This window comes from Coxiella endosymbiont of Amblyomma americanum (assembly GCF_000815025.1).
Taxonomy (GTDB): domain Bacteria; phylum Pseudomonadota; class Gammaproteobacteria; order Coxiellales; family Coxiellaceae; genus Coxiella.
This window is the reverse complement of the sequence record NZ_CP007541.1, coordinates 57,672-173,014: the sequence shown is the minus strand read 5'-3', so window position 1 is coordinate 173,014 and position 115,343 is coordinate 57,672. Positions and strand designations below refer to the sequence as shown.

Sequence of the window (115,343 nt, the reverse complement as noted above, 5' to 3'; positions counted from 1 at the left end):
AGCTACGATAAACAGAAGCAAATCGCACGTAAGCAACTTCATCTAACATCCGTAGCTCTTCCATTACTAATTCGCCTATCCATTGAGAACTTACTTCACATTCTCCGCTTGCTCTTAATTTATGAATTATACGCTGTACAGAAGATTCAATCTGCTCTGTACTAATAGGCCGTTTTTCTAACGCTTTTAATATCCCTATACGCAATTTTTCTTCATTAAACGCGTTTCTTCGACCATCTTGTTTAATAATCCATGGTAAATTTAATTCAGCTACTTCAAAAGTTGTAAAACGTTCTTGACATTTAAAGCACTCTCGCCGTCGACGCACTTGAGAGCCTTCTTTCACCAGTCTAGAATCTATTACCTTAGTATCTTCAGCGTTGCAAAAAGGACAATACATTTCAATTTAGTACCGTCTCTGACGATAGACAGGAAATTGCTGAGTTAATTCAGCTACTTTCTTTTTGATATTTAAAATCATATTTTTATTGTTTGGTTCGTCTAGAATATCGCAAATCCAGTGAGCAAGACACAAAACTTCTTTTTCTTTAAAACCTCGTGTAGTGACAGCTGCTGTTCCAATACGAAGACCACTTGTTATAAACGGTGAGCGCATTTCTCCGGGCACTGTATTTTTATTGACAATAATATTAGCCCGACTTAACACCAACTCAGCATCTCTACCTGACATACTTCTGTGTAGTAAATTTACCAGAAACATGTGATTCTGTGTTCCACCAGAGACTATAGTATAACCGCGTTCTTTCATAGTATTGGCCATTACTTGAGCATTTTTTAAAATTTGCTGTGCGTACGTTTTAAATTCTGGTTGCATAGCTTCCTTAAACGCTACAGCTTTTGCGGCAATTACGTGCATTAATGGACCTCCTTGAACACCAGGGAAAACTGATAAATTTAAAAATTTTTCCAATTTAAGATTTCTTTTAGCTAAAATTAATCCAGAACGTGGTCCTCGCAGTGTTTTATGAGTAGTTGTAGTTGTTACGTCCGCAATGTTAACAGGAGATGGATAAACTCCAGCTGCTACTAAACCTGCTACATGAGCAATATCCGCCATAAAATATGCATTAACATCATTAGCAATTTCACGAAAGCGTTGCCAGTCTATTATTCCAGAGAAAGCTGAAAATCCAGCTAAAATTACTTTCGGTTTATGTATCTTAGCTAATTTTGTTACCTGATCGTAATCAATATTACCCTCTGCGTTTAGTCCATAATGAATAGCTTTATAATATTTTCCTGAAAAGCTTACTGATGTCCCGTGAGTCAAATGCCCACCATGAAATAAATCCATAGCTAACAAAGTATCCCCTGTATTCATTAATGCCATGTATGCCTCTGCATTAGCTTGAGAACCAGAATGTGGTTGAACATTAGCATAATCAGCTTCGAACAAGATTTTTGCTCGATCAATAGCTAATTTTTCAATAGTATCAACAAACTCACAACCACCATAATAACGTCTACCAGGATATCCTTCTGCATACTTATTTGTTAGTACAGATCCTTGTAGCTCTAATACTTTAGGACTCACGTAATTTTCCGAAGCAATTAATTCAATATGTCTTTCTTGTCTTTCTTCTTCTGCTCGAATTGCCTTAAAGAGCTTAGGATCAAAAGATTCTAGTACGAGACGAGGGTCGTACATTTCATATTTCTCCTTAGTAATTACTATGGTTATTATAACTGGAGCTTTAAAGGTAACAATAGGAAAACCAAATAATTATTTCCATACTTTGTCTCTACAGCGCAATTATTTTAGTTTTACCTATTTCCTCCTCTCAAGAAGAATGTGCATAAAATTACAAACTACTTATTTTTTGAAACAAATTTTAGAAAGCAACATGATCACAATAGTGATTGAATCTAAAACGAGCTTTAAAAGGATACTCGCCTTCTACGCTTCTAGTCTACAAAAAGAAAGATTGCAAATAATAAATCTTCTCTATACTCTAGATAATGCGTGAAATAAAACAGACATACAAGGTCGACAGCGTTTCTTTTAGTGTCCATATCAGACGATTAAAGCAATAACACCAACATATCTTTGTTGGTGTTAGAAAAGCCCATCAGTATACAAAACACAGCATTTCGCATTGCGCGAATCTTTTAATCTCACAATCCCTCGTCTATCGTCCGACGCGATGTAGATAACCCATTTAATAAACAAAGAATCTGATTTCCCCTTTCAATGGACGTATCATAGCAAAACAACAAAAAAGGGACATATCTTAACATGATAACCTTAGCTAATAAACAGCGCAGGTAATTTGTAGCTTTATTGAGCGTCTTCTGAATCTCTAGAAGATTCCGATCTTCTAGAAACGTATAAAAAACTCTGGCCCTCTTTAAATCAGAAGAAACAGTAACAGCTGTCAAGACAACTGCAAACAATCTAGGATCATGCACTTCCTTTTTAAAAAATCCAGCTAGTTTCTTGTGAATAAGGTCAGCAACTTTCCGTTGACGTTGATTTAATAATATTGTATTAGGTAATCTTTTTATCAACCTGGATTTTCTCGAAAACTTCAATCCGATCTCCTGTTTTTACATCATTATGATGTTTTATTCCGATGCCGCATTCTACACCTTGACGGACTTCTGTTATATCTTCCTTATAACGACGCAAAGACTCCAATTTTCCTTCATAAATAACTATTTTATCACGTAATATTCGAAAAGGGAAATGACGTCGGACTACTCCTGTCGTCACCATACACCCTGCGACAGTACCTATTTTAGAAGAGAAAAAAACTTCACGCACTGTGGCAAGACCTATGATCTTTTCTTCAAATTCTGGAGCTAAAAATTCACTTAACATTTTTTTTACTGAATCAATGAGGTCGTAAATTACACTATAATAACATAATTTAATACCCTCATTTTCTGCTAGAGTTTTAGTCGCAGGAACATCAACCAGAACATTAAAACCAATAATAACTGCATCTGATGCAATAGCTAATCGCACGTCCGACTCAGTAATTCTACCTACTCCACCAGCAACGATATTTACCAAAATCTCACCAGTTGATAGTTTACAAAGTGCTTCAATTAAGGCTTCAAGTGAGCCTTGAACATCCGCTTTTAATACGATGTTCAAAATATTATTCTTTTCAGCTATACAACTAAAGGTATGCTTTTTTACAAGAGTTGTTTGTTTTTTTGCTAAGCGCATCTCACGATACTTTTCTTGACGAAAACGCGCAATAGCACGCGCTTTGCGTTCATCCTGTACCACCACTGCCTTTTCACCAGCCATTGGTATATTTGATAGTCCTAATACTTCAACAGGTATTGATGGCTTTGCTTGCAAACAAGGCAAACCATTGCCATCAAGCATAGCACGAATGCGACCATATTCTTGTCCGACCAATAATATATCTCCAGGATGCAGTTCCCCGCTCATTACTAGTATAGTAGCTACAGGACCTCTCTTCTTATCTAAACGAGACTCGATTACTATACCACGTGCAAGTCCACTGCCTAAAGCTTTCAATTCTAATACTTCAGCCTGAAGTAAAATACACTCTAATAAAGCATCAATACCCTCTCCAGTTTTCGCTGAAACCAACTGAAATAAAGTTTCTCCACCCCATTCTTCTGGAATAATATTTTGTCTAGATAGCTCAGTTTTAATTCGATCAGGATCTGCTTCCAGTTTATCTATTTTATTAATTGCAACAACTAAAGGCACTTTAGCTGCGCGCGCATGTTGTATCGCCTCAATTGTTTGAGGCATTACTCCATCGTCAGCTGCTACTACTAACACTATTATATCAGTGCATTTAGCTCCACGAGCTCGCATAGCTGTAAATGCTTCATGCCCCGGTGTATCCAAAAAAGTAATCATTCCTAGCGCGGTTTCTACACAACAAGCACCAATATGTTGGGTTATTCCACCAGCTTCAGTACTGATTATTTTAGTCCGACGAATATAATCTAAAAGAGAAGTCTTACCATGGTCCACATGTCCCATGATTGTTACAATGGGAGGGCGCAACTTCAATTCTCCAATCTCTTTTTTTACTAAGGAAGCTTCTAAATCTTTTTCAACAGTATCACCATTAATAAGTTTAGCTGTATGGCCCATTTCTCCTACAATAATTTCTGCTGTTTCTTGATCAATTCGTTGATTAACAGTAAGAACTACTCCTATTTTCATCATAGCTTTAATAACCACTGACGCTTTTACGGACATTCTTTGAGCAAGATCAAATACAGTAATGAATTCTGGAATAGTTACCTCATGAACGATAGGAACTGTTGGTTTAGCAAAACTGTGTTCAAGTTTCGATGTAACAACTTTATTTGTTGCCTCAGAAATCAATTTACGCCGACGACGTTCCTCGGTAAGTTTTGACATATGAAGTTCTTCACGTTCCCACGCTTTGCATTCTTCATTTTCACGCCAACTACGCGATGTTTTACGAACAATTTTTTTAGGAATCCCTTTATTAATTTCATCTAATTGCTTCTTTTTTTTAATATTTGGTTTGATGATTTGTGTAGATTTAGGAATATTTGGCAATTCATGAGTAGCTGATTTCACTGTCTTCTCTTCTATTTTCATTTCAGATGTCACTGATTTTGGGACAGACGCTTTTAAAGGTTCTTCTGCGGATATTATAATTGGTTTTTCATAAGTATATCTAGAGCGTATTTCTACACTAATACGTTTCTTTCCTAATCTCATAACACTGAGTTTTTTACGCTTTAAAATAATTCTTGAATATTCTCTATCCAAAGGATCGCTAACTGTTTTTAAGTGTAGAAGTAATTTTCGTTTCTGATCATTAGTAATAGTTTGGTTAATATTGGTAATAGCAACTCCAGCGTCTTTTAGTCGAGCTAAAAGGTATTCCGGAGTTATTCGTATTAAACCGGCTAATTGCTTTACACTTATTATGTTAGTCATACTAAATTAACTTTTTTTTTCTGAAAACCAATGAGATCTTGCTGCCATGATTAATCTGGCAGCAAGATCATCATCGATGTTAATAATCTCTTTTAAATCGTCCACTGATTTTTCAGCAAAATCCTCTCGAGTTAATATCTTATGAGTTAAAAGCTGATGTGCCAAATCTTTCGTCATACCTTCAATTTTTAATAAGTCCTCTAAAGAATTCTGATTGCCTAATCCTTCTTGATCTGAAATTACCTGTGTAAGTAGAACATCACTTGCACGATGTTGAAGTTCACTAGCAATTTCGTCATCAAATCCTTCTACGCTCTGTAACTCCTCTTTTGGCACATAGGCTACTTCTTCTAAACTAGTAAATCCTGTTTGTACTAGTGCTTCTGCAACTTCTTCATCAACATCTAACTTTTCCATGAAAACAGATCGGATATTACCTGCTTCTTTTTCATGTTTTTGTGCCATCTCCGCTTCACTCATAACATTAAGAACCCAACCTGTCAACTCGCTAGCTAAACGAACATTTTGTCCATTACGTCCAATTGCTTGTGATAGTTGTTCTTCTGGTACTGCAAGATCCATCGTGTGAGAATCTTCATCTACCACAATAGACGTAACTTCTGCCGGGGCCATAGCATTAATTACCAGTTGTGCTGGATTATCATCCCACAAAATAACATCAATACGTTCACCTCCCAGTTTATTGGAGACTGCTTGAACGCGTGATCCTCTCATGCCTACACAAGCTCCAATAGGATCAATTCGACCATCATTTGTTTTAACGGCAATTTTTGCTCGGGAGCCAGGGTCTCTTGAAACGCCTTTAATCTCAATAATCTCTTCACCAATCTCCGGTACTTCAATTTTGAATAATTCAATTAAAAATTCTAATCTCGTACGACTTACTAATAACTGAGGTCCTCGTTTATCTTCTCGAACAGATAATAAGTAAACACGCACACGATCATTAATCCGAAAAGCCTCCCTAGGAATCATTTCCTCTTTTAATAATAACGCTTCTGCATTTTCACCCATGTCTAAAATAATACTATCACGATTTACGCGCTTAACCACTCCAGTAATCAGTTCTCCTATTCGTTTTTCATATTGTTGAATAACTTTTTCTCGTTCAGCTTCACGAACTTTATGAATAATTACTTGTTTAGCTTGTTGAGCTGCGATACGACCAAATTTTACTGATTGAACAGACTCTTCAACAATATCACCTGTCTTCAAACCGGAATCAATTTCATGTGCTCGACTCAAAGTAATTTGCTGACCTGGTAATTCCAGGCATTCCATATTTTCTACTACTGTCCAACAACGGAAAGTAAAATAATCTCCGGTTTTCCGATCAATAGATACACGAATTTTAACATCGTCTTCGTCATAACGTTTTGCAGTCACGGTAGCTACAGCTGATTCTATTGCTTCAAAGATAACTTCTTTCGATACCCCACGCTCATTAGATATTGCATCTACTACTAATAAAATATCTTTTTTCACTTCTTGATCCTCGCAGTCTACTATCAAGACTGCACAACGTAAACAATTGTTCAACTTATGTAATTTAAAATATTTTATACTACCCATAAACAAAAAGGGGCAACAGCCCCCCAAATTACCCCTAAACGGGGCTTCATCAACTACACCCAATTCGACCTGTTACACAGCACAGATTTAGAAAGCGGGGATAGGATTTGAACCTATGACCTTCGGGTTATGAGCCCGACGAGCTACCAAACTGCTCCACCCCGCACTAACACAACTATCATATAGATAATCTATCTAGATGGCAAGACTCATCGATTTTCAATGTTCAAAATTTTTCAAAAAGTTAAATGAACCAATGTATATAACCACTCAGGAAACATACCTGTGAAAAAAATAGTTAAACCACTGACAGAAATCATAACGTTCATTTTTAACGAATATTGTACAGGCTGAACAGAAATAGAGGAACTGTCAAAATACATAACCTTGATTAATCGGATATAATAATATGCACCAATAACAGTAAAAAAAACAGAAAGAGCTGCAAGCCATATCAAATGAGCCCTAATTAAGGCATCGAGAATACCAACTTTGGCGATAAATCCAACCAAAGGCGGCACACCTGCTAAAGAGGACAAAATTAACAGCATTACAAAAGCTAACCATGGATTTCGCTTATTTAACCCAGAAAAATCCTTAATATTCTCCGCTTCTAGGTGTCCTACGCTCATTAAAATAATCATACTGAAACTACCTAAGGTAGTAAAACTATAGGTAATAACATAAAACATAGCCGCTGCATAGCCTTCTTTTGTTCCACATAAAACTCCAAGCAGCATATAACCCATATGAGCAATTGATGAATAAGCTAACATCTTTTTGACATTAGATTGCAAAATGGCAGTAAAATTCCCGATACCCATAGATAAAATTGAAATCACTATAAGCATTTTATGCCATTGCCATTGTAGAGGTGTTAATGTATCTACTAGCAAACGTATAATCATGGAGAAAATCGCTATTTTTGGTGCAGTGGAGATAAATAAAGCTGTCGAGCTTGGTGCGCCCTCATAAACATCAGGAATCCACATGTGGAAAGGAGCTGCTCCTAGTTTAAAGGCAATACCAGTTACTATAAATACTAAACTAAAAACTAAAATTGCATTTTTATGCACAGAAGTTTGATCTACAATTGTGCAAATCGTAGTAAAATCTAAACTACGAGTAACACCAAAAATTATAGACATTCCATAAGCCAGTATCCCAGAAGCAGCAATACCAGTGACGAAATATTTTATCCCAGCCTCAACACATCGAGAGTTTTGATATCGCATAGCGATCATGGTGCAAGTGGGAAGGAATAACAATTCTATTCCTAAAAAAGTTATTAATAGATTATGCGAAGAAACTAAAACCATCATTCCTAATAAGGATAAAAGACCAGATACGTAAAATTCCGTATCTGGAACTTTACGTATCTGATTATATTCACGCACACAAAGAAAAACGTAGAAAACTGATAAATATATGAAAAGTTTAAGATAAAACGATAAACTATCTAAAATAAACATGCGATGCAATATAAGACTCACTGAAGAAGCGCTTTCAGAAAAAGCATAATATGTTAACCAAAAAACCGTTACTAAAGTAATTAGAGCAAAATAATAGGGAATTTTAGAATACCTTACAAAAAAGCTATCCACTATTAAAATTATCAACACCATTAACAGCACAAATATTTCTGGAAAAATAGGAGTGAGATTTAGTAATGTTGACATCGGTATACCATCTCGTTCACTAATTTATAACTTTGAGTCCATGGCTTCCTGCAATAAATAGTTAGAAGTTGTATGCAAGACATTTAATAATATATTCGGATAAAGACCGATCCATATAATTGCCATTGTTGTTAACGTAAAAATAATCTTTTCAGTTAATCTCACATCCACTAATTGTACAACTGAGACGTTGAGCGGTCCATAAAATACTCGTTTGTACATTCGTAATGTATATACTGCTCCAATAATTAATGTAGCAGCTGCCAAAAAAGTTATCCAAAAGCCAGTCTTAAATGTACTAAGTAAAATCATAAATTCACCTACAAAACCAGCAGTTCCTGGAAAACTTATATTTGATAATGAGGAAATCATGAAAAATGTTGCGAAATAAGGCATAATTTTGGCAACACCACCAAAATTACACATATGTTGAGAACCCAGTTGTTCATACAGTATTCCAAATGATAAAAACATCGCACTAGAACTAAAGGAATGAGTAATCATTTGTATTATCGCCCCTTCAAAACCTAGATAAGCACTTTGATAATTTCCAGTACGTATTGTAATCAACGACATAAAAGCACCAAAAGTAACAAATCCCATGTGAGCGATAGAGGCATAGGCAATTAATTTCTTCATATCTGTCTGTGCAATAGTAATAATACCGATATACACAATGGTTATTAAGGAAAGACCAATCATTAACCAATCTAAATAACGACTTGCGTCTGGCACGATAGGCAAACTTAGCCGAAAAAACCCATACCCTCCTATTTTTAGCATTAATATCATTAACGCCACAGATCCGCCTATCGGACCTTCAGTATGTACATCAAGCAACCAGGTATGAAAAGGCCATATTGGAACTTTAATAGCAAAAGCAATCAAAAAACTTAAAAAAATTAAAATCTGAACAGACATGCTCATATGCAATTTATAATAATCAAGAAAATAAAAGCTTTCTGAACGCACATGTAAATACATTAGAGCTATCAATAGTAAAGCAGATCCTATAAAAGCATATAGAAAAAATTTAATAGCTGCATAAGAACGTTTCTTCATACCCCAAATACCTATACTAAGGTACATGGGAATTAACATAGACTCCCAAAAGAAATAAAATAGTATAGCGTCTAAAGCAGAAAAAACTCCTATTGTAGTTCCTTGTATTACTAAGAACGCAGATAAATATTGGCCTATATTTTTTCCAACCATAGTCCAAGACGCCAGTACGACTAGCAAAGTTGTAAAACAGGATAATATTATTAGTGGCATTGAGATTCCATCAATACCCAAATCATAATTTATTCCAAAAGTCGGGATCCAAATAAAATGCTCCATAAATTGCATTTCTGCAATAGAAGTATTAAAACCAAAACAAAGTGGAATACACATAATCAAAGAAAACAAAGCGATCATTAAAGCTAATAAACGCGCTTGATTCTCTCGATCAACATTATTTAACATTGCAACAGGAATAGCACCTAATATAGGCAACCAGATCAGTATACTCAGTAAAGGTATATGCATTTAAATATCATTATCTATTTATAAAAAGTTTAACCAAATTAAAAAGATTAATAAACCTAAAATCATTACAAAAACATAGTGATATAGGTAACCAGATTGCAATCGACGAACTAATTTCGCCATTCGAACCGAATTTCTCCACACACTACCCACAACGAAATAATCTAGTATTTTTAAGTCGCCTACTTGAAAGAAAAAATTAGCTAACCCTTGTCCACCTCGAATAAAAATAAACCGATTCAACATATCGAATCCATATTTGACTGTTAATATTTGATATAACCAAGACAAGCGTTGCACTAATAATCTTGGAATACACGGTTGCACTATCGTTGTCATCCAAGCAGAAAAAATTCCTAAGATAGAACTCCAAAACGGAAATGTAACAACATAATGATAGGTCATATAATAAATATTATGAAATTCGAATCGTACTGCTTGCAAGACATCGTGTTGAGGCAAAATTCTAATACTGGAATCTAATAACACATTAGACTTATAGAGTATCCAATGAACAAGAGCCGCGCCTAATAATCCCGACACAATACTTAAAATCCATTGAACACTATACATACTTGGTGAAACTTCTTTAATGGGTTTGAATTCTGGCGCTATGCGTTCTGAAGTATGAAAGATTAGAAAAAAAGTACGAAAGATATAGTAACTCGTGGCAAAAGTGCCTAAAAGTAAACAAAGATAAGCATATCCGGCTCCTGGAACAGCAGAATGGGACACTGCTTCTATAATAATGTCCTTAGAATAAAACCCAGAAAACGGAGGAATAGCTGATAAAGATAAAATCCCAATTAGAAATGTTATATAAGTTATAGGCAAATGTTTTCGCAGATTTCCCATTTTACGCATATCCCGCTCGTGATGTAAAGCAAAAATGACCGATCCCGCAGATAAAAACAATAAAGCCTTAAAAACAGCATGTGTCAATAAATGGAAAATTCCTGCTGAATAGGCAGACACCCCATCGGCTACCATCATATAACCCAGCTGAGACATCGTAGAGAAGGCAATGACACGTTTGACGTCGAACTCAATAAAAGCTAATAAACCTGTAAAAAGCGCTGTCGTAGCTCCAATAATTAAAACTATGCTTAAAGCTATTTGTGATAACTCAAAAAGGGGAGCAGTACGAACAACTAAAAAAACACCAGCCGTTACCATTGTTGCCGCATGAATTAAAGCTGAAATAGGAGTAGGCCCTTCCATCGATTCCGGTAGCCACACATGTAAAGGCATTTGAGCGGATTTTCCAACAGCGCCAAAAAAAAGAAAAATACAAATCATTGTAAGGATAGAACAATGTACACCTGGAAAAATACTTATTGTCTCTTGTGAAATTTCATGAGCTTTTAAAAATACGACATGATAATCAAGACTTCCACAATAATCAAAAATAGCAGCAACACCAAGGATAAATCCAAAGTCTCCTAATCGGTTAATTAAAAAAGCCTTTAAACCACCAGATGCTGCTTCTTCTTTTTCAAACCAAAAACCAATTAATAAATAAGAAACTAATCCTACTCCTTCCCAACTAAAAAATAATTGAAAGAAATTGTTGGCTGTCACCAACATCAACATAAAAAATGTAAACATTGACATATAAGAAAAAAAGCGTTGGTAACCAGAATCATTGACCATATAGCCAGTGCTGTATACGTACACTACCAAAGAAATAAAAGTAGTAATTAACATCATAATAGCAGCTAATGGATCCACCATAAATCCGATATTAAAGTGAACTTTACCGCTGATACCCCAAGTATAAAGCGTGCCATAGTAGTGGATTCCAATGACAAATGCTAATACAAATATCCAGATAGCGCTTAGAAAAGATACAGTTACTAAACCAATGGTGACCCAATGTACTCCTCTTCGACCAATGTACTTACCACCTAATCCAGAAATTAAACATCCAAGTAAAGGCGCCAACACGGTAAGTAAAGTTAGAGTTTTGATCATCATCACTACAAGCTCCTTCTCTTTATTAACCTTTTAAACTCTTCACGACATCAATGCTAATGCTACCACGAAGTCGATATAATAAAACTAAAATGGCTAAACCAATAGCGGATTCAGCTGCTGATACAGTTAAAATAAAAAGGGCAAACAATTCTCCAGACATTTCTCCTAAATATTGAGCAAAAGCAATAAAATTGGTATCTACTGCTAATAGAATCATTTCGGTACACATCAACAATACAATTAAATTTTTACGATTAATAATAATTCCCGCAAAACCTAGACTAAATAAAATAGCACTCACTGTTAAAATATAGCTTAAAGGAATCATCTATCTATCTTTTTCTGCTTCCATTTTTATTATTCGTAAGCGATTCAGTTTTGTAACTTGAAGTTGTTCAGAAACTCTCTGTACCTTAGTATTGCATTTTTCTCGATCATGCAACGCTAACGCAACTGCCGAGATAGTAGCAACAAGTAGTATAATAGCAGCGATTTCAAACGGATAAAGATAATTAGTGTACAAAAGAGTACCTATAATTTTAACATTACTAAAATTGCTGGGAACACGAGAAAATGGAACAATGGAATAAGTTCCAGAATATCGAGAGTTGATTATTGTAATCATTGTGACGACTAATAATAAAATTGTCATCAAAGCAAAAGGGAAAAATCTTACAAATTTTTCTTGTTTTTTAGAAAAAGTAACGTTTAGCATCATTACAATAAATAAAAATAAAGTCGTGACTGCACCAACATAAATAAAAATTAACACCAGAGCTAAAAATTCAGCTTGCATCATTATCCATAGAACAGCACTAGAAAAAAACAGGAGTACAAGAAAAAGCGCAGCATACACCGAATTTCGTAACGTAATTACCATAACTGCAGCAGTAATTAATATAATTGAAAAAACGAAAAATACGACTTCATACATTGCGAAAATACTTACTTTTAATCAAAACACCTAATCAACACTAAATGTTCTTATATTCATTTAACATTAAAAAATTTTCTTTTTATATTACGAGGCACAATCACAGATCGTATATTAAGCATTGTTATTTGTATTTTCTATCTTTCTTAAGACGCTCTGAAATTTTTTTCTCGTACATATTTCCAATCATTAATAATTTCTCTTTTGTCAAAATGTTTTCACCACGATTTTTAATGCTATAATGCATTTCTTTTGTCAATACAATAGCATCAACAGGACACGCCTCCTCACAAAATCCACAATAAATGCATTTGAATGCATCAATATTATAAATTGTCGTCCTTCGAGAACCGTCTCTTGCACGAGGAGATGCTTCAATTGTAATGGCCAAAGCCGGACAAACAGCTTCGCATAATTTGCAAGCAATGCAACGCTCTTCTCCATTTGAATAACGTCGTAACGCAAGCATACCCCGAAAACGGAATGATCTAGGAACTTCTTCTTCCGGATAATGAATAGTGACTTTCTTGCTATAAAAATAACGCAAGGTTATAAAAAGACTTTTAAAAAGTTCTAAAAGAGTAAAGCGTTTAATAACTTTCTTAAAACGCATTAACAGAGATTGCAGCATTAACATTTTACCAAAAATCCCAATACGATTATCCATGCTAATGTTATAGGTATTAACATTTTCCAGCATAAATGCATAATTTGATCATAACGATATCGAGGAAATGTTGCTCTCATCCAAAAATAAATAAAAATAAAAACAGACAATTTAAGTGAAAACCATATCACACCCGGCACCCGGGCAAAAAAGGCATCTAAAATTGGTATGCCTTGAAAAGGGGACAGCCAACCACCTAAAAAAATAATAGTCGCAGTCCCTCCTGCTAGCATCATATTGACATATTCTGTCAAGAAGAAGAGGGCAAAAAAAATTCCGGAATATTCTACATGAAAACCTGCAACAATTTCAGATTCTCCTTCTGATACATCAAAAGGAATGCGATTTGTTTCTGCTACTGCCGTTATCCAATATACTATAAATAATGGAAGCAACGGTAACCAAAACCAATGCCATATCCCTCCTGATTGCTGCAAAATAATGTCTTTCAAATTCATGGTTCCTGCTATAATAAGGACACCGACGAGAGTAAAACCCATTGGAATTTCATAAGAAATCATTTGAGCTGCTGAACGTAGTGCTCCAAAAAAAGCATATTTAGAATTTGACGCCCAACCAGCAATTATAATTCCGTACACTCCTAAAGAAGTCGTAGAGAATAAAAATAATAACCCTGCATTTATATTAGCCAATACCCACTCCTTAGAGATTGGAATAACTGCCCAAGAAATCAGAGCAGGTATTAGTGATAATATCGGCGCGATAATATAAAGGTATTTATTCGAAGAAGAAGGAATAATTATTTCTTTTAAAAACAGTTTAAGAGAATCTGCAATAGGTTGTGCAAATCCCAAAAATCCTGTACGATTTGGCCCTATTCGGGACTGCATATAACCAATAACTTTTCGTTCGGCAAATGTCAAAAAAGCGGCTGAACACATTAATGCAACTAAGATAATAAAGATTTTAATAATTATTGAAACTAATGTCATTAATACACCGTGATTTGCTTACCTAATTCTTTTTAAATTTTTTCTAATATAATTTCCGTTTCTGCTTGACCAAAGCCAGCTGTTTGATCTAAACCTGACGCTAAAAATACTGTGTTGTTCGCTAAACGATGCTCTATCACCAAAGGTAAAATAATACGACTATCATTTTGAATAACTGCAATCCTATCTTCTTCTTTAAATCCTAATTTAGAAGCTGTTTCACTATTAAGTCCTACAGCAAGAGGCACTTGGTTTTTCAAAATTTCTTGCAATGGTTTTGAGCGACGAACTAAGTTATCTATTCGAACCATTGGCCATGGCGCCAAACGCGTTAATTTAAAATTTTCCTTCTGAAACCTAAAAGTATATTCAGTATCCAGTGTAAAATATGAATGTTGCATTTCGATTTTCTTCTCTATATTCCATACAAGTTCTGGAACAACTAAAGAGATTTCGTGACGTATATCCTGAATTGTTCTATAATCAAAACCTGATAATTCAAAATAATTACCAAGTACTCTTAATATCTTCCATCCAACCTGTGAACTTCTTTCAGGTATACTTGCTGCTGAAAAAGATTGCAGGCGACCCTCAACATTCACAAAAGTTCCTTCTGTCTCAGAAAAAGGCGCCACAGGTAGTATAATATCCGAATAATTTTCCATTGCTGGATTAGTAAATGTTACCAAAGAAACAACAAATTCAGCATTTCTTAACGCTTTCATAGCTGCCGCAGGGTAAGCAGCATCCAAATCAAGCTCTAAATTTAATATAAAATAGGCTTTTAAATGTCGTTCCATAAGCATTGCTTTTGCATCAAGTCCCATCTTAATTAATTGTTTACCTGCGGGCCCTCGATGGGGTATTGCGCCTACTAACCAAGCTCCAGCACTATTTGCTCCTTCGGTAAGAAATCCAACACTCGCTCCACTCTTTTGTCCAATAAATTGAGCAAGCGCTCTAATAATAGAAGCATTCTCATGATGTAACGCATGTTCTCCTAACAAAATAGCAACTTTTTCAGACTTCTTTAAAATGTCCGCAATTGTTTTCGCTTTCGATTCCTCTTCTGAAAAAAAATTCCCTATAATTTTAGGAGTTATGAAATTAGCTCCTAACACTTTAGCAACTTGAGCTAAAGCATTTGGTAGTTCTTTAGGCGAAACAATGATTTTTTCCTCCACAGAAAAAATGAAAGGAAAGTCCATAGGATTAATAGCTAATACCTTAATTCTTTTATGGCAAGCCTTATTAATTCTGTGACTAATTAATGGTTGCTCAAAACGAATGTTAGATCCGATTAATAAAACAGCATCTAATTTTTCAATTTCAGCAATAGAAATTCCTAAGCTAGGAAAAGTCGAAAATTTATCTTGATCACGAAAATCCTGCCAACGTACTCTGTGATCAATATTAAAACTTCCTAATCCTCTCAACCATTTTTGAAACAAGTAAAGTTCTTCAATCGAAGCGCTGGATGATAAAAGTCCTCCTAACTGATCCACTCCATTTTTCTTAATGATAACTTGCGTGCGATCCTTAATAATTTGAAAAGCTTCTTCCCATGAAACTGTTATCCATCTCTGCTCCTTTTTTATTTTAGGTTGATAAATACGTGATGAGTGATAGAGCCCACAATGGCTAAAGCGATCGCGATCGCTTATCCAAACTTCATTTACTTCTTCGTTTTCACGAGGAACAGAACGCATAATGTCACATTGAGAAGCAGTATCTTTGTGCCGACTGTGTAAAAAAATATTACTACCTACACAATCATGAGGCGCTATAGTAGGAATTTCATGTAATTCCCACCCTCGCCCCCGATATCGAGCTGGTTTATCTGTCAATGCGCCCACAGGGCAAATGTCGATAATATTTCCAGACAATTCGGATATCAAGAAATTTTTAATATAAGTTGATATTGAAACCTTCTCGCCACGATTGATTACGCCAAGCTCAGGAAGTCCAGCAATTTCTTCTCCAAATCGCACACAACGAGTACACTGGATGCAACGAGTAATATCAGTCTCAATTAAAGGACTAATATTTTCGCTAAATACAACTCGCTTCACTTCTTCTTCATAACTGGAGTGTGATCCACCAAAACCCATTGCTAAGTCTTGTAATTCACACTCACCCCCTTGATCACAGATAGGACAATCCAACGGGTGATTAATCAAGAAGAGTTCCATTATAAAACGTTGAGACTCTATAGTTTTTTCAGTCCTAGTAAACACCTTCATACCAGTGATAACTGGAACTGCACATGCAGGAAGCAATTTTTGGGATCCTTCCACTTCAACCAAACACATTCTACAGTTAGCTGCAATAGATAATTTTTTATGATAACAAAAACGTGGTATATAAATTCCCATCTTTTCTGCGGCTTCTATAAGAGAAATTCCTGTTTCTACTATCGTCTTTTTATTGTCTATTTCAAGTTCAACCATACATCTATCTATTGCGTCTTAGTAAATCCTTATATTTCACACCATACATTTTCCATGTTGTATATGATATAAAAACTCATCATAAAAATGCCTAAGCATTCCACTAACAGGCCATGAAGCTGCTTCTCCAAAAGCACAAATAGTGCGACCTGCAATACCTTTCGCCACTCGGCCAAGTTGCATTAAATCCCTCTTTGTTCCTTCCCCTCTTTCAATTTGATAAACCAAGCGATAGATCCATCCTGTGCCTTCTCGACAAGGTGTGCATTGCCCGCAAGACTCACGCATATAAAATTTAGAAATACGTTCCAATATCTGCACCATACAAGTAGATTGATTCATGATAATCACTCCACCTGAACCTAGCATAGATCCTGCTTCTATGATTCCATCAAAACTCATAACGACCTTCATCATAATATGTGCTGGTAATACAGGCATTGAACTACCTCCAGGAATTACTGCCTTTAATTCACTACCACCTAACATACCTCCAGCTAACTCTAATAGATCAGCAAACGGAGTACCCAAAGGTACTTCGTAATTTCCTGGTTTTATCACATGTCCACTTACGGAAAAAATTTTGGTTCCACCATTTTGTAATACTCCCAAATCAGCAAACCATTTCCCCCCTTTTTCTAAAATCACTGGTATAGAAGCAAAGGTCTCCGTATTATTGATAATGCTTGGACATCCATACAAACCAGAATTAGCTGGAAAAGGAGGTTTAAACCTAGGCCATCCTCGTTTCCCTTCTAAAGAATTTATGAGTGCCGTTTCTTCACCACAAACATATGCACCAGCACTACGGTGATTATAGATCTCAATATCAATTCCTGAATTCAAAACATTCTTTCCAATTAGCCCAGCATTTCTCGCTTCTAATAACGCTTGTTCGCACCGATTAAAAGGCTCCCAAAATTCACCACGTAAAAAATTATAACCAATCTTTACCCCAAGTGTATAACAAGAAATTGCTATCCCTTCTAATACTTGATGAGGATTAAATCGTAAAATATCGCGATCCTTAAACGTTCCAGGTTCGCTTTCGTCAGAATTACAAATAACGTATTTTTCTTTTTGATTATTACGTGGAAAAAACTCCCATTTTAGTCCTGTCAAAAATCCAGCACCCCCTCTACCACGTAGGCAAGATATTTTAATTTCATTAATAATCTTTTCAGACGGTGTTTTTTCTTTAAGTAGTCTTTGTAGCACTTTATAACCCCCAATCTTTCTATACGATTCCAACGTCCAAGGCTCAGGTAAATGCAAAGTGCGATAACAAACCATATTACGCAGTATTGATTTTTGATTCATTTTTCAATGTTTCAATTATAAGTAATATCTTTTCTGGTGTTAGATTTTCATGATATTCACGATCATTGACTTGACATACAGGAGCTCCTCCACAGGCGGCTAAACACTCTACACTTTTCAAAGTAAATAAACCGTCTGGAGTAGTCTCGTCAAAATCGATTGACAAACGTTTTTTAATGCATGAGGCAATTATATCACTTCCACGTAAAAAACAGGATAGATTCTGACAAATTCCAATTTTATGTTTACCAATCGGTTTTAAGTTAAACATATCATAAAAAGTAACCACTTCATAAATCCATATTTTCGGTAATTGTAAATAATCTGACGCAGCATTCATCAACACTTCACTCAACCATCCACCATTCTGTTTTTGTAAAAATAATAACACCGGTACAATAGCTGAGCGTTTTTGATCGCTTGGATATTTTGCTATCCAGCAATCAATTTCGTTGTTTATTACTTCACCAACAATAGAAAGAATCGGATTATTTTCTTTTTTCATCAACGATCTATCTCGCCGAAAACGATATCAATACTCGAAATAATGGCAACCAAGTCAGAAATCATATGTCCTTGACACATTTCGTTTATTGCAGCTAAATGAGGAAAACTTGCTGCTCGTACCTTAATGCGATACGGCTTATTAGCCCCATCAGAGATGAGATACACTCCAAATTCGCCTTTTGGTTGCTCTACGGCCGCATAAGCCTCCCCTTTGGGAACAACATAACCTTCAGTAAATAATTTAAAATGATGAATTAATGCTTCCATATCGCGTTTCATAACCTCACGTTTCGGTGAAACAATTTTTTGGTCGTCTATCATTACAGGGCCGTAATTTTTACGCAGCCAATTTACACATTGACGAATAATGCGGTTTGATTGACGCATTTCTTCAACACGTACCAAATAACGGTCATAACAATCACCTTTACTCCCAATAGGGATATCAAAATCCATTTGATCATAAGCTGCATAGGGTTGTTTTTTTCTAAGATCCCATGCGATTCCAGATGCACGTAGCATCGGTCCAGTAAAACCCAATTGCAAAGCCCGTTCCGGGGAAACAACTCCAATATCTACGGTACGCTGTTTCCAAATGCGATTATCTGTTAACAATGTCTCATATTCATCCACTAATTTAGGAAATTTCTCAGTAAAACTCCAAATAAAATCTAACAAAGAGCCTTCTCGAGCCTCATTTAATTTTTTGACTTCTTTTTTGTTATGCCAATACGAGGGCTTATATTTTGGCATACTATCTGGTAAATCACGATAAACACCACCTGGACGGTAATAAGTAGCATGCATTCTCGCACCAGACACAGCTTCATAACAATCCATTAGATCTTCTCGTTCACGAAAACAATAAAGAAAAACAGTCATTGCCCCCATATCTAATGCATGAGCACCTAACCATAACAAGTGATTTAATATACGAGTGATTTCATCGAATAGCGTTCGAATATATTTCGCACGAATGGGTGGTTCGATTTTCAGTAATTTTTCAATTGCCAACACATACCCATGTTCATTAGACATAGCCGACACGTAGTCCAAACGGTCCATATATCCAATTATTTGATTATAAGGTTTGCTTTCTGCTAACTTTTCTGTAGCACGATGCAGTAAGCCAATATGAGGATCCACACGTTGAATCACTTCACCATCTACTTCGATAATAAGCCTCAATACACCATGAGCTGCAGGGTGTTGTGGTCCAAAATTAAAAGTAAAATTACGAATCTGCGGCATACCTCATCAACTCTTTTTTTCCTTATAATATCGATTATCAGAGCGAATGACTTTTGGTACTAATACTCTCGGTTGAATACTTACAGATTCATAAACACAGCGCTGTTGCGCTGCATCGTAGCGCAGCTCAACTTCTCCAATCAGTGGGAAATCCTTACGAAATGGATGACCTATAAAACCATAATCGGTCAACAATCGTCTTAAATCAGGATGACCATCAAACACGATCCCAAATAAATCAAAAGCTTCTCTCTCATACCAATTCGCTGCGTCCCATACCTTAACTATAGAAGGCACTCTTGGAGGATCACTATTAATATAAACTCTTAATCTTAATCGATAATTATGACGTAACGATAATAAATGGTAGACGACAGCAAAGCGCGATTTCCAGCAACTTACTCTCTTGTTCATATTCTTTTGAACACCACGAGAAAATCCTGTATTCGCTGTTTTTTCAGTACGCCATTCACTGATACCATATTGTAAATAGTCTACACCACACACATCTGATAATATCTCGAAATGAAAGTTCAATTCCTTTCGCAAAGCCGTACACACTTCAAGAAGAGAAGCGGGAAGTAATTCTATTGTAGGGATATCAGATTCATTGTCTACATTCTTTATAAGAACTGAGAAGCGATTTTTAAGGGTTTCAATTAAAATTTTTCTATTAGACATTTTCCCTTCTTATTCTTAAAATCTTTTCTTTTGAATACACTTTGATGTCGAACTTTGTTTTTCAACTGTATAATACCGTAAAGTAAAGCTTCCGCTGTAGGAGGACAGCCTGGTACATACACATCAACCGGTACAATACGATCACAACCACGTACTACTGAGTAGGAATAGTGATAATATCCTCCTCCATTTGCACAAGAACCCATGGAAATTACCCATCGGGGCTCAGCCATCTGATCATAGACTTTACGCAATGCAGGAGCCATCTTGTTGCACAACGTGCCCGCTACTATCATCACATCAGATTGACGAGGACTTGGACGAAACAAACCCGCTCCAAATCGATCTAAATCGTAGCGAGAAGAAGCACATTGCATCATTTCAATCGCGCAGCATGCAAGTCCAAACGTCATAGGCCATAAAGAACTACTACGAGCCCACTGAACTAAATCGTCTATCGATGTAAGAAAAAACCCTTTCTGTTTAATCATTTCTTCATTATTTATTTCCATTCTAAAGCTCCGCGCTTCCATTCATAAATAAACCCAACTGTTAAAATAATCAAAAAAACTATCATCGCTAAAAATCCCAGATGACTAATATGTCTCAAAACAACAGCCCATGAAAGTAAAAAAGCAGTTTCTGAATCAAAAATAATAAAAAGAATAGCCACTAAATAGAAACGAACGTCGAAAGGTAAGCGAGCGTCTTGAAAAATTTCAAAACCACACTCATAAGGGGATAATTTATCTCTATACGGTCGTCGAGGTCCTAAAATCCAACCTATAATTAAAGCTAGCGCCCCAACAAAAGCGCTCATTCCAATAAATACTAGAATTGAAAAATAATTCATCAACATTCGACTATTAATTCACTCTGCTTTATACAATTTTAAAAAATTACTCTAATCCCTATAAGTGCTGAATGTACACTAAATAATTATAATAATAAACCCACAGTGCCGAAGGTCGGACTCGAACCGACATGGGTATTCTCTCCCACTGCCCCCTCAAGACAGCGTGTCTACCAATTCCACCACTTCGGCCGCTCGTTTATATAATGTACCACCTTTTTCTATAAAGCAAAGATACTCTCTATTTACCCTATATTCAGAATTTTTAGAGAATCAAAAGCATCACAAATTTCCTGTCTTATTATTACCAGGTAGCAAGATAACAGAAGAACGTTTATTTCCTGTACTTACATGGCGTGATGCCATATAACTCAACCCAATACTTGTACAAAAAAAAGCAGCTGCTAATATAACAGTCACTTTTACAAGAAAGGACGACATTCCCGTACTTCCAAACATAGTGTTAGAAGAAATACCTGCACCAAAAGCAGAACTAGTAGTATCTGTTCCCCCGCCATGTTGCAGTAATACTAACCCAACTAAACAGACCGCAAAAAACACGTGCATGATTAATATAATTAATTGCATTGTTCCCCTATTCTCAAAAATTGTTCTGCCAGTAAAGAAGCACTTCCCACTAAAGCACCGTCAACATTTGATACTTTAAATAAATCTTTTGCATTCTCTGGTTTTACACTACCACCATACAAAATTCGAGTACTTCTGGCTAACATAATATCATATTGCATTAATTGTTTCCGAATAGCAGCATGGATCTTCTCCACTTGAATAGGAGGAAGAATTTTACCAGTTCCAATAGCCCACACTGGTTCATAAGCAATGACAATACCGTTTAATGAGATCTGATTATTATGCATGCGCAACACAACTGCAAGTTGTTTATGAATGGCTTCTGTAGTATTTTTCTTTTTATACTGTTCCTCAGTTTCCCCAACACAAAGTATTGGGGAAATTCCACTTTCTAAAGATTTCCTTACTTTTTTAGCTACAGTTTCGTTTTTCTCATTGCACAGCTTACGCCTTTCAGAATGACCAACAATAACATAACGACAAAAAAAATCTCGCAACATTTTTCCCGACACTTCACCTGTATACGCTCCATCTTCATATTGGGAAATATCTTGAGCTCCCCAAGATATTTGGGTTTTCATCAGTACATTCTTACATTGTGGAATAAAAACATAAGGAGGAAAAACAGCTAACTCTGCCGTTGTTATGCGATTACATCCACGCCTCAGCCCTTCCAATAACTCAGAAACAGTTTTGGAAGTTCCATACATTTTCCAATTTCCAGCTATCAATGGACGTCGTCGAGCCAACAACTTTTCCTTTTCTACCAAAAACCAGTAATTGCAGTACAACGGAGTGGACGGGACTCGAACCCGCGACCCCCGACGTGACAGGCCGGTATTCTAACCAACTGAACTACCACTCCTTACAAAACAAAGAAGAAGCAGATGGTAAAACAACAACGCAGATCTCTCTAACTACTTTGCTTACATAATTTGCATTTAGTTTTCTAAAGACGATGGGTGCTGGGGGACTCGAACCCGCGACATCCGCCTTGTAAGGGCGACGCTCTACCAAACTGAGCTAAGCACCCACAAATAAAACAAACTACTTTTCTACACCAACACACCCTCTTATTTTCTAAAATAAACGAGTAGCACGGAAGATAACGGATATATCAGGATTAATCAAGTAATTGTTCTTCTTTCTTTCAACGCATCTTTAAGCTTTTTTCCTGCCGAAAATCTTACCACTGTCCTGGCCGGAATCCGTATAGGTTCACCCGTTTGCGGGTTTCGTCCCATTCTAGCTGAACGCTGACCAACTTTAAAACTTCCAAAATTAACTAGAATCACATCCTTGCGTTTTTGTAAGGATTTCGTTACAGATTCGATAAAGGCATCGAGAGCTTGCGTCGCTGCATTTTTTGAAATATCAGCCGATTTTGCCATAACTTCGATAAGATCATTTTTATTCATAAATTTCCTCAATTTTTACCGATTAATAGTTGGGCATTACCCTTCTTTCTCAGTACCTCAGGTTATCAACAGCTTTCACCTACTGTCAAGAAAGTAAAGTTTATTTTTAAGAATTGTAAAAATAAAAGTAACACCTGCTCTTTAGAGAATTTCCAAAAAAAATATCCTTATAAAATTAAATTGCTATGAAAAATTTGAAGCGAAACTATATAGAAAATTAACTTAAATTAATTATCCTCTACTGTTACACAGCGTCCATATTTAATAATAGATTACCAAAATCACAACTAGCACCAATTGCACTTGCCACATATACCTATTCCTGAATCAGGCGGTGTATTATTTTACCCACCTAATACATCAATCCACCAATGAGAGTAGCATTTTTTATTGGATTTACAATGCTTCCTCATTTTATTAAATACACTTCACTAGTAGAAAAAAGAATTTTCCAGCAGTAAAATATCAACTTAATTACCAGAAAAATCTACGACGTATAGCCAATTTTTAATGAAGCAATGGTATCTTTTAAATTACTATTACCAGGCAACAGGTATTATTTGTCATACGAGGAAAAGTTAAATGTACATGAAATTCACGTTAACCATTACTCGTCAACTCTATATTTTCATCACGGACACGCATTATTAAAGATTTTGCGTATAATTTTAAAATTCCATTATCAATTAAAACAGGTTTTTGCGTTATAATTCCTTCGTTATCCACGTTTAAAAAACCTATTCTATCTAGAGTTGTTCCATCATCTATTATTGTGTATAGAAAAGAACAATTTTTGCCGATTCATTTTCCTACTAAAACAAAAATTCAGAATCATCTTCTACGCTTTTGATTAAAATTATTCTAATTTCACTTTAATTTATAAAACTGAACGAAGACGTATCTAGATTAATATCAATATAAAGATTAATTAGTAAATCAAACATTAGATTTAATACGTATATTAATAAAAGTAAATTTTTGAATAATATAGCTAAATGCCTTTCTAAAGAGATACGTAAAATAATTTCATGTTGCCAAAACAGGGATCTTTTATTTTTTGCAATTATATTTTCGATGAGTAATAGTGATTTTTATATTATTTTGGAAATATCTATTATTTCGCTTATAGTCCAAGACTTTGTTCTAAAATAACGCAATAAAACCCAGTCACTAAATAAATATTTTTAAGATTTATTCTATTTTTCTGGATCAAACGCCTGTGAATAAAACTAAAAATAACAATTCATATAGTAAACGGTAAATCAAATTTAACATATATTGTGTTCTATATCGATGTTTACTATAAAAATCATACAGCATTGTTGCTTTCTTAAGAATTAATCTATCGTATGTAATTTCAATATAGCAACATTCCACCTCGTGGAATACCAATACCACCTAGTCATCAAATCTAATTGTTTTAATGCGAATGAATCTTCAAAAAATGCTTTTGAAGCTTTATCTATTCTAACATTGGATTTCAATTGTAACGTTCCTCTTAAAGGAGTTATCTCTACCGAACCAGATAATTGTGATCCTGCTAGCAAACTATCCCAAGGTCGAAAATTCAAATCGGTAAAAGTTACTCTTAAACAATAATAAGGCTTTTCTTTTCTTGTAAGGTACAATACACTAAATTGATGTAACTTTCCAAATAGCTGTGTTTTTCGATATAATCTCTTAAATTTTCTTGGGTGATATCCCAGTTTCTCAAAAAGTAAGCAGATATCTTTACTAAAAAGAGACCTGATTTTTTTTAGAATCGTATGCATTGTATTTTTAAAAATAACACGAATTTTTGGATTATATTTTAGCCATTGACCTTTTTCTACAGTCTGGAAGAAAATGTGATTACCTAGTAATCTCCAACCATTTACATACGCTTTCCAAAGTAAATTAGCTGATATGCAATCAAAAGATAACAGACACTTTTCTTTAAGAGTTAATCGAACGTGATTACCTACTATCAAGCTTTTTAAAGATTTAAGAATACCGTTATGAAATTTCACCCATAACTGTATTTTTCCTTTTCCAGATGATATTGAAAAATTTTTGAAATATTTTCGTAAAAACAAACTATCTACTAATTGTTTAAAAACTATATTCTTAATTTTAATATAAAGGTTGATATTGTTGGGAACAACGGTGATAAAAAACCAAAATCGTGTTGGAATTTTTTGTGACAAATCCCCCACTCCAATTATCCGATGATATAAAGTCCCACCGCTTACTGTGACATATAAATTTTTAATTGACACTACACTTCCTCGAAACGTACAATAATTAACATTAGTTGCTTTTGCTATAACGTTAGATTGCTTTGATACCCATAGCAAAATATTCTCTACACTTTCTAGATTCGATGACATGCGTCCATTGCAATCGGTAATTTTTTTCCCAGCAAGCAATTTTTTGATGTCTATTTCAGAAACATTAAATTGAGCCCCAGACAGTACTAAATACCTAGGCGATAATTTCCAATGAAATAAGCTGTATAATAAATCAATATTAATATCAAGTTGCTCGATCTGAAAAAGCGATTTTTGACATGTTGTAGGATTAACAATAAAAACATTTTGAAAGCCAATAATAAAATTAAAGCCGCACCAACTAATTTGAACACCACTTATACGTACAGATTGATGTAAAATACCACTTATCCATCGTATAAAAAAATCACGTTTATAATTAAGGATTGAGATTGTTAAACAAACGATGTTAATTAATAAAGAAAAGAAGACTACAACACTTACTATCATCGTTAATAACCATTTTCTACACCATCGTATTAAAGTTTCAAAATTCATCATGATATAAAGCAAATTTACGTTGATAGTTATGTAAAAAAGATCGACAACACAGCCATAAAAAAGTTGTGCTTACAAGAGATATCCAGTGCTTGCCAATTGGCAAAGTAGAATTTGTTATTTTCATTATCCAGTATTGTAATGTAAGGTTTATCGCCGTAGCTATTAAAATTAGTATTGTTTGTTGCCACGTAGCAAGATTATTAATAAAGATTCGAAAACGACCAAAGAAATAAGAAAAACAAACAAAGCTTAATGCGTGTTGTCCCAACACGGTCCCTGTCAGTAAATCAAGTAAAAGACCCACTACAAAAGCTATACCGATACTTACTCGATGAGGAACGGTAATAATCCAAAAAAGAAGAATTATAAAAATCCAAGAAGGCTGATACCACACAGTCCATATAGGAAGAGGTAGAATAGTTACAATCATTCCTACTAAAAAAGTGAATCCTATTAAAATGCTTAGTTTAAAATGATGATTTTTCATGTTTTATTTATTAAAAATAAAGATATTAATTTGTTTTTGTATTATGCATTTTTTACAAATATTATTTTATATATCGGAAGGCCAGATCATTAGTACTTGTTGTAATTGATCTAAACGTGCTGATGGCCGTAGAATAATTTTAGTAAATCGCTTGGAAGAATTATACGTCATTACATCGGTTACTGTCCCAACTGGATATCCCACTGGATAGCGTGACCCTAACCCAGAAGAGATAAAAAGATCACCTTTTTTTATATCGTTGGTATAAGGAAAAATATTAATCACCATTAATTTACTAGAACTTCCCATACCAATTGCAACAGCACGAATACCGTTTCGGTTGTTTTGTACAGGAATGGCACTTTTTGGATCTGAAATCAACATAATTTCACTAGTTAATAGATTTGCATCGACTACTTGCCCAACAATTCCATTGACATCTAAAACAGGCTGTCCTATATAAATATGCGATCGCAATCCTTTATCAATTACAACTTTCTGAAGATTGGGATCTAAATTTATAGATAGCAACTGTGCAACAAGAACTCGAGAAGTATTGTGCATTTGAGAAGTAAACTTCAATAACTTTCGTAATTGAACGTTTTCTCTTTGAATAAATAAAAATTTTTGTAATTTTAATTCTAATAATTGCGCATGAGCACGCAGATACATGTTTTCTGTTATCAATTGTCGTTGAGTGGCAGTATTTGTAGAAATCCAATTAATTATCTTAATTGGTGTATCTACTACATATTGAATGGGTAGTATAATTAATGACAAATCATTTCTAATTTTATGAAAAAATTCAGTTTTGTAATCAAAAACAATTAATATAACCGACAGTCCTACGTAAGAAATAGCTCGCAATGCAGACACTGAAGAACGTTTAAAAATTGATTTAATAATAATATCCTCTTCTTATTTTGTCCTACACTTCTGTTTCAAGATACTAATCTCGTGAAAGAAATTCTCTATCCATCGATCGCATTAATTCTAAAGCTCGTCCACCTCCGCGAACTACACAAGTAAGCGGATCTTCTGAAATTACGACTGGTAAACCAGTTTCTTCCATTAAAAGCCGATCAATATCTTTTAATAAAGATCCGCCGCCTGTAAGTACCATTCCTCGTTCTGCAATATCAGCTGATAATTCTGGAGGCGCTTGCTCTAGAGCCCCACGAACTGCACCAACTATACCTGACAACGCCTCTTGAAAAGCCTCAAGAATCTCATTACTATTTAAACTGAAACTACGAGGCACACCTTCTGCTAAATTTCGACCACGTACTTCAATTTCCTTAACTGCGTTATTGGGAAATGCCGTACCAATTGCGTGCTTAATACGTTCTGCTGTAGTTTCACCAATTAATGCTCCATAGTTTCGACGAACATAACTAATAATAGCTTCATCAAAACGATCTCCACCAATACGTACAGATTCTGCATACACAATCCCACTTAGAGAGATAATTGCTACTTCGGTGGTTCCACCACCAATATCCACCACCATAGAACCACTAGCCTCTTCAACTGGCAATCCAGCACCCATCGCTGCTGCCATTGGCTCTTCAATTAAATAAACCTCACGAGCTCCAGCTCCTAAAGCGGATTCTTTAATCGCACGACGTTCCACTTGAGTAGAACCACAGGGAACACAAATTAAAACCCGAGGGCTTGGTCGTAAAAAACGAGTTTTATGAACTTTATGAATAAAATACTGCAACATTTTTTCAGTGACATGAAAATCGGCAATTACACCATCTTTTAAAGGGCGAATTGCAAGAATATTACCAGGAGTACGACCCAACATGCGCTTGGCCTCTACCCCAACAGCTGTAACAGTTTCATGACCACCACGTATATCTTTTCGAATGGCAACTACCGATGGTTCGTTCAAAACAATACCGCCTTGTTCAACTACATAAATTAAAGTATTGGCTGTTCCTAAATCAATAGAAATATCACTCGAAAAAAGGCCGCGCAATTTGTTTAACATGAAGGTTTTCCTGCAATTTAGACTAAATAACTTTATAAAACGAATCCACTTTAACTGAAAATTATATTGGAAGAAAGATTTAGAAAATACTTAATCTATCTTTCAATCTACTTTAGCTGCTGAAAATTGTCTTCTATTGCTAATCTCCTGTATAATCCTATCTCTCCAAATATTCATTAGTAGAGATGTAGATAAAATGTCTAATGTAGAAAAAATTGATATTAAAAAGACTGCAAATCTGGCAAAACTTATCGTTTCTAAAAAAGAACATCAGTCAATTAAAAGGACTGTAAATGAGATTCTACAGCTTATAAAAAAAATAGATCAAATCGATACTACATATATTCAACCCCTTACACATTTCTTTGATAAAACACAATCGTTAAGAAAAGATATTATCACTGAAACAAATCAACGTGAGTTATTCCAAAAAAATGCTCCTGAAATAGCAAATGGACTTTACATAGTTCCTAGGACCATCGACAGAGAAAAATAAAAATTTTGGATAAAATATGCATTCAAAAACCATAATTACATTAAGCCAAGATTTACATAAGAGAAAAGTATCGAGTATGGAACTCACAGAACATTTCCTTAACAGAATTAAAAACCTTGATCCAATACTAAATTGTTTTATTACTGTTAATGAAGAGCAAGCTGTAAAACAAGCAAAAATAGCCGATAAAATATTGGCTAAAAACAAAGCAACATCCCTTACTGGTATTCCAATTGCTCACAAAGATATTTTTTGTACTGAAGGCATAAAAACTAGTTGCGCATCTAAAATGCTCGATAATTTCATTGCCCCCTATGATGCTACTGTTGTAGAGCGTTTAAAAGCATCTGGAACAGTGTTAATTGGAAAGACCAATATGGATGAATTTGCGATGGGTTCTTCCAATGAAAATAGTTATTACGGACCTACTAAAAATCCGTGGAATATTAATCATACTCCTGGAGGATCTTCAGGAGGATCTGCGGCTGCTGTGGCAGCTCGGATAATTCCAGTAGCAACAGGAAGCGATACTGGAGGGTCTATTCGTCAACCAGCTGCTTTCTGTGGAGTTACTGGTCTGAAACCTACTTATGGACGCGTTTCTCGTTATGGTATGATCGCTTTCGCTTCAAGCTTAGACCAAGGTGGATTGTTAACTCAAACGGCTGAAGATGCTGCATTACTTCTTAATGTTATAGCATCTTATGACAATAAAGACTCCACCAGTATAAAAAGGGAGACTCCTAATTATTTATCTACCTTAAGACAACCTTTAAAAGATTTGAAAATCGGACTACCAAGAGAATATTTCAGTGGCGATTTAGAGATGGATATCATGCAATCTATTGAGGCCGTGAAAGAAGAATTTGAAAAAATGGGTGCTATTTTACTCGATATCAATTTACCACACACAAATTACGCTATACCGGTTTATCACATACTTGCTTCTGCCGAATGCTCTTCTAATTTATCACGTTACGATGGTATTCGCTATGGATATCGTTGTGCTAATCCTATCGATTTAGAAGATCTTTACAAACGTTCACGTACTGAAGGTCTTGGTTCTGAAGTCAAATGTAGAATTATAATAGGTACTTATGTACTTTCAGAAAGGCATTACAGTGCCTATTATCTAAAAGCACAAAAAGTGCGTCGTTTAATTAAAAACGATTTTATAAAGGCTTTTAAAAAAGTACATGCTATTTTGACTCCTGCAACACCTACTACAGCTTTTAAATTAGGTGAAAAAACAAAAGAGCCCATCGCGATGTATTTATCAGATATTTACACTATCGCTGTTAATCTCGCAGGATTGCCCGCCGTTGTATTTCCATCAGGATTTACTAATCAACTACCTATCGGTGTTCAATTGATTGGCAACTATTTTGAGGAATCACTTCTATTAAGGATGGTATACCAGTACCAACAAAGGACTGATTGGCATAAAAAATTACCAAACGAGTTTATATGAAGAATAATATAGAATGGCAACCTGTTATTGGTTTGGAAGTACACGTACAATTGTGCACACAGTCAAAAATTTTTTCTAGTGCTTCCGCAAGTTACGGTGCTACACCTAATACTCAAGCTTGCTTAGTAGATCTTGGATTTCCTGGAATTTTACCTGTTTTAAATAAAGAGGTAGTAAAATTAGCAATTCGTTTTGGATTATCTATCCAAGGCAAAATTATGAGACATGCTATTTTTTCCAGGAAAAATTATTTTTATCCCGACTTACCAAAAGGATACCAAATAAGTCAATACGATTTACCTATTGTCAAGTCTGGGTATTTAGATATTGAAATCGAAAAAGGTATTTTTAAACGCGTTAGAATTACTCGTGCACATTTAGAAGAAGATTCAGGCAAATCTATTCATGACGGAATACAACATGGTTATTCCGGCATTGATTTTAATCGTTCGGGAATCCCTCTATTGGAAATCGTTTCAGAACCAGATATTCACTCTGCTAAAGAAGCATTAATCTATTTAAAAACTTTACACACATTAATCCGTTATATCAAAATCAGTGACGCCAACATGCAAGAGGGAGCCTTTCGTTGTGACGTTAATATTTCCTTAAGCCCTTCTTTAAAAGGAAGAAAAACATTTAGAGCACGAACAGAAATTAAAAATATGAACTCATTTAGATTTATTAAGCGTGCAATTCTTTTTGAAATTTCTCGTCAAAAAAAACTTATACAATCTGGTAAAAAAATCACACAAGAAACTAGATTTTACGATGAAGTGCTTAACGAAACACGACCTATGCGAACTAAAGAGGAAGCACATGACTATCGATACTTTCCAGATCCGGATTTACTACCTCTGAATATCACATCAGAATTTATCGAGTCAATTAGAAATGCACTTCCCGAATTACCTGAAAAAAAACGTTGTCGGTTTCAAGAAAACTACAAATTAGATAACGATAGCGTTAAATTGCTTACCAAAAATATAGATATTGCTAATTACTTTGAGGATATATTAAAAATAGACAATACAATTTCTCCAAAATTAATCGCTAATTGGATTACCGGTAATCTCACAGCCGCTCTAAAAAAAAATAATCTTAACTTTTATGAGAGTCCAATTAACGCTAAACGATTATTAGGACTCTTACGAAGAATCTCCGATAACACATTATCCACTAGTATGGCGAGACAAATTTTCAATATCATGTGGAACACGACAGATGATGTTGACGCTATTATAAAACATCAGAATCTAAAAAAAGTAACAGATATTAAAAATTTGGAAAAAATTGTCAACGAAGTTATAGTAAAAAACCCTCAACAAGTAGCAGAATATCGCTCTGGCAAAATTACATTATTTACTTTTTTCGTTGGACAAATCATGAAAATAACGATGGGAAAAGTCAATCCTCAGCAAGTAAGAGAGCTGCTAAAAGAAAAATTATAACTTGTCCAGTTGCTTATTAAAAATTAGTTACATTTGCTCAAGAAGTTTGTACTAGAAATCACAAAAATTACAACCGATACAAGATTTATTTTCATTTTATTTATTATAGTATCTTTTCCACGAAGTGCTGCCCCCCGGTAAATCCTTAATCGAAACACCAAGAGCGGTTAATTGATCTCTTATCTTATCAGCAGACTTCCAATCCTTTTTATCTCGTACTTTATTACGGATGGTAATAAGGGCATTAATCTTTGCGATATCCGCTGACGCGATTTTATCGGTACCATGCAAAAACTGTTTAGCAGGGTGATTTAGCAAACCAAAAACATTACTCAAACGTTTTAATTCGAGCATTACTTTTACTGCTTTTTTTATTTGATTGGAAGTGCGTAACCGATTTATTGTGCGCACCATATCAAATAAAACTGAGAAAGCTATAGGAGTATTAAAATCATTATCCATAGCTTGATAAAACTGATTTGTATATCGTGAAATATCTTTTTCAGATTCTTCTACTGTAATGGGTAAATCGTGCATTGCTGAGTAAAATCGTTCTAAAGCTACACGACTGTTGCTCAGATTTTCCTCGGAATAATTTACAGGACTTCGATAATGACTTGATAATAAAAAGTACCGCAAAGTTTCAATATGGTTCTTTTTTAAAGCATTTCGAATCGAAATAGTATTCCCTGTGGATTTTGACATCTTTGCTTTATTAATTTTCAAGAGTCCTGAATGCATCCACAGATTTGCTAACTTCTTTTCTTCTATTACTTCTGATTGTGCAATTTCATTTTCATGATGAGGAAATTTAAGATCTATTCCTCCTCCATGAATATCAAAGGGTTGTCCTAAAAGATTGCTTGACATTACAGAACATTCGATATGCCAACCTGGACGTCCCTCACCCCATGGTGATTTCCATCGCGGTTCTCCTGGCTTAGCTTTTTTCCATAAAACAAAATCTAATGCATTATTTTTATTCTCATTAATTGCTAATCGAGTTTTAAAGTAAAACTCGTCAAAATTGCGATGCGATAATTTACCATATCTATCAAAGCTACGAACGTTAAAGTAAACATCTCTATTCTCTCCAATATAAGCATATTGGCTCTTAAGCAGCTTTTCTATAAAAATAATTATTTCCGAAATATATTCTGTTACTCGCGGCTCAACATCCGGTGGTAAAATTTTCAACACTTTTTGATCTTCATGTAAAATTTGAATAAACCGATTTGCTAAATCTACTGGATTTTCTTTATTCTCTTGAGCGCTTTTGATTATTTTATCATCAATATCTGTAATGTTGCGAACGAAAGTAACTTCATAACCACGCATACGTAAATAGCGCACAACCATATCAAAAATAATTAACGAACGAGCATGGCCAATATGGCTGTAATCGTAAACCGTAACTCCACACACATAAAGTTTAACTTTTCCCGCTTCAATAGGTTTAAACACTTCTTTTTTTTGTGTAAGACTATTAAAAATTTTCATCGACAAGCTTCTTGTAATCGTTTCCATATAATTCGATCGTCCATCAATGCAATTAGTTTAGACAATTCGGGACCATGTGCTACTCCTGTTAAAGCTAAACGCAAAGGACTGCAAATTCCTCCCTTTTCATCTAAAGACAGATGGTTTTTTATGTAGTCAATAATGGATTCTAAATCTCTATTAAATTTCCTAAACCCTTTTAAAGCTGTTTTGAAATAATTTTTCCTTGTTTCTTCTTGTAAGGCTCTCAGAGCAGATATTAGAGATAGGCTGTCATTAAAACAAACATCTATCCAATAACTAACATCTCGAGGAAATATTATATTAGGTTTTACTGTTTCCAAAAATATATTGAGCTTATCACTTGGAATTTTTGACTTTAATGCTACATCCTCTTTTACCCATTTCCAAAAATGGTCTTGTGGCAACTGGGCTACAGCTTTTTTTTGCCAATAATTCAATTGCTGTATATTGAATTTAGATGGTGATTTACTAAGAAACGCAATATTAAATTCTTTAGCTAATTCAATTAATGACAAAAGTTTATTACTTTCATAATAATGTCCTAAACGGGCTAAACAATTCACTATTGCTTCAGGTAAATAACCTATTCTTCGTAGTTCTTTAATACTACGACTTCCGTAACGTTTAGAAAGAGGATTACCATCAGATTCTATAATTAGAGAAGTATGTCCATAAAATGGAACTGGTAATTTCAATGCTCGCAAAATTAAAAGTTGTTTCGGAGTATTTGTTAAATGATCTTCACCACGCAACACATGAGTAACTTTCATTAAAGCATCGTCAATCGCATTACAAAAAATAAAAGATGCAACACTACTAGCCCTACGAATAACAAAATCTCCAATATCGTTAGTTTTATATTTCTGTTCACCTCTTACGAAATCTGTAAAAACGATCATTTCATTATCAGGTACACGAAATCGTATAGCAGGGCGTAGTTTTGCAGATAATTTTTTTTCTATTTCTTTTTCAGATAAAGTACGACAAGTTCCAATGTAACGTTGTGGTTTTCCGGACGATTTTTGCTTTTTTCGAGAGAGTGTTAATTGCTCTTCACTGCAAAAACAAGGGTATACAAATCCCGTCTCTTTTAGACGTTGACAATAGTCATTGTAAATACCTTGTCGCTCAGATTGATAGTATGGACTGCTGCCACCATCTTTATTAGGGCCTTCTTTCCACTCTAATCCCATCCACAACAGATCATCTTGAAGATTTCGTTCAAATATTTTCTTTGAACGCGTCATATCACTGTCTTCAATTCTAAGCAAGAATATCCCCTTTTTATTTTTTGCAAGCAAAAAGTTAAAAAGGGCTGTTCTGGCGCTCCCAAAATGTATAAGCCCAGTGGGACTAGGACAAAAACGACTTTTAACCATCAGATTTCTATTTCCTTTTCCTTAAAATGCACTATTATAATTTTAATCAATTTGCTAATTACATAAAAATTAGCAACTAAAAAATTCACTATCTATTTTTTCATAGTATTCTTACCGTAAAATAGTTTTTATTACAACGAGTAAAACATTATTATTAATGGAGATAAACAGTTCTGTGAAGCCACATACTTTATTCATTTCCGATTTGCATTTAGAAGAAAGTGCCTATAATACTACAACGCTCTTTCTTCAATTTATAAAAGAAAGAGCGTTAAAAGCTGATGCGCTTTACATTCTCGGTGATCTTTTTGAATCTTGGATAGGCGATGATAATCATACCGATTTTAATCAACGAATTATTTTGACACTACGTTTCCTCATTAGCAATGGAACTCCTATTTATTTCATGCCAGGAAATCGCGATTTTTTAATAGGAAAACAATTTGCAAGAAACACAGGAGTAATTTTAATAGAAGATCCCACAATCATCTCTTTATACAATAAATCCATTTTATTAGTGCATGGTGATAGCTTTTGCACATTAGATCATAAACATCAATCCTATCGACGAAAAATTACCAAACGATGGATAAAAGCGCTAATACTATCACTTCCCTTAATTCTACGTCGCAAGTTAGCAAAAAAATTACGTCAAAAAAGTCAGAACCGCAATCGCTATTTATCTAATGAAATTACCGATGTCAATCCAGAGGAAGTCTTATATATCATGCGTAAAACGGAAGTAGAATTATTAATTCATGGCCACACTCACCGACCAGCTATTCATAACTTCTTAATAAAGAACAAGCCTGTCAAACGTGTAGCCTTAGGAGCATGGCACAACAACAAGGAAAGTGTCCTCTTCTACTTTAACAATGGAGAATTTGAGCTCTCCTTTTAAATCTCTTTAGAAATTAAGCTAATGTACTGGTCTCTAGTAAATACCAAATTATCGTTATTAGTAGAAAACCAAAACCAACAATTTGTTATCTTGCCTTAAGAATCAACATTTTAATTTCCTTAACAGCCAAACTTAAACCAACAAAAATAGCACGAGAAATAATACTATGACCAATATTCAATTCATTAATTATTGGAATAGCTGCAATGGGCTGGATATTATGAATTGTTAATCCATGGCCAGCATTCACCGAAAGGCCTAAATTATAAGCATAATTTGCCATAAAAGTAATTCGTTTTAATTCTTTTTTTCGAGTATAGTCGTTTTTTGCGTCAGCATAATGGCCTGTATGAATTTCGATGGTAGTTACTCCACAATCTTTTGCAGCATCGATTTGTTCTACAACTGCATCGATAAACAAAGACATTGTAATTCCTATATCTGCAAAATGAGAACAAATTGCTTTAATGCGCTTTTTTTGGCTAACGACATCTAATCCTCCTTCCGTAGTCAACTCCTCTCGTTGTTCAGGAACGAGACAACAGTATCGCGGTTTTATTTTTTTAGCAAATTGAACAATAGATTGATTCACTGCCATCTCTAAATTTAGAGGTATCATCATTGCATCCAATTTCTGTTTTAAATTACACACATCATTATCTTGAATATGACGTCTATCTTCGCGCAAATGCAAGGTAATGGTATCAGCACCAGATTTCACTGCAACCAAAGCCGCTTCCGCTGGATCGGGATAATTAGTTTTACGTGCCTGGCGTAACGTAGCCACATGATCAATATTTACCCCTAAACGAACCATAAAAACCCTTTCATATTCAAAATACTAATAACTCTACACATCCTATCGTAATAATTCCTGAGTTTTAAGTGGATTACTACCAAGCAAATTCCTTAATACTAGTCGCATGAGATGTTTCATTTCTTTAATCAAATGTGCATTTGAAAACACTTCTTCTCGTAAAGCAAGTAAACTTTTTCCTGAAAATGTATTTACTTTCCCATTTTCTTTATTACAAGAAGCAAATCCTTGTTCAGGGATATATTGATAAAACTTGTCTTTTTTTAACGAAGTTCTTTTAATGTCATATTCTAAGGGCAAACCATACCCAAGCCGTTCTAATAGTCGTTTTTCAAAACTTCGTAAAGAAATTTCTATGTGACCTTTAGATAAGGTTTCTAATGAATTTTTATAATAATAGAATAAACAGCTGTCTGGATCATTAGGAGGTAATAAACGTAATACTAATTCATTTAAATAAAAACCACATAACAAAGCCTTTCCTTCTAAAGAAACAGGCATCTCATTCAGTTCTACTTTCCCTAAAGATTTCAAACTTGCTCGACCTGACCAAGAAATAAGAAAAGGGGAAAATAATTCTAATTTACCTTTATAACGCGATTTTAATCCTCTGGCGCTTCGTGCAAAAATCGAAACTCGTCCATAATTTAATGTTAAACATTCAAGAATTAAACTCGTATTGCCATACGGTCGTCGATGCAAAATGAAAGCAGATTCTAAAACAACACGATGATATGCTATCATGTTTCTATATAATACTTTTAAAAAACATTGTTATTTGATAACTATCCCCTCTTAAACTTAACCCATATGTGCAAAAATATTTTCTGTCCAAATAATTTCTCCATATCAATGCGTGCAGATATACCAATTTTTTTTATCCACTTACCATATTTTCCTATCACAATACCCTTTTGCCCCCTTCGTGTAACCCAAATTATAGCTGAAATATAAAGAACATTTTCTTTTCGTTGAAACATTATAACCGTTACTGTTAATAAATAAGGAATTTCTTGATTTAGTAATCGCATAAGTTTTTCACGAATTATTTCAGCCGCTATAAATTGATCATTACGATCTGTAATCTGTTCTGGAGGAAAAGAAAAGCAGGATTCTGGCATTTGCTCATTGATTTTCCGTTCTAAAACTTTAATTTGATCACCAGTTTTTACAGAAATAGGGATAATTTCACTAAATGCATGCAAAAAAGAAATCCTTTTAATAAATGGTAATAGTTCCACAAGATTTCTAACCTGATCAGTTTTATTAATGATTAAAAAAATAGGAACTTTAATACCTTGCAAATATTTTAACACTAAAGCATCTTGCTCATTCCAATAAGGTTCAATAACAAAAAGAACAAGATTGATATTTTCTTGTAACGCTCCACAAGCAATTCGATTCGCATAACAACCAGTCATCTTGGATAATTGCAAAAGAAAACCTGGGGTATCAATATAAATTACCTGAGTATTGTCAAAAGTTTTAATCCCTAAAATTCGATGACGAGTAGTTTGAGGTTTTTGTGACGTAATGCTTATCTTGCAACCTACAATTTGATTAAATAACGAAGATTTACCTACATTAGGTCGACCAATAATAACAGTACGCCCACAATGAGTAATTTCCTTATTCATTCTTCTCTACTAGTTCTAAAAAACGCATAGCGGCAGTCTGTTCTGCTTGTCGACGTGTAGTGCCAATACCTTCCGTTCTATGAAACAATCCTTTAATGCAACAAGTAGCTGTAAAAATTTTGGCGTGCGCTTCTCCACTCGTCAATATCTCATAAATAGGAAGTGACAGCTTGCGTGCTTGCGACCATTCTTGTAAACGTGATTTTGCATCTTTTTTCGGAATTAATGTAGATAAATCATCTATCCGCTCACTGTACCAACTTAACAAACAGCAACGACATTTCTCTAGTCCAGCATCAAGATAAATAGCACCAACTACAGCTTCCAAGGCGTCCGATAAAATCGATAACTGCGCTCTTCTTTTATGTTCACTCGCTCCCACAAGTAAATTGGCATCGATTCCCAAATTAACTGATAATTGTGCTAACACATTACCATTAACGACAGAAGCGCGCATTTGGCTTAATTCTCCCTCTTGAGCCTTAGGGTATCTTTTGTACAATTCGAGTGTAATAACAAATCCTAAAATAGAATCCCCTAAAAATTCCAATCGTTCATTATTGTTTACTCCAACGCTTCGGTGACTTAATGCCATTTGGAGCAAACCAACATCATTAAATTGATGTTTTAAATTCTGCATTAATTCATCAAACTTATTCATAATCTTTCATGGAGATAAAATAAAAGCTTTTATAATACGCTACCGAAACGGCGCCATCGAATATGTTTATTTAAAGAATCCCAGCTAAAGCAAATCCTAAAAAAAGCTTTTCCAATTAAATTTTGTTCTGGAACAAACCCCCACTGACGACTGTCATCGCTGTTGTCTCGATTATCTCCCATTACAAAATAATGTTTAGAAGGAACTACCAAATCACAATTTTCAATTTCTCCTCCAACAGAATGTATATAGATTCTATGTTTTATGCTGTACAGATCTTCTTCTTTCACATATATAGTCCATGGATACCCCTTTAACGAATCAATACTATTATTCATCTTATAAAGAAGTTTTTGCTTTTGTTGTCGACCATTAATATATAGTTGCTTGTGTTTATACACAATGTGATCACCTGGCAATCCAATAACGCGTTTAACAAAAATAATTTTTAGATTTTTAGGCCACCGAAACACAACAATCTGACCGCGTTTTGGTTCATTGACAGAGAAAATTTTTTTATTAATTACAGGAAAACGGAGTCCGTAAGCAAATTGTTCTACCATAATAAAATCACCCGGCATGACAGAAGGTTCTAATGAACCTGTCAATACGTGATAAGGTTGAATAATAAAAGATCGTACTACCCAAACAATTAATAATGGAGGAAAAAAAGTTTTACTACAATCAAAGACAGTTTTAAATTTTAAAGATATACTTTCCAAAGAGTTATGCTTCTTCACGAAAAATAAACTAGTAAAAAAAACTATTCCAGTTAACAATACTATAACTGTTAAATAAAAGGAAAAATCAAATATCATACTCTGTACCTAATATAGCTAAAAATACCTCTTGGGATACAGTAACATTACCTATTTGTTTCATACGTTTCTTTCCAATTTTTTGTTTCTCTAGCAATTTTTTTTTTCTAGTTACATCCCCTCCATAGCATTTAGCTACTACGTTTTTACGTAACGCTTTCACTACAGTACGTGCAATAATCTTAGTACCGATCGCGGCTTGAATAACTACTTCAAACATTTGCCTCTGGATCAAATTTTTTAACCGATCTGCTAATACGCGTCCTCGCAAATAGGCTTGATCTTTAGGCACAATAGTTGACAAAACATCTACAACTTTCCCAGAAATTAAAATATCCAATTTTACTAGATCTGCTTTTCTAAAGTGACTAATATTGTAATCTAAAGAAGCATATCCATGACTTATAGATTTTAAACAATGAAAAAAATCCACTACTACTTCACTCAGTGGAATTTCATATTTTATTGATACTTGATTTCTTACATACAATAATTCTTTTTGCACACCTCGTTTTTTTATGCACAAACCGATTACCGCGCCTAAAAATTCTGAAGGCACCAATATATTTACCATCGCGATAGGCTCTCGAATTTCAGAAATTTTTGTAATTATAGGCAAACAATTTGGATTATCAATGTATAACAACTCATTTTTTCTCGTTAAGATCTGATAATTTACTGTAGGTGATGTGACAATTAATTCAAGATTGTATTCACGTTTCAAACGTTCTTGAATAATTTCCATATGAAGTATACCAAGAAAACCACAACGAAACCCAAAACCAATAATTCTTGAAAATTCTGGCTCATAAAATAAGGCTGAATCATTCAGACGAAGTTTAGCAAGTGCTTCGCGAAATGCTTGATATCGATCAGAATACATAGGAAATAAACTGGCAAACACTCGAGGTTTAACTTTCTGAAAACCAGATAAAGGTATTTTGACAGGATCTGTAGCGCGTGTTAATGTATCTCCTACAGGAGCACCAAGAATATCTTTAATTCCAGCAATCACAAACCCTATCATACCAATCTCTAACTTTTCTAAAAATCGACGTTTCGGTGTAAAACAACCTATTTGATCAACGTGATAGTCTCTATTTGTAGATAGAATTTTAATCTTATCTCCTTTATATAAAGTGCCGACTTTTACTCTCACCAAGGACACTACTCCCAAATAACTATCAAACCAAGAATCGATAATTAAAGCTTTTAATGGTGCTTTAGGATCACCTGCCGGTGGAGGAAAAGTGACAATAAGTTTTTCTATTAGTTCTTGAATCCCATGACCCAATTTAGCGCTTATCTGCATGATATCGTGCGTTTTAATACCAAGAATCTCTTTAATTTCCTGCATAGCACGATCAGAGCTTGCTTGCGGTAAATCAATCTTATTCAGAACCGGTAATATTGTAATGCCTTGTTTCATAGCCGAACAACAGGTTGTTATTGTCTGTGCCTCTACACCTTGAGAAGCGTCTATTACTAATAAAGCACCTTCGCAAGCTGCTAAGGATCGAGATACTTCATACGAGAAATCCACATGCCCAGGAGTATCGATAACATTTAATTGATAGATAACTCCTGCATGGGATCGATAGATTAAAGAAACGCTCTGCGCTTTAACAGTAATTCCACGTTCTCGCTCAATATCCATTGAATCAAGTACTTGATTTCTCATCTCACGATCGGTTAGTCCACCACATAGATGAATCAACCGATCCGCTAATGTAGACTTACCATGATCAATATGTGCGATAATCGAAAAATTACGAACAAATCTTTGAGAAACCGTTTCCATCGAATCAACCATATATGTCTAAGCGATAAAAGTTGCCCATACAAAACGGATACATTGCTATCTTATAAAAGTCTAAATTTAAAAATTTTATTTCAATTAAGGATAAAACCTCGTAGTATACAAATAAAAAATATAAAGAAATCGCTTCGTTTCTCTTATGGAAAAATTGATTGCGCGCTTTTTTTAATAATGAAGTTAAAAGAAAAATATTGCTACCTGTTTTCTTTTCCATACGTCTCTAGTTTAATCACCCAACCCCATTCTAAATCTTTTACTGTAAATTCTTCGCAAATACAATAACCTACGACAGATACTAATTGTTCGTTATAATAAATTAACGGAATAGAGCTACGTTGCCATACCGGAATTTTCCATCCTTGCATTAATTTTTTTAATGTGTGATGTTCTTTTTTTCCTATAGGACGACATCGTTCGCCTCCTTTCCGAAAACACACCATTACCTGATGAGTAAAAAATACATCTTTAATTTTAATTCCTTTACCTTTTCGTTTAACAGCTTTTAAAACTCCTAACCTGTTAGGAAGAATTAAAACACTTTGCATGTCCCATGAAATAGATAAATTAGTACTGTGTAAATTAGTGTCGTGATTTTTTGAAAAATAAGACAAATATAGCATATCTCTGTATCGACGAATTTTCACATTATCGTAAATAAAAACAGGATTTGCGTCTCTCGACGCTTTTAATACATCTTTTCGTATCTGTTCTAATTGTTTAGTCTGAGGTACAGAAAATCCTTCACGAGAAATCCATCGTCGTAAAACATTTCTCTGACGCGGAGGTGTTAACCGTAATATTAGCTTAACTGCCAATTGCATACCAATTTGTATAGTTAATAAATCTTTATCTGCTAATTGATTCAGTAAAAAATTCGCCTCAGCGCAGTGATTTGCTGATCGAGAAATTACAGAAAAAACTGCAGGCCATCGTTCTTGTAAAGAAGGCAATGTTTTATGACGTAAATAATTACGATTAAATCGCAATTCCGAATTCATACCGTCCTCAACCCAACGTAAACAGTTTCTTACGGCATAATTTTTCAATGCACTGCGATGAAAATTTAGTAGTAAACGTAATAAATAGCCAGCACCCAACCGTTTCTTTATTGGCATAGCGCTTAATCCTGTGACGCCAGCACCACGCATCAATTGAAGTAGAAAAGTTTCTGCTTGATCATTTTGAGTATGAGCTGTTAATATGTTTTCATCCTTTTGAACAACACGGCAAAATACTTCATAACGAGCTTCTCGTGCAATTTTTTCAATACTATCACCTGGGAAAATAGCCAATTTTAACCTTTCTACTTGAAAAGGTATTTTTAATGACTTACAGACACACTGACAATGCTGTTCCCAAAGATCAGATTCTGGACTAAGTTTATGATTAATATGTAAAGCTTGAATATTCCAACATGGGTTTTTTTTAACGCATTCACTCATTACATGTAAAAGAACATGAGAATCTAAACCTCCACTATAAGCGATATAGAAATTAAAATTATTAGTAAGCGTAGTTAGTATCGCAAAAAGTTTATCAGAAGTAAGCGTATTATCAGTTTTTTCCATAACTGAGCCATCGCTTATAACGTTCTTCTAAAATAGAATCAATGGATTTATCTTGTAAAGCGGACAAGTGTAAACATAAACGTTCTTTGATTTTTTCTGCCATTGTATTAACATCACGATGAGCTCCACCAAGTGGTTCTTGTATTATTTCATCAATTAGATCTAATTTATAAAGTCGTTCCGAAGTTAATTCAAGTGCTTCAGCGGCTTCTCCAGATTTTTTGGTATTTTTCCATAAAATAGAAGCACAACCTTCTGGAGAGATCACAGAATAATAAGCGTACTGCAACATTAAAGTACGATCTCCTACCCCAATAGCTAATGCACCACCAGAACAACCTTCTCCAATTACAGTACATATAATTGGAGTTTTTAATTGTGACATCTCATAAATATTCCTAGCGATAGCTTCGCTTTGATTACGTTCTTCGGCACCTATACCAGGATAAGCGCCCGGTGTATCAATAAACGTGACAACCGGAATTGTAAACTTCTCAGCAAGCTTCATCAATCGCAATGCTTTTCGAAATCCTTCAGGTTTTGTCATTCCAAAATTTCGGGAAATTTTTTCTTTGGTATCTCGACCTTTTTCCTGACCAATGATCATAACGGGTTCACTGTCTAAACGACCTAATCCTCCAATTATTCCAGTATCATCTCCATAATGGCGGTCACCATGCAGTTCATCAAAATCTAAAAAAATCCTCTGAAGATAATCAACAGTATGTGGACGTAGAGGATGTCGAGCTAATTGCACAATTTGATATGCTTTTAAATTAGAGAAAATTTCTTGTGTTAACTGAAAATTTTTTTCTTCTAGATTAGCAATTGCGTCAACAAAATTAATTTCCTTACTAGTATTCACACGATGCAACTCGTTAATCTTTTCCTGAAGTTCCGCGATCGGTTGTTCAAAATCTAAATAATCTAGATTCATAATTAACCCCGTTAATAAGCATGGTAAAGTAAATATAACAGTTTTACTTTATTCCTACTAAAGAAACAATATGCCATTCTTCACTTTAGTGAAGTGAAGCAATTGTTTTATTAGTATTATCACTACCTAAATTCGGATTTATATCTTTACATTGCATTCGTCAATGTCGCTATTTTCTATTAATAAGTGATACTTTTGCTGATAGAATCTTTTTTGGAATGGCAGTCTTGCATTTACCTCCTGATGCTATTAGGAAGTTATTAAATAAAATAATAATTACATAAGCACATCACAACCATGTAAGTTAATAAGTTGTTTTACATTCACAATATTTTTCTTAAGGGCTTGTAACCAATCTAGTTTCATACATTAAATGAAGTAATTTGTAATTTTACTTGCATTATCGTAAATTGTTAGAATCATGGGAAGGTAACCTGATTGCCTTTAATGCACCCTTACGACCAAGATTGATGAAAAAGTTCCTGAATAGCTTTTCTAGGATCTAAGTCTTCGTGAAAAATACGATAACTTTGCTGAATGACAGGCATATCAATTTTATGTCTTTTTGCAAGCATCCACACTTGACTGACATTATGAAGACCTTCAATCGCTTGACCAATAGATTGTTCAGCAACTTGTCTATTTACACCTTTTCCTAAAGCCATACCAAATCGTCGATTACGCGATTGATTATCTGTACAGGTGAGCACTAAGTCTCCTAATCCAGCTAATCCAGTCAAAGTTTTCTCCTCTCCTCCCAATACCTTAACTAAACGACTCATTTCTATAAGACCTCGAGTAATTAAAGCAGCTCGAGCGTTTGCTCCTAGAACTAACCCATCACTAATCCCAATCACAATAGCTAATATACTTTTTACACTTCCACAAATTTCTACACCTATCAAATCATTACTCTGATGCGCTTGAAAGTAAGGACTATTTAGTCTTTTAATTAAATCATAAGCAAATTTTGTGTCGTTACTTGCTACCGTTATTGCGGTTGGCAATCCAGCAGCTACTTCAGTAGCAAGACTGGGACCTGATAATGCTGCAACGGGCATTTGTCCTAATTCTGTCTCAATAACTTCGTGTAATAAATGACCACCGAGAGCAATACCTTTAGTTCCCCAGGCAATCCGTCTTGGAAAATTAATGTATGGCTTTATCTCTTTTAATACTCTTTGAAATGCAAAACTAGGTACGACAATTAATATATCATGCACTCCTTCTAGACTCGCTTTTAAATCATGATAAACGCACAATGACTTCGGAAATGGGTAGTCTGGTAAATATCGACGATTAGTACCCTCTGATCGCATTTCTTTTACATGTTCCTTTTTACGAGACCATAGTCGAATGTCTTGCTGTCTACGGGACAGTAAAAGAGCAAGAGCCGTTCCCCAAGAACCAGCACCAAGTATAGCCAGGAGATCATGATTTTTTTTTATCATTTTTAATGCATACGACCCCTATCATTACACCCTTTAATTCGACTACGTTTTTCTAAAAGAGAGTCAAAATTTATTGGTGCTAAATAAAGATGAGGAAACCCTCCACGAACCACCATATCGGTGATTGCTTCTCTTGCATATGGATAAAGAATGTTGGGACACAAGCTTTCTAGAACAGGTCGAATCTGGTCTTCGGGAAAATTTTTCACAACAAAAATTCCAGCTTGAAAAATCTCTGCTATAAAGATAGTTCTTGCTTCCATTTTAACCGTAGCTTTCACAACTAAAACCACCTCATGATTGTTATTCCCTAAGTCATTTGCCTTAGTAGTCAAATCTAAATTTAATTCTGGTCTCCATACTTCAAAAAATACTTGAGGGCTATGCGGAGATTCAAATGACGAATCTTTTACGTACAATCGTTGTATAGTGAATTCTGGGTTATGTTTTGACTGATTAACATTTTGCTTTTCTGCCATTCTGTTTTCTCAATTTTTGACAATTGGTATAATGACTAACTTCCCTATTTGACTCTAACCTTTTTATTGTCAAATCATTATTTTCTGAATACTCAAATAAAGTATTTATAGAACACCTTTTCATTTAAACAATCTACGCGATGCTAATATAATAATGAAAAACTGTTCTGCTTAGCTACGTAATTTTACCACTGGCATATTAGAACTTTTCCAAGCACCCATACCACCAGACAGTATATAAATTTTTTGAAAATCGTGTTTCCGTAATTTATTCATAAAGCGTAAGGATTTATTACCAAACGAACAAACAATAATTAATGGTTTTTGTTTATATTGATTAATCGCATTTAACTGCTCATTTAATGCAACAATAGGAATATTAATTGCGTGCGTAATATGTCCTTTCTCAAATATTTTAGAATCACGAATATCAATAACTATGGCTTTTTCATTATTGATCAACCACACCACTTGAGAAGGTGTTAAATGAGTATTTCTTCCAATACCTTGCTTCCAACGTACGTCTAAAAATAGTAAAAATAATGTGACAATAAATCCTGTAACCAAAATCCAATGATTAGGAACAAACTGAACAAATTTCTCCATAAAAACATACATTTAGTTATAGAACCTCGCTGAGTATACCTCATTCGAATTTAAAAAGATGTAAAAATCTCTTTGTAATACCAATTAACTGATTGAAGTTATTCAGATTTCATCTCAGAATAAACATTTGAAAAAATTCTTCTTTTTTGTTATCCGGTAAACATGTAAGTGATAAAGTTAACAAACCTAACATTTTATATAGTTCTACTAAATTAGTTTTTGATAATACCTGCAAGTGATTTTTAACTATGCCTAGGTCACCACGGCTAATAGGTCCTGTTAAAGCTTTTTTAGTTGACTGAGTAGACTCAAGATTATTTAAAGTATTTTTCATTAGGTTGATAATTATCTTAAACCCATCACTTGCTGTAATCCCAGAATTTTTTAAACAAGATAAAGCACTATCACATAATGTAACTAAATAGTTAGAGGCAAAAACATTTGCGATATGACAAATACTTTTTCTTCTTTTATCTATAGGATAGACTAAGTAATTTATCCTTTTAAATAAAGCGGATAACAAACTCAATGTTTCATAATCATCACCTTCAATGGTGCAATAATACACGCAGTCACTATTTCTATTTATATCAGAAGCAATCACAAAACTCCGTATAGGATACATACTAGCGATATGACAATCTCTTTTTTTCACAGAAACTAATACATCTGATAAGAGAAAACCACTACAATGCAGCACAATGCTTCCTTTTTTAAGGTTTTTGCTTTTAGCCAAATTTTGGCAACAATTTATTATTTCATCATCGTGAGTAGTGATAAAAGTGATATCAGCTGGTGGTAATTCTTGAATGCTTCTAAAAGCCATTCCTTGTCCAATATAAGTTATTGCTTTTTCAGTACTTTCTAATGAAAAATTACACACTCCTTGAATAAGGGCAATTTTATTGTCTACGATTTGTTTAGCAATGATTTTCCCAACACGCCCAGCACCGATAAAATTTATTTTCATAGACATGAATTTCTCCTCAATTTAATAAAATAACTTACTCACGGTATTTTATAATCCATATCATCTATTGTATTATAAGGTATGTCCTCTATCAAAAAATTCTAACCAATGCAGTGTTGATTTATTCAACTATTATCAATTATCAAAAGACAAACATCGTGTTTATTTTAATAATGAATTTTCTTCCTGTGCTGAATTAATTTGATCGATATTACATCGCAAAAAGAAACAATCTTACCTTATTATTACTAGTGAAAAAATACTTTGCATGTTCTCTTTAGCAATTTATAACTGAAAGATTTCTTTTTCAGATTTGACAACAACTAATCTCCTCGAAATAATGTTCTGACATTTAAGAAAAAATTTCCTTTTTCAGAACTTATAAACTTAAAGGTGTTTTATAATGCAATGTAATAATAAATCGAAGACGAAGCGTATAAAACCTATAGTTCTTATTATCCTTGACGGATTTGGTTTTAGTAAAAGTAAAGATACAACTCATAATGCAATTAGACTTGCTAAGACTCCAACTTTGGATACATTATGGACGCACTACCCACACACACTATTAAAAGCTTCAGGAAGTGCAGTAGGATTGCCTAAAAGACAAGTAGGAAATTCAGAAGCAGGACATCTCCATATTGGTTCTGGTCGGAAAGTACTTCAAGATGTAACTCGAATTGATAAGTCCGTATCAACTGGTACTTTTTTTGAGAATACTGTTCTTGTTAATGCTATTAATCAAGCTAATCAAAACAACAAAGCTATACACATCATCGGATTATTATCTCATGGAGGAGTACACAGTCGAGACACACAGATTGTAGCGATGATCGAATTAGCGTACCTTAAAAAAGCAAAAAAAATCTATTTACACGCCATTCTAGACGGACGAGATACTCCTCCAAAATCAGCCATACTTTCTATTAAAAAGATAAATACGAAACTTCGCAATTATGCCCAGTGTCCTTGTACACAATCTGTTCAATCTATACAGTACAAAATTGTGTCTCTTATTGGGCGCTACTACGCTATGGATAGGGATAAACGATGGGATCGTACTCAAAAGGCATATGATCTATTAACTCAAGGAATTGCTGCTCGTCGAGCTAAAACTGCTGAAGAAGCAATAACTCTTGCTTATAAAAGAAACGAAACTGATGAATTTATAAGACCAACTAGTATTTGTTACGACAGGGAAAATCCTGTAACCATCCAAGATGGGGATACCATTATTTTCATGAATTTTCGCGCTGATCGTGCTAAACAACTTACAAACGCATTCACTGACGGACATTTTACAGGGTTTAAAAGAAGAGTAACTCCTAAACTTACAAACTTCGTAACCCTAACGTCTTATATAAGCAATCCTAGTATTTCTGTCGCTTTTCCATCTTGCCAATTAAATAAAACGCTTGGTGAATGCTTATCCATATTAGGCCTACGTCAACTTCGACTGGCAGAAACGGAAAAATACGCGCATGTTACTTATTTTTTGAATGGAAGAAAAAGAATAGCCTTTCCAGGAGAAGATCGGAAATTAATTCCTTCACCAAAAGTAGCAACTTATGATCTTCAGCCTGAAATGAGTGCTACTGCGATAACTAATGAACTTGTAAAAACCATTAAAAATGGTAGATACGATTTTATCGTTTGTAATTTCGCTAATCCTGATATGGTAGGCCATACTGGAAACGAGATTGCTACCAAACAGGCTATTCACACAATCGATAATTGTTTGCAACGCGTTCTTGAAACCCTAAAATTTTCTGGCGGTGAAATGCTAATTACAGCCGATCATGGGAATGCAGAAAAGATGTTTGATGAAAAAACCAAGCAACCCCACACAGCTCATACCAGTAATTTGACACCTTTAATTTATGTGGGGAGAAAAGCTAAATTCAAAGAAAAGGTTGGTGCTTTATACGACATAGCACCAACTATACTCTTCCTTATGGGAATTAATAAACCATCTGAAATGACAGGACGCAATTTAATTATCCTGTTGAATAACAAGCAATAATATGCGTTTTAAGCTTAGAAAAGTTAAAATTCTATTTTCAATATTAAATAGCTATTTGAGCGTGAATGGATGGATGAGGATTATAATTAAGAATGGCAAAATCGGAAAAATGGTAATCAAACAATGAAACGGCTTTTTTTTTAATGACTAATTGCGGTAAATCGCACGGCAAGCGCGATAATTGCTCACGAATTTGACAATAATGATTATTATAAATGTGACAGTCTCCTCCAGACCAAATAAATTCCCCTACTCTCAGATTACACTGATCGGCAATCATATGTGTCAATAAAGCATAAGAAGCAATATTAAATGGAACTCCTAAAAAGGCATCCGCTGATCTTTGAATTAATTTACAAGAAATAACCTCATTAATCACGTAAAATTGAAAAAGAAGATGACACGGTTGTAAAGCCATTTGATTTAATTCAGCCACATTCCAAGCGCTCACAATTAATCTCCGTGAGTTGGGATTAGTTTTTATATCTTTAAGAAGCTGTGTCATCTGGTCAATGACTTTACCATCAGCGCATTGCCAGCAACGCCATTGCTTTCCATAAATAGGTCCCAATTCACCATTTTCATCCGCCCATGCATCCCATATAGTAACACCATTGTTGTTTAGATAGCGAATATTAGTATCTCCCCTTAAAAACCACAGCAATTCATAAATAACACTTTTTAAATGAATTTTCTTTGTTGTAACTAGAGGAAACCCTTTTTGCATATTAAATCGCATTTCATAACCAAAGATACTTCGTGTCCCAACACCAGTTCTGTCTTTTTTGTTAGTTCCATGCTCTAAAATATATCTTAAAAATCTAAGATACTGCTTCATCACTCTTTTATCAGATAGTTATAATCACCAAAAAAATACCACAATCGACTACTTGTTTAATGACACAATCTGTTATAACAAGTAAAACGAAAAAGTATTGATTTTTAGTCTCTTCTCCATATCACTTGTGTTTTTCATACGCCCACAGTAAACTTAGTCCACCGCCAATAATCATTGGTAGGGATAATAATTGTCCCATAGTCAACCAACCGAAAGCAATATATCCTAATTGTAGATCTGGTTGTCTGAAAAATTCGACTATAAAACGAAATAATCCATAAAATAATAAGAATAATGACGTTACTGAAAAACACGGTCTTGGCCTATTGGAAAAAAACCATACTATAACAAATAGCAATATTCCTTCTAAAAAAAATTCATAAAGTTGTGAAGGATGACGTGGAAGAGATCCAGCACCCGGAAATACCATGCCACACCAAACCGTTGTAACTCGCCCCCACAATTCGTTATTAATGAAATTCCCAATTCTTCCCGCTCCTAAACCTAAAGGTACTAAAGGTGCAACAAAATCTGTGACATTTGTCCACTGTCTCTCAGTATAACGACTGAAAATCCACATAGCTATCGCCTCTCCAATAAGTCCTCCATGAAAAGACATACCCCCATTCCATACTTTGTAAATGATTAAAGGATGGGCAATAAAATTAAAAAAATCATAAAAAATTATGTACCCTAATCGACCACCAATGATTATTCCAAGTGCACTATAAAAAATTAGATCACTTATTTGTACAACATTCCATTTTTTCCGTGACCGACAAGCGCGATATAAAGCTAAATACCAAGCAAATACTAACCCCACTACGTACATAAAACCGTACCAGTGCATTTTAAATGGACCTATTTGATAGGCGATCGGATTAATTTTTGGATAATATAACAACTTTACTCCTTTTTATCCTTCTTTTTATAACACCTCTTTTCTCTTTCTTATGGAAGAGAGATTATGTTTATCTTCCTGCACGGATTAAACTACCTAATCCTGCTTTTTCTAAAGCATTTTCCATATGAAGACGAATATCTTTAGGATCATCCATTTTTAATACTTCTTCCAATAATTCTCTAGCTGTTTTTAAAGAGAAACTACGCACAATCCATTTAATATGTGGTAATATTCTGGCACTCATACTTAACATATCAAATCCCATCGCTAGCAATAAAACTACAGATACAGGATCCCCTGCCATTTCTCCACAAATACTAACCGATTTTCCTGCCTTATGTCCCGCTGTTACTACAACTTTTAGTGCTTGTAACACTGCGGGATGTAAACAATCATAAAGATTTGCTACTCGCGGATTATTCCGATCAACGGCTAATAAATACTGAATTAAATCGTTGCTTCCAACGGAGAGAAAATCTACTCGTTTTGCTAAATTGTAAGCTTGATAAACTGTTGCTGGAACCTCTATCATTAACCCAATTTCAGGAAATTGAACTTTTACATCTTCTTCCACCAATTCTTCATACGCTTGATTAATCATGCAAATAGCTGTCTCCACTTCATGCACTGAAGTAATCATTGGCAATAATACGGACAAATTATTTAATCCTTCACTGGCATGTAACATAGCTCGTATTTGTTGCAAAAAAATCTCTGGGTGGTCTAAAGTAAACCGAATGCCTCTCCATCCTAAGAAAGGATTATCTTCTTCTACGGAAAAGTAAGACAAAGTTTTATCACCTCCAATATCTAACATTCTCATAATAACTGGACGAGGGGCAAATGTGTTTAGTAATTGCCGATACGTAATTCGTTGTTCTTCTTCGCTAGGAAAACGATCGTGGATCATAAAGGGCATTTCGGTACGATATAATCCTACACCCTCAGAACCAACATTTAATGAAAAACCTCCATCAATAGCCAAACCTGTGTTGACGTAAAGCGCCAATGCATGCCCATCAGTCGTTTTAGCTGGCAAATCTCGTAATGATTTTAATTCTTCATCAAGTTGTTGTTCCTCATGCACTAATGTTTTAAATTCTTTTTTAATTACAGATGAAGGCGATAAATAAATTTGACCGTTATAGCCATCTACAATAAGTTCTTGTAAAGATAATTTAAACAACGGTCCATGTACTCCCATCACCGCTGGAAGTCCAAGAGCACGTGCTAAAATAGCCACATGAGAATTACTCGAACCAGTTCCTGATATTACGCCTTTTAGATGATCACAAGGGATTTCCATCAGAGAAGTAGGTGTTACTTCGTCACTTACTAAAATAGTGTTTTTTGGATATTCCAGTGCTTCTTTTTTTTTAAATTGTAAATGACTTAGTACTCTGCGCCCCAAATCTCGAAAATCTGTGGCGCGCTCTCGCAGATACGGATCTTCTAAAGATTCAAAATGAAGAACATACCTTTTAATAACTCGTTTCAGTGATCCTTGTGCCCATTGCCCTTCTTTAATATGAGCAATAACTTCATTCATAAAAGTACGACTATCCAATAATCGAAGATAAGCATCAAATAGTATATGCTCACCTACACTAAGAGAGCTTTTGGCTCGTATTTGTAGTCGATAAATTTCATCACGAGCTGAAGAAAGAGCGGTTTTAAAATCAGAAATTTCTGTTTTTATATCTTCAATTTCTTGATCAGGTACTGCATCTAAATCTGCTTGTGGATAAATAATTATGGCAGTTCCAATAGCCACTCCTGAAGAGCTAGGTATACCAAATAAAACTGCTTCTGTTGTTTTTTTTCGACGTTTCTTTTGCTGAGCTTCTAGTTTTTCTAACTCTCCCTTAGCTCTAGCATGAGCCATTTCGGAAGCTAAATGAATAGCAATAGTAACACACAATGCTTCTTCTTCTTCAGCAAAAGGATAACTCTCCCATTTCTGGACTATCAGTACACCCAGTAGTTCCCCTTGTTCAATAATAGGAATTCCTAAAAATCCATGATATCTTTCTTCATGCAATTCTGGATGACGTTTAAAATCTGGATGAAGAGATGCATCTGCCAAATTAATAGGTTCTTCTCGCTCACCAATCAATCCAGTTAATCCTTCTCCAAATTTGAGACGAACCTTGCCTACTTGTCTGATATTCAAACCTTGAGTAGCTATTAAAACGTATTCTCCGTATGTATCATCACAAATAAAAATACTGCAAGCATCAGCTGGTAAAACTTCACACAATCTTTTAACCACAAGCGTTAACGCCTCTTCTAAATTTGGGGCGGCATTTACTTCTTGAGTAATATGACGAAGAATTTTCAACATCATGATCGCAACAAATTCAAAAAATTGCTAAATTGCATTAAAAATTTAAGTTGTTAAAGTAATAACACATATAAAAGATCGTTCAAACGATAAGTAACTAATCAATGATCGTCCAAGTTATAGAGATCACTTCATGAAACTACGAACACGATTCACAACATTACTCTTTAATACCAGAAACAACCTCCTCGTATGAAACATCTTATGTAGAGAAAATTTAGGAAATTATTAAAATTTCTGTTTTACTGTTATCTTACTATTTTATATCCACACAATGTTTCTCTCTTCTTTCATATATATCATTAATTTTCAATCTAAACTACGATTCTACAGGTTTTATCCTACTAATATTCGTCTATAAATCCGCGAGAGAACTGTTATTGATAATACAAACACACTGAATGTGTCTCCACTTGAAATTCATATTAAAACACACTATCTTGTGTGTAATTGGAGAAAAAAATCTATATATTGTAGGCTTGAGAAAGTACTAATTTTGTTGAAATTATCCAAGATAAAGTGATGCTACATAATAATTTTTACGTACCTAGGAGATCTCAATGGAGATAAACATAAAACAAAATAACCAATTATCTATTGGCCCTCTGTCTACTATTTCATCAAGTAAAATTCTTAATCCATTGTACGTGATTAAACGAAATGGAAATGTAGTACGGTATAACATTAATCGTGTCATTGTAACAATGAAAAAAGCTTTTCTGACTATAGAAGGAGAAAAAACCAAAAAATCTAATCAAGCTCAAAAAGCCATTACTCAACTTACCAATCAAATTACCAATTTGTTGCACAGGCGTTGGTCATCTAGTGGTGCCGTTCACGTTGAATCTATTCGAGATCAAGTAGAACTTACATTAGCATGCGCTGGGCTGCACAAAGTTGCTCGTTCTTATGCTTTACACAGAAAAGAAAATCATGAAAAAAGAGAAAGGCAAAAAACGCATAATAACGTCAGGGATAGGAAAAAAAACATTTGTGTGACGCTAGAAGATGGCACCAGCGTCCCGCTGGATAATTTATGGCTAACTCGTATTGTCTACTTAGCTTGCAATAATCTCAAAGATGTAGACGCTAACAAAATCTTATTGCAAACAAAAAACAATTTATTTGATGGTATTACCCATAGAGACATTTATAGAGCATTGGTAATGACTGCTCGTACTCTAGTAGAAAGCGAGCCAAATTATACTTACGTTGCTGCTCGCTTACTCTTGCATCATCTTTATAACGAAGCGCTAAATGGTCTAGATATAAATCATAATCTAGTGTACGAAGAAATTACTGAATATTATCCAACAGCCTTTAAGGCTTTTATAAAAAAAGGAATTGCAGAAGAACATTTAGATCCTAAGTTAAATAATTTTAATTTAGACAAACTAGCAAAAACTTTACAGCCACAAAGCGACAAAAAATTTACCTATTTAAGTATACAAACTTTATACGACCGCTATTTAATTCATCACCATCAAACACGCATAGAACTCCCTCAAGTTTTTTTCATGCGCGTAGCAATGGGATTAGCTCAATCAGAAAAAAAAGAACACACTAGGCGAGCCATTGAATTTTACAAAGTCCTTTCCTCTTTTGATTTTATGAGTTCAACGCCAACATTATTCAATTCTGGTACGCTGTTTCCTCAGCTATCTAGTTGTTTTTTAACTACAATACCGGACAATTTAGAAGGCATCTATAATGCATTTAAGGACAATGCGTTGTTGTCCAAGTATGCAGGAGGCTTAGGAAATGATTGGTCTCAAGTACGTGCAATGGGCGCTCATATTAAAGGCACTAATGGAAAATCCTTAGGAATTGTACCGTTTCTAAACGTAGCTGATGCCACTGCTATCGCAGTGAATCAAGGGGGAAAACGCAAAGGTGCTGTTTGTGCTTATTTGGAAACTTGGCATATGGATATTGAAGAATTTTTAGACCTACGTAAAAATACAGGTGACGACAGACGTCGTACCCATGATATGAATACCGCTAATTGGATTCCGGATTTATTTATGAAACGAGTGTTTGAAAATAAATTTTGGACTTTATTTTCTCCCAATGAAGTGCCAGATTTACATGATAAATTTGGTTTCGCTTTTGAGAAAGCATATGTTTCATATGAGAATGCAGTTCGTAAAGGCAAGATTCACGGAAGAACTGTTTCAGCTGTTGTTCTATGGAGAAAAATCCTTAGTATGTTATTTGAAACCGGGCATCCATGGATAACATTTAAAGACGCTTGCAACTTACGATCTCCTCAGCAGCATGTTGGCGTTATTCACAGTTCTAACTTGTGTACAGAAATCACCTTAAACACTTCAGAAAAGGAAATCGCTGTTTGTAACTTAGGCAGTATTAATCTCGTTAATCACATGAAAGAAGGTAAATTAGACATCAAAAAAATAAGAGATACAATCAAGACAGCAATTAGAATGCTCGATAATGTTATCGATATTAACTACTATAGTGTACCACAAGCGCGTAAGGCTAACCTTAAACACAGACCAATAGGCTTAGGTTTGATGGGGTTTCAAGATGCCTTATATATACAAAAAGTTCCCTATGCTTCTAAAAAAGCTATACAATTTTCAGATTACAGTATGGAGGTAATTAGCTATTATGCTATCAAGGCTTCAATGGAATTAGCTAAAGAGCGTGGTGTTTACGAAACTTTTAAAGGCTCCTTATGGAGCCGTGGTGTTCTTCCAATCGACTCTATTCAATTATTAAAAAAGAATCGTGGTAAATATCTAAAACAGAATGTTCAACAAACTTTAAACTGGGATAAGTTGCGCCAGCAGGTTAAAATTTATGGATTACGTAATTCTAACGTTATGGCAATTGCACCAACAGCAACGATCTCTAACATTTGCGGTATTTCTCAATCTATCGAGCCTACCTACCAAAATTTATTTGTTAAGTCCAACTTATCTGGTGAATTTACAATAATAAATCCTTATTTAGTCGCATCACTAAAAAACCATGATTTATGGGATGATACTATGGTACATGATCTCAAGCACTACAATGGCAGTATACAACAAATACATCGCATTCCTCAAGATCTCAAGAGATTGTACGCAACTGCATTTGAAGTGGAATCACGATGGTTGATAGGAGCGGCCTCAAGAAGGCAAAAATGGATTGATCAAGCACAGTCGTTCAACTTATACATAACAGAACCATCTGGAAAAAAACTCGATACTCTGTATCGTATGGCTTGGTTACATGGATTGAAAACAACTTATTATTTACGAAGTATAGGAGCTACTGGAACAGAAAAAGCAACTATTCGTGATGCAACCTTAAATGCAGTAATTAATCAATCTACTTCGCATATGTGCGTAATTGAAAACATTGAAAACACTGATTGTGAAGCGTGCCAATGACAATGAAAAATCTTACTCACAATTACCGTAAATCGAAAAAAATTTGAGTAAAAGACAATGAACGACTAGAATCTCTTTTCTAGAGTGATTGAAATTCAAATTAAGGAGTGGAAGCAGGTATGTCAAACCGCCAGGAAACAAATAGTTCTCCAAACTGGAACGACTGTCATAATCGAAATACTTTGATAAACGATGATACTAAAAAACTAATGAAGAATAAGCAATCTTCTTCTTTTAAAAAAGAATACAACAATACAAAAGGTGAGGATGATATTGAGGTATCTAAAAACACTACTTCTTATGATAAGAAAATAGGATTAGAACAAATCGCAATAGGAGCGGCGCGTATCCAAGTAGATGATAAAAAAATTATAAATTGCTGCGCTGACCTTAATCAATTAGTTCCATTTAAATACAAATGGGCATGGCAAAAATATTTATCTAGTTGTGCTAATCACTGGATGCCAAATGAAATCAATATGACAGCAGATATCGCTTTGTGGAAAGATTATAACGGGTTAACTACAGACGAACGTATGATTGTAAAACGAAGTCTTGGATTCTTCTCAACTGCAGATTCTTTAGTAGCTAACAACTTGGTATTAGCAATATATCGGCATATCACCAATCCTGAATGTCGTCAATATCTGTTGCGTCAAGCGTTTGAAGAAGCATTACATACACATGCTTACCAACACATTATTGAAAGCTTAGGACTAGATGAGTCTGAAATTTTTAATATGTATCGGGAATTACCGGCAGTATCTAAGAAATCTGCATGGGCTTTACCTTTTACGAAAAGTCTTTCAGATCCAAATTTTAAAACTGGTACTCTAAAAAACGACCGTCGTTTGATGAGGGATTTAATTGCGTTCTACGTAGTTTTTGAAGGATTGTTTTTCTACGTAGGTTTTACCCAAATTTTGGCAATAGGACGCAGTGGTAAAATGACTGGTACTTTGGAACAATTTCAATACATTTTGCGCGATGAATCAATGCATGTGAATTTTGGAGTTGATATAATTAATCAAATTAAAATTGAAAATCCGCATTTATGGACAAAAGATTTTCAAGAAGAGATTATTACAATGATTCTTGAAGGAGTAAATCTTGAATATCAATATGCTAAAGATACTATGCCACGAGGCATTTTAGGACTAAACTCTGAAATGTTTAGGGACTATCTTCAATATATTGCCAACCACCGTTTTACTCAAATTGGATTACCAGAACAATTTCGCAATGCTAAAAATACTTTTCCATGGATGAGTGAAATGGCAGATCTTAAAAAAGAAAAAAATTTTTTTGAAACTCGTGTAACTGAATATCAAACTGGGGGAACGTTAAGATGGGACGAATGACAACACATCTTTTATATAGATACATCACAATGTTAAATTGTCAAAATTTTCTTAATAAACTGGTAAATGATTTTATGAATTTCCAAGAAACATAGGAAAGTATATTAATGAATTGCATTTGACAATATATTGTTCTTCGTATTGCTCAGTATAGAAACTACTAAAGAAGCTAAAATTCGCGTTAATGCAGGAGAGTTGTGCGTACGCATTATACCAATAATATCAATTTAGAATTGATTGGTCAAACCGTCATTCTTGCAGGTTGGATACATCGCCGTCGGGATCATGGGCAATTAATTTTTATTGACTTGCGTGACTCCGAAGGACTGGTGCAAATTGTTTGTGAGCCAAATAAACCATCAGTTTTTCATATTGCAGAAGATTTACGTAACGAATATGTTATTAGTGTTAAAGGAGTAGTTCGACAACGACCAACAGGAACGTCCAATCAAAAAATAATTTCTGGTAAAATTGAGATATTAGCAACACGCATAATTTTATTAAATAAGTCTCAACCTTTACCTTTTAACATTTACGAAAGTCGAGAAGTAATAAATGAAGAAATAAGATTAAAATATCGCTATCTTGACTTGCGTCGGTCTGACATGGCTTATCGCCTTAAAATGCGTTCTTATATTATTCGAGAAATTCGTCATTTTTTAGATGAGCGTGGATTTTTAGATATAGAAACCCCTATGTTGACAAGATCTATGCCAGAGGGCGCGCGTGATTATCTTGTTCCTAGTCGCGCTCATCACAATCATTTTTTTGCGTTACCTCAATCTCCACAAATCTTCAAAGAAATGTTGATGATTGCAGGTTTTGATCGGTATTATCAAATTGCCCGCTGCTTTCGAGACGAAGATCTACGAACTGACCGACAACCGGAGTTTACTCAGCTTGACTTAGAAATGGCTTTTGTAGAAGAGAAAGGTATACAGGATCTAATAGAAGAACTAATTTGTTATTTATTTTCCAAATTTTTAGGAGTGAATTTACCTAATCCTTTTCCGCGAATGACTTATGCAGAAGCAATGAAATATTATGGCACGGACAAACCTGATCTTCGCAATCCTTTAAGATTTATCGATATTAAAGACCTAATGAAAACCGTTGAATACAAATTTTTAAAAGAACCAGCTAATAGTTTACGTGGACGTGTAGTAGCTCTTGTGTTACCAAAAGGAACATCATTAATGACGAGAAAAGCTATTAACGATTATACGAAATTTATAAATACTGCTTATGGTGCTGCAGGGCTAACTTATATTAAGGTTAAAAATATCACTCGAGATTGCAAAGAACTCCAGTCACCTATTCTAAGATTCTTGTCAGATAAAATAGTTTCTGAACTTTTACTTCGCACACAAGCAAAAAATGGCGACTTAATTGTTCTTTGTGCTGACGTCGAAGAAAAAATAGTCAACACCTCATTAAATGCTTTACGTGAGCGACTATGTACAGATTATCATTTACATTTAGGGACATGGAAACCACTATGGATAGTAGATTTTCCAATGTTTGAATATACGAATTCCGAAAGTTGGCGAGCGTTACATCATTTATTCACAGCTCCAAAAGACGTTGATCCAATCAAAATTATTAATAATCCCGAAACATCGCTCTCACGGGCTTACGATATAGTACTAAATGGGAACGAAATAGGCGGGGGCTCAATACGCATTAACAATATAGATATGCAATATGCGGTATTGAAAATCCTAGGTATTTCAAAAGAAATAGCAAAAATACAATTTGGACATTTGCTAATGGCATTACAATTTGGATGTCCCCCTATCGGGGGAATTGCCATTGGATTAGACAGATTAATAGCTATTATGACCGGCTCTGCTTCTATTCGTGATGTCATTGCTTTTCCAAAAACTCAGACAGCGCATTGTCCTGTAACAAATGCTCCTTCTCTCGTTACAATGCAGCAGTTAGAAATTTTAGGACTAAAAGCAAAATAAAAAAAGCAATTAAACTTAGTAAAAACTCAGAAAGATATTAAAATCTAGGATTGAAAAACACTTAATTATTAATTCAAATAAAACACGTCGCCTAATTGACAAATTAACAACTCTGTTAATTCGCGATATATGATCGTTGATCAGGTTTCTTTATTAGAAGATGAAACACAGCGTGTTAATTATTGAAATTAAATAAAGATGGATTAGATGAAAAGATGCCAAATAAAAAACGAATCATAATCGGTATTGATCCAGGATCACGTATTACTGGTTACGGAGTTATATGGTCTCAAAATTCTCAACAGAGCTGCATAATATCTGGGCAAATCGCACCTCAATCTAAATCGTTAAACAGTAGACTTTACCAAATTGAAGAAAGATTACGTAATATTATTGCTACCTATCAACCTAATGAAGCTGCTATAGAAGCGATATTCACTTTTCAAAATCATAAGTCAGCTCTACAATTAGGAGAAGCTCGTGGGGTTGCGTTATCAGCCACAGCAGCCGTTTATACTCTCCCTGTAGCTGAATACAGTGCTCGTCAAATTAAAAAAGCTGTTGTAGGTTATGGGGCAGCTACAAAAACACAAGTACAATATATGGTGCAAATACTTCTAAAATTAGAAAAAACACCAAAGACAGATGCAGCTGACGCGTTGGCAATTGCCATTTGTCATGCAATCAATGTTCCTTTTAGGCAAGACGTTGGTACGTAAGAATTTCTCTTTGATTAATTTTTAGATTATTTAATTAAAGTGAGTTTTCTGAGTATAATTAAGAATAAATAGGATAATGAAAATGATTGGACAACTTCGTGGAAAAATTCTTGAAAAAACTCCATATCACTTATTACTTGAAGTAAGTGGAGGAATAGGTTATGAAGTTATAGTCCCTTCTTCAACATTGAAACGCCTTCCTAATATAGGTCAGGAAATAATTCTCCATACTCACTTTATTGTGCGAAAAGACGCGCATATTCTGTACGGATTTCACAATGCAAATGATCGTCATCTGTTTCGTGTATTAATTAAAGTAAACGGTATTGGACCTAAATTAGCACTAACAATTTTATCTAATATGAGTGTAAATGAACTTTTGCGTTGTGTTATCGATAAAAATACCCAACAATTGGGAAATATTCCAGGAATTAGTCAAAAAATAGCAGAACGTTTACTAATTGAAACAAAAAGTGTTTTAAAAAGCTGGCAGTCAGATGCTATTTCGTCTAGTATAACCAATGCGTCATTTACTCAAATAGCTCAAGATGCTGTCGGTGCTTTAATTGCATTGGGCTATAAACCAAAAGAAGCTCAACGCTCCATAGAAGCTGTGCAGAAATCTGGATCGACTCGTGAAGATTTGATTCGTCAAGCATTAAAATATAATTCTGATAATGCAAAATGAAGTTTATTGCATAAATACTATATGATCAATCAAGTTGAGAGCGTAAATACGGTAGAAAATTTCGTCTCCCGTCCACGTAGATTAAGTGAATATATAGGGCAAACATCTGTACAAAAACAGATGGATATTTTTATTCGCGCAGCAATTAAACGAAAAGAAACATTAGATCATGTTTTAATTTTTGGGCCACCTGGATTGGGAAAAACAACATTAGCACATATTATTGCTCGTGAAATGCAGGCAAGTTTGAAACAAACTTCAGGACCAGTACTAGAAAAAGCAGGTGATTTAGCTGCTCTACTTACAAACCTTGAACCACACGATGTATTATTCATTGATGAAATTCATCGGTTAAATCCAACCATTGAAGAAATACTATACCCCGCTCTAGAAGATTTTCAATTGGATATTATCATTGGTGAAGGACCTTCGGCTCGTTCAATAAAATTAGATTTACCACCTTTTACTTTAGTTGGTGCTACTACCCGTGTTGGATTATTAACTTCTCCTTTGCGTGATCGCTTTGGGATTGTACAGCGTCTGGAATTTTACTGCACTAATGATTTAGTGCGTATCGTAAAAAGATCAGCTAAAATGTTAGGAGCATCTATAGAAGAAAATGGTGCTAAAGAAATTGCTTGTCGCTCGAAAGGTACTCCTCGTATTGCAAATCGATTGCTTCGTCGAGTGCGTGACTTTGCAGAAGTTCAATCTTCTACAGTTATCACTGAAAATATTGCTAAAAAAGCTCTCAATTTATTAAATGTTGATGCTCTTGGCTTAGATTTGATTGATCAAAAATTGCTGTATTTCATTATTGAAAAATTTCAAGGTGGTCCAGTTGGAATCGCAAATCTTGCGACAGCTATTTGTGAAGAACGAGAAACTATAGAAGACGTTGTTGAACCCTATTTAATTCAAGAAGGCCTCATCTTTCGTACACCTAGAGGCCGTATGGCTACAGAAAAAGCTTACCATCATTTTAATAAATTATCCGTATCCTTCCCTTCTCACTCTTCTCAAACAACTCTTTCTATTAAAGATTGATTAAATATTTTAAATATTTTGATTTTTAATCTTTTAACTGCATTACGCAAAAAAATATGTAATTTGAGTATCTCATGTTAACAAATAAGATTAATAATCGTCTTAATTTTTTATAAAAAATACGAAAATAACTTTATCTTATAGAATATTTCATCCATTAATTAACTTTCTAATTTCTTAAAAGAGGAATATTCACGATAAGAAGAAAGGCTTAAAATTAAATAACCAAATATCCCGGACAATGAAGAACCAATAATAACCCCTAATCGTGCCATGCTGGAGTAACTTTGCCCAATGTCACCAAATGCTATAGTACTAATGAGTAAGCTCATGGTAAATCCCATACCTGCTATTACGCTTGTTCCATAGAGAAAACGCCAATCAATGTTATCTTTTTTATGGAATAATGATATAGGTTGAATCCAACTGAAAGCTTTAATTCCAAGCGAATAAGCCAAACAAATTCCAATTTGTTTTCCAAGAAATAAACCTAAGGCAATGCCTAATGTAATAGGACTAAATAAACTTTCTAATCCTATGCGTGTAAGAGAAATGCCGGAATTTGCAAAAGCAAATATTGGTAATACTCCAAACGTTACCCATGGTTGTAATACTCGCTCTAAATTATGTAATGAAGAAACTTGACGATCTTTCCGATTACAAACCGGGATTGTAAAAGCTACAATAATACCCACTAAAGTAGCGTGAATTCCAGATTCTAAAACACAAATCCATAATATAATACCAACTAGGATATAAATTGTAGTCATTGTCACATGTAATCGATTTAGTAAAATCAATAACCCTAAAAAACATCCTGCGCTTAGCAAGAAAATTAAAGAAAAATGATGCGTATAAAAAATGGCAATAATAAAAATTGAACCAATGTCATCAAAAACTGCTAATGTCGTTAAAAATATTTTTAAGTTGATAGGCAAACGATTACCTGCCAAAGATAACATACCTAATGAAAATGCAATATCAGTGGCAGTAGGAATCGCCCATCCTCTTAAAGAGAGGGTATTTTTCCAGTTAAAAGCAATGTAGATTATAATAGGAACAAGTATTCCTCCAAGTCCTGCTATTACAGGTAAAAACACTTTTGAAAAGCTCTTAAGCTTTCCATATAATATCTCTCGTTTAATTTCTAACCCTATTAGTAAGAAATAAACAGTCATTAATCCACTGTTAATCCAAAATAGTAAAGACCTGGATAATTGTAGTGCACCTAGCTGAACGCTTAATGGTGAATTAAATAGGGTTTCGTAATAAACACACCATGATGTATTATCAAGTATTAAAGCCAAAACAGCAGAAATAAAGAGAATAATACTACCTTTAGATACTATTTTAGGAGATTTATGCAGAATTTGGTATTTCAAATTATTTTCAACAACATAATAGTTTTAAAATTCACGGAGCAACTAATTTTTTCATTACGAGGAATTTTTTATTGCCACTCCACCGCCATTTCTCCTTAACCTATTTTATTCATCGGTATACCACAGGGCCAAAAAGTATAAAAGAAAATAAGATAAAACACGAAGCGTTCTCTTCTTAAATCAAAGTTATTTACAGATTGATATAGCTAAAATCTTTTATAAAAAACTACTCCGATATATAGGTCTTTTGACTAGAAGATATATTTATAATACTGTAATCGTCCTTTCCTTTTTTAACATGAAAATATTATCTATGAATAATACCACAGAGATCTTTAATAGCTTCTATGTTCTCCAATTTTAGATTTAATTCGCATGATGTTTACCAGTCCTCTCATTTCATCCGCTTTATTCGAACTTAAAAAAATTCTAGAACAATCCGAGATTGTATTCTTTTTTAAAATCTATTATCATGAGCGGTTTTGAGGATTATAGAAAATGCCGATGATAACGGTACCTGAAAACAGTGCTTTCGACGTCGCTATGCGACGTTTTAAGCGAGCGTGCGAAAAAGCTGGAATTCTTAGTAAGTTACGTCAAATTGAATACTACGAGAAACCAACGAGTAAAAGAAAACGAAAACGGGCCGCTGCTGTTAAACTTTACATAAAGAAAATGCAAAAAGAAAGAGAGGCAATGGAACGTGAAAGAACGCGACACCTGATGTGGTCGTAATAATATTGATTTATAATGACACAGTGATAAAAATAATAAAAAGATCTCATAATATAGATAATAAATCCTTACGAATATAAATTTTTCTTTTCCTTGTTATTGAAAACATCCGTTTGCACTTTCCCATTGTGTTGTGTTAAAACTTTCCCATAGAAAATGATTTTTAATATAATTAGATCTAGAAAAAAGTATTATGCGACATGTCCCACAATCTTTTATTCAAGATTTATTATCCTGTGTTGACATTGTGGAGTTAATTCAGTCACGCGTAAATTTAAAAAAAAAAGGTCCTAATTATTTAGGACTCTGCCCTTTTCATAATGAAAAAACACCATCTTTTACTGTTAGTCCTACAAAACAATTTTATTATTGTTTTGGGTGTGGAGCGAGTGGAAATGCTATTAATTTTTTAATGATGTTTGATCGCACTGAATTTATCGAAATTATCAAAGAGTTATCTTCTAAAATTGGCCTCAAGGTTCCAATAACAATCCATCCATCGGTATCATTTGAACTGAAAAATTTTTCTGATCTTTTGTCAAAAATTGCCCGTTATTATCGACAGCAATTAAAACGTTCGCCTATTGCCATTAACTATTTAAAAACACGCAAACTTACAGGCCAGATCGCCAAACAATTTGCTCTTGGATATGCACCTTTAAGTTGGGAGAATTTAAAGACATTTGCCGAACATCCTACAGTTAAAAATCAACTTATTATAAATGGACTACTTATTAAGAAAAATCATTTTTACTTCGATCGTTTCCGTCATCGTATCATCTTTCCTATTCGTGATATTAAAGGTCGTGTCATTGCTTTTGGAGGACGAGCCATAAGCAGACACGATCAGCCTAAATATATGAATTCACCGGAAACTCCAATCTTTCATAAAAGTAATGAATTGTATGGATTATACGAAGCCAATAAGAAACAGACTAATCTACCAAAATTTTTAATTGTAGAAGGCTACATGGATGTTATTGCACTGCATCAACATCAAATTACTTATGCTGTTGCCATACTAGGTACGTCCACTAATGCTAAACATTTAAAAAAGTTACTCAAATACACCAATGAAATCATTTATTGTTTTGACGGCGACAGCGCTGGACGAAAAGCTATTTGGCAAGCCATCACAGAAAGTCTACCATTAATGCACAATGGTATCGACATTCGCTTCCTGTTTTTACCTGAAGGAGAAGATCCTGATAGCTTAATTCGAAAGATAGGTAAACATGCCTTTGAGGAAAGAATAAAAGCAGCCCTATCTTTGAGTGATGTATTCTTTGATCTTCTAAAAAGAGAAATTCCATTATATTCTATCGCTAATAAAATTCATTTTGCTAAAAAGGCTCTGGAACACCTTAGCAAAATGCCGAAAGGCTTATTTTATCAACTTCTTATTGATAAACTCGCCAAATATTTATCGATTGAACTCAGTGAAATTTATTCGCTTGTCGAAGATAATTCAAAGAAAGAAACTAGATATTATCGTTTATTTTCTCAAATACTTTCTTTAGCTCATCATGCGATATCTATTTTAGCTCAAACACCGTCACTAGTTAATCTAGCTTTGAAGGATGTTGACGCCATTAGTAATGGACCAGATACGCAATTGCTTGTTAAAGTTATTAAATTTTTGAAAGAAAAACAAATCAAATCAACTGCTGAATTACTCGGCTTATGGATTAATTCTCAAGAACGTCAATTAATCGCGGATTTAGTTGGACGTCGTTTGTTCGAAGGATCTCGTTTATCAATCGATAATTTAGCTGTTGAACTTCAAGATGCCATTCAACGGCTCAAAAATCAAATAGAAAAAGAAAAAACATTGCAGCTTTTAAAGAAGCAAGAGCTTGAAGAAATAATTAACTGACCTTATAACGTATGACAGAAATAGATTGTTGTTCACTTAATCAGATTGTGCAGTTATTCTTAAAAGAAGTGCAATCTTTCTATATTAAGATGATACACTAATTAAGCTGCTAACTTTGGTAATACCAAAACTAAAAATCATCAAGTAATAAATACCAACAATATATCATAGGAAAAATGCTTTGAAAAAAGACAAGATAAGTATGCAAAACATGAAAAATAAAGAAAAAATTAAAAAAGTCGGGATAATGAAAAAATTTAAAGAAGAAAAAGCAATAAAAAATCTAAGTTCTTCTATACAAACATGGGGAGTTAAAGACGGAATGTCTTTTACTTTATCAACTGCTGCTCAATTGGAAGAAAACATCTCTGAAATACAACACTCAGGTTTCAATGCTTTATTAGATGAAGCTAAAAATAAAAGATATTTAGTTCACGAAGATCTTATCAACCTTCTCCCGAACGATTATACCGATCCTGCGCAAATGGAAGGAATTATTAGTCGGCTTACTGAAATGGGCATAAAGGTGTTCGAAATTCCCCCTGACGCAGATTCTATGCTTCTAGAAGACGATTCTCAATCGGATGATGAAGAAGACGTAGCAGAAGTATTAGCAACAGAAACAAGAACTACGGATCCCGTGCGCATGTATATGCGAGAGATGGGTAGTGTGGAATTATTAACACGTGAAGGTGAAATTGTCATTGCTAAAAAAATAGAAAGTGGAATTCGTCAGGTGATGGGAGCTATGGTTCAATACCCTAAACTCATTGAAAGTTTTATTAGGGAATACGAAAGTATAATAACTTCTGAAGGTCGCCTAAGCGATTTACTTATTGATTTCTTTGATGAAGAAAAACTATTTCCTCTCTTTGAGACTTCTAAAGAAGGTGATATTTCTATGTACGAAAGAGTCAGTGGTATCGAAGATAGTGCTGTTTCAGATGAGTTTGTCGGTGACAACGGACCGGATCCAATAGTAACACAAAAGCATATAGAAGAGCTAAAAATACTATATGATCGTTACTTACAAGCAATTAAAAGCTACGGCAAGACAGCACCAATTACTCTGAAGAATCAAAAGAACTTAGCAGAGTACTTTTCTACTTTTAAGCTTTCTATGCGACAGTTTAATCAACTCACTGGGCGACTTCGTTATCTATTAAAAGAAGTGCATCACTACGAACGGTTAATCATGAATTATTGTGTAATAAAAGCAAATACATCACGAAAAAAATTTATAGCTTCTTTTCCTTATAATGAAACCAATATGAGTTGGTTAGAAAAATATAAGAAAGAAAATCAGCAACAAAGCAAACAATTAGAATTCTATAGTAGAGATGTCTATCGCGCTCAGCAAAACTTAGCACAATTAGAAAAAAAAAGTAATTTAACTATTCAGGAAATTAAAGAAATCAACCGTCGTATTGCGATTGGAGAAGCTAAATCACGACGCGCAAAAAAAGAAATGATCGAAGCTAACCTACGATTAGTGATTTCTATAGCAAAAAAATACACTAATCGCGGATTACAATTTCTTGATCTAATTCAAGAAGGAAACATTGGTTTAATGAAGGCTGTAGATAAATTTGAATATCGCAGAGGCTATAAATTTTCAACCTATGCCACTTGGTGGATTAGACAAGCAATTACTCGATCGATTGCCGATCAGGCGCGTACTATTCGTATTCCTGTGCATATGATTGAAACTATAAATAAACTTAATCGCATTAGTCGGCAAATTTTTCAAGAAACTGGTATAGAAGCTACTCCAGAAGAATTAGGTCGTCATATGGATATGTCAGAAGAAAAAGTGAGAAAAGTACTAAAAATCGCTAAAGAACCTATTTCTATGGAAACACCAATTGGTGAAGATGAAGATTCTAATCTTAGTGATTTTATTGAAGATGCAAACATAGAATCACCTATCGATTTTGCAACTTCAGCTAGCTTAATAGAAGCAATTCGAGATATTTTGTCTACTTTAACACCACGTGAATCCAAAGTTTTGCACATGCGTTTTGGGATTGATATGAATACTGATCATACTTTAGAAGAAGTAGGTAAACAGTTTGACGTAACTCGAGAACGAATACGACAAATCGAAGCAAAAGCATTACGCAAATTACGTCATCCCAGCCGTGCTGAAAAATTATATAGTTTTCTTGAAACCGAAGAATAGTATCTACATTTTCTACACTTAATTAAAAATATTATTGCTTTAAAAAAAGTAATAGTTATAGAGCAGTTGTTCTATCAGCTTGTACACTTGCAAACCACGTTTTTTTGAAACACTACAAACACTTCGAGTAACTAAGAGACGAATTCAAAATATGAAAGACAACCTTTTTTAAAAAGATGACATTATTGGGCCCACCAGGATTCGAACCTGGGGCCTGTCGATTATGAGTCGATTGCTCTAACCAAACTGAGCTATGGGCCCTGTTATTTATTATCTACCTAAAGGAAACCACTTAGTTATATACTATCATTTAATAATACAGATAGCATCTATAACAATGCAATTATGTTTCTTATATTCTATTGTTCTATATTTTATTTTATGATTAGATAATTTTTTATGATTAAATGAGTGATTTTTGAACACATCCTTAATAATTATTGGTTGGCGTGAATGGCTTACTCTTCCCGATCTTGGAGTGAATCATATAAAAGCTAAGATTGATACTGGTGCCAAGACTTCAGCTCTACACGCTTCTTCTATAAATATAATTAAAGAGGGAAAAAACAACTACTTGCATTTTCAATTGTTTCCTGTAGAAAAAAACAATCAAGTTGTAATTTCTTGTAAGACAGATGATATTTTAGGACAAAAACTTATAACTAATTCTAGCGGACATAAAGAACTTCGCTATACCATTAAAACAAACATCATTCTAGGTAATAGATGTTGGCCTATAGAAATTACACTTACTAATCGCGATAAAATGGGTTTTCGAATGTTACTAGGACGATCAGCTCTGCAAAATACCATTATCAATCCTAATCAATCATTTTTAGCAAGTCAAAAGGGCGAAGTGCAGTGAAAATTATAATATTATCCACTAAGAAGAAACTATATTCTACACAGCGCTTAAAAGAAGCGGCCTGGTCAAGAGGACATCAAGTTAAGATCATTAATACATTGCGTTGTTACATGAGTTTAATCCACGAAAAACCTACTATTCACTACATGGGAAAAAAATTAGCTGCCTATGACGCTATTATTCCCCGTATTGGTTCTTCTGTTACTTTTTATGGAACAGCTGTAGTTCGCCAATTTGAAATGATGGGTATTTTCTGTCTCAATTCTTCGATAGCTATTACTCGATCCAGAGATAAATTTCGTTCACTCCAATTTCTTTCTAGAAAAGGAATTGATCTACCTATTACCGGCTTTGCCCATTCTCCTGATGACATTGATGACCTTATTCAAATGGTAGGAGGTCCACCTTTAATAATTAAACTTATTGAAGGTACACAAGGAATTGGTGTAGTGTTAGCTGAAACTAAAAAAGCAGCAGAAAGTGTAATACAAGCTTTCTTAGGATTAAAAGTAAACATTATTATTCAGGAGTTTATTGAAGAAACTCAAGGACGAGACGTACGTTGTTTTGTTATTAATAATAAAGTAGTTGCAGCTATGCAAAGAGAAGCACAGTCCGGCGATTTTAGATCAAACGTTCACCGAGGAGGAACGATAAAATTAATAAAAATTACTCCGAAAGAAAGAGAAATTGCTATTAATGCTGTCAAAGCTATGGGGCTCAATGTAGCTGGAGTTGATTTGTTACGGTCAAAACGTGGTCCATTAGTACTTGAAGTAAATGCATCCCCAGGCCTGCGTGGAATAGAAACCATTACTCGACAAGATATCGCTGGTATGATTATTAATTTTATAGAAAGAAACGCCAAACCAATTAAAAAATATAATCGCTATCAAGGCTAATGTAAAATTTCATAACATTTTAAAAGCATTAATGAAATTTTGAGAGGAATACTGTTGTCAAAAGTTGATTGTTTTTACTATTCCAAAAATTTTTACGACCTCTGTTTAGAAAACTTTAAATCGCCTCTTAATCCCGTTTGCATATAGATTCTCTTTTATACAATTGATATAATTTACCAATTCGTGTCTTTGTTTTATTTTAATTAGGAACATGCTTTAAAAATCTGCTTTCTTCAATGTTCGATTTTTAGAACAGAGTAGCGTTATTGTTAACAATTACACGACCAATAAAACTCTAGATTAGTAAAACGTTATGATTAATAAAAAAAAAATATGGATTTCTCGCATCATTCAAATAATAAAATTTACATCTTGTGGGTTTGGAGTTGGAACAATACCTTGGATGCCAGGTACATGTGGTACGATACTAGGTGTTGCCCTTTATTTTTTTATGTCAACTTTCTCCACTGATCCATAGCATTACAACATGTGTTCTTTTTATTTTTGGAGTGATCATTTGCGACATCACTGGTCGTGGTTTTGAGATTACCGATCATCCAAACATTGTATGGGATGAAATGGTTGGGTTTTTGTTTTTTTCAATAATGATACCTAACAACTGGTATTGTATTGCGGTGGGTTTTATTCTATTTCGTGCATTCGATATCTGGAAGCCTTGGCCTATCAAGTGGGTTGAAAGAAAAATTAGAGGTGGTTGGGGTATCATGATTGATGATATAATAGCTGCTTTATATGCAAGGGCAGTTTTAGCAATTATCATTAGGCTTGTACATCTGTATAATATAACCGCATATTGACAAACTGCATTTTGAACTTTATTTAGAATTTATTGTAATTAAAAAAAATGAATAGTATGTTTGTTTTAATCACATTCTTTTTTCAACCGTTCCAAGCCTTGTAAAAAATATTCAGTTCCACAATAAGGACATACAAAATAGCCTTTTTGTTCAATAGGTAAATAAATTTTAGGATGTTTGTTCCAAATATTTTTCCCCATCATCGGGCACGACAATGGCAAATCTGATTGAGTTATCTTATAATATTTCTGCAATAGATTAGTTTTATTAGTATTAGGTTTCATTTTATCTTGTAAGTTTAGCTACTAGCTACTGATTAAAAATCAGTAGAAGATTTGTTTTTCCAACCTTCTTTTTAATTATTACACTTAAATCAAATAATCCTAAAAATTAAGGGCTGCCTAATTTTCAGAGTTTTCCCAAGAAGCTTCCTCAACCAAAGCGACTAGTTGATCAAAAGCTTCATAACAAGTAAGGTCTACACGCAATGGAGTAATGGAGACACATTGATTGTTGATAGCAAAGAAATCTGTTCCAGGGCCCGCATCTTGTTCAGCCCCAACTGCTCCTACCCAATAAATAGGATGACCGCGAGGATCAATCTGTCGAATTATCGGTTCAGATTTGTGCCGAGCGCCTAATCTCGTAACTTTGAAACCCTTTAATTTATGATAAGGTAAATCCGGTACATTAATGTTCAATATCGCATTAGTAGCAAATAAAGAATCTTTCATAATATATTTAATTAACTTTTTCGTTACTTTAGCTGCCGTCTCATGATAAAAAAACCGTTCTCCTACTAACGAAACCGCCAGTGCAGGAATACCTAAAAAACGTCCCTCCATAGCGGCAGCGACTGTCCCGGAGTACCAAACATCATCTCCTAAATTAGGTCCATCATTAATCCCAGCTACTACTATGTCAGGAATTTTCTGTAACATTCCACCAGTAATAGCTAAATGTACACAATCAGTAGGTGTTCCTTCTACACTAATCATGCCGTTTTCTAAACTCTTAATATGTAATGGAGCATGTAAAGTCAAAGAATTACTTGAACCACTACGATTTCGATCTGGTGCGAAGACACTAATGTGACCTAGATTTTTTAGAGTATCAACTAAAATTGATAATCCTTTCGCATATACACCATCATCATTAGAAATTAGTAAATGCAATTTTTTATCTAAGGATATTCTTTTCATAAAAACGATGTTAACATTTTCACACCAAATCTGACGACAAATAGTCGTAAAATCCACTATGAATAAAGAGTAGAAATCTTATAAAACACTTCACCTTTCTTTATCATTCCTAAATCTTTTCGAGCGTGCTCTTCTATAGTTCGACTATCGTATCTCAAATTACAAATATCAGACATTAAAAAAACATTGCGCTCTACTAATTTTTTATTTTCAAACATCTGATGCTTAAGATTTACACAAAGAAAATAAGTCGATAAAACACCCCCCGATGTAAACCACAATTGATACTGTAGAAAGATGAGTAGAGAAAAAAGTATAAAAACAATTAATCGCATTTGCAATCTTCCCTTTTAAATGGAAAGACCATTCTTCCGGCATAAGGTGCTTGCTCCTTAAGTTCACGTTCAATTTGCAAGAGCCGATTGTATTTAGCTACTCTATCAGATCGACACAAAGAACCTGTTTTTATCTGCCCCGCGGTAGTAGCCACCGCTAAATCAGCAATGGTGGTATCTTCTGTTTCACCGGAACGGTGAGAAATAATAACACCATAATTGGCACTCTTAGCTAAACCTACAGTGGCTAATGTTTCTGTCAAAGTTCCAATTTGATTAAACTTAATTAGAATAGCATTTCCCACACCGCTTTTGATGCCTGCCTCGAGAATTTTTGCATTCGTAACAAAAATATCGTCTCCTACTAGTTGTGTTCCCTTTCCAAGATATTTTGTTAACAATTCCCAACCAGACCAATCTCTTTCAGAAAGACCATCTTCAATAGAAACAATCGGGTATTTTTTTATCCATTTTACATAGTTACCAATCATTGCTTCACTAGTAAGTCTTTTACCTTCGAAGAAATAATATCCTTTTTGATAAAGTTTTGAACTTGCTGCGTCAAGAGCTAAGTAAATATCTTTTCCGGAAATATAATGAGCGTCTTCAATAGCCTCTAAAATTAGTTCAAATACTTCCTCAACTCGCGGCAAGTCCAGAGAAAAACCACCTTCATCTCCGATAGAAGTCATCCATCCTCTGGATTTTAAACGATGCTTTAATGCGTGAAAAACTTCAGCTCCACAGCGTAAGGCCTCTGAAAAATTTGGTGCCCCTAAAGGAACAATCATAAATTCTTGAAAATCCAAATTATTATTTGCATGAACTCCGCCATTTATAATATTCATCATTGGAACTGGCATACTAAAAGGACCATCACCTCCTAAATAGCGATATAAAGGCAGATTTGCATCATCAGCTGCCGCGTAAGCTACCGCTAAAGATACACCAAGAATAGCATTAGCACCTAAATTAGCCTTGTTCTCCGTGCCATCCAATTCAATCATAATACGATCAATATCTTCTTGTGATCCAGGGTCTTGACCTAATAGAGAATCTCGGATAGGCCCATTTACATTATTCACTGCTTGCAACACACCTTTCCCCCTATAACGACCAGGATCGTGATCACGTAATTCTATAGCTTCATTTGCACCAGCCGAAGCTCCAGAAGGTACGGAAGCATAACCTCGTGCACGAGAAGAAAGAACAACTTCCACTACAATCGTAGGATCGCCACGAGAGTCTAAAATCTCGCGAGCACTAACATCAGTAATTATAGTTGCCATAACAGCGAAAATCTTGCATGTTTAATGTCTCTTTTCTTTCCTTAATCTACAAAATCTTCAAAGTTTTTAATAATTGCATTCTTTTCTATAAGGAAAGATTTTTTAATAATTTTATCGATGATCTGCAACGTCTTTAATAAAGGTTGAACCATACTCAATGGCCACGAAATAGATCCATCGCTTAACGCTTTATCAGGGTTTGGGTGAACTTCCATAAAAATTCCAGAAATTCCAGCCGCAACTGCAGAACGAGCTAAAACAGGAATCATTGCACTTTGCCCTCCAGAACTTACACCCCTTCCTCCAGGAAACTGCACAGAATGCGTAACATCAAATACTATTGGACAAGTGGTTTCACGCATAATAGCCAAAGACCGCATATCAACAATTAAATTATTATAACCAAAAGTATATCCTCGCTCGCATATCATAATCTTTTTATTCCCTGTCATCCATGCTTTAGCTACTACTTGTTTCATATCCCATGGTGCCAAAAATTGGCCTTTTTTTATGTTAACAGGTTTACCACAGCCTGCAACACTGAAAACAAAATTACTTTGTCGGCATAAAAAGGCAGGAATTTGTAAAACGTCCGCAACAGCAACCACTTCATCCAATGCAGTATCTTCATGCACATCTGTTAAAATTGGTACTTTAATCGTTTGTTTAACTTTTTCGAGAATTTTTAGTCCTTTATCGATACCAGGACCTCGATAACTCAAATGAGAAGAACGATTAGCTTTATCAAAAGAAGTCTTAAAAATAAAAGGCATCTGTAAACTCTGAGTAATTTCTTTAAGTTCACTTGCTACGTCCAGGACAAGTTGTTCGCTTTCTATTACACAAGGTCCCGCGATCAAAAATAATGGTTTATCTAAACCTATTTCAAAATCAATTATTTTCATAATACATTTCGCAATTCAAAATCCTACAAAAAGATAACTAAGTAAAAACCTGATATCAAAAAACCCATAGATAATCATTATAGTTTTATTTTCTTTATTGTATTTTAACAACATAATACATTGTAATAAGCAAATTATACTTCCACAATATGGATTATAACAAATAACTCATCTTTAATACCAAATCGGCACACGGGAATAAGAGATGCATTATTAAACAGTTTTCGTATTTTTATACTTTGTTTCTAATGCAGATCTAATAAAGTCAATGAAAAGCGGATGTCCTCTGCGAGGAGTAGAAGTGAATTCAGGATGAAATTGGCATCCTAAAAACCAGGGATGATTGGATAATTCAATGATTTCTATAAAACGATTATCAATTGAACGTCCTGATATAACTAAATTTTTTTTCTCTAGTTCACTAATCCAATCATTATTAATTTCGTAGCGATGACGGTGTCGCTCTGTAATAACATCTTTCCCATAGAGTTGTCGTGCTAATGTCTGAGGCTTAAGTCGGCAGATCTGCCCACCTAATCGCATAGTTCCATATAAAAAAAAGTCTTTATTACAGATTGTGGGCTTCTCAATCATTACGTTGTCTTCCTTTACTGACCATGTTTTCACTGATATTACAACTGGATAAGGACTATTTGGATCAAATTCTGTACTATTAGCATTTTGCATAGCGGCTTTATTACGAGCAAACTCGATTACTGCAATTTGCATTCCTAAACAAATTCCCAAATAAGGAATATTGTTTTCTCTTGCATAACGCGCTGCTAAAATTTTTCCCTCAATACCTCTTGCGCCAAATCCTCCTGGTATTAAAATAGCGTTGGTATTTTCTAATACACACGTACCATGTGTTTCAATCGCTTCAGAATCAATGTATTCAATATTAATTCGCGTATTTGTATGAATACCAGCATGTATAAGTGCTTCATTTAAAGACTTATAAGAATCCGAAAGATCCACATACTTTCCAACTACAGAAACACTTACTAAGTGAAGAGGATTTTTTTGTACTATTATTATCTTTTTCCAATCGCTTAAATTAGTATAAGCGACATTTATTTTTAATTTTTCACAAATTTGGTCTCCTAATCCTTGATCATGTAGAATTAAAGGAATTTCATAAATAGATTCTACGTCCAACAGAGAAATAACATTCTTGGCAGTTACATTAGTAAATAAAGCTATTTTTTCTCGATCAGACTTGGATAATGGCTTTTCAGAACGACATATTAGAATGTCTGGTTGAATACCAATAGACCGAAGTTCTTTTACCGAATGTTGAGTAGGTTTAGTTTTAATTTCCCCTAAAATAGAAATATAAGGCACTAAAGTTAAATGAATAAATAGTGTATTCTTTTTTCCTAATTCTATACGCATTTGTCGAATAGCTTCTAGAAAAGGTAAAGATTCAATATCTCCAACAGTCCCTCCAATTTCCACTAAAGCAACATCCACTCCTCTAGCACCTTCACGAATTCTTTTCTTAATTTCATCTGTAATATGAGGAATAACCTGAACAGTTCTACCTAAAAATCCACCACATCTTTCTTTTCTAATGATATCAGCATAAATTTTTCCTGTTGTAAAATTGTTCTTTCGCGTCATGGTGATATTAACGAAGCGTTCATAATGTCCTAAATCTAAATCAGTTTCTGCTCCATCCTCTGTTACAAATACTTCACCGTGTTGGAAAGGATTCATAGTGCCAGAATCGACATTAATGTAAGGGTCGAGCTTAAAAAAAGTAATTTTAAAACCTTGTGCTTCAAGAATTGCTCCAAGAGAAGCTGAAGCAATACCTTTTCCTAAAGAAGAAACCACTCCTCCAGTAACAAAAATATATTTCACCATAAACTTCTCCCATCTTTTACTAAAGACAGAGGATAATCTTAAAAAAGTAAACGCTTCTTCTAAAAACCATAATTTGTATTAATAAAAGTTGTGTTAACAAAGTGCACATCATTTTTCAAAATAAAAACAAGCTTTATCTTTTATCGTTACTTTGGCAGAGTTATTCCTTGTTGTCCCTGATATTTTCCACTACGATCTTTATAAGAAACTTCGCAGATTTCATCAGATTCTAGAAATAACATTTGCGCGATTCCTTCATGGGCATAAATTTTAGCGGGTGAATTAGTGGTATTAGAAAATTCTAACGTAACATGTCCTTCCCACTCGGGTTCTAGAGGTGTGATATTAACTATTATCCCACATCGAGCGTAAGTAGATTTACCTAAGCAAATCGTCAATACGTTTCTCGGAATTCTAAAATATTCTACTGTACAAGCTAAAGCAAACGAGTTGGGTGGAATAATACAAATGTCTGTTTTTAAATCCACAAAACCACTTCTGTCAAAATTTTTTGGATCAACAATAGAAGTATTAATATTAGTAAAAATTTTAAACTCATTTGTACAACGAACATCATACCCATAACTTGAAGTTCCATAAGACACTACTATTCCAGACGATGTTTGACAAACTTGATTCGACTCAAAAGGACAAATCATTTTATGGGATTTTGCCATATAACGAATCCATCTATCTGATTTAATTGACATTCAATTCACCCTCTTCCACGATAAACACTAGAAAACTTCATATTACGATTATTTTATTAGTGTGAAGATAACTGTTCTATTAACGTGAAGGCAATATTTTCGTAGATTTTTGCTATGGAACTATTTGGATCTGAAATTACTATTGGTGTTCCTCTATCCGAATTTTTACGAATAACAATATCAAGAGGTATTTTCCCCAAAATGGGAATGCTATTGGCATCAGCCATCCTTTTTCCACCCTCATTTCCAAAAATAGCTACTTCGTGATTACAAAAAGAACATTTATAAATTGCCATATTCTCAATAAGACCCAGAATAGGAATTCCTAACTTTCTAAACATTACAAGCGCTTTATTTGCGTCAACTAAGGCCACTTTTTGAGGAGTAGTGACAATAATAATCCCAGTGAGATGGATCTTTTTAGCTAAAGTTAGTGGTATATCTCCTGTACCTGGGGGTAGATCTAAGATAAGAAAATCAAGGTCCTCCCACAACGTTTCATAAATCAGCTGAAATAGCGCTTGACTCACCATGGGACCACGCCACACCATCGGAGTGTGTGCATCAGTCAGATAACCCATGGAAATTGTTTGAATACCGTATTTACGAAGAGGAATAATTTTTTTATTAGATCTGTCGATCCGTGGTTTTTCGTGAATGCCTAACATAATAGGCTGACTTGGCCCATGGATATCGGCATCTAACAGACCTACCTTAGCTCCTGCTTTTTTGTAAAGAGCGATGGCAAGGTTAACAGCTGTCGTTGATTTTCCAACACCCCCTTTTCCTGCAGCAATAGCAATGGTACTTTTAATCATAAGTAACTGCTCTTTTTATACTGCAACGAATTGTTAATGTTAATACAATGTCCCCTAAATGTCGTGAATAAAAAATTCAATCATTTTTTTGTAAGATATAAAGTATTAAAGATACTATATTAAACAATTTTAAGATGCAAATTACTAACAAAATAGGTATAGTATTTTGTTTATATGCATATAAACAAAAGGTATATTCTGGTTACCGCTGCTTTTCCATATGCTAATGGGCCTATTCATTTAGGCCACATGGTGGGGTATATACAATCCGATATTTGGGTTCGTTTTCATCGTCTCTCTGGAAATTCATGCATTTATATCTGCGGAGAAGATGCTCACGGAACTGCTGTCATGATTGCTGCTAAAAAACTTGGTATTTCTCCCGAAGCTTTAGCAACTAATATGCGAACAGAACACATCAGAGATTTTACTGATTTTTTAATTAGTTTTGACAACTTTTACACAACACATTCTCCTGAAAACCGTATATTATCAGAATCTATTTATAATCAATTAAAAATTAAAGGTGATGTTTTTGCGAAAACTATTGCACAAGCTTATGATCCTATACAAAATATATTCCTTCCTGATCGCTTTATCAGAGGAACTTGTCCTCATTGTATGACACTGGATCAGTACGGTGACGTTTGCGAATCATGCGGTTCTACGTATAATCCTATGGAATTAATTAATCCGGTTTCTACTCTTTCTAGCGCTCAACCCATACAAAAGTACTCAAAACATTATTTTTTTGCTTTAAACCGGTATAGCAGTTTTCTACAGAACTGGATTAACGAAGACCATTTACAACCACAGGTTGCAAATAAATTAAAAGAATGGTTTAAAAATGGCCTTAAAGCATGGGATATTTCGCGGGATGTTCCCTATTTTGGTTTTAACATTCCTGGTTTAATTGATAAATATTTTTATGTATGGTTAGATGCTCCTATTGGCTACATGGCTAGTCTTCAGAACCTTACTAAACGACGTTCTGAGATTGATTTCAGTTTTTATTGGGGCAAAGAAAGTTTAGCCGAACTATATCATTTTATCGGAAAAGATATTATCTATTTTCACTCCCTTTTTTGGCCAGCCATGCTTACTGGCGCAGGCTTTCGATTACCAACTAAAATTTGTGTGCACGGTTATTTAACCATTAATGGCCAAAAAATATCAAAATCTCGAGGTATATTTATCACTGCTCGTCAGTATTTAAAATATTTAAATGTAGAATACTTACGGTACTATTTTGCCTATAAACTTAGCTCCCAAATTGAAGATATTGATTTTAATCTAGAAGACTTTACTCAACGTGTTAATTCCGATTTGGTTGGTAAATATATTAACTTGGCTAGTCGGTGCGCGAGCTTTATTAATAAAAACCAGGAAAGTAAATTATCTGACATGCTACCAGAACTCTCTTTATATAAGTACTTTATAGCAGCTAAAAAAAATATTTTAGAACACTATGAAGCTTTAAATTATCATAAAGCTATACGTATAATCATGGCTCTCGCTGATCGAGCTAATCAATACGTTGATAGAGAAAAGCCATGGGAGCTAATAAAAAGACCTAATCAAAAAAAGCACGTACAAGATATATGTACACAAGGGTTAAATTTATTTAAAATTCTAACAACTTACTTAAAACCCGTCTTACCACAAATAGCAAAGAAAGTAGAAGTATTTCTTAATTGCGGTGAATTAAATTTTATAAATTTAGGAAAACCATTACTTAATCAACCAATTAATCCATTTAAGCCGCTAATACAAAGAATAACTAAAGAAGTCATTGATAAATTAAAACAGTAGTAATACGGTGGGTGGTAATAACAATGAACAAAGCAAAAAAAGCGCTTATTGACAAACTAAACAATCTATTGCCACAAACTCAATGTGGTTTATGCGGTTATGATGCTTGTCGTCCTTATGCTATTGCCATTATAAAAAATGAAGCTTCTATAGATCGTTGTTTGCCAGGTGGCATTGAGGCGCTTGTGGGTATAGCTACTTGCGTAAAGAAAAATCCGAATTTGTATGTAAAGAAAATGAAAAAAAAAGCAAAGCCACCAACCATAGCGAGTATTCATGAAGAAGAATGTGTTGGATGTACTAAGTGTATCCAGGTTTGCCCTACCGATGCTATTATTGGTGCATCGAAGCTAGCACATACAATAATTACAGATGCGTGTACAGGATGTGAGCGGTGTCTATCGGTTTGTCCAATGAATTGTATTGAAATAAAAACTCTTTCTACTATAAAAAATCCCCTGTACGCATGGAATACTCGTTCACATGAATGGCGTATTCGTTATGAAAAACGCAAGAGGAGATTAAGAAATCAATCTAAGAAGAAACTTCAATCTCAAGAAGAGCTTGTTATGTCAAAAAGAATAACATTAAAAGCCCGCCAAGCAGCTATTCGAATCGCCGTAGCTCGATATCACCAAAAAAGAAAGCATCGTGAATCACAGCGAATGTGAAGAAATTTTTCGTCGCTTCAAAATGCGCAATACTACCCCAACTTCAGAATTAAATTACAACTCTAGGTTTGAGCTGCTAATTGCAGTAATGTTATCTGCTCAAACTACAGATAAGAAAGTCAATAAAAACACAAAAGAACTATTTAAAATAGCAAACCTACCCTCTAAAATCCTAGACCTTGGAGAGGATAACTTAAAAAATCGTATCAGATCTCTTGGTTTATATAATATTAAAGCTAAAAATATTATCGAGACTTGCAAAATATTAGTAGAAAAATATAACTCACAGATACCTAAAACACGCAAAGAACTTGAAACACTTCCCGGTATTGGCAGAAAAACAGCAAACGTTATTTTAAACACTGCTTTTGGATATCCTATTATTGCAGTTGATACGCATGTTTTTCGTGTAGCGAACCGTACTGGACTAGCCATAGGGAAAACACCATTATCAGTAGAAAATAAATTAATGAAGGTAATTTCTAAAAAATATCTGCCCAATGCTCATCATTGGCTTGTTTTACATGGACGCTACATATGTACCGCTCGCTTAGTTAAATGTTCTGCATGTTTCATTAACGACTTATGTGAATATCCTATAAAATCATTTTATCAATGATAAATTCACCTAATCCTATAATTCTTCCAAGAAAAGCGTTAATATAATAAGTGAATCTCTCAAAATACTAGAAAATTAATAACATAATCATAATTAACCGATAAAAATTCTTTTTTCTTCTTGAATATTACCTTAATTTGGAGATTTGTCCCTTAGGGTTTTTGATGTCAGAGGTGGCTTGATTAAATTCATTGAGTAAATAAGAAAAGTGAAGAAAATTACAATAATCCGACCGGACGACTGGCATTGTCACCTGCGTGATCATGTGTATCTTGCAAGAACTGTAACAGATACTGCTCTCCGATTCGAAAGAGCAGTTATCATGCCCAATCTAATGCCACCAGTCGTAACAGTAGCTCAAGCTAAGGCTTATTATAAAAGAATTAAACAGTATATCCCACATAACATAACATTTTTTCCTTTAATGACACTATACCTTACCGATACTATGTCTTCAGAAGAAATTAGAGCCGCTAAACAGTCAAATTTTATCGTTGCTTGTAAGCTATACCCCACAGGGGTAACTACGCATTCTCAAACTAGAATTACAACTCTACAGAAAATGTATTCTATTATAGAAGTGCTACAATCTGTAGATTTACCTTTATTACTTCATGGAGAATCTGCTGATCCGTCCGTCGATATTTTCGATCGAGAAGCCGTTTTTGTTGAACAAGAATTAATACCTTTAATTAAACGTTTTCCGAGTTTGCGGATAGTCTTGGAACATATTTCTACTAAAGTAGCAGTAGACTTTATTACTGAGACGACCAAATCGACATTGTCGGCAACGATTACTCCTCATCATGCTTTACTTACGAGAGATCACTTATTGAAAAATGGTCTTCACCCCCATCATTATTGTTTTCCGGTATTAAAAACACGTACAGACCGAACAGCACTTATTAAAGCAGCTATTAGCGGTAATTCAAAATTCTTTTTAGGTACAGATAGTGCTCCGCATTCAAAAATAAAGAAAGAATCGGCTTATGGGGCTGCAGGTATCTACAACGCCCCCACTGCCATTGAAATTTATACAGAACTGTTTGACCGTTACAACGCGTTAGATAAACTAGAAGGATTTTCTAGTCACTTCGGTGCACAATTTTATCAATTACCATTGAATACTAAAAAAATTACTTTGGTCAAAAAAGCTTGGAAAGTGGTTCCATTCTTACCTTTTGGTACGGATGTTGTAATACCATTTTTAGCAGGGAAAACATTAAATTGGCAAATGAGTTTTTTCTGATAAAATTATCTAAAACATAATAAGCTTTACATGATCGAAAACGACTCTCATTCAGCGTCTCTTTTAAAAGAAAGATTTAGTGGCTATCTTCCAGTTGTAGTGGACATTGAAACTGGTGGATTGGAACCTCTTAAAAATCCTTTGCTAGAAATAGCTGCTATTCTAATCGGTATGGACCATAAGAAAAAGATTTATTCTGGGAAGTTATTCGCTCGTCACATATTACCATTTAAAAACTCTATTTTAGACCCAGTCTCACTGGAGATTACGCGTATTGATCCTTTCCATCCATTCCGCTTCGCTATTAGCGAAGAAAAAGCACTGCAGGAATTATTTGTATTTGTAGAAAAAGCCGTAGCTGTACACAACTATCGTCGAGCAGTACTTGTAGGACACAATGCCCATTTTGATTTATCTTTCATTCATGCGGCTATGAAACGTTGTAAGGTAAAAAAATCTCCTTTTCATACTTTCATCTGTTTTGATACCGCTACACTAGCAGCCACCGTATTTGGTAAACCTGTGTTGGCCAAAGCATTACGCGAAGCTTGTATCCCTTTTGATAAAAGGGAAGCACATTCTGCTATTTATGATGCGAAATGTGCGTCCGAATTATTTTGTTATATTGTTAACAGACTCGGATGCATATGGAAACCAATAAAAAAGAACTAAATAAACTTTAAAAATTAAGAAGCATTCGTCGCTAATAAGTACTTTACAACACCTTCTGGAGAAGCTTGAATACCAACGTCACCTTTCTTCCAGTTTGCTGGACAGACTATATTTTCATTTTTCTCAGTAAATTGTAGAGCATCTATCACACGTAGGATTTCTGAGATACTGCGACCTAATGGGAAATCATTTACGGTCTGAGATCGAACTATTGCTTGTTTATCAATTAAAAAAACACCTCGCAAAGCAATTCCACCATCTTGTGGATATTCAACTCCGTAGCTACGACAAACACTATGAGAAACATCCGAAGCTAAAGTGTAACTAACACTCCCAATGCCACCTTTTTCTACAGGAATGCTACGCCAAGTATAATGGGCAAACTGAGAATCTACAGAAATAGCAACTATTTCCACATTGCGTTCATAGAAATCATTAATTGCATGATGCAAAGCAATCAACTCAGAAGGACAGACAAAAGTGAAATCCAAAGGATAGAAAAAAACTAATCCGTATTTATTCTTTATAGATTTATATAAGTTAAAATCTTCCACAATATCACCACTTGCCAAAACTGCCGGAACTGTGAAATCAGGTGCTTTACGTCCTACCAAAACTTCCATAAACAACATACCTCTAAAAATAAATCAATTTTGATAATACAATATTGTATATTCATTTGTCAATTTTCTAAATTTAATAAAATCCAAAGAACTAGAAAATTCAGCGATAATCAGATATCATCCTCGTTACGCAAAGCACAATTAAATCAATGCTTGTGCAATAAGAAGCGTCTAGTTTTGATGACGAAAACTAGAAATTTCGAATAATTTAGTAAGGAGATTATATGGTTTTTAAGCTTTTAAATTTACCGTATTGTGTGAGGGATTTAGAACCTTACATTTCTAAAGAGACTTTAGAATACCATCATGATAAGCATCATCGTGCATACGTGAATAAATTAAATAATTTAATTAAAGGAACGTCCTTTGAGAATCAATCACTCGAGGAAATCATTATGCAGTCTGATGGTAGTATTTTTAATAACGCTGCTCAAAGTTGGAATCATGACTTCTATTGGCGTTGTATGAGTGCCAAAGGTAGTGGTGGAAATCTACATAGTAACGATGATTTAAATTCGGCAATAAATAATAATTTCGGATCCTTAGAAAAATTTAAAACAACTTTTACTCATGTAGCTAACAATCATTTTGGCTCTGGATGGACTTGGCTAGTAAAAGATAAAAATGGAAAGTTAGAAATCTTAAATACAGTAAATGCTGTTAACCCGATGGTAGATAAAAAAACACCATTACTAGTATGTGATTTATGGGAACATGCTTACTATATAGACACACGAAATGATCGGCTAAAATATATTAATAATTTTTGGTATATAGTTAACTGGAATTTTGTAATAGAAAATTTTAATCTGTATGATTAACGTTATTATTAATGGGATTAATGGTAGAATGGGTCAAATAATTAAGGAAAATATTGCAACTCAGTCTGACTTTTGCTTGGTTGCTGGAACTAATAGACAAGATGACTTGATGGCAACTATTAAAATGAAAAAAGCAGATGTAGTTATTGATTTTACTGTGCCCAGCGCAGTTTTTTCCAATACAAAGACGATCATCAACTCTGGAGCTCGTCCAGTAATTGGCACCACAGGATTAACCGTAGAACAGATTAATATTTTATCGCAACAATGTCAGATAAAAAAAATAGGCGGGATAATTGCCCCAAACTTTTTTTTAGGAGCGGTCTTAATGATAAAATATGCAAAAGACGCTTCTCAGTATTTTTCTAATGCTGAAATTGTTGAAATGCACCATCCTTACAAACAGGACGCTCCTTCAGGTACTGCAATCAGAACCGCACAAAAGATGAAAATCGTAAAACAGAACTGTTCCAACAAACAAAACAATTCTAAAGAAGAAAACACTCCTTTATCTAGAAATCCTGCCCGTGGAATACTAAAAAATAACGTTCCAATTCATTCCGTTCGTCTTTCCGGCTTTTTTTCCCAACAGTCAGTATTCTTTGGTGGAAATGGGGAAGTATTGACTATTCGACACGATGGGATGGATCGTAAATGCATGACATCTGGAATTTTTATAGCGTGTCGCAAAGTGATGGCACTTGATCATTTAGTGCATGGATTAGAAAATATTTTATAAATGCTTCTAAAACCTATAAAAAAGACCCACACCCGTTTTTGCACTTAATAATGTCACTTCTTTCTTTTGGTCAGAGCTTTAAAAAATAAAAATAAATTTAGATAAAATATGTGCAAAAATCCTAATTAAGATTTAATTTACATCAGCAACATTAAAATACAATTTAAATTTCACCTTAAATTTCACCAGATAATCGTTACAAAGAAGCACCCAAGTGACGGAAAAACTAAATGCGTTAAAAAAGAAAAATTAAGGGTTCAAAGGAGAAGAAAACAAAAAGCCCCGCTTAAAAAAGCAGGGCTCTTTGGGACTTCCAGTGACAAAAACCATAAGTGACAACAATCAATAATAAAGGAGAAACAAACAGAAATGGGCAAACAACCCCTTTCTGTTTTTACATCATACCGCCACCCATGCCACTCATACCGCCACCCATGCCACTCATATCACTACCGCCACCAACCATAGATTCTTCCTTTTCCTTTGGAGATTCGGTTACCATACATTCCGTAGTAATCATGAGACCTGCGATAGAGGCAGCATTTTGCAAAGCAGTGCGAGTAACTTTCGTAGGATCAAGAATACCCATATCAATCATATCACCATATTCGCCTTTTGCAGCATTGTAACCATAATTCACATCTTTATGATTTAACACTTCATTAGCGATAACAGCAGCTTGTTCTCCCGCATTTTTTACAATCTGAGACAATGGATATGCCATAGCACGGCGCGCAATTTCGACGCCCATACGTTGATCCTCGTTATCCACCTTGACATTATTTAAACCATCTAAAACGCGAATCAAAGCCACTCCACCGCCAGGAACCACACCTTCCTCTACAGCAGCACGAGTCGCATGCAGAGCGTCTTCCACTCGCGCTTTCTTTTCCTTCATTTCAACTTCTGTGGCAGCACCCACCTTAATGACTGCAACACCACCCGACAATTTAGCCAACCGTTCTTGTAGTTTTTCCTTGTCATAGTCAGAAGTGCTGACCTCAATTTCTGCGCGAATTTGTCTTATACGATCCTTAATGTCTCTAGCGTTACCAGCTCCATCAATAACAGTCGTATCCTCTTTAGTGACTACTACACGCTTAGCAGAACCTAAATCATCCAGAGTTATCGATTCTAAGGATAGACCAACTTCTTCGGAAATTACTTTACTTCCTGTTAAAATAGCAATATCTTGCAACATCGCTTTTCGACGATCACCGAAACCCGGTGCTTTAACAGCAGACACCTTCATAACTCCGCGAATATTGTTTACTACAAAAGTAGCCAGCGCCTCGCCTTCAACGTCCTCTGCCACTACTAGGAGTGGACGACCAGACTTAGCAATGTTTTCTAACAACGGAATCAGCTCCCGGACATTAGAAATCTTTTTATCCACCAGTAGAATAAATGGATTTTCAAGTTCTGCACTCATGTTCTGTTGGTTATTAACAAAATAAGGTGACAAATAACCTCTGTCGAACTGCATACCTTCCACTACTTCCAACTCATTTTCTAATCCTGATCCATCTTCTACCGTAATAACTCCTTCCTTTCCTACCTTTTCCATCGCATCGGCGATAATTTGACCAATAGATTCATCCGAGTTAGCCGAAATGGTTCCAACCTGAGCAATGGCGGTTTTATCTTCACAAGGCTTAGAAATTTTCTTTAGTTCTGCAACAGCAGCAATTACTGCTTTATCAATACCGCGTTTTAAGTCCATCGGATTCATACCGGAAATGACAGCTTTTATTCCTTCTACCAAGATAGCCTGTGCTAACACAGTAGCAGTCGTTGTTCCGTCTCCAGCATCATCCGAGGTACGAGAAGCTACTTCTTTAACCATCTGAGCACCCATATTTTCGAATTTGTCTCTTAATTCGATTTCCTTAGCAACGCTTACACCATCCTTAGTAACAGACGGGGCACCAAAAGATTTATCCAGTATAACATTGCGACCTTTTGGACCCAAAGTTACTTTTACAGCATTCGCCAAAACATCCACCCCCCGACTCATTGCGTGTAATGCCTCATGGGAAAACTTTAAAACTTTCGCAGACATTTTCTTCTACCTCTTAAATTATTTCCATTGTCGACTATCGACTATCTCTCGATCACACCCATAATGTCATCTTCTCGCATAACGACATATTCTTTTCCGCCGACTTTGACTTCAGTTCCAGCATACTTACCAAATAAAATGCGATCGCCTACCTTAACATTCAATGGCCTAATCTCTCCATGGTCAAATTTACCAGGACCAACCGCAACAACATCCCCCTCAGAAGGTTTTTCAGCGGCAGAGTCAGGGATGACAATACCACCCGCCGAAGTACGTTCCTTTTCCTCAAGACGATGAACCACCACCCGATCGTGTAATGGACGTATATTCATATTACCTCCTCGCATTAATAAAGTTCACTAATGAAAGCCCACAGAAACGAGCTACGACCACTAGTAGTGGTATATGGGGCCACCTAAAAAAAATTCAAGAGTAATATTCAAGAGCGAGACATGGGAACAACAGAGATTAAAACTCTTATTTCGGAAAAAATGTGGCAAAAGTAAGCACTTGTGGTAGTCTCAGATTACACTACGAAATTTTTATGAGGTTTTGTCAATGGATTCATTTAAAACATTACGCACATTAATCGTCAATGGAGAAACTTATTATTACTACAGTCTTATAGCAGCAGAGAAGGCAGGGCTATCGAATATCCGTCGTTTACCTTGCTCTCTAAAAATCCTTCTAGAAAATCAATTACGGCACGAAGATGGTCAGATAACCACTTGGAAACACATAAAAGCTTTTACACATTGGATGCAAAAACAACACTCTGACCAAGAGATTGTCTATCGTCCCGTTAGAATACTTATGCAGGATTTCACTGGAGTTCCTGCTATAGTAGATCTAGCTGCTATGCGAGATGCTATGGAAATAATGAACAGCGATCCGAATAAAATCAATCCTCATTGTCCTGTGGATCTTATCGTTGATCATTCAATCCAAGTAGATACTTTTGGAAATAAAAGAGCTCTACGTGACAATATGCATCTAGAGATGCGACGCAATTACGAGCGATACACATTTCTAAAGTGGGGTCAGAAAGCATTTCATAACTTTCAATTAGTTCCGCCAGGAACAGGCATTTGCCATCAAGTGAATTTAGAATATCTAGGACGCGTAATATGGCATAGCCAAGTAGGAAATAAGTTGTTTGCTTATCCAGATACAGTGATAGGCACAGACAGTCACACTACTATGATTAATGGTTTAGGTATTTTAGGGTGGGGGGTTGGCGGTATTGAAGCGGAAGCAGTTATGTTAGGACAACCTATATCTATGTCAATTCCTGAAGTTGTAGGTTTTCATTTATCAGGTAAATTACAGGAAACAGTGAATGCCACTGATCTTGTTTTGACAATAACTCAAATATTAAGACGTAAAGGAGTAGTTGGGAAGTTTGTAGAGTTTTATGGTTCTGGTCTTTCCGAACTCTCCATTGCCGATCGTGCAACTGTTAGTAATATGGCTCCTGAGTATGGAGCTACCTGTGGTTTTTTTCCTATTGACACAGAAAGTATTAAATATATGAAATTAACTGGTCGAAATCCGAAAGTTATTGCGTTAACAAAAGCTTACTCTAAAGCACAAGGTATTTGGTATGACGAAAATACACCAAAGGCCGCTTTTAGCGATACGATTTTTTTAGATCTTTCTACAGTTACACCGAGTATATCAGGTCCGACACGACCACAAGATCGTGTCGAATTATCCGATTTAAGAAAAGTTACTGAGTGTTTTATTACTACAGTCAATAAAACGACTAAAAAAGAAGTAAGACAAGTTTTTAAAAGCACAGATAATTATGATCTGCATCATGGAGATGTGGTAATTGCGGCAATCACCAGTTGTACTAATACCTCTAATCCTAGTACGATGCTTACCGCAGGATTACTTGCCAAAATGGCTGTAGAAAAAGGTTTGAAAATAAAACCATGGGTAAAATCGTCGTTAGCCCCAGGTTCCAAAGTAGTCATGGACTACTTAAAAAAAACAAGATTGATTAATTTTTTAGAACGACTTGGATTTTATCTAGTAGGGTATGGTTGTACAACCTGTATTGGCAACTCTGGACCATTATCAGAAGAAATTGCTAAAACAATTATAGAAAATAACTTAATTGTCTCAACTGTTCTATCAGGAAATCGTAACTTCGAGGGCCGTATTCATCCATTAGTCAAAGCAAATTGGTTGATGTCTCCTCCTCTGGTAATAGCTTTTGCTTTAGCAGGAACTACTCGCATTGACCTTACAAAAGATCCGTTAGGAACGAGTGATCATGGAGAGTTAATTTATTTACGCGATATCTGGCCGTCGTGTGCAGAAATTAATAGAGAAATTCAAATAATTAATAGTAAAGTATTTCGTGAAAAATACTCAGATGTGTTTACAGGGGATTCTGAATGGCAGAGTATTTCTGTGTCTCCGGATAATACATTTAAATGGCAAAATTCTACTTACATAAAAAAACCTCCATTTTTTAATGGTATGAGTGCTGATCCTAAACCTTTAGAAGAAATACAAGGAGCACGCGTATTAGTAATACTTGGTGACAGCGTAACGACAGACCATATCTCCCCAGCAGGTCCCATTAAACTAGAGCATCCTGCCGGTAAGTATTTAATTGCACAAGGTGTTATTGTCAAAGATTTTAATTCTTATGGTTCTCGTCGCGGAAATTATGAAGTAATGACGAGAGGTATGTTTACAAATGTTAATATTCAAAATGAAATGCTTTCCAATACAAAAGGAGGATTGACTAAGCACTTTCCAGATGGAAAAGAATTATTTATTTACGATGCTGCAATGAAATACTGTCATGAAAATGTCCCATTAGTAATCATTGCTGGAAAAGAATACGGCACGGGTTCTTCACGTGATTGGGCTGCTAAAGGTACAAAACTGCTAGGTGTTAAAGCTGTTATTGCGGAAAGTTTTGAGCGTATCCATCGTGCTAACTTGGTAGGCATGGGAATTCTACCTTTAGAATTTAAAAATGGTGCTAATCGGAAAAGCTTAACATTAGATGGCAGTGAAGTAATTAACATTACTGGAATAAAGAAAGATCTAAAGCCTAAAAAAGATCTTATCATGACAATTAGGGGTAAAAATCGTACTACTAAAAAAATTTCACTATATTGTCGAATCGATACAGAAAACGAATTGATTTATTATAAGCATGGCGGTATCCTACAATTTGTATTACGTCAAATATTATCAACTTCGTAAAAACAATAGGTGTGAAAATAATTTCTTATTGTGTAAGCAAAATCATATCATAGCGTAAAATGTACAGATTACTGATTATAAAAACTTTTGCGGATACCCTGCTTTTTTGTAAGCAAATATTGATCTTATAACCTCTATGCTCAATAAGCGTTTTCTTTCACTCACATTTATACAAATTTACATCTATAAAACATCTTAAATTCTAGACAATAAGAAAAATGTGGGGCAAAATTGTGATCGTCTTAAACATGAAACAGATAACACATAGTTGGGTGATAAAAATAGTAAATTAGGTACACTAATTTGATAAGGAATTGCGTGGATATTCGTAAAATTAAAAGACTTATTAAGTTGATCAACAAAACAAGAATTAAAGAAATTGCAATAAAATCTGGCGAGGAATCGATGCATATTGTGCAGTTTTCCCAACAGAAGCTTTCTGAATCATTTCATCCAACTACTGTTGTTAAGGACAACCTGTCAGAATCTTCTAATAGTCATAATCAGATAACATCAGAAATAACAATGACTTCTAGTTCAAATACCATGGATAATTACCCTCTAAAATCCCCTATGGTAGGAACAGTTTATTTATCACCAACACCCGGAGCTCAGCCTTTTGTAGAGATTGGGCAAAAAGTCTCAATAGGTGATACCGTATGTCTTATTGAAGCAATGAAAATATTTAATAACATTGAAGCTGATAAAAGCGGAATTATTAGCGCTTGCCTTGTTGAAAATGAACAGCCAGTAGAATTTGGTCAACCACTCTTTCTCATCAGCCAGTAATGAGAAACAGAATACCATGTTTAAAAAAATATTAATCGCCAATCGTGGAGAAATTGCTTTACGCATTCATAGAGCTTGTAAAGAAATGGGTATCCAAACAGTAGCGGTTTATTCTACTGCTGATCAAGATCTTATGCATGTGCGTTTAGCAGATGAAGCGGTTTGTATTGGACCACCAAAGAGTTCTAAAAGTTATTTAAGTATTCCTGCTGTTATCTCAGCAGCCGAAATTGTTCACGCTGATGCTATTCATCCAGGGTATGGATTTCTCTCAGAGAATCCAAATTTTGCTGAGCAAGTAGAAAATAGTGGATTCATATTTATTGGACCTGCTCATGACACTATTCGTCTTATGGGAAATAAAATTTCAGCTATTAAGGCTGTAAAATCAGTAGGTCTATCCTGCATTTCCGGATCCAACAGTGCTTTGAGTAAAGACGATAATGCTAATATAGCAATTGCTCGCCACATTGGTTATCCTGTTTTAATCAAATCTAGCAGTGGAGAAGGTGGTCGAGGTATGTGTGTGGTATACCAAGAAGTAGACTTATTGAATTTTATTGCTTTAACAAGAATGGAAGCAATTACTGCTTTTGGCACAGATGAAATTTATATGGAGAAATATCTAAAGAATCCAAGACATATCGAAATTCAAGTTTTAGGTGATGGTAAAGGACATGCTATTTATCTTGGAGAACGTGATTGTTCGATGCAGCGACGTCATCAAAAAATTATTGAGGAAGCTCCTGCTTCAGGTATTACGCTAGAGCAACGCATTACTATTAGTGAACAATGTACTAAAGCTTGCATTGCTATGAATTATCGAAGTGCTGGAACATTTGAATTTCTTTATGAGGGAGGCACATTTTATTTCATCGAAATGAATACTCGCATTCAAGTCGAACATCCTGTCACAGAGATGATTACAGGTATTGACATCATAAAAGAACAAATTCATATAGCCGCTGGATATCCTTTACGCTATAAACAACAAGATATTGCAATTAGAGGTCATGCGATTGAGTGTCGTATTAATGCCGAAGATCCAAAAAACTTTATACCTTCTTCTGGAATTGTCACTGCCTATCATGCGCCTGGTGGATTAGGTGTTCGCATGGATTCTCATCTCTATACAAACTATAAAGTACCTCCGTATTACGATTCCCTGATTGGGAAGTTAATTACTTATAATGAGAATCGGCAAGCAGCTATTTCTAGAATGAAAAATGCTCTAACTGAATTAGTAATTGATGGCATAGAAACCAACATCTCGCTTCATCAAGCAGTAATGGAAGATGAAGTTTTTTGCCAAGGAATGCAAAACATTAATTCTCTAGAAGAGAAATTATACCAGGATTAAGGAGGTCGCATGAGATCTAATACTTTTAAGAACCTAGCCAACGGTTACTAAGAAAATAGTAAACGATTTTGAATTGTAATGTACTTAATTATTTATCCTTTATTATTCTGAAAAATTTTTCAGGAAATTGTTTTGCTTCTGTTTTCTGTAACTATTTATTTGTTAATCAATAAGTTTCCCTGATTAATCTGAATTAAACCCTTTTGGAAAAGTTTCTTTTCTGTCTGCGACAATTTTTTTTGTTCGTCAAGAACTAAACATAAAGGTAAAACTGGTGCTAATGTTTTTGTTTTGATATAAAAATCACTTCTTTTTGCAATATGATGTTGGTAACAAACTCCACCATATCCAATAAATCGTTCTGATAAATTAGCAGCCTCTACGTCGTTTATCCCATCGCCAATATGTGCAATGCGAGGGTGCTGTTTTATTAGATTTTTGATTATTTTACATTTTCCTAATTGGGAAATTATCGGAGAATCTTCTTCATAAGTATCAAATTGTCCTTTATGATCGAAATATACATCAACTGCAAAAATATGCGTAACAGGAACGCCTAAACGCTTAGAGAAAGCTGCGACTGCCATTTTAATTCCAGCAGAAATCACATAAACTGGTTTATTCATATTTTGAAATATAGCTATTACTTTATCGGCATCTGGTGTTAAATGATCATAGTAGTGATCGCCTAGACGAGCTACTTGCTCGATTGTAGGATGAACTAAGTCTAAGCATTGACGATAAATATCCACAGTAATTCCCGTGAGATTTTTCGCCATATCCGTCAGTAATCGAACAGCAGTATCTACATGATTATTTTTTGCTAAATACTCTATTCCTTTGATCTGACTTAGAGTTCCATCGCAATCGAAAACAATAGCATCTAGTGGTTTTATTAACTTCCACAAACAGCGTGTATCATTCTCCTCTATCTTAAAAGTCGCCATCATCACACGTACAAACAAACACAATAAGAAAGACTATTAAAAGACTACTATAGAGAGATAATAACATTATATCTCTAAATTTAGTTGTATAAGTATTGTCAACAAGTCTCCAAAACCACTGTATCTCTACTATTCTATTATATTGGAGTACTAGCTTTTCTTTAGCCATCTTTAAATACTTAAAGTATTGCTAAAAATTACTAAAAATTTAAAGATTCAAAAACGTAGACGCTTTGAATACTATACAAGAGACAGGCTGTGCGACAAATCGATTTTATATTGAGAACATCGTACTGTTAAAGATTTTATACTTTTTAAGTTTTCGCATTTAAATAAATTGTTGGTTGTAATATGTATTCTCTTTTAAAAAATTACATAATATTTTCTCTTCCTTCTACCTATATTTTTTTGATATCCTTAATCTCATGTTAGAGCCTAAAGAATCGTTATCTTATCGCAATGCTGGTGTAGACACTAAAAAAGCTAGTCTATTTGTAGATGCAATAAAACATATTGCTAAACGAACGTATAGATCAGAAATTTTAAGTGGTATTGGGGGATTTAGCGGATTATTCGAATTGCCAAGTGATTATAGTTGCCCTGTCCTAGTCTCAGGGACAGACGGAGTAGGAACAAAATTAAAATTAGCTACTCGCCTTAACCAGCACGATACAATTGGTATCGATTTAGTCGCTATGTGTGTTAATGATGTTATTACTAGCGGAGCAAATCCTCTATTTTTTTTGGATTATTATGCTACGGGACACTTAGATATTAATCAAGCGCGAAGAGTGCTAGTAGGGATTGGGAAAGGCTGTACAGCAGCAGGGATGGCTTTGATCGGTGGTGAAACAGCAGAAATGCCGGGATTTTATGCATCCTCCGAGTATAATCTTGCAGGATTTTGTGTAGGTATCGTTGAAAAAAAGAAAATTATAGATGGGAAAAAAATACAATTAGGAGATACTTTAATAGCTTTGGCTTCATCAGGACCACATGCCAACGGCTATTCTTTGATTTATAAAATTCTTGATCACGCTAAAGTAAAGCTCACTGATGTTTTTGAAAACACTTCTTTTGGAGAATCTTTACTTATACCTACCAGAATTTATGCTCGGGCGATTAAACAGGTTTTACATCATTGTAATCCTCATGCTATAGCTCATATTACAGGTGGAGGACTAATAGAAAATATTTCGCGCGTATTACCTTCTTTTACTCAAGCTGTTATTCGTACTCGAAGTTGGACTTGGCCAACAATTTTTCAATGGATACAAAGAGAAGGTAATGTAACAACACAAGATATGATCCATACTTTTAATGTTGGAGTAGGTATGATTCTCTGCGTTGCAAAAAAAGATACAAATAAAGTACTAGATTTGCTTTTTCATCTTGGTGAAAAGGCTTGGATTATAGGTGAAATTCAGCATTCTATCCATAAGCAACCTAGAGTTTTGATAAATTAATAATGTCTGAAAAATTACCGATTGTTGTTTTAATTTCAGGAAACGGCAGTAACTTACAAGCCATTATTAATGCAATAGAAAGAGGCTTGTCGGTAGAGATACGCGCGGTCATTAGTAATTGTAAAGATGCTTATGGTCTCAAACGAGCTAAAGAGTATCGTATTCCTACCAGAACTATTCCTCATATTAATTTTTCTCGGGATGGTTTTGAACGCATTCTCCAAGAAACTATTGATAAATATCGCCCTAAATTTATTCTTCTTGCTGGCTTCATGAGAAAATTAAGCAGTTGTTTTGTAGATTATTATAAAGGACGTATACTTAATATACACCCATCTCTCCTCCCAAAATACCCAGGACTTAATACTCATGCTCGTGTACTAGCAGCTGGTGACCGAGAACACGGTGTTAGCGTACACTATGTAACAGAACGTTTAGATGGTGGGCCTATCATTTGTCAAGCTCGGTTTTTTGTTTCACGTCACGATACTTTGAAAATTTTATTCACGCGAGTACAAACTCTTGAACACATGCTATATCCAAAAGTTCTTTCATGGATTGTAACTAATCGTTTGATATTGTTGCAAAACAATATTGTGCTATTCGACAAAAAAATACTATCTGAAACAGGAAAACAGGTTATATAAAGAATATTAATCGTATTTGTCTAGAAAATCGGTAAATTTTTAGTAAGTTGTAATTTACAGAACTAAGAAAAATTCAGCAAAGTCTTTCTATTTAATTATAAACTGTACAGCAATATTATGACTAAGTCCGAACTGATTTCCTGCATAGCGATAAAAAAATACTCTTGTTATAAAGAGATATTGTACTTAATATAATTTCATTCTAGAACGAATAAATCTCATCTAAGTCAAGGGCGGTTGGGCTGAATTTGTGAATGTGGGTACTTACTCTTTGTACTTTTTGCGCTTCCCCAAAAACACGGTAACTTAACAGTAGCGAACACATCTATACTAAAAAACTATATACGCACCACGGATGTATAAATCAGAAAAAGATTTATAAGAAAAAACGTGTAAGTAATAGTTATCTGTTATGATCAATAAATCACAAAAAATTATTTGGATTATAAAACTATTATAACGATGAAATAATACGTTGTTGTTGAATAACAAGTGCCAACGAATACAGCTGCTTTCGAGAAGCGCCGCTTATTCTTGTGGCTAAGGTTACTGCTTGTTTAAGTGACAACTCACTCAACAGCACAGATAATAGATGACGCTGTTCCTCTCCTATTTCTTTTTTCTTTTCAAAACATCCTGCAACGAGGATTACAAATTCACCCTTTTGTTGTTTTGGGTCTTCACTTAACCATTTTTTTAATTCTAATAGAGATTTACTATGGATAGTTTCAAACTTTTTTGTTAATTCTCGAGCTACTACAGCCATACGCTCCGGACCAAAAATTTCGTTTAATAGATTAATCAAATCCTTAATACGATGCACAGATTCATAGAAAATGAGAGTGCGTGGTTCTTTTTTTAATTTTTCGAGTTTTTTTCGTCGTAAATCTTCTTTTTTAGGTAGAAATCCCTCAAAAGCAAAACGATTAGTAGGCAAACCAGAAGACGATAGAGCGGCAATTCCTGCACATGCTCCTGGAATAGGTATAACTCTAATATCTGCTTTTTTCGCGGCAACAACTAACCGGTAGCCGGGATCACTAATTAATGGAGTGCCTGCATCCGAAATAATAGCAATATTGAGACCTTGCTTTAATTTTTCGCATAGCACAGCAGTACGAATAACTTCATTGTGCGCGTTTAAAGATAATAAGTCTGTTTTTATGTCATGATGTCGCAACAAACTTTTGCTGTGTCTTTGACTTTCTACTGCAATTAAGTCAACGAATTGTAATATTTTTATCGCTCGTAGAGTAATATCAATCATATTACCAATCGGAGTAGCGACAACATACAAACAGCCAAACAAAATACTAATTATTCCCTATAGTTTTTTTATTTTAGACGATAAACAGCTCTATTTTTAATACAAAAAACCACAACTACCTTTCCTTATATTGTAAGAAAGCTAAATTCATATGCATTGTATTTTACAACAAAAATAAATCAACGTAATTGTTTTCTAATTTAGAAAGTAATAACTTTAACTGCACGACAATCCGTCTTTGATTGAAATATTATTTATCAAAGACATAAGACTACCCCTCACCAATTTGTGACTATGTTTTAGATTAATGTTGTACACAATAGATTCTAGAAATAACTAAAGTCCAAAAAGATAACGAATAAATTGAGCAAGATAGAGAGTAAGAGGAAAAAATATTCGACTAAATAATCCAAATACTGATAAAAGTAATAATATCCATACTCCATAAGGCTCTATTTTTGAGTATCTATAAGCCATTTTAGGCGGTAAAATGGCAAAAACAACACGTCCACCATCTAAAGGAGGAATAGGAATTAAATTTAACATTGAGCATACTATATTAACTAGTATTCCAAAAATTCCTGCATTGTAAAAGAAAATCGCTATATCTTCTAAGGCAATAACATCCTCTACTTTATTTCCCAAGACAATGCTTAATTTTGCAATAATTGCCCATAAAAATACCATAAGTAGATTAGCAAAAGAACCTATTAATGCCACAAGTGCCATATCTCTACGGGGTTTTGTCAAATTTTGCCAAACAACAGGAACAGGTTTTGCCCATCCAAAAGTAAATGTGAATTTGCTAAGAATTAACATTAAGATAGGAAAAATAAGAGTGCCTAGAAGATCGATATGTTTTATGGGATTCAATGTAACTCGGCCCATAATAAGAGCGGTCTTATCTCCAAATTTACTCGCTGCCCATCCATGAGCAGCTTCATGTATAGTAATAGCAAATAATAGAGGCAAAATAATAACTGAAACAAAATGAACAGCACTATCAAAATTCACAAAATTAATGCACCATGATTGATAGTCTTAAAATCACTTAACAATTTTAAGATTTGGTCTTTCTTTTTTCTCAGGTAATACACTTTCCGATAGCAACAAATCTTTATTATCTTCATCATCACGATTATAACAACTACTTCTGTCATCGTCGTCGCTTGTTTCTTCATGAAACAACATACCACAGCCATTTTCAAAAGCATAAATCGCCATCACTGATAAAACAGGAAAAAAAACGTGATAAATAATACCAGAAAAACGTGTATCAAATTCTACCACTTTATTACCCATATGTAGTCGATTGACTGCCTGAGGTCCAATATTTAAAATTGTTTTTCCATCTTGTGTTACGAAACGCTTTGGAACTTTCACTTCTGGATGCATAGCATTCACTATAATGTACGGAGTTAATTGACTATCCGTAAGCCACGCATAAATAGCTCTTAACAAATAAGGACGACTGGAGATTGTCATTTTTAAAAATCTCGCTTTTTATACAATCTGTTTACCTATATCCACGTTCGATCTCACTCAAACTTTCTTTTAAAGACTCTCGATCAAATAACCGATCTATATAGTTTACAATAGCTTTTGCTGAATTAGGTAACTGAATATTTAAATACGATAACCTCCACAACAGCGGAAATAAAACGCAATCTACTAATGTAAATTCATCATTCATAAAATAAGGTTTTTCCTTAAAAATTGGCTCCATTAACACCAACGCTTTCTTAAGAGTTTCACCTTTATCTCCCTTATTATCTCCTTGCTTCAAGTCATGCCTTTCAATAGATTTTAATTGTGAATATAAATCTTTTTCAATGCGATGTATCAACAAACGACACTTCGCTCGAGCTACAGGATAAACAGGCAACAACGGAGGATGAGGAAAACGCTCGTCCAAATATTCCATAATAATATGTGAATTGAACAAAATTAATTCCCGATCCACAAGAGTCGGTAAGGTTCCGTATGGATTAAATTCAAGCAAATCTTCAACAGGGAAATCTACATCAACATTGATAGTATCAAACCCAATACCTTTTTCTGCTAACACTATTCTCACCTGGTGACTATAAATATCCACAGGATCCGAGTAGAGCGTCATGACAGAACGCTTCAACACAATCATTTTCTAAATCTTTATTTATACATACTCTGCTTTCTATACTCTCTATTTCCTTACTGGAATACTACTTGACGATTATTATCGTTTAGAATATTGAGTACCTTTACGTGCTTTATGGCGACCTACCTTCTTACGTTCAACCATACGGGGATCTCTAGTAATAAAACCAGCTTTTCGTAATGTGCTCCTCCATAATTTACTCTCACCTTTCTCATTTTCTTCCCCATATGCTACTAAAGCCCTAGTAATTCCTAGGCGAATTGCCCCCGCTTGACCACTATCACCTCCTCCTTTAACAGTAGCACAGATGTCAAATTTAGACAGAACATTCAGTCTCACCAAAGGCTGATAAACAACCATCTGAGAAGTCTTTCGACTAAAATAATCACTTAACTTTTGTCCATTAACCATCACTACGCCAGAACCGCTCCTTAAAAAGACACGCGCAGAAGCTGTTTTTCGTCGACCCGTACTCAGATGTTTCTTTTTTTCATTTTCTAATTGTTCATTTATTACCACGCGTACACACCTCAAAAAATCCTGCTTTTTTATGACGCTTTTATCTCTCTACTCTATCTCTCTCTACTCTATCTCTCTCTACTTTATAATAACCAAGCTCGGGTTTTGTGCCTGATGAGGATGATGCATTCCAGAATAAATCTTCAATTTTCTGTAAGCATTTCGTCCTAAAGACCCCTTAGGCAACATCCTTTTAACTGCTAATTCTAATACACGCCCTGGGTGATTTTTTTGCAAATTAGAAAAATTGACAGTTTTTATACCTCCTGGATACCCAGAATGACGATGATATTGTTTTTCTTCTAATTTCTTACCGGTAACGCGAATTTTACCTGCATTGATGACAACAATAAAATCTCCAATATTGGTATGTTGAACATACTCTGGCTTGTGCTTTCCTAGTAAACGTACGGCAATCCAGCTTGCCAATCGCCCAAGCGTCTTACCTTCTGCATCTACTAATAACCATTTTTGATTAACAGACACTTGTTTTCCCACTATGTACTTACTTGCCTAACAAAATTTAAATCGGGTGAAGCAAATAGTATAATAGCACACTTTGTCAATATGCAAGGCCGTTTTATTTATTAAGATCAAGAAAACAATAATTAAGAACAATATTAAAACACAAATGTATTATCATCTCTAATTACAATGCAATAAAATACTTTATTGAATTAAAAGATCTTATCCAAATAAATAGATATATAACTATAAGCTTTATTATCTTCTTCTCGTTATAAAACCGAATTAACCTCCTACGGAAACTCTATTTAACTTTGGAGCTTCAATATATATAATATACAAAATAGTGTGTACATTTAAATTTGTACTCAATTAAAGTTAAATATGGCTATGAGTGGATTCGAACCACCGACATCAGCATTATGAGTGCTGTGCTCTAACCAACTGAGCTACATAGCCACAAGACAATTTACGAGTTTCACTCTGATAAAATTAAAATCCTCTTAATGTCTTCCTATCCGAAAATATATTATATCTCCATCCTGTACAATATAATTTTTTCCTTCGATACGACATTTTCCTGCATGTTTAGCCCCTGCTATTCCCCGATATTGAATATAGTGATCATAACTAATAACTACAGCGCAAATAAAACGTCTCTTAAAATCAGTGTGTATCATCCCAGCAGCTTGAGATGCTGTATAATTACGCGGACAAGCCCATGCGCGAGTTTCTTTAACTTCAGCAGTAAAAAAAGTAATCAGGCCCAATAGGGCATAACTCGCTTGAATCACACGATTCAATCCTATTTCTCTAAGATTAAAGATTTTTAAAAATCTCCTTTGCTTTAAGAAAGTAAAATGTACAATTTCTGCTTCGAGAGAAGCGCATATGGGAATCACTTTTGTATTTTCTTGTATAGTGTATTCGAGAATTTGCTTTAAAAACGGATTATTTTTGAAGTTTTCTTTAGATAAATTAGCAATATACAATACTGGTTTTATAGTTAATAATTGATAATACCGCAGTAAAAACTCCTCTTCTTTTGTTAATTTAAGGTTGCGTAGCTGTTTTCCTTCGTTTAACCAATTTTTGAATTTTTCGAATAAAAGTTTAGTATCCTGAACTTTTTTATCTCCATGTTTTCCATATTTGATCAGCTTAGTTAAAATTTTATCGATCATTTCCATATCTGCTAACGCTAACTCCGTATTTATTACATCAATATCCGCGAGAGGTCTTACAGTTCCTGACACATGTACAACATTTTCATCTGCAAAACATCGAACAACGTGAATAATAGCTTGAGTTTCACGAATATTAGCGAGAAACTGATTGCCTAATCCTATTCCTTTGGAAGCTCCAGAAACAAGCCCAGCAATATCTACAAAACTAACAGTAGAAGGAATGATTCGTTTTGAATTTGCAATCTGGGAAATTTTTTTCAGTCGAATATCAGGTACAAAAACAACTCCTACTTTAGGTTCAATAGTACAAAAAGGATAGTAAGATACTGCAACATTTAATTTAGTTAATGCGTTAAATAACGTTGATTTTCCAACATTAGGCAGCCCTATAATACCGCATTTCAATCCCATGTTCTTACCTAATAAAAAAAAGAAATTTTAGAAAAGTCTTACCCTTATACATCATTTTTTTAAAATTTATCAACTAATTTCTCGATAATAGAGATCCCTCTTTTGATAGCCATAAGAATAGCGCTATAATCTTCTTTCGAAGGAGAACTTAATACATAAGAAATAACCTGGTCTTTACTTTTTGGATGACCAATTCCAATTCGTAATCGGTAAAAATCAGTAGTTCCCAAATACTGAATAATGCTGCGCAATCCATTGTGTCCACCGTGTCCACCATTTTTTTTTAGTCGAACATCTCCAACAGAAAAATCTAATTCATCATGTATTATTAAGATTTTTTTCGGAATTAGTTTATAAAATCTAGCTACAGAAGCTACCGCTAGCCCACTTTCATTCATGTAAGTAGAAGGTTTAAATAGCCAACAATGATTCCATTTTCCAATAAATCCGTAATGCAATTTACTTTCTTTGTACAAAAGTTTTTGCTTTTGGTTAGCTAGAGTTTCGATGAACCAAACGCCAGCATTATGCCGAGTCTTAGCATATCTATCACCAGGATTGCCTAAACCAACAATGAGCTTAATCTCGTTTCTCATTGAAACGATTATCCTTTCCTTTATTTACTTAACTCACTGCTATTGGACATTATTTTTTCAGATTGAGCAGATAGATTATCTTCTTCATGAGCTTCGGCTTCAATATCTGCTTTACTTGCTCGTGGTAAATGAATATTTACAACAGGTACATTATTTATACTTTCGACAGCAGTTGTTAATTCAACTCTATGGGGTAATTTGAGGTCTGATATATGTAACGATGTGTCTAAATCTAATGCAGAGATATCTATTTCAATATACTCTGGTAAATCAGCGGGAAAACATCGGACTTCCACATCAGTTTGAAGATGAGAAATCATACCTCCGGCTTTTATTCCAACACACGCTTCTCTACCGACAATATGCAAAGGGACACGCATCGTAATTTTCTCAGATGCTTTGATACGCTGAAAATCGACATGAAGAATATTAGGTTTCGTATGGTGACGTTGTAAGTCTTTCAGAACAACTTTTTGTTCTTGATTATCAATCTTTAGCGTTAAAACAGAAGCAAAAGTAGCTTCGTTTTCAAAGGCTTTTAATACGTCTTTCTGTGTTAAAACGATAGATTGAGGGATTTTTCCCGCACCGTACACCGTACCTAATACCCCATTATGTAGTCGTCTTATGCGACGTGCCGCTCTTGTTCCAACATCTCTTCGTAATTCTGCTTGAAATTCAAAACTTTCAATAACCATATAATACTCCTCTTGAAAAGGATTTTACTGAGATTAGATTTAATAAAGAAATTTGTAGTTTATGTTAAATGTAGATTATAAATTGTACAATTTATACCCTTCAATGTGAAGCACACAAAAAAACTTAAAATAATTTATATAATTCACTAATTTGTAGGGTCTATAAGTAGAATACAAGTATATTAAAAATGGGAAATTTTTTAAAAGTCTCTAATAAATATCATCGACAAGGATAACAAGAGCAAAAAACAAAGGAAACCTTTCTTACTTTTGCAAATAAGAATACCACACAGATAATATTATCTACACTTTTACTTAAAATTAATATAAACAACTATTAATTAATTAAAAACATTGAACTAACCGATTCCTTCTGATTGATACGAGAAATAGTTTCAGCAATAAGACGACTAAGGAAAATTTGTTTAATTTTTATACAAGCCATCGCTTCCTGTCGTAAAGGAATAGTATCGGTAACAATAAGTGTGTCAATTGCAGATTCCATGATGTTTTTAATAGCATTTCCTGATAAGACAGGATGAGTACAATAAGAAGAGACAGTTATGGAACCTTTATCTTTTAAAGCCCGCGCAGCATGACATAAAGTTCCAGCTGTATCCACAATATCATCTACAATAATACAATGTCGCCCTTTTACATTACCAATGACATTCATAACTTCAGCTTGATTAGGTCCAGGACGACGTTTATCGATAATGGCTAAATCTAAATCGTTCAATCTCTTAGCAATAGCACGAGCACGTACCACTCCACTAACATCTGGAGAAACGATCATGGGATTTTCTAATTTTTCAAGTAACTGGTATTTTTCCAACGCAGTAATACTAGCATGGATATTATCTACTGGCATGTAAAAAAATCCTTGAATTTGATCTGCATGGAGATCAATAGTAATCAATCGGGAAAAACCAACATTTTTCATCATATCAGCGATTACTTTTGCGCTTATAGGTACACGAGAGGAATAAATTCTGCGATCTTGACGTGCGTAACCAAAATAAGGAACAACGGCAGTAATACTTGCCGCAGATGCTCGGCGAAAAGCATCTCCCATTAAAATTAACTCCATAACATTCTCATTGACTGGATATCCGGTTGATTGGATAAGATAGATATCTCTACCTCGCACATTTTCCTGAATTTCAATTCGAATTTCTCCATCACTAAAACGAGTAACCAGTGCCTTACCAATGATTGTATTTAATTCTATTGCCACGTTAGTGGCTAGCATAGGATTAGCGCTACCGTGAAAAATGCGAATATCTTTAAGATTAGACATAATATTCTTAATACCAACAAATACTAAAACGAAACCACAACTGGGGTGCCAGGATTCGAACCTGGGAATGCTGGGATCAAAACCCAGTGCCTTACCACTTGGCGACACCCCATCAATTTAGTTTTATAATTTTTGTGAGTCGCGGTTTCATATTAGCAGTTTCAACATTTCTGTCAAACGTGAGTTTTATAATCACCTATCAATTTATACTAGCATTTACTCTGAAGTTAAAGATTTACGTGTTACCTATAGTTTTAGAATACTACTAAAGATCTAAAACAGTTAGAAATAAAAAATTTCTGCAAATAATAATAATTATTTTATAATATTATTTTAGAGTGCTCATATGCTAAAGAATCTATCACCCCCAAATGCCATTACGCTCTCTCAAAGTAATCGCTTGAAATCGAAGATTCTCAAAAAAATTGCTCAAACAGGACCGCTCACTTTTGCGCATTATATGCATTTAGCTCTTTATGAATCTAACTTTGGATATTACAGCACCGATGTTCCAAAATTTGGAGAAGCGGGTGATTTTATTACAGCGCCTGAAATTTCTCCTATTTTTTCTCGATGCATAGCGCGCCAATGCTATCAGATATTAAATGATCTAAATGGTGGAGATATACTTGAACTTGGTGCAGGTACTGGAATAATGGCTGTCGATATATTAAAAGAACTTCAACATAATCAATTTTTACCTAACCACTATTTCATTTTAGAAGTTAGTAAAAGTCTTCGATTACATCAAACAAAACTTCTTCAAAAAGAAGTGCCGGAATTATTTCATCATGTTGTATGGCTAGATCAATTACCTACGCATTTTACAGGCGTTATTATTGGAAATGAAATAATAGATGCAATACCAGCTCATAAATTCAGAATCGAAAATAACACTATTAAAGAAATATATGTAGATGGCAACAAAGGAGCATTGTTATGGAAAATAGACAATCCATCGTCATCTGATTTAGTTCAACAAGTTAAAAGTTTAGGGATTAATTTTCCAAATGATTACGAATCAGAAATTAACTTATTATTAAAATCATGGATTACTTCTCTAGCAAATACGCTAAAAAAAGGATTAATTCTGTTGATTGATTATGGATTCCCACAGCATGAATACTACCATCAAGACCGCAATCGAGGTACTATTACCTGTTATTATCGACATCATAGTCATTTTAACCCACTAATTTTTCCTGGCATTCAAGATATTACTATCCACGTTAATTTTACAGCTATTGCAAAAATAGCTGCTCAAAATCACTTAACAGTGGCAGGATTTGTTCATCAGGCAAATTTCTTACTAAATTGTGGTATTATTTCATTTGCTTCTTCTTTGAAGAACACAATTGAACATTTTCAAATTACGCAACAAATTAAAAAGCTAATATTTCCTAGTGAAATGGGTGAATTATTCAAAGTAATAGCCTTAACTCGTAATTATGATGCTATTCTACTCGGTTTTAAAACAGGTAATCAAATCGCTCGTCTTGCATTATAATGGCAAAGAAAGCTATCATTCTGTGCGTGTAATTAACAGTTGATGGATTGCCTTGAGTCGCAGTTCTTCAAGTGCTTTTGCAAAATGCTTTCCTATAAGACATTGTTTTTGCAAATATTTGATATCTATTGACTTCACAGTCTTAATGACTTGTTTAATTTTTGTACTATGCATCTTTGATGTCGGATAAAGTGCTGTGCAAACAAAAAGAAATTGTTCAAAACGTTTATCTCTTCTCAGAGCATCAGTTTTAAGAATAAAATTCAGTAATTCTTTTGCATTCATTTGATCAATATATCTATATAATCTTTGAAATTTTGAAATCATAATGGATAAATTGTAATATTCATTTGGGATATGATACTGCAAAGTCAGTTTCTGAATAGCTTCTAAAGAAAGATCACTTAATAAAACAGCAAACCGAATAACAGGAGATAAAGTTTGGTTTACAATGCTAATTAAAGCACGCATACCTTTATTATCAAGACGAAGAGAACTAAATAAAATAGCTAAAGCACCGCAATCGTGTAATACTGTAAAAAATCGAACTGGATTTTTGTTAGCAAGTGCACGTACCAGTTCTTGCCATACTCGTTCAGGTACCAATGTATTTACTTCACCTGCTTTCACCATCTCCCTCATTAGTTTTAGTGTTTTAGGATGAACAGAAAACTCAGGAAATTTAGTTGACAAACGGGCTAAACGTAAAATTCGTACCGGGTCTTCTCGAAAAGCAGGGGATACATGACGAAAAATCTTTTTTTGTATATCTTTTTGTCCACCGTAAGGATCGATAATTTTTCCTGTCAGCGTTTTAGCCATAGCATTAATTGTTAGGTCCCGTCGTTTTAAATCCTCTTCCAATGCTATATCAGGAGCTGCATAGATACTAAATCCTTTATAACCCTTAGAAATTTTATGTTCTACACGGGCGAGTGCGTATTCTTCACGGGTTTGAGGATGCAAAAATACTGGAAACTCCTTTCCAATTGGTTTAAAACCACTATTAACCATTACTTCAGGTGTAGCACCTATCACAACCCAATCTTTTTCCTTTACTGGTATTCCTAATAATTCGTCTCGGATAGCTCCACCTACCAAATAAATCTTCAATTTTATGTTATCCTTTTTTAAGCCTGTATCACATTAGAAGAAGTTCATGAGCAACCATATTTTCCTTAAAATATATAATTGAAAGCTTTAATATGAAAAATCAATTTTTCCAATATCCACATACTTTTTCAAGAATAGTTGGCTGGCTTGCAAATCGCCAGTGGGGTCTAATTACACGAATAATAATTCGCCTGTTTATCTATTGCTACGGGGTTAATATGAAAGAAGCGAAAAATCCTAATATCCAATCATATCATTCTTTCAATGCTTTTTTTACTCGACATCTAAATCCTGATGCACGACCGATTACTACTGATCCTAAAGTCGTTATCTCACCTGTAGATGGAGTTATTAGAGAAATAAAACAACTGAAAAGAAAAACGATTCTTCAGGTAAAAAAACATCATTACACTGTAACTGAGTTATTCGGTGGTAGTAGCGAACAAGCAGATCTGTTTCGGGAAGGTACGTATTTTTCAGTGTACTTATCTCCAAAAGATTATCATCGAATTCATATGCCAATCGATGGTCGTCTTTTAAAAATGACGTATATACCTGGTTATCTTTTTTCTGTTAATCCTTACGTAGTTCGAATCTTTCCTAAAGTATTTTTTAACAATGAACGAGTGGTGTGTTTATTCAAAACTCGAATTGGTTATATAGCTATTGTGATTGTAGGTTCTACCTTAGTGGGAAATATTAACACTGTTTGGCATGGTACCGTAACTCCTTCTATTAAGAGCACTACTTCGATGTGGGATTATCAAGAAGATAACATTAGCTTAACCCAAGGTGACGAATTAGGTTATTTTAAAATCGGCTCTACAGTGATTTTATTATTTCCATTACTCAGAGTACAATGGGATACTCATCGAAATATAAATAGCCGTATTCTTTTTGGGGAAAAAATTGGTACCATAATAAATTGAGCACAATTCGATTTTGTGTTACCAATTTTTAGGAAGTAGAGGTATTAATTTTATTTGGGAAAACACAGTGATATTTTGACCACCATAGATTGCTCTAAATGTTATCAGACTATCCGTGGATGTTAGTCACTAAGCAATGTCCATCGGAAAAGAAAGAACATCTCTGATTTTTTTTGTTTTTGTGTTAATCATTAGTAAACGATCCAATCCCAAAGCAACTCCTGAACAAGCAGGCATTCCAAATTCTAGAGCAGCGAGAAGGCGATAGTCAATTTCGATTTGAGAAAGTTTTTGTTTTTGACGACTTACAATGTCTTGTTTAAAACGGCGGTACTGTTCTTGAACGTCAATTAGCTCTTCAAAGCCATTTGCACATTCTATACCTTCAATATACACTTCAAATCGTAGAGAGACACTTGAATTTTGAGGATGTATTTTTGCCAGAGCTGCTTGAGAAGCTGGGAATTCATAAACAAATACAGGCCGTTTGAACCCAATTTGGGGTTCAATAACGTGAATAAATAAAATCTGTAATAAAGTATCACGATCTCTGTAATGATCAGTTTTTTCTAATAAAAATTGTCGAGATAAGGATTGTAATTTCTTTAGTGAAATCTGGAATGGATGAATTGCAAGATATTCCAAAAACAAAGCGACGTAGGTTTTCCGGACAGATGGTTTTGTTTGTAAGGTGAATTGCAATAGTGCGTCCATTTCATCCATTAAATCTTGATAACTAAAATTTGGTCGATACCATTCTAATAAAGTAAATTCAGGATTATGCCGGGAACCGTATTCTCCATTACGCATAGCTTTACAGATTTGATAGATTGGACCAATTCCACTTGCAAGGAGTCGCTTCATAGCATATTCCGGAGAGGGTTGCAAATAATATTGATGTGTTTCCTTTTTATTATAGTAAGTTGTCTGAAAACTTTCGATATTAATATCAGTTACAGTGTATTTTGACAAAAGAGGAGTTTCGACCTCTAAAACGCCTCTTTCCGAAAAAAACTTTCGAACGTCAGCGTATAGCTTTGCCCGCCATCGCAGATTGTTAAGAGAAGCAATTGGTCGCCAGTTTTTTTTAAACATTGTTATTTTACTCTGGAAACATATATTCCGTGACGAGTATCTACTTTAATTATGTCATCTTTATTTAGGAACAACGGCACTCGTATTATCGCACCGCTTTCAAGTTTTGCGCGTTTCGTGCCACCAACAACTGTATCACCACGAATTCCTGGATCTGTTTCAATGATTTTTAGTTCTACAAAAGTGGGTAGGGCAATTGATAGTGGAACGCCATTCCACATGGTAATCGTACATATAGTTGCTTCTTTAATCCACTGTTTTCTTTCTCCTACTAATACAGACGGCACAGCATATTGTTCATAAGTTTCTGGAATCATAAAGTACCAAATCTCTCCGTCATCGTACAAATATTGCATTTCTATTTCAATTACATTGGCAGAAAGTAATACTTCTCCAGACTTTAAAGTACGTTCTAATATTCGATCTGTTTTTAAATTACGAAATCTGACACGATTAAACGCTTGACCTTTACCAGGCTTAACAAATTCGTTTTCAATAATACTACAAGGATCTCCGTTAATCATAACTTTTAATCCGACACGCAGTTCGTTTGCACTATATGTTTCCATAAAAACCTCTTGTGATTACTACCATGGCGATTATCATATAGTTATGTCGATAATCCTAAAAGTTGCCGTACCAGTTCCGCTATGCCAGTATTTTGATTATTTAGCACCCACTTCACTTAATAATAAAAAATTGCTGCCGGGTATTCGTCTAAAAATTCCTTTTGGTCAAAAAGATTGTATAGGTATACTAGTAGCAGTAGAATCTTTCTCCGCTTTACCTATTGAAAACCTTAAACCCGTTATTTCTGTCCTCGAAAGGGAGCCTCTTGTTCCATTATCTTTACTTAAATTATTACAATGGGCAAGTAATTATTACCATTATCCTGTTGGTGAAATAATTTTAGGTGTTTTACCAAAAATTTTCCGTCAAGGTAAATGCATTAATACAATTAATAATGAAGTTAGTTCTTATGATATTCCACATAATCCTTTAACTTTAAATTCTTATCAGAAAAATGCTATTACAACGATTATCAATAGTCGTAATTTTCAGACCTTTTTGCTTTTAGGCATTACTGGAAGTGGAAAAACTGAAGTTTACCTACATTGTATTGACGCAATAATTAAACGGGGAAAGCAAGCATTAGTATTAGTTCCAGAAATCGGATTAACTCCTCAAACTGTAAAACGATTTCGTGAAAGATTTAATGTACCTATTGTTGTTTTTCATTCTAATTTAACTGATAGAAAACGTGCTCAAGCGTGGGTAATGGCTAAGAATGGTATAGCTAAAATTATTATTGGCACCCGTTCGGCTGTTTTTACACCTTTTCTTAATATTGGTATTATTATTTTAGATGAGGAACACGATATTTCGTTTAAACAACAATCTGGTTTTCGTTATTCTGCGCGTGATTTAGCCGTTATGCGTGGACGATTTGAAAATATTCCAATTGTACTTGGTTCAGCAACTCCTTCATTGGAAAGTTTCTATAACACTAAACATAAAAATTATAAGTTATTGTCGTTACCAAAGCGAGCAGGAAAAGCCTGTTTACCTCGTATAACATTAATCGATCTACGAAAAAAAGAACTAATGGCTGGAATGAGCAATGAATTATTAATTGCTATAGAAAATCATATCAATAACAATGGACAGGTTTTATTGTTTCTAAATCGCCGCGGGTACGCACCTGTCCTAATGTGTTATTGTTGTGGATGGATAATACATTGTAATCATTGTGACGTACATCTAACTGTACATTATTGTCCGCAACGACTTTACTGTCATCATTGCGGGTGGAATAGAATAATTCCTTTGATTTGCCCAAAATGTAAATATCAAACATTAAGCGATATTGGTGTAGGTACGGAACAATTAGAAACAGCATTAAAAAAACGATTTCCAAATCACAATATTGTACGTATTGATCGTGATAGTACTAGAACTAAAAACAGTATGGAGAAAAAATTAGATCTAATTCATAATCGACAGGCATTGATTCTAGTTGGAACCCAAATGATTGCTAAAGGACATCATTTTCCTTATTTAACTTTGGTGGCAATCGTAGATGCTGACAGTGGTTTATACAGTACTGATTTCCGTTCCTTAGAACGAACCGGACAACTATTAGTCCAAGTAATAGGTCGTGTAGGTCGCGTAGGAAGTAAGAGTGAAGTATTTATTCAAACATATCATCCAAAAAATCCTCTGCTTATATTCTCCTTAAGAAAGGGTTACACTGCATTTGCAGAAGCTCTGTTGAAAGAACGTCAGTTGGCTCAACTCCCTCCCTTTTCTTATTTAAGTCTATTACGTGCCGAATCCTTAAATCCTATATTTCCCATCGCTTTTTTATCAGATATAAAACAAAAAATCTTGCTTCACAACAATAACATTAGAGTTTTAGGACCTGTTCCTGCTTGTGTGGAGCGTAAAGCAGGACGTTATCGCTATCAATTACTATTTCAATCTAAGAAGCGTAAGTGCTTACATGAAACATTAACTAAGTTGACAGCTCTGCTTCCAAAACGATATACGAAAGTACATTGGATCCTAGATGTGGACCCACAAGAAACCATTTAGTTCTTTGTGGTCTATTTAAAAACATCTAGAATTAAAGACCTCTATTAAGGCTTTCTTATTGTTTTACTATATCTTTACCAGTAGAGATAATTAAAATTTTGTAGAAATTACGAAATTACAAATAAAATAAAATTCTAACCAGTCTAAAATACATAAAGTTTTTATTATCACTAATGCCTTTATTTTATATAACATATCATTTTAAAATTGTAAGTGCACTCAATAAATTACTGTATAAGTAAAAATTAATTATGGAAAAATGAAGTGCTTTTACAAGAAAGGAAATTTATTAAAATATACTTATTTTTTCATAATTAATTTTTCTATCAAGATTGTCGCTAGTGTGTATATTTCTAAACATAAACTGCGTTGAGAAGTATGTACAAAAAATGCCATAAAGATGCTTTACTTAGCAGGATATATAAGACTTTAATTAAAAGAAAATCCCCATTTTTTCAAGTTTTCCAATTTTAATTTAAATGGATTCGTTAATAATTGAACCGATAGCAGCTCTTCACGCAATTGATAATTACGACGCAAGGTTTCAAATCTCAATAAGTGTTTTATCAACAATTTTCTCATACGTTTCGTTTCTTTTCCTGGATCGTAGATCTTTAATAATACATCTTCTACGGTGTAGTACCGACTAATGTCTAATATTTTTTTTTCCGATAACCGTTGTAGTTGTTTAGAACGAATGTCTGGTAATCGAAAGTATTCTAAAAAAGTCTTATAAATCATTAGTGATGCACGTAATTTTGCTGCTTTACTATAACCAGCGATATGCGGAGTACCAATGGTGACTTTTTGTAATAAATCTAAATCAATATCAGGTTCATTTTCCCATACATCTAAACAGATAATAATATGATCGCATGTTGACAACGCTGTATTATCAATTACTGCTCCTCGTCCAGCGTTTAATAGAATACAACCAGGTTTTATTTTTTTTAATAAAATATTATTGATTAAGTGATAGGTGGGAAATTTTCCAGTATTAATTAATGGAGTATGTAGACAAATTAAATCCATTTTAGTAAGTTTTTCTAGCGGAGTGGAAATAAATCCTTTCTCAGAAACAGCACGTAATGGGTCGTTATGAAGAATGGAGAAGCCTATGTTTTTTAAGCGATGAGATACAACTCGCCCTATATGCCCAACTCCAACGACAGCAGCGTGTGGTGCTTTTTTACGTAAAAAGTTTTTTTTACGTAAAAAAGCGATGCAATGAAGAACGTATTCAGCCACTGCTATAGCATTAGCCCCCGGGGCGTAAGTCCAAAAAATAGACTTTTTTAACAGCCATTTATGATCGATATGATCATATCCTGCAGTTGCACTTCCTACAAATTCAACAGCAGTCCCTTGCAATAAAGCAGCATTCACCTGAGTTACTGATCGAGTTAATAAAGCGTTCGCTTTTTTCAAATCGCTTCTTTGAATAGAATATCCTGGTTTTAAAATTAACACACCACAATTTCCAAATAATTCAGAAACAAAAGGGATACGATCATCAGCAAGAATAGTAATCATTTTTAAATTCTAAAAAATTTATTACTTTACTAAATAATTGACATCAAAGAATAAAAATGTGCTTCCTAATACTTTAATAAGCAATTTTTCTATTTATTCAATTAACTAAAATATGTAAATCAACTAGAAAACGATCTACACAGGGAAAGTGCACAGTATAATTATTTGTCATATATTTCTCAAGTAGCTCTTTAATTACGCTTTATTCTCTTCTTTTCCTTTACTGATCAAATTCGAGATCTTTAAGGAAACGTTGAGTAAGTTCAGAAGGCAATTTAAATTTCATTGCTAACCATAAAATAAAAACACAAAATATAATAATGACAATAAAATCCCACCCAAAAGGAATAATCTTTTTACCTCCACCAAAATTACCAAGATAAGAAATGCATGCCATTCCAATAAAATAGGGCCATACCCATATTGATGCTTTCCAATGAAAAGAGAACCGTTTATCTGGTTCCAAAAAACAGCGATGAACAATGAGCACAGAAAACCCAATAAACAAAGAAAAACCAAGTTTATAAATAATTACCCATCCGCTCCAATAAGTAAGAAGCGTGCAAATATAAAACGCTACTAAAACCCATATTGTAACAGCAGGTAGTTTAAATGGTCGTGGACATTGAGGAATTTGTTGACGCAAAGATAATAAACAAATAGGAGCAATGCTGTAAGTTAACGCCATTAGTGAAGTAAGAAAAGATATCATCTGGTTCCATCCAGGTAGTGGCGCAAAGAGGCACATCCCCAAAAGAAAATTAGCAAGAATAGCAATTGATGGATTGCCTTGAGCGGTTAATCGTTGAAACAAATATGGAACATGACGATTTTTACTCATACCATATAACGCACGCGCTCCACTACCAGTGTACATCAATCCAGCGGCTAATGGTCCAACAATTGCTCCTAAATATAATAAAGGGAGCAGAATATCTAAACGTTCCTGGTGTACAATTGCAGTGATAGGACTTGTATCACCTTGCAGATCTAAATACGACCACCCATGCAATAAGTTGATTGGTAAAAGAGAGGATAAAAAAGCAGATTGCAACAATAGGTAAATAACTAAACAAATTATTACCGATCCGATAATAGCAAAAGGCAAAGCGCGTGTTGGATTTTTAGCTTCACCAGCCATCTCGCAAGCTTGTTTAAATCCATTAAAAGCAAAAACAATACCACCAGTAGTAACTGCAGCAAATATTCCGTGTATTCCGTAAGGCATAAAGGCGGTATGAGCGGGATGAATAAACTGAGCAGGGCGAAAATATAACACTAAAATAACTATAGCTACTACTATAGGAATAGTAATTTTTAAAATAGTTAAAGCATTATTAAATCGAAGTAACCAACGTAGAGAAAAAATATTAATTGCTGAAATCGCTATCATTAATACTAATGCTACAGTATAACCAAAAATGGTTAATCCCCCATCATTATGAACTAAGAATGAGAAAAAATAATTTAAATATTGTA

The 115,343-nt window shown here is 34.4% G+C and carries 104 protein-coding genes and 7 tRNA genes (2 of these 111 cut by a window edge); 32 read left to right on the top strand and 79 right to left on the bottom strand.

What is annotated here, in order from left to right:
- The 31 genes from nrdR to Z664_RS00635 form a co-directional block, all read right to left on the bottom strand.
- Positions 1-400 carry the 5' portion of a transcriptional regulator NrdR gene (nrdR, locus tag Z664_RS00780; RefSeq protein ID WP_039669842.1) on the bottom strand. It extends 77 nt beyond the left edge of the window, so only the first 400 of its 477 coding nucleotides appear in the window; the start codon lies at positions 398-400; its stop codon lies beyond the left edge, outside the window.
- Between the two features lie 6 nt (positions 401-406).
- Positions 407-1,669 carry a serine hydroxymethyltransferase gene (glyA, locus tag Z664_RS00775; RefSeq protein WP_039669841.1) on the bottom strand — a complete coding sequence of 421 codons (1,263 nt, stop codon included), beginning with the start codon at positions 1,667-1,669 and terminating at the stop codon, positions 407-409.
- Between the two features lie 467 nt (positions 1,670-2,136).
- Positions 2,137-2,526, bottom strand: coding sequence for a 30S ribosome-binding factor RbfA (gene rbfA / locus Z664_RS00770; RefSeq protein ID WP_326844783.1), 390 nt, complete (start codon positions 2,524-2,526; stop codon positions 2,137-2,139).
- A complete protein-coding gene (gene infB / locus Z664_RS00765) occupies positions 2,510-4,936 on the bottom strand; it encodes a translation initiation factor IF-2 (RefSeq protein ID WP_039669840.1) in 2,427 nt (808 codons plus the stop codon). The genes rbfA and infB overlap by 17 nt, the downstream gene beginning before the upstream one ends.
- Positions 4,937-4,942: 6 nt before the next feature.
- Positions 4,943-6,442, bottom strand: a complete 1,500-nt coding sequence (gene nusA, locus Z664_RS00760; protein WP_039670187.1) for a transcription termination factor NusA — start codon at positions 6,440-6,442, stop codon at positions 4,943-4,945.
- Between the two features lie 179 nt (positions 6,443-6,621).
- A tRNA-Met gene (locus Z664_RS00755) sits at positions 6,622-6,695 on the bottom strand.
- 70 nt (positions 6,696-6,765) lie between these two features.
- Positions 6,766-8,208, bottom strand: coding sequence for an NADH-quinone oxidoreductase subunit NuoN (gene nuoN, locus Z664_RS00750; RefSeq protein WP_039669839.1), 1,443 nt, complete (start codon positions 8,206-8,208; stop codon positions 6,766-6,768).
- Between the two features lie 24 nt (positions 8,209-8,232).
- Positions 8,233-9,738: a complex I subunit 4 family protein gene (locus tag Z664_RS00745; RefSeq protein WP_039669838.1), complete on the bottom strand. Its 1,506-nt coding sequence runs from the start codon at positions 9,736-9,738 to the stop codon at positions 8,233-8,235.
- A gap of 18 nt (positions 9,739-9,756) precedes the next feature.
- Entirely contained in the window at positions 9,757-11,715 is a 1,959-nt protein-coding gene (gene nuoL, locus Z664_RS00740; protein WP_039669837.1) for an NADH-quinone oxidoreductase subunit L, read from the bottom strand.
- A gap of 22 nt (positions 11,716-11,737) precedes the next feature.
- Positions 11,738-12,043, bottom strand: a complete 306-nt coding sequence (nuoK, locus tag Z664_RS00735) for an NADH-quinone oxidoreductase subunit NuoK (protein ID WP_039669836.1) — start codon at positions 12,041-12,043, stop codon at positions 11,738-11,740.
- Positions 12,044-12,658, bottom strand: coding sequence for an NADH-quinone oxidoreductase subunit J (locus Z664_RS00730; protein ID WP_052246311.1), 615 nt, complete (start codon positions 12,656-12,658; stop codon positions 12,044-12,046).
- Positions 12,659-12,773: 115 nt separating this feature from the next.
- Positions 12,774-13,280 (bottom strand): NADH-quinone oxidoreductase subunit NuoI, encoded by a 507-nt coding sequence (gene nuoI / locus Z664_RS00725; protein WP_084588746.1) that lies wholly within the window; start codon positions 13,278-13,280, stop codon positions 12,774-12,776.
- Entirely contained in the window at positions 13,280-14,269 is a 990-nt protein-coding gene (gene nuoH / locus Z664_RS00720; protein WP_039669834.1) for an NADH-quinone oxidoreductase subunit NuoH, read from the bottom strand. Before nuoH ends, nuoI begins: the two co-directional genes overlap by 1 nt.
- 32 nt (positions 14,270-14,301) lie before the next feature.
- A complete protein-coding gene (nuoG, locus tag Z664_RS00715) occupies positions 14,302-16,719 on the bottom strand; it encodes an NADH-quinone oxidoreductase subunit NuoG (protein ID WP_039669833.1) in 2,418 nt (805 codons plus the stop codon).
- A gap of 36 nt (positions 16,720-16,755) precedes the next feature.
- The gene (nuoF, locus tag Z664_RS00710) at positions 16,756-18,024 is read right to left on the bottom strand and encodes an NADH-quinone oxidoreductase subunit NuoF (RefSeq protein ID WP_084588745.1); all 1,269 of its coding nucleotides are present in this window, start codon (positions 18,022-18,024) and stop codon (positions 16,756-16,758) included.
- On the bottom strand, positions 18,014-18,544 hold the full coding sequence (locus Z664_RS00705) for an NADH-quinone oxidoreductase subunit NuoE family protein (protein WP_039669831.1): 531 nt from the start codon (positions 18,542-18,544) through the stop codon (positions 18,014-18,016). Before Z664_RS00705 ends, nuoF begins: the two co-directional genes overlap by 11 nt.
- Positions 18,544-19,797 (bottom strand): NADH-quinone oxidoreductase subunit D, encoded by a 1,254-nt coding sequence (locus Z664_RS00700; RefSeq protein ID WP_039669830.1) that lies wholly within the window; start codon positions 19,795-19,797, stop codon positions 18,544-18,546. Before Z664_RS00700 ends, Z664_RS00705 begins: the two co-directional genes overlap by 1 nt.
- A 6-nt stretch (positions 19,798-19,803) precedes the next feature.
- Positions 19,804-20,478 carry an NADH-quinone oxidoreductase subunit C gene (locus Z664_RS00695; RefSeq protein ID WP_039669829.1) on the bottom strand — a complete coding sequence of 225 codons (675 nt, stop codon included), beginning with the start codon at positions 20,476-20,478 and terminating at the stop codon, positions 19,804-19,806.
- A complete protein-coding gene (locus Z664_RS00690) occupies positions 20,457-20,990 on the bottom strand; it encodes a NuoB/complex I 20 kDa subunit family protein (protein ID WP_052246310.1) in 534 nt (177 codons plus the stop codon). Before Z664_RS00690 ends, Z664_RS00695 begins: the two co-directional genes overlap by 22 nt.
- The gene (gene ndhC / locus Z664_RS00685; protein ID WP_039669828.1) at positions 20,981-21,337 is read right to left on the bottom strand and encodes an NADH-quinone oxidoreductase subunit A; all 357 of its coding nucleotides are present in this window, start codon (positions 21,335-21,337) and stop codon (positions 20,981-20,983) included. Before ndhC ends, Z664_RS00690 begins: the two co-directional genes overlap by 10 nt.
- 100 nt (positions 21,338-21,437) lie before the next feature.
- Positions 21,438-21,523 (bottom strand) — tRNA-Leu (locus tag Z664_RS00680).
- A gap of 90 nt (positions 21,524-21,613) precedes the next feature.
- On the bottom strand, positions 21,614-21,919 hold the full coding sequence (gene secG, locus Z664_RS00675; RefSeq protein WP_052246309.1) for a preprotein translocase subunit SecG: 306 nt from the start codon (positions 21,917-21,919) through the stop codon (positions 21,614-21,616).
- A complete protein-coding gene (gene tpiA, locus Z664_RS00670; RefSeq protein WP_230206114.1) occupies positions 21,910-22,713 on the bottom strand; it encodes a triose-phosphate isomerase in 804 nt (267 codons plus the stop codon). Before tpiA ends, secG begins: the two co-directional genes overlap by 10 nt.
- Positions 22,714-22,787 (bottom strand) — tRNA-Asp (locus tag Z664_RS00665).
- A gap of 94 nt (positions 22,788-22,881) precedes the next feature.
- Positions 22,882-22,955: transfer RNA gene (locus Z664_RS00660), tRNA-Val, on the bottom strand.
- Positions 22,956-23,049: 94 nt separating this feature from the next.
- Positions 23,050-23,340 carry an HU family DNA-binding protein gene (locus Z664_RS00655; RefSeq protein ID WP_039669827.1) on the bottom strand — a complete coding sequence of 97 codons (291 nt, stop codon included), beginning with the start codon at positions 23,338-23,340 and terminating at the stop codon, positions 23,050-23,052.
- A gap of 600 nt (positions 23,341-23,940) precedes the next feature.
- A complete protein-coding gene (locus Z664_RS03120; RefSeq protein WP_256380073.1) occupies positions 23,941-24,108 on the bottom strand; it encodes a metallopeptidase TldD-related protein in 168 nt (55 codons plus the stop codon).
- A gap of 569 nt (positions 24,109-24,677) precedes the next feature.
- Positions 24,678-26,150, bottom strand: coding sequence for a YhdP family protein (locus Z664_RS00650; RefSeq protein ID WP_156962722.1), 1,473 nt, complete (start codon positions 26,148-26,150; stop codon positions 24,678-24,680).
- Positions 26,137-26,637, bottom strand: a complete 501-nt coding sequence (gene mreD, locus Z664_RS00645; protein ID WP_039669825.1) for a rod shape-determining protein MreD — start codon at positions 26,635-26,637, stop codon at positions 26,137-26,139. The genes Z664_RS00650 and mreD overlap by 14 nt, the downstream gene beginning before the upstream one ends.
- Positions 26,638-26,703: 66 nt before the next feature.
- Complete coding sequence (mreC, locus tag Z664_RS00640; protein ID WP_256380072.1) at positions 26,704-27,531, bottom strand: rod shape-determining protein MreC; 828 nt, start codon at positions 27,529-27,531, stop codon at positions 26,704-26,706.
- 55 nt (positions 27,532-27,586) lie between these two features.
- Positions 27,587-28,633 (bottom strand): rod shape-determining protein, encoded by a 1,047-nt coding sequence (locus Z664_RS00635; RefSeq protein WP_039669824.1) that lies wholly within the window; start codon positions 28,631-28,633, stop codon positions 27,587-27,589.
- Positions 28,634-28,829: 196 nt separating this feature from the next.
- Between Z664_RS00635 and gatC the strand changes: the two genes are divergently transcribed.
- From gatC to gatB, 3 genes are read left to right on the top strand one after another with little or no spacing between them, the layout of a single operon-like run.
- The gene (gene gatC / locus Z664_RS00630) at positions 28,830-29,129 is read left to right on the top strand and encodes an Asp-tRNA(Asn)/Glu-tRNA(Gln) amidotransferase subunit GatC (protein ID WP_039669823.1); all 300 of its coding nucleotides are present in this window, start codon (positions 28,830-28,832) and stop codon (positions 29,127-29,129) included.
- Positions 29,130-29,145: 16 nt separating this feature from the next.
- Positions 29,146-30,600, top strand: coding sequence for an Asp-tRNA(Asn)/Glu-tRNA(Gln) amidotransferase subunit GatA (gatA, locus tag Z664_RS00625; protein ID WP_039669822.1), 1,455 nt, complete (start codon positions 29,146-29,148; stop codon positions 30,598-30,600).
- Between the two features lie 8 nt (positions 30,601-30,608).
- A complete protein-coding gene (gene gatB / locus Z664_RS00620) occupies positions 30,609-32,051 on the top strand; it encodes an Asp-tRNA(Asn)/Glu-tRNA(Gln) amidotransferase subunit GatB (protein WP_039670181.1) in 1,443 nt (480 codons plus the stop codon).
- Positions 32,052-32,147: 96 nt separating this feature from the next.
- Here gatB and cysS read toward each other — a convergent pair whose 3' ends face one another.
- On the bottom strand, positions 32,148-33,551 hold the full coding sequence (cysS, locus tag Z664_RS00615) for a cysteine--tRNA ligase (protein WP_039669821.1): 1,404 nt from the start codon (positions 33,549-33,551) through the stop codon (positions 32,148-32,150).
- Positions 33,548-34,954: a glutamate--tRNA ligase gene (gene gltX, locus Z664_RS00610; RefSeq protein WP_039669820.1), complete on the bottom strand. Its 1,407-nt coding sequence runs from the start codon at positions 34,952-34,954 to the stop codon at positions 33,548-33,550. The genes cysS and gltX overlap by 4 nt, the downstream gene beginning before the upstream one ends.
- A 157-nt stretch (positions 34,955-35,111) precedes the next feature.
- Here gltX and Z664_RS00605 point away from each other — a divergent pair, with 157 nt between their 5' ends.
- A complete protein-coding gene (locus tag Z664_RS00605; protein WP_039669819.1) occupies positions 35,112-35,855 on the top strand; it encodes a UDP-2,3-diacylglucosamine diphosphatase in 744 nt (247 codons plus the stop codon).
- 85 nt (positions 35,856-35,940) lie between these two features.
- Here Z664_RS00605 and pdxJ read toward each other — a convergent pair whose 3' ends face one another.
- From pdxJ to Z664_RS00540, 12 genes are all read right to left on the bottom strand, one after another.
- Positions 35,941-36,672, bottom strand: a complete 732-nt coding sequence (pdxJ, locus tag Z664_RS00600; RefSeq protein ID WP_039669818.1) for a pyridoxine 5'-phosphate synthase — start codon at positions 36,670-36,672, stop codon at positions 35,941-35,943.
- Between the two features lie 42 nt (positions 36,673-36,714).
- Positions 36,715-37,416 carry a DNA repair protein RecO gene (recO, locus tag Z664_RS00595; protein ID WP_039669817.1) on the bottom strand — a complete coding sequence of 234 codons (702 nt, stop codon included), beginning with the start codon at positions 37,414-37,416 and terminating at the stop codon, positions 36,715-36,717.
- A gap of 41 nt (positions 37,417-37,457) precedes the next feature.
- Complete coding sequence (era, locus tag Z664_RS00590) at positions 37,458-38,309, bottom strand: GTPase Era (protein WP_039670180.1); 852 nt, start codon at positions 38,307-38,309, stop codon at positions 37,458-37,460.
- Positions 38,302-38,970: a ribonuclease III gene (gene rnc / locus Z664_RS00585; protein ID WP_039669816.1), complete on the bottom strand. Its 669-nt coding sequence runs from the start codon at positions 38,968-38,970 to the stop codon at positions 38,302-38,304. The genes era and rnc overlap by 8 nt, the downstream gene beginning before the upstream one ends.
- 29 nt (positions 38,971-38,999) lie before the next feature.
- Positions 39,000-39,692 (bottom strand): signal peptidase I, encoded by a 693-nt coding sequence (lepB, locus tag Z664_RS00580; protein ID WP_230206112.1) that lies wholly within the window; start codon positions 39,690-39,692, stop codon positions 39,000-39,002.
- An 85-nt stretch (positions 39,693-39,777) separates the two neighbouring features.
- On the bottom strand, positions 39,778-41,589 hold the full coding sequence (lepA, locus tag Z664_RS00575; protein WP_039670179.1) for a translation elongation factor 4: 1,812 nt from the start codon (positions 41,587-41,589) through the stop codon (positions 39,778-39,780).
- 212 nt (positions 41,590-41,801) lie between these two features.
- Complete coding sequence (gene tilS, locus Z664_RS00565; RefSeq protein WP_052246307.1) at positions 41,802-43,175, bottom strand: tRNA lysidine(34) synthetase TilS; 1,374 nt, start codon at positions 43,173-43,175, stop codon at positions 41,802-41,804.
- Positions 43,162-44,112 carry an acetyl-CoA carboxylase carboxyltransferase subunit alpha gene (locus tag Z664_RS00560; RefSeq protein ID WP_039669813.1) on the bottom strand — a complete coding sequence of 317 codons (951 nt, stop codon included), beginning with the start codon at positions 44,110-44,112 and terminating at the stop codon, positions 43,162-43,164. The genes tilS and Z664_RS00560 overlap by 14 nt, the downstream gene beginning before the upstream one ends.
- 455 nt (positions 44,113-44,567) lie before the next feature.
- The gene (locus tag Z664_RS00555) at positions 44,568-45,563 is read right to left on the bottom strand and encodes an NAD(P)H-dependent glycerol-3-phosphate dehydrogenase (RefSeq protein ID WP_039669812.1); all 996 of its coding nucleotides are present in this window, start codon (positions 45,561-45,563) and stop codon (positions 44,568-44,570) included.
- Between the two features lie 2 nt (positions 45,564-45,565).
- Positions 45,566-46,042 (bottom strand): protein-export chaperone SecB, encoded by a 477-nt coding sequence (gene secB, locus Z664_RS00550; protein WP_039669811.1) that lies wholly within the window; start codon positions 46,040-46,042, stop codon positions 45,566-45,568.
- Positions 46,043-46,213: 171 nt separating this feature from the next.
- The gene (locus Z664_RS00545) at positions 46,214-46,648 is read right to left on the bottom strand and encodes a rhodanese-like domain-containing protein (protein ID WP_039670177.1); all 435 of its coding nucleotides are present in this window, start codon (positions 46,646-46,648) and stop codon (positions 46,214-46,216) included.
- Between the two features lie 109 nt (positions 46,649-46,757).
- Entirely contained in the window at positions 46,758-47,624 is an 867-nt protein-coding gene (locus tag Z664_RS00540) for a Rossmann-like and DUF2520 domain-containing protein (protein WP_039669810.1), read from the bottom strand.
- A 397-nt stretch (positions 47,625-48,021) separates the two neighbouring features.
- Here Z664_RS00540 and gpmI point away from each other — a divergent pair, with 397 nt between their 5' ends.
- Positions 48,022-49,641, top strand: a complete 1,620-nt coding sequence (gene gpmI, locus Z664_RS00535) for a 2,3-bisphosphoglycerate-independent phosphoglycerate mutase (RefSeq protein WP_052246305.1) — start codon at positions 48,022-48,024, stop codon at positions 49,639-49,641.
- A gap of 43 nt (positions 49,642-49,684) precedes the next feature.
- Here the strand turns inward: gpmI and thyA are convergent, their stop codons facing one another.
- The 3 genes from thyA to ptsP all read right to left on the bottom strand — a co-directional run bounded on the left by thyA (position 49,685) and on the right by ptsP (position 53,727).
- Entirely contained in the window at positions 49,685-50,479 is a 795-nt protein-coding gene (gene thyA / locus Z664_RS00530; RefSeq protein ID WP_039669808.1) for a thymidylate synthase, read from the bottom strand.
- 121 nt (positions 50,480-50,600) lie between these two features.
- Positions 50,601-51,383, bottom strand: coding sequence for a prolipoprotein diacylglyceryl transferase (gene lgt / locus Z664_RS00525; protein WP_039669807.1), 783 nt, complete (start codon positions 51,381-51,383; stop codon positions 50,601-50,603).
- Between the two features lie 67 nt (positions 51,384-51,450).
- The gene (gene ptsP / locus Z664_RS00520) at positions 51,451-53,727 is read right to left on the bottom strand and encodes a phosphoenolpyruvate--protein phosphotransferase (protein ID WP_039669806.1); all 2,277 of its coding nucleotides are present in this window, start codon (positions 53,725-53,727) and stop codon (positions 51,451-51,453) included.
- A gap of 560 nt (positions 53,728-54,287) precedes the next feature.
- On the opposite strand from ptsP, the gene Z664_RS00515 reads away from it, so the two are divergent.
- From Z664_RS00515 to ruvB, 6 genes are all read left to right on the top strand, one after another.
- On the top strand, positions 54,288-57,128 hold the full coding sequence (locus Z664_RS00515) for a ribonucleoside-diphosphate reductase subunit alpha (protein ID WP_039669805.1): 2,841 nt from the start codon (positions 54,288-54,290) through the stop codon (positions 57,126-57,128).
- A gap of 107 nt (positions 57,129-57,235) precedes the next feature.
- The gene (locus Z664_RS00510) at positions 57,236-58,489 is read left to right on the top strand and encodes a ribonucleotide-diphosphate reductase subunit beta (RefSeq protein ID WP_439895519.1); all 1,254 of its coding nucleotides are present in this window, start codon (positions 57,236-57,238) and stop codon (positions 58,487-58,489) included.
- Positions 58,490-58,686: 197 nt separating this feature from the next.
- Complete coding sequence (aspS, locus tag Z664_RS00505) at positions 58,687-60,459, top strand: aspartate--tRNA ligase (RefSeq protein WP_039669804.1); 1,773 nt, start codon at positions 58,687-58,689, stop codon at positions 60,457-60,459.
- Positions 60,460-60,674: 215 nt separating this feature from the next.
- The gene (ruvC, locus tag Z664_RS00500) at positions 60,675-61,178 is read left to right on the top strand and encodes a crossover junction endodeoxyribonuclease RuvC (RefSeq protein ID WP_084588744.1); all 504 of its coding nucleotides are present in this window, start codon (positions 60,675-60,677) and stop codon (positions 61,176-61,178) included.
- A gap of 82 nt (positions 61,179-61,260) precedes the next feature.
- Positions 61,261-61,866, top strand: coding sequence for a Holliday junction branch migration protein RuvA (gene ruvA, locus Z664_RS00495; RefSeq protein WP_039670175.1), 606 nt, complete (start codon positions 61,261-61,263; stop codon positions 61,864-61,866).
- 21 nt (positions 61,867-61,887) lie between these two features.
- Complete coding sequence (gene ruvB, locus Z664_RS00490) at positions 61,888-62,913, top strand: Holliday junction branch migration DNA helicase RuvB (RefSeq protein ID WP_039669803.1); 1,026 nt, start codon at positions 61,888-61,890, stop codon at positions 62,911-62,913.
- Positions 62,914-63,074: 161 nt separating this feature from the next.
- Here the strand turns inward: ruvB and nhaA are convergent, their stop codons facing one another.
- The gene (gene nhaA, locus Z664_RS00485) at positions 63,075-64,295 is read right to left on the bottom strand and encodes a Na+/H+ antiporter NhaA (protein WP_052246304.1); all 1,221 of its coding nucleotides are present in this window, start codon (positions 64,293-64,295) and stop codon (positions 63,075-63,077) included.
- A gap of 498 nt (positions 64,296-64,793) precedes the next feature.
- On the opposite strand from nhaA, the gene rpsU reads away from it, so the two are divergent.
- From rpsU to rpoD, 3 genes are all read left to right on the top strand, one after another.
- Positions 64,794-65,030 (top strand): 30S ribosomal protein S21, encoded by a 237-nt coding sequence (gene rpsU / locus Z664_RS00480; protein ID WP_039669802.1) that lies wholly within the window; start codon positions 64,794-64,796, stop codon positions 65,028-65,030.
- Positions 65,031-65,223: 193 nt separating this feature from the next.
- Complete coding sequence (gene dnaG / locus Z664_RS00475; protein WP_039669801.1) at positions 65,224-66,906, top strand: DNA primase; 1,683 nt, start codon at positions 65,224-65,226, stop codon at positions 66,904-66,906.
- Positions 66,907-67,228: 322 nt separating this feature from the next.
- Positions 67,229-69,088 carry an RNA polymerase sigma factor RpoD gene (gene rpoD, locus Z664_RS00470; RefSeq protein ID WP_439895523.1) on the top strand — a complete coding sequence of 620 codons (1,860 nt, stop codon included), beginning with the start codon at positions 67,229-67,231 and terminating at the stop codon, positions 69,086-69,088.
- Positions 69,089-69,274: 186 nt separating this feature from the next.
- On the opposite strand, the gene Z664_RS00465 is transcribed toward rpoD, so the two are convergent.
- Positions 69,275-69,349 (bottom strand) — tRNA-Ile (locus Z664_RS00465).
- 157 nt (positions 69,350-69,506) lie between these two features.
- On the opposite strand from Z664_RS00465, the gene Z664_RS00460 reads away from it, so the two are divergent.
- The 3 genes from Z664_RS00460 (at position 69,507) to Z664_RS03060 (ending at position 71,673) form a co-directional block, all read left to right on the top strand.
- Positions 69,507-69,953, top strand: a complete 447-nt coding sequence (locus Z664_RS00460; protein ID WP_039669800.1) for an ATP-dependent zinc protease family protein — start codon at positions 69,507-69,509, stop codon at positions 69,951-69,953.
- Positions 69,950-70,855: a 30S ribosomal protein S6--L-glutamate ligase gene (gene rimK, locus Z664_RS00455; protein ID WP_039669799.1), complete on the top strand. Its 906-nt coding sequence runs from the start codon at positions 69,950-69,952 to the stop codon at positions 70,853-70,855. Before Z664_RS00460 ends, rimK begins: the two co-directional genes overlap by 4 nt.
- Positions 70,856-71,286: 431 nt before the next feature.
- Positions 71,287-71,673 carry a phosphatidylglycerophosphatase A family protein gene (locus Z664_RS03060; RefSeq protein WP_084588722.1) on the top strand — a complete coding sequence of 129 codons (387 nt, stop codon included), beginning with the start codon at positions 71,287-71,289 and terminating at the stop codon, positions 71,671-71,673.
- 65 nt (positions 71,674-71,738) lie between these two features.
- Here Z664_RS03060 and Z664_RS00445 read toward each other — a convergent pair whose 3' ends face one another.
- From Z664_RS00445 to Z664_RS00410, 8 genes are all read right to left on the bottom strand, one after another.
- A complete protein-coding gene (locus Z664_RS00445) occupies positions 71,739-71,957 on the bottom strand; it encodes a zinc-finger domain-containing protein (RefSeq protein WP_039669798.1) in 219 nt (72 codons plus the stop codon).
- 117 nt (positions 71,958-72,074) lie between these two features.
- Positions 72,075-72,848 (bottom strand): 5'/3'-nucleotidase SurE, encoded by a 774-nt coding sequence (surE, locus tag Z664_RS00440; protein ID WP_039670171.1) that lies wholly within the window; start codon positions 72,846-72,848, stop codon positions 72,075-72,077.
- Between the two features lie 83 nt (positions 72,849-72,931).
- A complete protein-coding gene (locus Z664_RS00435; protein WP_039669797.1) occupies positions 72,932-73,210 on the bottom strand; it encodes a septum formation initiator family protein in 279 nt (92 codons plus the stop codon).
- A complete protein-coding gene (gene eno, locus Z664_RS00430; protein ID WP_039669796.1) occupies positions 73,201-74,499 on the bottom strand; it encodes a phosphopyruvate hydratase in 1,299 nt (432 codons plus the stop codon). The genes Z664_RS00435 and eno overlap by 10 nt, the downstream gene beginning before the upstream one ends.
- A gap of 41 nt (positions 74,500-74,540) precedes the next feature.
- The gene (gene kdsA / locus Z664_RS00425; RefSeq protein WP_039669795.1) at positions 74,541-75,404 is read right to left on the bottom strand and encodes a 3-deoxy-8-phosphooctulonate synthase; all 864 of its coding nucleotides are present in this window, start codon (positions 75,402-75,404) and stop codon (positions 74,541-74,543) included.
- Between the two features lie 213 nt (positions 75,405-75,617).
- On the bottom strand, positions 75,618-77,273 hold the full coding sequence (pyrG, locus tag Z664_RS00420; protein ID WP_039669794.1) for a CTP synthase: 1,656 nt from the start codon (positions 77,271-77,273) through the stop codon (positions 75,618-75,620).
- A 146-nt stretch (positions 77,274-77,419) separates the two neighbouring features.
- Complete coding sequence (gene dcd, locus Z664_RS00415; RefSeq protein ID WP_039669793.1) at positions 77,420-77,983, bottom strand: dCTP deaminase; 564 nt, start codon at positions 77,981-77,983, stop codon at positions 77,420-77,422.
- A 56-nt stretch (positions 77,984-78,039) separates the two neighbouring features.
- Positions 78,040-78,801, bottom strand: a complete 762-nt coding sequence (locus Z664_RS00410) for an Mrp/NBP35 family ATP-binding protein (RefSeq protein WP_052246301.1) — start codon at positions 78,799-78,801, stop codon at positions 78,040-78,042.
- 174 nt (positions 78,802-78,975) lie between these two features.
- Here Z664_RS00410 and metG point away from each other — a divergent pair, with 174 nt between their 5' ends.
- From metG to Z664_RS00385, 5 genes are all read left to right on the top strand, one after another.
- Positions 78,976-80,613, top strand: coding sequence for a methionine--tRNA ligase (gene metG / locus Z664_RS00405; RefSeq protein ID WP_039669792.1), 1,638 nt, complete (start codon positions 78,976-78,978; stop codon positions 80,611-80,613).
- Positions 80,614-80,636: 23 nt separating this feature from the next.
- On the top strand, positions 80,637-81,284 hold the full coding sequence (locus Z664_RS00400) for an RnfABCDGE type electron transport complex subunit B (RefSeq protein ID WP_039669791.1): 648 nt from the start codon (positions 80,637-80,639) through the stop codon (positions 81,282-81,284).
- Positions 81,265-81,903 carry an endonuclease III gene (gene nth, locus Z664_RS00395; RefSeq protein WP_039669790.1) on the top strand — a complete coding sequence of 213 codons (639 nt, stop codon included), beginning with the start codon at positions 81,265-81,267 and terminating at the stop codon, positions 81,901-81,903. The genes Z664_RS00400 and nth overlap by 20 nt, the downstream gene beginning before the upstream one ends.
- Before the next feature lie 208 nt (positions 81,904-82,111).
- Positions 82,112-83,152: a dihydroorotase gene (gene pyrC / locus Z664_RS00390; protein WP_039669789.1), complete on the top strand. Its 1,041-nt coding sequence runs from the start codon at positions 82,112-82,114 to the stop codon at positions 83,150-83,152.
- A gap of 33 nt (positions 83,153-83,185) precedes the next feature.
- Positions 83,186-83,824: an exonuclease domain-containing protein gene (locus tag Z664_RS00385; RefSeq protein ID WP_407641456.1), complete on the top strand. Its 639-nt coding sequence runs from the start codon at positions 83,186-83,188 to the stop codon at positions 83,822-83,824.
- Positions 83,825-83,838: 14 nt separating this feature from the next.
- On the opposite strand, the gene Z664_RS00380 is transcribed toward Z664_RS00385, so the two are convergent.
- Positions 83,839-84,447: a peroxiredoxin gene (locus Z664_RS00380; protein WP_039669787.1), complete on the bottom strand. Its 609-nt coding sequence runs from the start codon at positions 84,445-84,447 to the stop codon at positions 83,839-83,841.
- Positions 84,448-84,671: 224 nt separating this feature from the next.
- Here Z664_RS00380 and Z664_RS00375 point away from each other — a divergent pair, with 224 nt between their 5' ends.
- Together Z664_RS00375 and dapB are read left to right on the top strand one after the other, a co-directional pair.
- Positions 84,672-85,268, top strand: a complete 597-nt coding sequence (locus tag Z664_RS00375) for a superoxide dismutase (protein ID WP_039669786.1) — start codon at positions 84,672-84,674, stop codon at positions 85,266-85,268.
- Entirely contained in the window at positions 85,261-86,007 is a 747-nt protein-coding gene (dapB, locus tag Z664_RS00370; protein WP_039669785.1) for a 4-hydroxy-tetrahydrodipicolinate reductase, read from the top strand. The genes Z664_RS00375 and dapB overlap by 8 nt, the downstream gene beginning before the upstream one ends.
- A 394-nt stretch (positions 86,008-86,401) precedes the next feature.
- Here dapB and groL read toward each other — a convergent pair whose 3' ends face one another.
- Positions 86,402-88,069 carry a chaperonin GroEL gene (gene groL / locus Z664_RS00365; RefSeq protein WP_039669784.1) on the bottom strand — a complete coding sequence of 556 codons (1,668 nt, stop codon included), beginning with the start codon at positions 88,067-88,069 and terminating at the stop codon, positions 86,402-86,404.
- A 41-nt stretch (positions 88,070-88,110) separates the two neighbouring features.
- Positions 88,111-88,401 carry a co-chaperone GroES gene (locus Z664_RS00360; protein WP_039670169.1) on the bottom strand — a complete coding sequence of 97 codons (291 nt, stop codon included), beginning with the start codon at positions 88,399-88,401 and terminating at the stop codon, positions 88,111-88,113.
- Positions 88,402-88,627: 226 nt separating this feature from the next.
- Here Z664_RS00360 and acnA point away from each other — a divergent pair, with 226 nt between their 5' ends.
- From acnA to accC, 3 genes are all read left to right on the top strand, one after another.
- Positions 88,628-91,300, top strand: a complete 2,673-nt coding sequence (gene acnA, locus Z664_RS00355; protein ID WP_039669783.1) for an aconitate hydratase AcnA — start codon at positions 88,628-88,630, stop codon at positions 91,298-91,300.
- Between the two features lie 318 nt (positions 91,301-91,618).
- On the top strand, positions 91,619-92,089 hold the full coding sequence (accB, locus tag Z664_RS00350) for an acetyl-CoA carboxylase biotin carboxyl carrier protein (RefSeq protein WP_039669782.1): 471 nt from the start codon (positions 91,619-91,621) through the stop codon (positions 92,087-92,089).
- Positions 92,090-92,105: 16 nt separating this feature from the next.
- Entirely contained in the window at positions 92,106-93,449 is a 1,344-nt protein-coding gene (gene accC / locus Z664_RS00345; protein WP_039669781.1) for an acetyl-CoA carboxylase biotin carboxylase subunit, read from the top strand.
- A gap of 155 nt (positions 93,450-93,604) precedes the next feature.
- Here the strand turns inward: accC and Z664_RS00340 are convergent, their stop codons facing one another.
- The gene (locus Z664_RS00340) at positions 93,605-94,399 is read right to left on the bottom strand and encodes an HAD-IB family phosphatase (RefSeq protein WP_230206108.1); all 795 of its coding nucleotides are present in this window, start codon (positions 94,397-94,399) and stop codon (positions 93,605-93,607) included.
- A gap of 422 nt (positions 94,400-94,821) precedes the next feature.
- Between Z664_RS00340 and purM the strand changes: the two genes are divergently transcribed.
- Positions 94,822-95,862, top strand: a complete 1,041-nt coding sequence (gene purM, locus Z664_RS00335) for a phosphoribosylformylglycinamidine cyclo-ligase (protein ID WP_039669779.1) — start codon at positions 94,822-94,824, stop codon at positions 95,860-95,862.
- A 2-nt stretch (positions 95,863-95,864) separates the two neighbouring features.
- Complete coding sequence (purN, locus tag Z664_RS00330; RefSeq protein ID WP_039669778.1) at positions 95,865-96,509, top strand: phosphoribosylglycinamide formyltransferase; 645 nt, start codon at positions 95,865-95,867, stop codon at positions 96,507-96,509.
- A gap of 454 nt (positions 96,510-96,963) precedes the next feature.
- Here purN and rsmI read toward each other — a convergent pair whose 3' ends face one another.
- The 12 genes from rsmI to Z664_RS00270 form a co-directional block, all read right to left on the bottom strand.
- Positions 96,964-97,818: a 16S rRNA (cytidine(1402)-2'-O)-methyltransferase gene (gene rsmI, locus Z664_RS00325; RefSeq protein WP_245591078.1), complete on the bottom strand. Its 855-nt coding sequence runs from the start codon at positions 97,816-97,818 to the stop codon at positions 96,964-96,966.
- A 294-nt stretch (positions 97,819-98,112) separates the two neighbouring features.
- Positions 98,113-98,790: a site-2 protease family protein gene (locus tag Z664_RS00320; protein WP_039669776.1), complete on the bottom strand. Its 678-nt coding sequence runs from the start codon at positions 98,788-98,790 to the stop codon at positions 98,113-98,115.
- A gap of 33 nt (positions 98,791-98,823) precedes the next feature.
- The gene (locus Z664_RS00315; protein WP_039669775.1) at positions 98,824-99,261 is read right to left on the bottom strand and encodes a ClpXP protease specificity-enhancing factor; all 438 of its coding nucleotides are present in this window, start codon (positions 99,259-99,261) and stop codon (positions 98,824-98,826) included.
- 31 nt (positions 99,262-99,292) lie between these two features.
- Positions 99,293-99,913 carry a glutathione S-transferase N-terminal domain-containing protein gene (locus tag Z664_RS00310; RefSeq protein WP_245591088.1) on the bottom strand — a complete coding sequence of 207 codons (621 nt, stop codon included), beginning with the start codon at positions 99,911-99,913 and terminating at the stop codon, positions 99,293-99,295.
- Between the two features lie 81 nt (positions 99,914-99,994).
- On the bottom strand, positions 99,995-100,429 hold the full coding sequence (gene rpsI, locus Z664_RS00305) for a 30S ribosomal protein S9 (RefSeq protein ID WP_039670168.1): 435 nt from the start codon (positions 100,427-100,429) through the stop codon (positions 99,995-99,997).
- 84 nt (positions 100,430-100,513) lie between these two features.
- Positions 100,514-100,936, bottom strand: coding sequence for a 50S ribosomal protein L13 (gene rplM, locus Z664_RS00300; RefSeq protein WP_039669773.1), 423 nt, complete (start codon positions 100,934-100,936; stop codon positions 100,514-100,516).
- A 349-nt stretch (positions 100,937-101,285) separates the two neighbouring features.
- Positions 101,286-101,359, bottom strand: a tRNA-Met gene (locus Z664_RS00295).
- 44 nt (positions 101,360-101,403) lie between these two features.
- Positions 101,404-102,498, bottom strand: a complete 1,095-nt coding sequence (gene ychF / locus Z664_RS00290) for a redox-regulated ATPase YchF (RefSeq protein WP_039669772.1) — start codon at positions 102,496-102,498, stop codon at positions 101,404-101,406.
- 59 nt (positions 102,499-102,557) lie between these two features.
- Positions 102,558-103,094 carry an aminoacyl-tRNA hydrolase gene (pth, locus tag Z664_RS00285; protein WP_039669771.1) on the bottom strand — a complete coding sequence of 179 codons (537 nt, stop codon included), beginning with the start codon at positions 103,092-103,094 and terminating at the stop codon, positions 102,558-102,560.
- A 20-nt stretch (positions 103,095-103,114) separates the two neighbouring features.
- Complete coding sequence (locus Z664_RS00280; RefSeq protein ID WP_039669770.1) at positions 103,115-103,792, bottom strand: 50S ribosomal protein L25/general stress protein Ctc; 678 nt, start codon at positions 103,790-103,792, stop codon at positions 103,115-103,117.
- Positions 103,793-104,129: 337 nt separating this feature from the next.
- Positions 104,130-105,092 carry a ribose-phosphate pyrophosphokinase gene (locus tag Z664_RS00275; RefSeq protein WP_039670167.1) on the bottom strand — a complete coding sequence of 321 codons (963 nt, stop codon included), beginning with the start codon at positions 105,090-105,092 and terminating at the stop codon, positions 104,130-104,132.
- 40 nt (positions 105,093-105,132) lie between these two features.
- Positions 105,133-105,204: transfer RNA gene (locus tag Z664_RS00270), tRNA-Gln, on the bottom strand.
- Between the two features lie 234 nt (positions 105,205-105,438).
- On the opposite strand from Z664_RS00270, the gene Z664_RS00265 reads away from it, so the two are divergent.
- Complete coding sequence (locus tag Z664_RS00265) at positions 105,439-106,599, top strand: class I SAM-dependent methyltransferase (RefSeq protein WP_039669769.1); 1,161 nt, start codon at positions 105,439-105,441, stop codon at positions 106,597-106,599.
- A 15-nt stretch (positions 106,600-106,614) separates the two neighbouring features.
- Here Z664_RS00265 and Z664_RS00260 read toward each other — a convergent pair whose 3' ends face one another.
- Positions 106,615-107,712, bottom strand: coding sequence for a tRNA nucleotidyltransferase/poly(A) polymerase-related protein (locus Z664_RS00260; RefSeq protein ID WP_039669768.1), 1,098 nt, complete (start codon positions 107,710-107,712; stop codon positions 106,615-106,617).
- Between the two features lie 92 nt (positions 107,713-107,804).
- On the opposite strand from Z664_RS00260, the gene asd reads away from it, so the two are divergent.
- Complete coding sequence (gene asd / locus Z664_RS00255) at positions 107,805-108,641, top strand: archaetidylserine decarboxylase (RefSeq protein WP_039669767.1); 837 nt, start codon at positions 107,805-107,807, stop codon at positions 108,639-108,641.
- A gap of 129 nt (positions 108,642-108,770) precedes the next feature.
- Here the strand turns inward: asd and epmA are convergent, their stop codons facing one another.
- Both epmA and efp read right to left on the bottom strand, forming a co-directional pair.
- On the bottom strand, positions 108,771-109,736 hold the full coding sequence (epmA, locus tag Z664_RS00250) for an elongation factor P--(R)-beta-lysine ligase (RefSeq protein WP_039669766.1): 966 nt from the start codon (positions 109,734-109,736) through the stop codon (positions 108,771-108,773).
- A 2-nt stretch (positions 109,737-109,738) separates the two neighbouring features.
- Positions 109,739-110,305 (bottom strand): elongation factor P, encoded by a 567-nt coding sequence (efp, locus tag Z664_RS00245; RefSeq protein WP_039669765.1) that lies wholly within the window; start codon positions 110,303-110,305, stop codon positions 109,739-109,741.
- A 43-nt stretch (positions 110,306-110,348) separates the two neighbouring features.
- On the opposite strand from efp, the gene priA reads away from it, so the two are divergent.
- Positions 110,349-112,331 (top strand): replication restart helicase PriA, encoded by a 1,983-nt coding sequence (priA, locus tag Z664_RS00240; protein WP_039669764.1) that lies wholly within the window; start codon positions 110,349-110,351, stop codon positions 112,329-112,331.
- A 429-nt stretch (positions 112,332-112,760) separates the two neighbouring features.
- Here the strand turns inward: priA and Z664_RS00235 are convergent, their stop codons facing one another.
- Complete coding sequence (locus tag Z664_RS00235; RefSeq protein WP_039669763.1) at positions 112,761-113,864, bottom strand: 4-phosphoerythronate dehydrogenase; 1,104 nt, start codon at positions 113,862-113,864, stop codon at positions 112,761-112,763.
- 220 nt (positions 113,865-114,084) lie between these two features.
- On the bottom strand, positions 114,085-115,343 hold the 3' portion of the coding sequence (locus Z664_RS00230; protein WP_039669762.1) for an APC family permease. It continues 316 nt past the right edge of the window; only the last 1,259 of its 1,575 coding nucleotides appear in the window; its start codon lies beyond the right edge, outside the window; it ends in the stop codon at positions 114,085-114,087.

Excerpts from the sequence above, each read along its gene's own strand:
- glyA (WP_039669841.1), bottom strand. The coding sequence starts at position 1,669 with ATGTACGACCCTCGTCTCGTACTAGAATCTTTTGATCCTAAGCTCTTT.
- infB (WP_039669840.1), bottom strand. The coding sequence starts at position 4,936 with ATGACTAACATAATAAGTGTAAAGCAATTAGCCGGTTTAATACGAATA.
- nuoN (WP_039669839.1), bottom strand. The coding sequence starts at position 8,208 with ATGTCAACATTACTAAATCTCACTCCTATTTTTCCAGAAATATTTGTG.
- Z664_RS00745 (WP_039669838.1), bottom strand. The coding sequence starts at position 9,738 with ATGCATATACCTTTACTGAGTATACTGATCTGGTTGCCTATATTAGGT.
- nuoL (WP_039669837.1), bottom strand. The coding sequence starts at position 11,715 with ATGATGATCAAAACTCTAACTTTACTTACCGTGTTGGCGCCTTTACTT.
- nuoK (WP_039669836.1), bottom strand. The coding sequence starts at position 12,043 with ATGATTCCTTTAAGCTATATTTTAACAGTGAGTGCTATTTTATTTAGT.
- nuoI (WP_084588746.1), bottom strand. The coding sequence starts at position 13,280 with ATGCTGCAATCTCTGTTAATGCGTTTTAAGAAAGTTATTAAACGCTTT.
- nuoH (WP_039669834.1), bottom strand. The coding sequence starts at position 14,269 with ATGACATTAGTTTCAATAATTATTAAAATCTTTATTATCTTAGTTGCA.
- nuoG (WP_039669833.1), bottom strand. The coding sequence starts at position 16,719 with ATGGTTGAACTTGAAATAGACAATAAAAAGACGATAGTAGAAACAGGA.
- Z664_RS00705 (WP_039669831.1), bottom strand. The coding sequence starts at position 18,544 with ATGAAAAAAGAAAATAATCCGATTCTTTCTATTGTTGGTGAAGTAATA.
- Z664_RS00700 (WP_039669830.1), bottom strand. The coding sequence starts at position 19,797 with ATGCCGCAGATTCGTAATTTTACTTTTAATTTTGGACCACAACACCCT.
- Z664_RS00695 (WP_039669829.1), bottom strand. The coding sequence starts at position 20,478 with ATGTCTAATAGAAAAATTTTAATTGAAACCCTTAAAAATCGCTTCTCA.
- Z664_RS00690 (WP_052246310.1), bottom strand. The coding sequence starts at position 20,990 with ATGGAAATAAATAATGAAGAAATGATTAAACAGAAAGGGTTTTTTCTT.
- ndhC (WP_039669828.1), bottom strand. The coding sequence starts at position 21,337 with ATGTTGATGAATTATTTTTCAATTCTAGTATTTATTGGAATGAGCGCT.
- secG (WP_052246309.1), bottom strand. The coding sequence starts at position 21,919 with ATGCAATTAATTATATTAATCATGCACGTGTTTTTTGCGGTCTGTTTA.
- Z664_RS00655 (WP_039669827.1), bottom strand. The coding sequence starts at position 23,340 with ATGAATAAAAATGATCTTATCGAAGTTATGGCAAAATCGGCTGATATT.
- Z664_RS00650 (WP_156962722.1), bottom strand. The coding sequence starts at position 26,150 with ATGATGAATTTTGAAACTTTAATACGATGGTGTAGAAAATGGTTATTA.
- mreD (WP_039669825.1), bottom strand. The coding sequence starts at position 26,637 with ATGAAAAATCATCATTTTAAACTAAGCATTTTAATAGGATTCACTTTT.
- Z664_RS00635 (WP_039669824.1), bottom strand. The coding sequence starts at position 28,633 with ATGTTAAACAAATTGCGCGGCCTTTTTTCGAGTGATATTTCTATTGAT.
- gatC (WP_039669823.1), top strand. The coding sequence starts at position 28,830 with ATGTCTAATGTAGAAAAAATTGATATTAAAAAGACTGCAAATCTGGCA.
- gatA (WP_039669822.1), top strand. The coding sequence starts at position 29,146 with ATGCATTCAAAAACCATAATTACATTAAGCCAAGATTTACATAAGAGA.
- cysS (WP_039669821.1), bottom strand. The coding sequence starts at position 33,551 with ATGAAAATTTTTAATAGTCTTACACAAAAAAAAGAAGTGTTTAAACCT.
- gltX (WP_039669820.1), bottom strand. The coding sequence starts at position 34,954 with ATGGTTAAAAGTCGTTTTTGTCCTAGTCCCACTGGGCTTATACATTTT.
- Z664_RS00605 (WP_039669819.1), top strand. The coding sequence starts at position 35,112 with ATGGAGATAAACAGTTCTGTGAAGCCACATACTTTATTCATTTCCGAT.
- pdxJ (WP_039669818.1), bottom strand. The coding sequence starts at position 36,672 with ATGGTTCGTTTAGGGGTAAATATTGATCATGTGGCTACGTTACGCCAG.
- recO (WP_039669817.1), bottom strand. The coding sequence starts at position 37,416 with ATGATAGCATATCATCGTGTTGTTTTAGAATCTGCTTTCATTTTGCAT.
- era (WP_039670180.1), bottom strand. The coding sequence starts at position 38,309 with ATGAATAAGGAAATTACTCATTGTGGGCGTACTGTTATTATTGGTCGA.
- rnc (WP_039669816.1), bottom strand. The coding sequence starts at position 38,970 with ATGAATAAGTTTGATGAATTAATGCAGAATTTAAAACATCAATTTAAT.
- lepA (WP_039670179.1), bottom strand. The coding sequence starts at position 41,589 with ATGGAAACGGTTTCTCAAAGATTTGTTCGTAATTTTTCGATTATCGCA.
- tilS (WP_052246307.1), bottom strand. The coding sequence starts at position 43,175 with ATGGAAAAAACTGATAATACGCTTACTTCTGATAAACTTTTTGCGATA.
- Z664_RS00560 (WP_039669813.1), bottom strand. The coding sequence starts at position 44,112 with ATGAATCTAGATTATTTAGATTTTGAACAACCGATCGCGGAACTTCAG.
- Z664_RS00555 (WP_039669812.1), bottom strand. The coding sequence starts at position 45,563 with ATGATAAAAAAAAATCATGATCTCCTGGCTATACTTGGTGCTGGTTCT.
- secB (WP_039669811.1), bottom strand. The coding sequence starts at position 46,042 with ATGGCAGAAAAGCAAAATGTTAATCAGTCAAAACATAACCCAGAATTC.
- Z664_RS00545 (WP_039670177.1), bottom strand. The coding sequence starts at position 46,648 with ATGGAGAAATTTGTTCAGTTTGTTCCTAATCATTGGATTTTGGTTACA.
- Z664_RS00540 (WP_039669810.1), bottom strand. The coding sequence starts at position 47,624 with ATGTCTATGAAAATAAATTTTATCGGTGCTGGGCGTGTTGGGAAAATC.
- gpmI (WP_052246305.1), top strand. The coding sequence starts at position 48,022 with ATGCAATGTAATAATAAATCGAAGACGAAGCGTATAAAACCTATAGTT.
- thyA (WP_039669808.1), bottom strand. The coding sequence starts at position 50,479 with ATGAAGCAGTATCTTAGATTTTTAAGATATATTTTAGAGCATGGAACT.
- ptsP (WP_039669806.1), bottom strand. The coding sequence starts at position 53,727 with ATGTTGAAAATTCTTCGTCATATTACTCAAGAAGTAAATGCCGCCCCA.
- Z664_RS00515 (WP_039669805.1), top strand. The coding sequence starts at position 54,288 with ATGGAGATAAACATAAAACAAAATAACCAATTATCTATTGGCCCTCTG.
- ruvC (WP_084588744.1), top strand. The coding sequence starts at position 60,675 with ATGCCAAATAAAAAACGAATCATAATCGGTATTGATCCAGGATCACGT.
- ruvA (WP_039670175.1), top strand. The coding sequence starts at position 61,261 with ATGATTGGACAACTTCGTGGAAAAATTCTTGAAAAAACTCCATATCAC.
- ruvB (WP_039669803.1), top strand. The coding sequence starts at position 61,888 with ATGATCAATCAAGTTGAGAGCGTAAATACGGTAGAAAATTTCGTCTCC.
- rpsU (WP_039669802.1), top strand. The coding sequence starts at position 64,794 with ATGCCGATGATAACGGTACCTGAAAACAGTGCTTTCGACGTCGCTATG.
- dnaG (WP_039669801.1), top strand. The coding sequence starts at position 65,224 with ATGCGACATGTCCCACAATCTTTTATTCAAGATTTATTATCCTGTGTT.
- rpoD (WP_439895523.1), top strand. The coding sequence starts at position 67,229 with ATGTCTTTTACTTTATCAACTGCTGCTCAATTGGAAGAAAACATCTCT.
- Z664_RS00445 (WP_039669798.1), bottom strand. The coding sequence starts at position 71,957 with ATGAAACCTAATACTAATAAAACTAATCTATTGCAGAAATATTATAAG.
- Z664_RS00435 (WP_039669797.1), bottom strand. The coding sequence starts at position 73,210 with ATGCGATTAATTGTTTTTATACTTTTTTCTCTACTCATCTTTCTACAG.
- eno (WP_039669796.1), bottom strand. The coding sequence starts at position 74,499 with ATGGCAACTATAATTACTGATGTTAGTGCTCGCGAGATTTTAGACTCT.
- kdsA (WP_039669795.1), bottom strand. The coding sequence starts at position 75,404 with ATGAAAATAATTGATTTTGAAATAGGTTTAGATAAACCATTATTTTTG.
- pyrG (WP_039669794.1), bottom strand. The coding sequence starts at position 77,273 with ATGGTGAAATATATTTTTGTTACTGGAGGAGTGGTTTCTTCTTTAGGA.
- dcd (WP_039669793.1), bottom strand. The coding sequence starts at position 77,983 with ATGTCAATTAAATCAGATAGATGGATTCGTTATATGGCAAAATCCCAT.
- Z664_RS00410 (WP_052246301.1), bottom strand. The coding sequence starts at position 78,801 with ATGATTAAAAGTACCATTGCTATTGCTGCAGGAAAAGGGGGTGTTGGA.
- metG (WP_039669792.1), top strand. The coding sequence starts at position 78,976 with ATGCATATAAACAAAAGGTATATTCTGGTTACCGCTGCTTTTCCATAT.
- Z664_RS00400 (WP_039669791.1), top strand. The coding sequence starts at position 80,637 with ATGAACAAAGCAAAAAAAGCGCTTATTGACAAACTAAACAATCTATTG.
- Z664_RS00380 (WP_039669787.1), bottom strand. The coding sequence starts at position 84,447 with ATGGAAGTTTTGGTAGGACGTAAAGCACCTGATTTCACAGTTCCGGCA.
- Z664_RS00375 (WP_039669786.1), top strand. The coding sequence starts at position 84,672 with ATGGTTTTTAAGCTTTTAAATTTACCGTATTGTGTGAGGGATTTAGAA.
- dapB (WP_039669785.1), top strand. The coding sequence starts at position 85,261 with ATGATTAACGTTATTATTAATGGGATTAATGGTAGAATGGGTCAAATA.
- groL (WP_039669784.1), bottom strand. The coding sequence starts at position 88,069 with ATGTCTGCGAAAGTTTTAAAGTTTTCCCATGAGGCATTACACGCAATG.
- Z664_RS00360 (WP_039670169.1), bottom strand. The coding sequence starts at position 88,401 with ATGAATATACGTCCATTACACGATCGGGTGGTGGTTCATCGTCTTGAG.
- acnA (WP_039669783.1), top strand. The coding sequence starts at position 88,628 with ATGGATTCATTTAAAACATTACGCACATTAATCGTCAATGGAGAAACT.
- accC (WP_039669781.1), top strand. The coding sequence starts at position 92,106 with ATGTTTAAAAAAATATTAATCGCCAATCGTGGAGAAATTGCTTTACGC.
- Z664_RS00340 (WP_230206108.1), bottom strand. The coding sequence starts at position 94,399 with ATGATGGCGACTTTTAAGATAGAGGAGAATGATACACGCTGTTTGTGG.
- purM (WP_039669779.1), top strand. The coding sequence starts at position 94,822 with ATGTTAGAGCCTAAAGAATCGTTATCTTATCGCAATGCTGGTGTAGAC.
- purN (WP_039669778.1), top strand. The coding sequence starts at position 95,865 with ATGTCTGAAAAATTACCGATTGTTGTTTTAATTTCAGGAAACGGCAGT.
- Z664_RS00315 (WP_039669775.1), bottom strand. The coding sequence starts at position 99,261 with ATGACAATCTCCAGTCGTCCTTATTTGTTAAGAGCTATTTATGCGTGG.
- ychF (WP_039669772.1), bottom strand. The coding sequence starts at position 102,498 with ATGGGATTGAAATGCGGTATTATAGGGCTGCCTAATGTTGGAAAATCA.
- pth (WP_039669771.1), bottom strand. The coding sequence starts at position 103,094 with ATGAGAAACGAGATTAAGCTCATTGTTGGTTTAGGCAATCCTGGTGAT.
- Z664_RS00280 (WP_039669770.1), bottom strand. The coding sequence starts at position 103,792 with ATGGTTATTGAAAGTTTTGAATTTCAAGCAGAATTACGAAGAGATGTT.
- Z664_RS00275 (WP_039670167.1), bottom strand. The coding sequence starts at position 105,092 with ATGTCTAATCTTAAAGATATTCGCATTTTTCACGGTAGCGCTAATCCT.
- Z664_RS00265 (WP_039669769.1), top strand. The coding sequence starts at position 105,439 with ATGCTAAAGAATCTATCACCCCCAAATGCCATTACGCTCTCTCAAAGT.
- asd (WP_039669767.1), top strand. The coding sequence starts at position 107,805 with ATGAAAAATCAATTTTTCCAATATCCACATACTTTTTCAAGAATAGTT.
- epmA (WP_039669766.1), bottom strand. The coding sequence starts at position 109,736 with ATGTTTAAAAAAAACTGGCGACCAATTGCTTCTCTTAACAATCTGCGA.
- efp (WP_039669765.1), bottom strand. The coding sequence starts at position 110,305 with ATGGAAACATATAGTGCAAACGAACTGCGTGTCGGATTAAAAGTTATG.
- priA (WP_039669764.1), top strand. The coding sequence starts at position 110,349 with ATGTCGATAATCCTAAAAGTTGCCGTACCAGTTCCGCTATGCCAGTAT.
- Z664_RS00235 (WP_039669763.1), bottom strand. The coding sequence starts at position 113,864 with ATGATTACTATTCTTGCTGATGATCGTATCCCTTTTGTTTCTGAATTA.